Source organism: Paenibacillus sp. FW104-T2, assembly GCF_058789975.1.
In genome coordinates this window covers 57672-173014 of sequence record NZ_JBYTCE010000015.1, presented here as the reverse complement: position 1 = coordinate 173014, position 115343 = coordinate 57672, and the positions used below count along the sequence as shown (strand labels likewise).

Genomic DNA, 115343 nt, shown 5'->3' with positions numbered 1-115343 from the left:
AGTACCAGAATAGCACCAATGGACGTAAAACCACCATATCCCCCACCAATTCCTCCTACATTACCATTGCTGTATCCAACTGAACTCATATTTCTTCCCCCTCTTCTGTGGTATGTGTTAGATTATTCAGAAATGCATCATTTGACAAGGCGATGTACAAAAAGGGCTTATAGCAACGCTGCATTTGCCTGCTTCCTGTTCGTTCATTAAAAAACAAACAGCCGATCACGATGTCGGCTGCCTTATTCTTTTATTCAGTTATGTTTACCCCATTATCTACAGACACGCTACTTCGATACAGGATATCACTATGCGAGCATCCGCTTAGGTTGCACCCATTGTTCGTTTGTTTCGTGGCAGTAGATGCTAGGACTAAGGATTCGGAGGTGTTGGAACGGCTGGTTCTCCTTCGCGGCCAAGCCGCCGGCTTGCCGTTTCTTTACGCCCCGTTGCCGGAACGTGGGCTCCCGCTTTTGCCAATCCAAAGGTCGGCATATTGTTGTAAACACATTCATATTGCCCTTCATGAACCAGATAGGTTTCGTGAAAAATCCCTACATCTCCCCCAGTTCCAACTTTGCGGTTGAAATCCCTCCATGCCTTCAGGTGGTTAGCTCCGTGTCGGGCATAATGCTCCAGGTGTTCAAAGCTCCTCCAATATTGGATGAGTGTAAGTCCACGGCCTGAAAAGTGATAGGAACCATCCATGAATCCGAGCTCCTCTTTGTTCCGATACAGCTCCTGAAGCATCGGGGACATGGAATTCATAACAGGCAGCCATTTATGTATCGCCCACCATTTGTTAATCCGAAAACCAATCACGAAAACAACGAAGGAATCTTCCATCTGTGCGGTATAACGACCCGCAATCACTTTAGCCATATTTACTCACTCCTTCTCCTATATTTCAAGCAGACCCAGATGCGTATCATAAAAGCGGCCAATATCCGCTGAATTGTACAGTTGAGCCGTCAGAAACGCACCATAGAAAATGGTGAAACAGATCTGTACAGATTGCTCCAAGGTGAGAGATTTGTTGAGCTTACCCACTTGTAGTTCTTCCTTCATGAACTGTTGAAATAAAACAAACATATTAGGCGATTCACTCCCCGCTTCCTCGTGACCTGGAAAGAGCAGCGATACTTCCGCTTGACTCAGTTCAGGCATACAAGGCTGCATGTTCTGTTCTGCAAGAAAGGAAATCAAACTCGGCATCATCCCCGGCCTTAATTGATGCTCCTTAGCAACCTTGGACAGCAAATGGCGGAATGCCTGGAATCCTTTTTTCTCTTCCTGTTCGATCTCGATCATTCGTTCAGTAAGCCAAACCCGCATAAAATAAATCAGCAAATCCTCTTTTCGTTGATAGAACTTAAAAAAAGTGACCTTGGATATTTCAGCATTCTTGCAGATGTCCTCAATCATGACCTGACTGAACATTCGATCCTTCATTAAGGATAATCCAGCTTCATACAGCGCGATTTTGTTCTTAGCTTTTTTTAATTCCCTTAGTGAGATATCCTGATTCATATTGATTGCATCTCCTCGAAGTTAACTACAGTTAATAAATTAACACGAGTTAACTTATTTAGTCAATACGGCTAAACAGACAGACTAAAACCCCCTAACATTTGCTACACAGATGCAGGGGTGCAGCCCTAGTGAAATAATTTTTATTCCATTGGGACGCATATTAAATTGTTGTACCGATAAAATAAAAAGCCGCTTATCACGGCTTCTATAGTTCTTGTTCCATCTTCCCTTTTACGATCTCGATAGATTTCACATCTAAATGTGCAGTGCAATTATACACCGAACAGTCCCATCGAGGTTGTGCTGTATGCAGTATGGTGACAGATGTATTCATTAAACTTTCTGTCATGTCCATATGCGGGATAAGTCTCTTCAGAGTCATTCCAAGGAATGCACCGTGACTCACGATTAAAATATTCTCGTCTGGGTGTCTGTCTGAAATGTCGGCAAGGCACTCCCTGCCTCTTTTTACAATCTCATCGTCTGATTCGATGCCGAGATCCAATCTAAACCACCCATACCCCCATCGATTGACACGCTCTTGTTCTGTCGTCCCTTCTATAAGCCCACAGTTCATTTCTCTCAAGCGTGGGTCGGTTCTCACTTCAATATTGTTGATTTTGCCGATGATTTCCGCTGTTTCAAGTGCTCTGGACAAATCACTAGAATAAATATAATTCCACTGTTCTGTGCCAATTCTTCGGGACAAGAGTTCAGCTTGTTGTCGCCCCTTTTCATTGAGCGGGATATCTGAATGGCCTTGTGTCCGATATTCGTCGTTCCAATCCGTTACTCCGTGTCGGATCAATCCTAACGTAGTCATTTGGTATCCTTCTTTCCCTTGGAATTATGTAATCGGTCAAGAGAAAACCTTCTGTTTATTCAACGAATGTTTCCCCTAGACCAATGATGCTTAGCCCCGTTTCCTTTTCTTCCTTGCTCTCATGATGAAGACGGCACTCACCACAAGGATTATTGCAAGGACGATATACAAATCAAAATCCTGCTCCACCATAAACCACATCTTGGATTCCAGATTGACTTGTTGTTTTGGCTCGAATCCCTCACCGAATTGTTTAGTTGCTTGATTAAGGTTATTCATTTCAATGGTCGTGCTGCACGGACTACTGCTTAATTCGCCATCCATTTCACTAATAAATATGAAGTATTTACTGCCTTCCTTGAAGTTAAAACCCCAAGTGTAGTCGGTTGCGACAATGACCTCAGAATCAACTTCCGTTTTCCAGCTTCGCTCAACTTCCACTAGTATATATCTAACTTTCTCTTTTGTGCCCGTTATCCCTTCTTGCTTCAGATCAACTTTAATTTTCTTTATTTCACCGTAAACAGCACCCGTATATCCGTCTAGTTCTTCTTGAAGGCTTCCCTTCTTCTCAGCACAGGATAGAGCTTTGACTTCTTGACCATTCGCAAAAAAGAATAGGGTAGTGAAAAGAAAAATGATCGTGAGTAAACGATGTTTCAGTTTCTCCACCTACTTCTCATCATATTATGACGTCCATCTTACCTCTTATTGACTTTCTCAGCAGACGAAATGTTGCACTCATCTCCCAGCTAGTTGAAACAAGAGCAGCCGATCACATTGGTCAGCTGCTCTCGTATCTATTGCTGCTGTATCGTAATTGATTAAATAAAAACTAATTACTGAGCGCAAGTTTCATCCCATCATGACTAGCAACAAATCCAAGTCGTTCATAGAACCTGTGAGCATCTTTTCGCTTTTTATCCGTTGTCAGTTGAATCAGCTCACACCCCATGGATTTGGCTTCATGAATAGCGTATTGAAATAAAGACTCTCCAACGCCTTGACCACGATAGTTCCGGTCAATACGAACACCCTCAATTTGACCACGTGTTGTACCCAATCTTGCAATCCCCGGAATAATTGTAAGCTGAAGACAACCAATGACTTCGTTGTTATCCAGGGCAATGATTATGGAATTACCGATTTGCTGTTCAATTTTTGCAAAAGCTTCAACATATTCTTTTGGTAGTGGATCTACGAAACGCTCTCGGGTAGCACCCATTTCATCATCAGCTAATAAACGAACAATGGCAGGAAGATGGGTTAACGTTGCAGTTCTAAATTCCATGTAGACCTCCAATACTGAATTCAAGTTATTTTATTTACATATAGAATACCAACAATCTAGCTCCAAACACCATTGTGAGAAAATATTAGTTTCTTAAAACAAATAAAGCCGCTTATGGCGACTTTAAATGGAGCATTTTTTTGTCTACGACAATCCACGTCTCTGCTTAATTTACTGCCGTCTGATGCGAGGTCTCTATATAAGAGACGATTCCAGCTGTATCTGTAACCATGCCAAAATACGTATCCACTGTTTTCAGCGTCATATCATGTTCTGCTTGTGAAAAAGCTGCGCAGGCATCTTGTATAAGGACAATGTGATAATCAAGCATAAAACCTTCCCTCGCTGTAGACTCAACACACAAATTCGTGCTAACTCCTGTCATAATAAGGGTTTCTATTTTGAGCGTTTGCAGAACGCTCTCCAATCTGGTGTGGACAAACCCGCTGTAACGATGCTTTTTGACAATGATATCATTCGCCTGTGGTGTCACTTCGTAAAAATTTGCTCCCCAGCTTCCTGTACGACAAATAGGGTTTACCCCATCCGGAAAACGTGAAAGCCATACTTCGGAATCAGTAGCATCTTCATGGTTCGTTTGCAAAAAAATGATGGGAATTGAGCTTCCTCTTGAAGCTTCCAATAAAGAATGCAAATGAGGCATCATTTGTTTTACTGAGCTCACATCAATTCCGCTTTTGGAGATCGCCCCATCTGGATGACAGTAATCGTTTTGAACATCCACGACAATTAGAGCTGTATTTTTTCCCTCAAGATGAATTTTCATTTTATCCATTCATACACCCCCGGAACTTAGTATTTAGTAGGGTGCAGCCTTTTTATACAAAAAAAATGAAGTTACAGACCTAATCATTGACAGATGCTTTTATTTCTGGTTAGATGAAACAACTAAAAAAAGAACTATGTTATCAAGGAGTCACATCTATGAGATTTATCTATTCTTTCGCCGGAAGCGTTGCCTTTGCTTTTTCAATTATTTTGGCTTCATTCAACGTACTAGGGCTAGCAGTCTTCTTTGACGCAACTGGCTCATGGCAAGATGATCCACTATCCGAACTTGTTTATGTTATTTACGGATTAATCGCTTTTCCAATCATCTCACTCGCTCTTTTTCTAATGTTTATCTGGATGTATCCCAAATTGAATATTCGAGGTATCGCAATCGCAGGAGGAATCGGCATTTGGTTGTTTTTCGGCATCTATATATTTTCTATAGATATGGCTAAATACGTCATGTGGCTTCCTTTGGCATTCATCGTTCTAGGGTACTTCTCGATTAAGCGTAAGTATGATGATATTAAATTAAGAAATCTACTGTTCGGAATGATTGTGGGATGGGGCGTTAGTTATCTAATGGTACTCGGAAAACGATTGTTTCAAAATTCGCTAACCTCATATTTTAACTTCGATCTAGCTGAGCAAATGTTTGTCATTATTGTTATCGCATCCTTTGGGATAACAGGGTGGTTATTCGGAAAATATAGCAAACGTTTCTTATCATAGATGTATTGAATAATATCTTTCTTTGCACTAAGTAAACAGTGTATGTGCTATCTAATATGTTGTTACCGAGCGTCTCAATAGGGGGAACATATGAATGGATGTTTCATTATGTAAAGCTAATTTAAATGATGCAGTGACTATTCACAACATGAAAGTTAAAGCGTTTATGCCCTTGTTGGAAAGATATCAGGATTTTGAAACAAGCCCCGCCAATGAAACCATAGAAAGAGTTCTTACTCAAATCAATCAGTCTTTTACTGATTATTTATGGCCCTTGGATTAAGTTAACCGCCCATTGAAGGGCGGTTAACTTTTGTATGAGCTCCCAAGCCCAGCTACTTCATAAATAAGGCACTAAAAATAAGAACATCCTGCAAGAAATGAATCGTCAACGCCCAGAAAAATCCTTTCGTTTCTAACATAGATTTGGCTAAAAACCATCCGATAAACGCTGCCATGATTACACCCGCTATCCCGCCTGGATGTCCAAAATAATGAACGGCGCCAAAGATTGCAGCCGCCAGTCCTTGAGCTACATACGGGGACAAACCATATTTGCCTACAACAGCAACAAATGAAAACCGAAAGATGATTTCTTCAGAAAAAGCATTCATTAGTGCAAACATTAGGATGAGGATAACACCGGGATACAGCTCCAGTCTGACGGCTTCCCCGTGCACCACTTGGAAGTAGATAACGACAGCCGTTACCAACGTAATGATGACCGCAAAGTTTAGACCCAAGTGTTTCCATGTCTCTGTTTCCTTCGGCTTAATGCCGATCCACGGTTCGGGCCGAATTTTTCCATCTCGATTTTTCAGATTTAAATACCGAAGTCCCCCCTTGCCTGCCAACCCGTATACAATCCCAATCACAATAACAGCTAATAACAACACCGTAATCTGATAACTAATCTCCAGGTTGTATACCTCGCTGTCGAAGACCTTTAATGGGAGAAGCGGACTGCTTCTAAACCATAACAGGAGAGGTGCGCAGGCAACCACCACGATCGTGATCAATAGGATGGGAATGCGGGTGGTTCGTTTTTTATTCATTATATTCTCCCCTGTTTGGATGACTTAACGTTTCCAGCGCATGCTGACACCATTCCATGGTCATCCGAAGATATCTCTCCCCATAGTCCAGGGTTAACAACCAGAGCTGGGCTTGCTTGCTTTCCACTTTAGGAACACTCGCTTTAATTCCTGCCAACATCGTGATGAGCTGCTCGTTAGCTGTTAATTCCTCTTCAAGAAAAGTGATGAGGTGCGGGATATGACGTTCATCGGAAACAAAAAGCTTCATCAGCAGTTCGTTTCTCATTACGGGTTCTTCAGGTGGCAGAGCCAGCCAGGAATCAAGCTGGTCACATCCTTGCTCTGTAATGCCATAGACAATTTTACGTCTCCCCGTCTCTGCTTCGTCCACCACCGAAACGGAGCCTTCTAACTGCAATTGTTTGATACTCTTATGAATATGTCCATACGATTCGTTCCAAAAAAGGCCGATGCTCTCCTTCGAAAACTTAACCAGCTCATAGGCGCTCATGGGCTTCAAGCGAAGCAAGCCGAGAATTGCAAAGTGGGTCGTATTGATTCTTCTCATATTCCCTCCCCGTTCACAATATATCTTTAAGATATATATAATTAGCATATTACTCCATTAGGATATAGATTACAATTCATTTCTAAATATCTTTGATTCTGTTCTCCAATGCAAAAAAGGAGTGATTACCGTAAGGTAACCCCCCTATCTATCTATAATAATGCAATATGCCTCAAATCATTTTTGAGTGCTGCTTACACCTTTTAATTCCATTCCTCGTGTAAAGAACACAATTCCAATAGCAGCAAACGTTACGTAATTACTGATCTTGGCTATAACTTCTTCATCATCCTCATAATTAATCCAGAACAGTAAAACGAACGGTGATATTATCATTAAACCTTTCATAGCTAACATAAATACATAATGGACTCTTTGTTTACGCAAGTTACCTTGGTTTGAGTTAATTCTAAAGCTAACTTTAGAAGAGTCATAGATCGTTATTAATAGTGCGATAATGCTTGAGTATGCCGTTATTTTCAAACCAATCTCAATCCATGGAACAAATGCTGCAACGGCGATACCCAGATAAATCCCAGCAGCTACGTAAAAAAGGTTAATCTTAATCTTTCTGTGCAAAATCTCTCGCCCCTATCCTATCACCTGTATATTCTACCATCATTATACAACAATAAGTGTTTGTTTACCTTTGTTTTATGAAACACCGTAGATGGGACATATTCAGCTTCTCTACTTAGTGAAGAATGCATGTTTATGCAATTTCCACTTTTGGTTTTACAAATTCTATTTGCCCTGTGTTGAGCACAATGGATGAGTTCGTTTACAGAGATTTTCATCGCTTAAAGACTTCATTTTACCTCCTCTTTTTTCGATATATTAGGTACAGATTTAATTTAAATTTTAACTATTAGGTTCTGAGTTAGATCTGTACATATACATACTTAGGGGGAACTGAAGTGAAAACAAAGATAGGATCCATTCTAAAAATGAGAACGTTAAGGGCCAAGTTAGTCTCTTTGTGCTTGGTAATACTTATTGTGCCCACAATCGTAATAGGGTTCAGTTCTTATACTGTTTCAAAAAATGAAATGAATGAATCCGGCAAGGCCGCTCTTGAAAATAGTGTACGAATGGTCATTGGTATGATTAATCTCCTCAACGAGCAGGTAGAGAACGGACATTTGACATTGGAGCAAGCGCAGGAAAAGCTCCGCGTAGAACTGCTCGGTGATAAGAATGCAGATAATAAGCGGCCTGTAAAAAGTGAATATACTGTAGGGGAAACAGGATATCCATGGGCTGTTGGCAAAGATGCGCATTCCGTAATGAATCCATCAAATGAAGGTCAGGATTTGACAGATGTCGTTACAGAAGATGGCGTATATTTGGGAAAAGAAATCGTTAATGTTGGAACAGCCGGAGGCGGATTTATCACCTACAAGTGGGCTCTACCTAATACAGGTGAGGTAAAAACGAAAGTTTCATATGTTGAAATGGACCCGCATTGGGGATGGATCATCGGTTCGGGTGCCTACTTAAGTGAGTTTAACAGTGGTGCCACACAAGTGCTGTATCTTGTTCTTATCGTTACGGCTGTGGCGGTTGTTCTAGGATCCTTTATCGTAAGCATCATCTCAGGACGCCTCACGAAGCCCATCCTTATGGTCGCTAAGCGATTGAAATCCGTTGCGGACGGAGACCTAACTGTTGAAGAAGTCAAGATGAAGTCCAAAGATGAGATCGGTGAGCTTTCACAGGACTTTAACCATATGATTAAAAACATGAGAACACTTATTAGTCAAGTCGATCTCTCTACCAAACAGGTAGCCTCATCTTCCAAAGAGTTGACTCTTGGAGCGGAGCACACCAGTCAGGCAACTGAGAATATCACCATTTCGATCCAAGAATCTGCAGCAGGTGCACAAGAGCAGCAAATGATGCTTCAACGGACAACCAACTCACTCGAGGAAATATCGATCGGGATTCAGCGAATAGCGGAAAGCTCATCAACCATTGCCGATTCTTCTGTTGATGCGATGGAGCTCGCGAACATAGGTGGTACGGCGGTAGAGCATACGGCGAAGCAAATGAATCTGATCAACAAGTCGGTTAATGAAACGGATGTAGTCATGAGAATGCTAGATGAACGCAGCCAGCAGATCGGTACCATGCTGCATGCCATTACGGATATTGCGAAGCAGACGAATCTTCTTGCTCTGAACGCCTCGATCGAGGCAGCCCGCGCAGGCGAAGAAGGCCGCGGTTTCTCGGTAGTGGCTGCTGAAGTAAGAAAACTTGCTGAACAATCGAACCAGTCATCCGGGCAGATTTCCACGTTGATTCAAGATATGCGTACAGATATTGAACAATCGCTCAAAACGTTGAATCGAGTTAAACAGGATGTCGATTCCGGCATACAGATCGCTAATGAGACGGAACAACAGTTTAACAAAATCGTAGGGTCCACCAACTTTATCGCCCAACAAACGGAGGAACTTGCCAGCGTTACACAGCAGATCACGGCAAGCGTCCAGGAAATCACAGCAGGTCAAGAGCAAGTCTCCAATCTTGCACTTCAAGCTGCAGACAACTCCCAAAACATAGCTGCTTCTTCAGAAGAACAACTGGCTTCAATGGAACAAATTACGAGCCTAGCCACAACCTTGTCCGACATGTCTCAAAAGTTAGAGCGTTTGACGATTCAATTTAAATATTAATTTTGATTCTTCTAGGTCAAAAAAAGCAGCCGACCCCTTCTACTTTGGTCGGCTGCTTTCTCCGTTTTAATACACGACTATTTTGCCCCCAGCAAGCTACACCGATCAAGCTCGCTTATAATTCCAGATCTGCGGCCCGGGCGTTCGCTTCAACCTGCTCCGGACTTTTGCATCCTGGAATGACACAGCTAACGGCTGGATGCTTCAGACACCAGGCAAGGGCCCACGAGGCCATGTCGACACCTTCAGGGACTTCGTTCTTCTGGATTTCACTTACCAGCTGAAGTTTCTCATCGATCTCTTGACGCTCGCGTCCCTTTCTGACATTGTCATTGAACACTGCGCCCGGCTTGTACTTGCCGCTCAGATAGCCGCTGGCCAGTGGGACTCTTGCGAGCACACCAAGGTCCTGCTCCTGACATGACGGGAATACCCTCTCCTCGGGCTTCTGGTCCAGACGGTTATATACGACCTGTATAGCTTTCGCGTTTAACCCACTCGCCTTGCTCGTCTGATGCAGATTATCGTTGCTGCCAATGGAGATACCAAGATTTCGAATTTTACCGGCTTGTACCTGCTTGTCCAGCATGGTCCACAACTCGTCGTTATCAAACACCTCATCTGATCCGGAATGGAACTGATACAAATCGATATAATCTGTTCTTAGCGCTTTCAAGGATTCTTCCAGTTGAACACGGATCTGATCCACGCTCCAGGCATTGGTCCAGTGATCATGCCACTGATGACCAAACTTCGATGCGATCACCCAATCCTCACGCCTGTCACGGGACATAAAATCGCCGATAAAGTTTTCCGACATATGGTGAGGTCCGTAACATTCCGCTGTATCAATCAAATTAATACCAAGTTCTTTGGCACGGTAAAGAATATCATCGACTTCTATCTGGGTATAGTCTTTACCCCAGTCCCCGCCAAACTGCCAGGTGCCCACACCTACGACGGATACATCCAGCTCGGTCTTGCCCAATCTTCTGTACTTCACTCTACTCACCTCGAGGTTTAATATGTTGGTCAAGTGACCGAATGGTACAATAGCGATTCAATTTACGATAACGCTTTCATAATAAAGGATAATTAACAAATTATCAATCTGAAGGCAAAATAAATAAAGCCCCTTAGAAATGCATTGGATAAACGGCGCTTATCCAATAACTTATCTAAGGGGTTCACTTGTTTGAAGTCAGAAATTAGTGAGTGCATTCTCTGTTTACTTCATAGGATACCTGTAGGAAAATCAGACTTATTCTTTATCACTTAAACCAACGATCGCTTCATACGGTCGCAGCATCCTTGGCAGCTTGCTATCTTCGTAGTTGGTAAGCCAGATGTCGGAGAAGTTAAGGCTATGTTCTTCTTCCTTAAGCTCTACGGCTTGATCAGAGAGATTGACTACGACCAGCACCTGCTGGTCTGCTAGAGTACGTGTATAAGCAAATACACTAGGATGTTCCGGCATAAGCAGCTCATAGATACCATATGTCAGCGTGTCGTGTTCTTTTCGCAGCTGAATCATTCGTTTATAAAAGTGAAGGATGGAACGCGGGTCCTGAAGCTGTTTCTCTACATTAATATGAACGTAATTATCATTCACCTTAAGCCACGGCGTACCATTGGTAAACCCTGCTTGTTCTGCAGAAGACCACTGCATCGGCGTTCTGGAGTTATCGCGACTCGATGCCCAGATGATGTTCATGATTTCCTCATGCGACATCCCTTCTTCACGTTTAATCTGATATAGATTCCGGTCAGCTACGTCGTTATAGTCCTCTATGGAAGGATAAGCCACATTCGTCATGCCTATTTCTTGTCCTTGGTATATGAACGGAGTGCCCTGCATGAAAAAGTACATGGCTCCAAGAGCTGTTGAACTTTCATACCAATACTCCGCATCATTTCCCCAGGATGAAACTTTACGTGGCTGATCGTGATTTTCAATAAACAGTGCATTCCAACCGATGCCTTCCAGTGATTTTTGCCACTTGGTCAAGACGTTTTTCAGTTTGGGAACATCGAGCTGCCGGTCAGTGCTGTTTTTCCACAAGTCAAGGTGTTCGAATTGGAAGACCATATTAAATTTGCCTCTGACTTCACAGATCCAATCGTACAGATCTTCCTGGTCCTCTACTTTTACCCCATTGGCTTCCCCAACGGTGACCACGTCATATTTGGATAACGTTTCCTCTTTCATTTCCTGCAAATAACGCTGAATTCCTTTGACATTCATGTGCTTCTCAAACGAAGAGATATATTTAAATCCTTCTTTGACTGGCATATCCAACAGGCCCTCTTCTTTGTGGATATGGCTGATTGCATCGACACGGAAACCATCAATACCTTTACCCAGCCACCAGTTCATCATTTCATATATGGATTTCCGTACGTTTTCGTTTGCCCAATTCAAATCCGGTTGTTTTTTGGAGAACAGATGAAGATAGTACTGTCCGGAGACTTCATCATATTCCCAAGCAGAACCACCGAAGATGCTTTCCCAGTTATTCGGTTCTTCTCCGTTCTTCCCATCTCTCCAGATGTACCAGTCCCGTTTCGGACTATCCTGCGAAGATCTCGATTCGATGAACCACGGATGTTCGTCACTGGTATGATTGATCACCAAGTCCATGATGAGTTTCATGCCACGTTGATGTACTTCTTTTAATAATTGATCAAATTCAGCCATCGTGCCGAATTCATCCATAATGGAACAGTAATCACTGATATCATAACCATTATCATCGTTAGGAGACTTATACATCGGGCAGATCCATATCAGATCAATACCGAGGTCTTGAATATAATCCAGTTTTGAAATGATTCCCTTGATGTCGCCAATCCCGTCCCCATTGGAATCCATAAAGCTTCTAGGATAGATTTGATATGCTACTGCTTCTTTCCACCATACTCTTTTCATTTGATGTAATCCTTCTTTCTCAACCACGATATAAACTGCACCAATCGATCACACAAGGGCACTACGAGCGCAGTACCATCTTCCGATCGCTGTTATCCCCAGATTTTTTGAATCCCCTTCTCTAAGGGGGAAATCCGGTGATATGCCTATGCTTCCGATGCAGCTTTCCTTCGGAAAGCTTTTAAGCGAACGCTTCGCTTCTCCAGATTGGTTCTGCCTCTCCGTTAACGTGTGTCTGTTTAAGCAGTTTATATAGACTTTATTTATAGTATTATTCTTTACGCATGCATAAGGTACATTCTCGCTTCATATGGACGCAGTTCGTCCAGAGGCAATTCACCTGCATAATTCGATATCAGCAGCTGATTCGTCTCTGACAAGTGTTCCTGAAGCGGGAGCTCGATCGTATTCCCCTGAAAATTACATACAACAAGGACTTTTGTTCCATTCAGCTTTCGGGTATAAGCAAACACCTCTGGATCATCCGGGAAAACCAGCTCATAATCTCCATACACGATGACTTCATGATCTTTTCTTAATTGGATTAACTTCCGATAGTAATGAAATATGGATTCAGGGTTATTCAAATTGTCTTGGGCATGGATATCGATATAGTTCGGATTCACCTTAATCCATGGTTCGCCACTTGTAAACCCAGCGTTATCGGAAGAATCCCATTGCATTGGTGTTCGCGCATTATCGCGTCCCTTGGCGAAGATCGACTCCATCACGTTGCTTTCAGGATATCCTTTCCCCATTCTTTCTTTATAGAGATTAAGCAATTCAATATCCCGATAGTCTTCAATCGCATATTGAACATTCGTCATGCCTAGTTCTTCACCCTGATAAATATAAGGTGTGCCTTGCATGCCATGAAGAAGGGTCGCGAGCATTTTAGCCGATTCGATCCTGTATTCTCCGTCATTTCCCCAACGGGAGACGATTCGTGGCAAGTCGTGGTTATTCCAGAATAAGCTGTTCCAGGCATCGCCCTTGAGCTCTGTCTGCCATTTGGACAGCACTTTTTTCAATTCCAGCACATCCAAAGGCTTGAGATCCCACTTTCCTTTGCCTTCTTGTTCATCCAAGCCGATGTGTTCAAATTGGAACACCATAGAAAACTCACTGCCGTCCGGGTTGCTGTACAGTTTTGCAATCTCGGGAGTAGCGCCCCATGTTTCTCCAACGGTTAGGAGATTTTCTGCTTTTTGAAACGTTTCCTTGCTCAGTTCCCTGATATATTTATGCAGATTGGGCCCATTCCCCGTAATCTTCGCATCCGGCTCTTTACCGATTAAGTCGATTACATCCAGTCTAAACCCGCCGACTCCCTTGTCGATCCACCAATTGATCATGTCGTAAATCTCCTGCCGGACTTTGGGATTTTCCCAGTTGAGATCTGGCTGTTTTACGGAAAAGAGATGCAAATAATATTGTCCAATTTCAGGAACCCATTCCCAGGCTGAGCCACCAAATGTGGACCCTAAATCGTTCGGAGGCGTTCCTTCCACACCATCTCTCCAGACGTAGTAGTCATGGTACGGATTGTCTTTGCCTTTTTTGGCTTCTTGAAACCAAGGATGCTCATCCGATGTGTGATTCAACACCAGGTCCATAATGATCCGAATATCTCGTTTTCCGGCTTCATGAATTAACGCTTCCATATCATCCAGAGACCCGAACATGGGATCGATATCCTGATAATCGGAGATGTCATACCCATAGTCATCTTGAGGTGACTTGCATACAGGTGACAACCAGATCGCACCAATGCCGAGTTCCTGCAAATAATCGAGCCTTGACTCAATACCCTTCAAGTCGCCAATTCCGTCTCCGTTACTATCTTGAAAACTCCGCGGATAGATTTGATATACAACGGTTTCTTTCCACCATTTTTTATTTTCCATGTCATTCAACCTTTCTACCTTCTCCAGATTGGTGTGCCTCTCTGCTAAGGTGTGTTATAACCTCTCATTATTCTTTGACTGATCCAACGACAATGCCTGTTACAAAGTATTTTTGCAGCAGCGGATAAATCAACAGCAGCGGAATGACTGCGACTACGATTTTAGCTGCATTCAGGTTTTTATTCGAAATCTCAGTCAGGTTGCTGAGCTCGCTGGAATTCGTACCGGCTTGCAGCAGATCGGCAATATTTACGTTAAGGGACTGAATATAGGTCATAAGCGGATAGTTGCTGACCTTGGTCATATAGATCAAACCGCTGAAGAAGTCGTTCCACGTACCCACGATACTGAATAAGGCAACGGTCGCCAGCGCAGGTATGGACACCGGAACATACACTTTGAACAAAACTTGAATCGGATTCGCCCCATCGATAAACGCCGCTTCTTCCAGTGCTTTAGGAACTGCAGAGAAGAAGTTCATCACAAGAATGACACTGAATATCGGGACAGCGCCTGGCAGAACAAGTGCCCATATCGTATTAAGCATATCCAGGTTTTTGATCAGCAGGTAACTCGGAATCATGCCTCCACTGAACAACATGGCAAAAATCATGATATTCATATAGATGTTTCTGCCTTTGAATTCCCTTTTCGACTTGGATAGCGGATAAGCCATCAAAATAATCAGAATCATGTTAAGCACAAGAGCCAGCGCAACGCGCAGAACAGATATGCCGAATGAGCGCCAGAACTGTGCATCATCAATAATTTTTGAATACGCGGCAGTCGTAAAATTGACCGGAACGAGACCTACGGCATTCGCCGATACAGCCTCGCTGCTGCTGAATGAAATGGCAACAATATTCCATAACGGAAGAAGGCAAGCCAATGCCAGCATGATTACGATGGCATAGATGACAAACCGGCCAATTCGTTCTTTAACGTTTGCAGAATAGGACACGGACGTTGCCTCCTTAGAAAATTTTTCTGTCAGTATATTTTTTGGCGAGTTGATTCGCAGACAAGAGCAGCACGATGCCGATCACGGATTTGAACAATCCAACAGCCGTACCGAAGCTGTACTGTCTTCCAACGAGACCAATGCGGTACACGTAAGTATCCAGAATATCACCCGTTTCATACACTACCGGGTTATACAGGTTATAGATTTGATCGAAACCGGCACTCAAAATATTAGTCAAGCTCATTACACCCATGAGCAGAATAATAGGCAGCATACCCGGCAGCGTAATATGCCATACTTTTCTCCACCAACTGGCTCCATCCATTCCTGCCGCTTCATATAGACCGGGATCAATCGACGTAATAGCAGCCAAATAAACGATGGAACTATAACCAAATTCCTTCCAGACGTCTGTTCCGATGATCAGTGGCTGGAACCATGTGTTGCTGCCCAGGAAATTGATATGATCCAGGCCAAAGAACGCGAGCATTTGGTTCACGATTCCATCCAAACTGAACATGTTGACCACGACGGATGCGAGTACAACCCAGGATAGAAAGTGCGGCAGATAAACAATCGTCTGCACGGATTTTTTAACGTATTTAACACGAATTTCATTCAATAACACGGAAAATATGATCGCCATCAACGTTCCGAGCAGAATCTTGGCAATCGCAATGACTAGCGTATTACTGATGACCTGAGCGATATCCGGGAGTTTGAACATATAAATAAAATGCTTCAGCCCTACAAATTCGGAGCCGAACATGCCCTTGGCTGGTACATAGTCCTGAAAAGCCGTAATGACACCGACCATTGGTATATAGCTGAATACAAGCAAAAACAAAATACCCGGCAGCATCATCATATGGTACATGGCACCTGTGCCTAGCCGGCCTCTTGCTTTTAATTTCCCCTGTTTCATGGATGAACCCCTTTCCTGAAGAAAGGCTGCATATCGCAGCCCTGCTACTGTTCATGGATGTCTATTGTTTCGATGCGATCTCATCTTCGATTTCCTGAATGACTTGATCACCGCCTTGTTTCTTCCAGTTGCTGACGAATGTATCGAAGTAATCCAGCGGTTCGGAACCTGTCACAATTTTGATGAACGATTCCTGTTCGAGCTTCGTCAAATTGGCCCACGTTTGTTTCATGCTTGATGTCGTTCCAGAGAAAGCAGGAGTCATCCAAACGAATTTATTCTCCTGTGTCAGCTTGTCGATCAGTCCAACGCCGTTAATCCGTGAATGGTATTTGGACCAAGCGGTCACGTCATCCGTATCCATGTCGCTCAAATACGTTTTAATGCTTCCGATATTGTTCTTCGATTCGGTTGTGCGAACCTCATCCAGACCAATTTCCCCTTTGATTCCACGAACGACATCAGAATAATCATCCAGCAGCGATGTAGCGGAATTGACTTCGATATTAAACGGTCTCGTAGATCCGTCTACCCCAGTCTCCTGATACTTGGCAGCTTCCGGCATGGTTGTTGCCACATCTTTATCATTTGCCAGTTTGTCGTAGAACAGGTTTACAATCTTCACTGCCAGTTCAGGGTGTTCATACCCTTTTCTTACTACGATAAACTGATTGGATGGATTAGCATGTGCTACGTTCACATTGCCTTCTGCATCTTCCAACGTATACGCCGAAAATTTCGCATTTTTATCCATCTGTTTCACGCTGATCAATCCCCAGTCTGGGATATGCCACGGTCCAAAAGCGATACCGCTCTGGCCATTGGTATAGAGTGCAGTAATGTCATCAAACGTCCGAGTTCCGAATTGCGGGTCAATGATGCCTTTCTTGAACCAGTCCGCCATGATCCCCAGCATTTGCTTGGTCTCTTCTGTCGTGGAACCATACACAATTTTGCCGTCTTCACCATTCATCCAATATTGCGGGAACGCGCCCTCTGTTGAGGCAACACCCAGCATGGTATAGGCAGAGGCGTTGTAATCTGTGGTATTCAATGTGTTGACAAAAGGAATACCGACCGGATTACCGGTTTGACCTGGATCTCTTTTCAGGAATTCCTGTGCTGTTTTCTCCACTTCTTCGAGCGAGATGGCTCCATCTCCGTCTGCATCAAGTTGGATCCCCAGCAGATCCAGCCAATCCTGACGTACCCAAACCATCGTTGGTGCGGAATCCAGGGACGTCGCCGGAAGGCCCATCAAACGACCATCAATCGTCGCATTATCTAATGCACGCCCATCATAGGAATCGTAAATCTGCTTGATGTTATCTGTGGCGTATTGATCGTAAATGGTTGTAAGATCTTCAATCAGGTCATTGTCCACCAGTTCTTTCAGTTCGTCTTTGGAGTCGACACGCATCATGTCAGGCAATTCCCCAGAGGCGATGGCGAGCGAAACCTGACGGCTGTAATCTTCACCATTGGCTTCAAATTGATCCGTGATTTTAGCGTTAAATGTATCTTTAACCAGTCGCGTATATGCGTTGTTCTCATAGGTATCTCCAGCCGGCAGTTTCGGATTGGCTGTAGTCACCCGTCCCATGGTTACGGTGATTTCGTCTTTGTAGGCACTGAACGGATCCCCCGGTGTTACCTCATATTTGCCTGCTTCCTCCGCAGTAGGAGGAGTGGATGCGCCTCCACATGCCGCAAGAGCTGTAACCATAAGTGCAGACATCGACAGCACGGCCAGACGTTTCGTGAGCGGTTTGCTTTTCATGGACCATTTTGTTCTCATCTAATTCGATTCCCCTTATTCTGATTATCTTTTTTGTTTACGCTTTCATTATAAAATGGAGTGAGGATCCACTGAGATAGGGATTGCACGTTCGTTTGGATAGAGAAATGATTGCAGTTTTCTACCGCAATCCTGGAGTATTGGTTAGCTCGTGAACATTTATCCTACCTGCTGACTTACATTCATCTAACTATCCTTATTTCCATTCAAAAACAAAGGCCGGCAGCTCCTCAAACAGGAAACTGTCGGCCTTCAATTTATCCATAATCGATAAAATGTCTCTTGGACCATTTCCATGACGGCCTCCAACAATCATTATGGAGACGGTCACTTTCCTTATGATGGGTGTCTGTTCAATAGGAACACATCTGCTATTTGACTCCTCTGCCTTGCTGCCGATATTCGCTTGGCAGCAGGCCAGTCACTTCACGGAAAATCCGGCTGAAATATTTTTCATCCGTATAACCCACTCGCTCGGCAATCCAGAAAATCGTGTTGTTTGTATTAAGCAAATATTCCTTCGACTTCTCTACCCGGATGAACCTGGAGTACTCATTAAAGGTTTTCCCCATCAGATCTTTGAAGCATTGACTGAAATAACTTCGGCTGATGTTGAGTTGTTGGGAAAGCCCTGAAGCGGTATACGCCTGCTCCAAGTCATCCTGCATGATCATCACTGCTTTTTTCACGGCATGGATGATTTCCTGGGAATACGAAGTCTGTTCGTCGGCCTTACGAATAACTACAGCAGTCTGTTTAATCCATTTCTCAACCTCATACCAGGAATTAAAACCATGGATCATCGAGATCCTTCCAAGCGTTGTTTGGGCAAACAGGTGATTCCACTCCATAACGAGGGAGTATAGTAATCCCATCAACTGGCCCTTGTTTAATCGTAATGATGTAAACTGTTCAATGAGTTGGTTGTAGTACGCGTCATGATGAGTCCATGGGGTTTGGAACCAGCTTTGCTTAATCCGGTCTATGTCCTCATCCTGCGGCTCTTTTAAAAAGGTTTCTTCCTCGTTCATCGAAACCGCAATGACTTGGTCATCAGGGTTGTACGCATAAAATAGAGATGCCTCGGTATAATTCATAATCCAATTTTTGATTTGGGACCATGTTCTCTCTTGTACATCGGACAAAACCAATAATGTACTATGAGGAATTTGATTCAGGGATGCCTTCAGCTGATGAAACAGCGGGTCCTGCTCGTCATGGGAAGCTGCCCACATCCAGCTATTCCGTTCAACCTCCCACCGGATCACATCTCCATCGGTGGTCAGCTCCACGGGCCACTTCTGTTCGGATTTGCGATCTTGGGAAACCAGTGCATACACATTCGGGTAATGGACATTGATTTCATTGATAGAAGGCATCTTTCGGCTAGAATTCGTCAACCCAGTAATACGAGTATGGATCCGGTGCAGAACATGTTCGAATTGCTCCTTCTCCAGCTGGACTTTGGCTATATAATCAATGGCGCCCAGCCTCAGCGCTTCTTGGATATAATCAAAATCCTGATGCAAGGTTAACACGACAATATGAAGCTCCGGATAGAGCTGTTTCGTCGCTCGCATCAGTTCAATCCCTGACATGACCGGCATCGCAAGATCCGTCAACATGAGATCGACCGGTTGGGATTTCAGGAAATCCAGTGCTTTTGCTCCGTTACTCGCTTCTCCTACAACCTCCATATTGAATTCGTTCCATGGCATCGCTGAGCTAATGCCTTTGCGTACCAGCTTATCGTCATCCACAATCAATACCTTAATCATGCTGAGATATCTTCTCCTTTAATGGGCAGTATGAGCAGAATGCTTGTCCCTGTTCCCAATTCACTCTGGATGACCAATTGTGCTTGGTCCCCATATTGTGACTTCAACATGCGGTGAACGTAATTGAGTCCAATGCCCATTCCTACTTTTTGTTGTTCAGCTACACGGTTGTTCAGCAGTTTATGAATGGTTTCCTCGCTCATGCCTGCACCATTATCCTGTATCATAATGTTCAATGTTGTATTACATGTCACTTCAATTTGAATAAAGCCTTCATCACTCAATCCATGATAGAGAGAATTTTCAACCAGCGGTTGCAGAATAAAACGAGGCACAGGAATTTGAAGCACTTGTTCATCAGCAGTAATCCGAACGTCAAATTCAAAGTCATACCGAATTTGCTGCAAAATCAGATACTGCCTTAATGCATCAATCTCCTCTTCCATCGTGGATACTTGCCCTAATTTGCCCAAGTTGTAATAGAGCAGCTTGTTCAATGACTGTACCAGCTTATCGATCTCCCCTTGTCCGTTCATGACGGCCAGCCAGTGTACCGTATCCAGTGTATTCATCAGAAAGTGCGGGTTAATCTGATAGAGCAGTTTTTCCACTTCCAGGTCTGCACGAATTTTTTCTTTCTGCTGCACTTCCTTGAAGAGATCGCCAATTTGATGCTGCATGTTCGAAAATTCACCGAGCAGAAAATCAAATTCGGGAATCTGGGTGCGAGCTCGGCTCCCCGTCGTTTGTGGATTTCTAGACATCCCGTTAATTTCCGAATGGAACAAACCAAGTGGTTTGTACACCATCTTCCACAAGAGCCAAGCTAGAAATACGGTAAAGCCGAGGAAAAATAATGCGACCAGCAATATTTGAAGTAACCACTGGTTTTTCTCCTGCTGATATTGAGCCTGCGAAATGACTGAAACGACACTCCATTTCTGTGATGAATCCTCCTTGAACCAGTGATACCCCCGGGATATCCCGTCCTTGGCAGGATCGGCTGTCAAGCTGGAGAAATTCTCCCCGACCTTCATCGCTTCCGGTATTTCACTGTACACAATGTTGCCTTCACCATCCAGGATCAGATGAGACAGAGCCCCATTGTACTGACTGTATCCCAAGTTATCCTGCGTGAGGCGAAAGCCCGACTCAACGTAAATGTACACGTCGTCCCTTTCGGGTAGTTGTACTCTTCGCAGAGCAGACAGAACGAGTTGGTCATCGAATCGGTTCATGCTGATATGCGGACCATAATATTTAATACCATAGGTCTGGAAGAGCACAGGCAGTGACTCCGGAGAAAAGCGATCCTTAATCGGGAAGTTGCCAAACTGTGTAGTTCCATCCTTCTGGAAGTAATATAACGTCAATCCAATATTCGGATTGGTAAACGTGACCACACTTAACTCGCTTTTTAATTCGTCTCTCGCCTCCATCAATAGGAAGATATCCGACGAAGGCTTCAGGAATTGATCCAGCTTTTTGCCAATGGTTCCACGGTAGGACAATTGCTGTGTAACGTGATTCAGATTGGTGATTGAATTCTCCAGGGAGGATGTCACCTGCTGTAAATTGCTGCGGATGCCGTCATCGATTTTATTTGCGAAAATGGAGTCAATGGTATAGTAGGAAATCGCAAATATGCTGATAAAAGGGATAAACGCACTGAGGAAGAACAATAAAAAGATCCTTTTTTTAAGTGTCATTCTGACTTAGTCTCCTTCAAAAAATAAAAACAGCAAGCCTCCTGGTTATGGAAGCTTGCTGTGAGTATACATACAGCTATACCGAATATCGTTATCCCCATAGGCTGAGGCCTACTTTGAAGCTTGTCGGCATTTCGATCCATTCAGGTGGACATATCAGGACACTTCGTCTGTTTCCGTCCTCGTCCAATTTCCTTCATAATTATAGATCGATATTCGAATAAGTCAAACGCTTTCATGCTTCTCGCCACCAAAACCAGTGGCAGGACCCTTTTACATAAGATAAGATCATCTTAATTGTTCTTATTGTTTATTTTTGAGCAAGGATTATATAGACAGATTGGTTGGCAATTTGGGTCGATGGGTAGATCGTATTAACGATGGTGAAGCCAGCATCAAGCATTTGCACTTCCATATCTTTGGATGAAACTCTCGGACCCGTTGAAGTCTCTGACTTTTCTAATTCGATACATAAAAACAAGCCTCTGTCTTTCAATATTCTGTTAATCTCTTTCAGAGCTGTTGCAAGAGGCTTAACTTCGTGTAAAGAAATGGATGCAATAGCTGTATCAAGAACCTGGTTATCTAACGGAATTTCTTTAAAGTCACCTACAACAGATGTAATATTCGTAATACCTCTCTCCGTCGCTTGGGTTTCCAAATATTCAAGAACATCCTTGTCATTGTCCAACGCATATACGGTGTTCACTCGTTCTGCAATGGACATTGAAATATAACCAGTGCCCGCTCCAAGGTCCAATACATTATCGGTTTTCTTGATAGGCAATAGCTCCAATAATTCCTCTGCAGGAAATCTTTCGATATTTTCTAAGTTGTTTATTTTCTTTTGTAATTTTGGATTCATATTGGTCTCCCCTTTAATTACGGATAAAATAACTCTTTAATAACTATAATATACTCTCATTGAAATGTAAACTGTAATGTTCCTTAAGATAAGTGGAAGGATCGTTTTTTTGGCTAGTCATATTTTCAATTGATTTTTCTGGAAGAAAAGGTTATTTTATATAGAGCTTAGTGATAAGCAAGTTCCTTACACGAAGGGAGATGTTTTAAATGGCAGCTACTTATATGGTGGTTTCGTCTTAAAACTGAATAGTAGGCATACACGAAAAAAGCGGGAATTTGCCCGCATTATTTGGTATGCCATCCAAAGTAACCTTTCGTGAATATTGCTGTTTGCAGATACGATGAAGGTCGTATCTTTTTTGCGTCCTGATGCCGCGCGACAGCAGCTTCTTAACAGGCTGCTTGTCCGTGGCATTTTTGCGTCCAAAAAACAACATTAAAGGAGCTACCCAATAACATGATTGATTTGAAAACCTATGGCTATACAGAGATAGATGCAATTCAAGATGGATTATTGCCCGGCAGAGTGACAGAGCTTAGGCGTGAGCGCTTCACGGTCATGACCGAGCGCGGGGAAGTAACAGCGGTTCTTAAAGGAACCTTTTATCAAGGCGCGGCAACACGTGTGGACTTTCCGTGCGTCGGGGATTTTGTCTTGCTGTACTACAACGAGAGCGGAGATTCTCTCATCGCTAAAGTACTGCCCCGCCGCTCCAAATTCTCACGCGCGGATTACTCCGGTCACGCCACAGGTTATACCAAAACCGTGCTGGAACAGGTCGTTGCAACCAACTTCGACTATGTGTTTATCCTTTCATCGCTGAATGGGGATTTCAACGTTTCCCGCATCATGCGATACCTGACACAAGCCCGGCAGAGCGGCGGCCAGCCGGTCATCATTCTGACCAAGGCTGATCTCGCCCCAGATTATACTCTCCCACTCTCCGAAGTTACACAAAGTATTCCTGGTGTGCCGGTTCACGCAATCTGCAGTCATACAGCCATGGGACTGAACGAACTCAATGCCTATTTCATGCCTGGTAAAACAATTGTCTTCCTCGGTATGTCTGGTGTTGGGAAATCGTCTCTCCTCAATGCATTGATGGAACAGAACGTAATGAAGGTTCAGGCGATCCGGGAGGTCGACAGCCGGGGACGGCATACAACAACCCATCGTCAGTTGTTCATGCTCCCCTCCGGAAGTATGGTCATTGACACGCCGGGTATGCGGGAGCTTGGTCTTTTTGATGCCGATGAAGGCTTACGCACTAGTTTTACCGATGTGGAGGCATGGTTCACTCAATGCCGATTTACGGATTGCCGCCATCAGACTGAGCCCGGTTGTGCGGTTCTCACCGCGATTGCCGACGGCTCGTTGTCTCGTGAGCGGTGGGAGCATTATCTCGCCCAACACCATGAGAACAGGTATGTCCAGAATAAAACGAGTTACCTCATTAACAAGAGGGCGAAAAGCAAAATGCTCGCCATGTACGGCAAGAACATGAAGAAAAACGGGGGTAAGAAGATATGAATATCAAATCCGAAACGCTGAACGCTGTCTTACACAGAAGATTTGAGAGAGAGATCATCTCGGCTGATTACCAAACCATACCTCTACATGGCGGTACTGTGGGAAATGTAAACTTGGTGACGGGGGTTGCCGAAACATCCGAAGGCGAAAAATTGTCATACCGCATCGTGCTAAAAGTTCAGAAGCAATGGACTCGTTACAATGATCCAGGCTCATGGCGCCGGGAATATGACCTCTATGCATCTGACTTGGGTGAAACATTCTCCAATGCCTTGCGCTGGCCAACATGTTATTACGCCGAGATGAATACCGAAGAAAATGAATTCCATCTATGGCTGGAATATATTGATGGCGTATCCGGTTTGGACTTGACCGGTGACATGTATGAACAGGCCGCACTGGAATTGGGACGCTTTCAAGGCAAACTGTATGCCAAGCAACCTGCTGTACTTCAGAGCCTGACTAACCTGAGCCATGCGGACCTCATGAAAAATACCTATCTGCACTTCCGGTCATGGCCGGTTGTCTACGACTATATACGTTCAGAGAACTGCAAATTTCCGCAGCATGTGCGGCAAATGCTTATCGACATTGATGAGCACGCAGAAGAAATATTTGACCGCATTGAAAAACTCCCCCTTGTGCTATGCCATAGGGACTTCTGGGTGACCAACTTGATCTATGCTGATGGGAAAATTGCGCTCATTGATTGGGATACATCGGGATGGGGCTACTTGGGTGAAGATCTTGCAAGTCTGATTGCGGATGAAGCGGATGTTAATGATATGGTCGATTACTACAAGCGGTGTGTTCCCGCGTATTACCAGGGATTTTCTGAATATGCAGATGTCCCCCCTGTTGCAGACCATTGCGTCTATGAAATGATCCTTCTCGTATTTGGATACAGGTTTGTGGAGAGTTATCTCCACACAGAGGATGATGAAGAGAAGACAAAACTTGTTCAAATACTCCAAAAAATTCATGAAATGAAAAGCATCACTGTTTAAGTTGCTCTAACAGAGAAACTCCGAGACCCGTGAATATAGTGGGGTTCGGAGTTTCTTTTGCAGCATCAATTGATTTGAAGAATAAAATGAAATACTACTTTTTATCACTATTTTGACATCCTATATACCGGCCATAGCGCCCATCTCAAAATTTGGCGGCCCCAAAAAGCAAAGACGGTCGTACCAGTCCATAAGCTGCGTCTATTTTCGCTGTACTGATCGTTGATAATATAAGTCCTTGTGGATGCAGGGCTCTTCAGACCGAGCTTTTCCCACTCCGATGGATCATTTGAATCTCCAAGTCTTAGAAGCATCTTCTGAGATGCCTTATCGATTTTATACGGAATTTGCTCGTAGGCCTGGGTGATTTGCATATGAAATTGTTCGATTGGATTGCGGCTGGCTATGCTCTCCAAGTGGATGCTTTCGCGAAGGTAAGAAACATACGCCAGATGTTCCGCCCAGAACTCGTCCATATAAAAAAGACGTACTCTCTGTTCCGAGGGGCTCATCGGTATATCGCCTTTTAAAATCTGAAGACGCTCGGCGTACAGAATTCGTCTCTGATCTTCCACCATATCCGAATAACTGTTCAGTTCCAGATGAATATCAAAGTTCTGACCCATAATAACGCGCTGAATATGCTCGATTTTACTGAGAAGCACCGTGTCATCGAGTGCCTCATCCTGCCTAGGTACGTGAACCAATTTATGGATGCCGAACTGAACCATTAGCTCATCTTCCAGGCTTACAAAAAATACGGAGGATCCCGGGTCGCCCTGGCGGCCGGAACGCCCGCGTAGCTGATCGTCAATCCGCACGCTTTCATTCACATATGTACTGATCACGTATAAGCCTCCCAGCTTGGCGACCAATCCTGCCTGCTCAGGATTTCCGCCGCCAAGCCGAATGTCTACGCCTCGTCCTGCCATATTTGTAGAAACGGTTACGGCACCAATTTCTCCTGCTTTAGCGATGATTTCAGCTTCTTTTGCGTCGTTTTTTGCGTTCAAAACATGGCAATGTACATTAACCTTCGCCAGCGCTTCCGCCAGGTCATCGGACTCCTCAACGCTGGATGTACCAATGAGAATCGGACGTCCCGTCGCATGGACAGACGAGATTTCTTGTACAAGTGCTTTTCGTTTGGCTTCTATATGAGTGTAAATTCGGTGCGGTTGGTCGATCCGTATGTTTGGTTGATTCGGTGGAATTCTCATGACCTGCAGCGCGTAAATATGTTCAAATTCCATAGCAGAAGCATGTGCTGTAGCCGTCATTCCGCAAATGCCTGGATACAGGCTAATAAAGTGTTGAATCGTAATCGTGCCGAGAATTTTCCCGCCTACGGTCCACTGCAGCCCTTCTTTGGCTACAAGCGCGGCTTGCAGTCCGTCAGGTAAATACCTGTTTTGAGCCACTCGGCCAGTATATTCGTCAATCAACTCGATTTCACCGTCTCGGACGATGTAATCGACGTCTCTTTTTAGTAACGTTTCCACATGCAGCGCACAATTTAATGACGTTAACAAATGAGTATTATGGCTATTGTACAGATTGCCGCTTCTGAGCAGTGACTCTGCCTTCGCTGAGCCAGCTTCATTCAAGTAAACGTTCCGTTGGAACTCATCGAATTCGTAATGCTCTCCTTGTTTAAGCTGCTGAGCCACTTTTGCAAAACGAATGTCGTCATTCTTGGAAGAGCCCGACTCTCCACTAATAACCAGCGGCACCCGCGCTTCATCAAGAAGCAGCGAATCCGCCTCGTCGACGATGACGAAGTGGAACGGGCGATGAACCAGATCAACTTCGTTGAGCGCGATCGTGTCTCGTAAGTAATCAAATCCTGCTTCTTTAGCCGTCACGTAGGTGACATCGCTAGCGTAGGCATTCTTTTTCTCGTACAGATTCATGCCCGCTTGAACTGAGTTAACACTTAACCCAAGAAATCGATAGATCGGGCCCATCCACTCGGCATCTCGGTTGGCCAAATAATCGTTGAACGTCAGCACATGCACGCCTTGGCCTGTTAGCGCATTTAGATAAGCGGGCATAACAGCGGAGAGTGTTTTTCCTTCACCCGTGTGCTGCTCAATTAGAAATCTCTCATGCAGAGCGATGGCTGCCATGATCTGTACATCGTACGGGTTTAATCCGAGCTTTCTCTTTGCTACCTCGCAGACTAAAGCGTAGGCATCCACAAGCAGCTCACTCAAAGCGCTGCCTCCTAACGCTTCCTCTTTCAGTCGATGTGATTCCTCTCGAAGTCGTTCATCGTCCCAGGCCTCCAGATTCCTTTTTCTGATGAGTTTCACCTGATCGCGATAGCCTTTCAACTGCTGCCGGCTATCGCGATCTTTGAGTTCACTCATTAACTTGGTGACTACATTCATGGGTTAATCCCTCCTCGGTGGAAGTGCACTTCCTTTGCTCCATGAAGTGCACTTGGATTCGACATCATGAGTTCCAAGAACTACTCACTATCAGAGCAATTATTATATTCTTTTTCAAAATGAGAATGTGATTGCTGGGTTACTTTCCAATTCGTTTTGATTAGTATTCTAGCCGTGGCGGGACGCTGCTAGTAACATGTGGTATCCGAGTTAAATAACAGACTGTCAGAGTTCCAATTTATCGCTTCGGTACTCAATCCCTAATTCCTGAATTAAACGGTTCAGCCCAGACCAGAGATTTTCACAGAGCTGATAAAGCTCTTCCTTTTCAGACAAATCTCCACTGATTACTTTTCTCGCGAGCTCAACATATCCTTCTGGCTTAATCGGTCTATCTATAGATTCTTCGAGGGTAACGGCTCTACTCGTATAGTACTGCTTGTTCAACAGACCAATTAATTTTGCATTTTGCCATGTAAAATCAAAAACAGCTCGGGGTAAATAAGAAAGATTATTCGTAACTCGCATATTTCGTATCTTGCCCATCGTTTCGTAAGGCTCCCAAATGATAAATTCTGCGATCACTTCTCTAAATGCTTCTTCAGGTACGGAAAGTGCAGCTTCTTTCGTCCCTTCAAATATACCTTTCGGATCATACAAAGAAGTAATGTGTAATAAGCTTCCCGCTTTAATTGCCCATCCATCGTCTACTGAATGCGCTTGATCTAACCATTCCGATGCCTGCTTGGTAGAAATCTCCAATTTGAATGGATGATAGATTAATTCATGGCTAGGTATATTCGCTCCATCTCGACAAATTACATGTAATTCTATATCTGAATAAGGACCGTCTTTGCCTTGAGCAAGCGAACCATAGATACCAATGGCTTCAATGTCCCCATCATATTTATCCAACAACTTGTCCTTTATCTCATATACGAAATCCAATTTTTCTTGACGACTTGTACGGGCTGGAAAAGGCAGCATATAAACCCTCCTGTTATCATGGTCTCATTTATTTTAACATCCACTGAACTAAGCTGTCCGTTGGATTAGAGGGTTCATGGTTAATTATCCTCAGCTTAGTAAAAGATCATGTACTTTTTACGATTTCTCAAAATAAAGAAGTGCTACTCCTCAGATGGATGAGGAATAGCACTTTTTAATATATCTAATCTACTTCAGTTCTAAATCACTTGTGATAAAGGGATGGCTAAAACAATTTTTACTACTTTCGTACGGTTACATTTAACTTGGACGATCGGGTTTCCCCTGAAGAATTACGAAGTACAGCTTCATACTCATAGATTCCAGGTCCCCTTTCAGTAATTGCAGTAACCACAGACTGTGCGTTAGGCGTATTCGATTGCAGCGACTGTGTGTCGATCAATATACCATTTTCGTAGAGTTCGTATTCGGTCGCATTCGTTCCCCACCACAGATTCATGCTGACATTATAGTTGCCGTCACCGTCCCAGTTGTCGTGCGATAGAACGGCTTGCCCCGGAGAAGCATCGGTAACCGTGACTGTCAGCGGAACACTCAAGGTCGTACCCAGTGAATTGATCAACTCTCCGGTATAAATGTAGGTACCATTTTTCTTTCCAGTAATATCAACTTGAACAGATTGAGCGGATGGTGATTGATCGACCAGTGTGATTTCCTTGATCAATTCACCATTCTCATACAGTTTAAACTGATTGCCGTTATTGCCCCACCACAAATTCATCGTGACTGTGTAGTCCCCGTCTCTAAGACCCGTGTCGTAACCGTTATTGTCAGATAACACAGGCGTTCCAGGGGCCCCGTTCGCAAGTGGAGTTGCTTGGTTGAGCCATTCCTCCCACTTGATTAACACATTGGCCTGATCATCCGTAAAGACAGTTCCTCTAGCTGCTTGAACATCATTACCGTATGATGCAAGAAGTTGACGTGCCTTTGCTCCTTCATGATGGATAGCTGCCTGGTTGGCCTGCCCTAATGTGTTCGCAAGCTGCTCAGCAAGAGCACTTGCATTAGGATCGATCGATTCATTCGCAAAGGAGTTGGTCAGATTAATCAGGCTATCAAACGTAGCAATAACTCCAAAGCTATATTCTACCGTCTGTTCCCAACCAGCCAAATCGGATACGTTTGCCGTCACCTTGTTCAGGCCGGGTTCCAGTGTATAAGCCGGAGTGTTTAGGAGCACACCCGTCGGTTCTGTCACGCCGGATACCGAATCGGAGGCTGTATAACCGATTTCCACGTGCTGATCAATGGTATATTCGGTTTGACCCTGAATTTCAATGGTTGGTGGTACGAGATCAATAGATAGAGTCAGAGTCTGCTCACTCTCTTGGTTACCATCCACATCTACACTCCAGTAAGTGATGGTATGTGTACCTTCTTCGCTTAGAGTCAACTGTGTGCCACTCACTGCTTCGCCACCATTGATTTGATAATAGGTTCCTTCGATCTCGGAATCTTCATCATTTGCTGTAAAGGTTACTTGGACTGGAGAAGTAAACCACCCGTCGTGCTCATCCCCTTCCACGGATACCGTAGTATGCGGAGGTGTCTGTTCCGGTGTTTCCCCTTCCAGTGTCACCAAGGCTGACAGCGGTATATTCAGTTCTTTCACAAGACGTGCCACAAGTTCAGATACCTTGATTGCACCGTTCATCTGCAAATGTGTATTGTCTTCCGTTGTACCTACCCACATGAATATCGACTTGGTTCCTTCTGTCCCAAGCTCCTGGAAATACTCCCAGCTTGCCTGGTTCAGATCGATGATGAGTGTTTCCGTCTCCTCCGCCGTTTCTTTCATGGCCTGAACATATTCCGGGAAGCTTTTGTTCAGGGTCTCTCCAGTAAAATCACGACGGTTCACTGGTGTGACCAGAACCGGAATCGCTCCTCTTTGCCGAGCTCCATCAATGTATTCTATCAAATATACCTTGAATTGCTCAGGCGTAAGATAGCGCTCCGGGCGGGACGGTGTGGAATCGTTATGAGACCACTGCATAAACAGATAATCCCCTTCATGGATGTCGAGCAAAAGATCGTTGAGATATCCACCGACCAGGAAGGTCTTGCTGCTGAGCCCACCGACTGCCCGGTTATCCACGCTGACTTCATCTTGATCAAAATATCCGCCCAGCGTTTCGCCCCAGCCTGCTTGCGGACGATAGTTCTCCGCGTAATTGGCAACGGTGGAATCGCTCGCCAAATAAATGACAGGCTTATTGCCCGCGCCGTTTTCAGGCAGACGCTCAATCTTCAGTCCATTAATCTTCGGTGTATTTCCAGCGAAGTCAAAATTGAACACTCCGTCAATCAGAGCAATGTCATAAGTGATTTCTTTAAAATCGCCCTTGGCAATGGTTGTGAGCGGCAGCTTCGTCATCTGCTCCACAACGACACTTGCGCTCGTCGATTCCACCGCATCCCCAACAGTCATCGTTACCCGGTAATTGGCTGGTTCCATTTCCACCAGGAAGGAAGTTCCGTTTACCCGCGTAAAATCCTCCTTGAGCACATCTCCAGTTTCCCGGTTCACATCTTCGGTCAGCGCAGTATCGGCAAAGCCATATCCGTTGCCTTCGATGTACGCTCTCTTGGCATCTACCTTGATGTATCCATCAGCAGCGCTGCCGGAACCAAAATCAAACATGTACTCACGTACCTCTTCAGCCGTCTCTTTGGTCAATGAATCCTTGGCGACGGTTAACATGTTAAGCGCGTGGTAAACTTGAGCCTGAGTGGCTTCGGTATTGAAGATGGCTTCCGCAGCTGCCAAGGCCCGATTCACCACTGCTTTCGATGCGTCTGTATATTCCGACAGATCCAGTGCTTTGATCTCATCATAGAGAGCAACCAAAGCCGTTTGATCGCCGCCCTCGGAAGGGAGCTGAGTGCCTTCAATTCGCACGTTATCGATCTGAGTCGTCCAGTTCAGCGTGCCTCCACCGCCTTTTCTCGTACCCAAGAACCTAAGAGCTCTGACATTGTTCGCGTAAGCACCGGAACTCATCTGAATAGATTCGATTGTCTGTGTATCAGTCGGATCCGCCAGGTTCGTTAATGTAAGATCCAGCGTTTTCTTGGCAAAATTAACGGTTGCATCCACATTGACCCACTGGTTCTTGGAAATCTCTGTAGCCGTTCCCCCTTCAGGTATGGCTGTATCGCCTGTGCCGTAGTCCGGATTATAAGCACCGACATAATAATGAATTTTGGAACTTCCGGTTTTCGTATACAGTGTAAAAAGCGCATTTTCGTTAGAATCCATGATGGTAAGATGCCCCTCTGACGGATAGGCACTTACGTTGCCCGATTGCCAATCAAACTTCACATTAACCAGATCGCCGTTTACGGCATCGAACATACGGAACACTTTAGCCCGATGTCCTGATCCGGATCCCGTGACGGAGAGCACTTTATTTCCGCTTTGTTCTACAACCGTTCCCGCCATCGTTCCTGCAATACCCGTAGCATTAACCATCGCATACTGGTAATTGGCGGCATCGCCTTCAAAATCCTCTTCGTAGAGCTGAATTTCTGGCTCCGGTTCCGGCTCGGACATATCCGGGTCGATCACCAGAGAAGAAATACTCAACTCCATGTCTTTGACCGCGCCTGCAACCAGTCCGGCAATTTTCTGCGCGCCATAACGACTGAAGTGGGTGTTATCGTTGATACCATTCGGGTATTTCGGATATTCACCCGGATTAGCGTAAAGGAACACTTTCTCCGTTGCAGCATTACCGATTTTGTCGTAGTATGCAATGCTCAGCTTGCTGAGATCAATCAGCGGCACGTCAAGCTCCTCTGCCACCTCTTTGGCAGCCTGCACATATGCCGGGAAGCTGACGTTGAATTCCTGAGTTACCGTATTAAAATCTCTGCGTCCAACCGGAGTAAGCAATACTGGTGTTGCACCTCGCTGTTTGGTACCGTTTACATATCGGGCCAGGTACATCTTATAATCTTCAGGTGATGCATAACGGTCCGGTATCCCTGCACTGGCATCATTATGACCGAAGGAAATGAAGAAGAAGTCTCCCGGCTTGATTCGCTGCAGGATCGTATCCAGACGACCGTCTACCATAAACGACTTGCTGCTTCGGCCGCCGATCGCGTCATTCACGATCACTGCCCCATTTGAGAAATAACGACCGAATTGCTGACCCCACCCTTCTTGTGGTGCCTGCATCTCACTGTAAGATTGCATGGTTGAATCACCAGCCATATAGATCGTCGTTGCAGCACCGGCCGATTTATCCGGATATTTCTCAATGAGAATATCTTGAATGTCTATGGCTGTACCCGTATAGAGGAAATCAAGCTGACCATCCACCAGGGCAATGTCATAGGAATACTCCAGCGGTTCTCCCGCTTTTACATTCGTCATAGCTAGCTTCTGGACATATTCGGATTTGACTCCAACGTTGGAGTCACGCGAATCGCTACCTAATCGCAGCGTCACCTTGTAATTTGCATTTGGCAGATCAACGGCAAATGTTGTGCCTGTGTTGACCGAAACCTGGTTTGCCCCTACCGCAATCCCGCTCGTATCCAAGAACCCGAATCCCGGATCTTGCGCGTAGAGCGTATCCTGTACATTCGTACTTCCTGAGGCTGTCTCGGTACCGAAGTCAAAGCGATAGATAGACTCCAGCATTTCTGCTTCACGCGTCAGTGACAGATCGGCTTTGGGGAATGCTGTAGCTTCCGCTCCAAGATAAAAGCCTGTATGAGGCGGCTGGTTGTAAGATACATTTTGCCATGCTACACCAAGTCGATATACAGGGTCCTGCATCAGCGTAGGAATACGATAATCGGAAGGAATGGTCGTCGTATAGAGACGATATTCCGAGCTATCTTCGCTTCGCAGCAGAATTTCCTCTCGCCAGTCGCCCAGAATATCCGCCTGAAGCGCCGGATTTCCTTTGGTATGATTGTTCGTTAACGTACCGGTTGCTCGGAAGATTTCATCCAGCTTTTTGTTTTCGTAATCCCATTTGTAGATGAGTGGAATTCCTTTGGCGGTACTGTTATCCCACTCATGGTCAAACAGCTCCCGCTGAAGATCTCCGTCCCACCAGATGGCAAAATTGGCGGTTTTGGGTCCTTCGTCCACCGTGTAGATCGCCTCTCCGGCAGCCGAATAGGTATTGGTTACAGGTACACTTTGCCCGTTGGTAACGGTCGTGGCCCATGATTCATAGCCCGGATAGTTCGGATCAATGTCCGCTGACATCCCTCGACCGGTGTCAATGCCTGTTTTCTGCCCCCAGATAATTTCGCCTGTAGCAGCATCGCGCATCTCCAGTCCATATGCCGCATCCGAATGCTCGTGCACACTCACCACCTGGTACCCGTCCCGGTTCGGATCGAGCTGGCCTGCATGCATGGCATCACCGTGGCCGAGCCCGGTGCTGTACATCAAGCTACCGTCATCGTCGATAGCCAAGGCGCCGAACATGATTTCATCTTTGCCGTCATTGTCGGCATCCAGCACACTTAAATTATGGTTGCCCTGCCCCTGATATTGTGCACCTGCTTCGTTCGTGTCGAAGGTCCAGCGCTGCACGAGTTTTCCACCAACATAATCATAAGCAGCAAGCACCGTGCGGGTGTAATAACCGCGGCTCATCACCACACTTGGCTTCTTGCCGTCCAGATAAGCGATAGCGCCAAGAAAGCGATCTACACGGTTGCCGTACCCATCGCCCCAATCACTGACGTTTCCTCTTGGGGGATTGTAATCCACGGTGGATACGGCCGCTCCGGTCTCACCGTCAAACAGCGTGAGATACTCCGGCCCTGACAGTATGTATCCGCCCTCGTTGCGGTAATCCTTTGTGCCATCACCAATGACCGTACCCTGTCCGTCTTTTGTGCCGTCCGCTGTTTTCACAACGACTTCGGCTTTTCCGTTGCCATCCAGATCGTATACCATGAGCTGCGTATAATGGGCTCCGGCACGGATGTTGACTCCAAGGTCAATCCTCCACAGCTTCGTGCCGTCCAGCTTGATGGCATCGATATAGACATTGCCGGTATATCCTGCCTGCGAATTGTCCTTGGAATTGCTTGGACTCCACAGGAAGACGATTTCATATTCGCCATCACCGTCCAAGTCCGCAACGGAAGCATCACCCGCATAATAGGAATAGGTTCCACCATCCTTGGTCCGACCGTCAGCCGGCTTATCAAGTGGAATAGGCAGATAGTCGTTATGCCAGACCGATACAACCTCTGGCTGCATTTGCTCCTTGCCCGCAATAATGGTTGATATCTGATATTGCGAGCTGTCGAAGCCGGTTGTGTCCACATAGTTCGTCACGTCGCTGATCGGTGACGTGTTCACTTTGGTTCCATTTTTGTATATATTGAAAGCGATCTCATCAGGATCATTGTTCAGATACCTCCAGCTTAAAAAAACGCCGTTGTCTACGAGAACCGCAACGAGACCCCGGTTAAGATATTCTCCCTGGCGGCCCGTCAGGATGTCTGCACGTGCCGGAGCCGGAGGTACAGCCAATGAAATAACCATAAGGAATGCTAGAAAAGATACAAATATCGATTTCTGGATGGAAACAGTTCTTCGGTCCATTGGATTAGCTCCTCCTTTATCCAAAAATTCATACTTCGAATCTGGGGAAAGAAATCTTTCTGTTTTAAGACTGCCCCAGGAATTGTGTTCAATCTGCCCTGCTTGATGTTGTCGCTCGTTGCACTTGTGTAGCACTATTCCTTTGATGCAGGAAAACTTCTTTTTCACTAACCAAAGGAACACAAACGATAGTCACCCCCTTCTTATGTTACCGCTTACAATTATCTTACAGGTGTAAAAAAAGGCAGACAATCTAAAAAATGTGACGTATTATATAATAAAATTGACTTTTTTAGGCAGGGGATGAAAGTATGGTCCATACGGTCTCTTATGCTTTTCGTAACGACGATACATCAATCATGACACTGGACTCTATAGGATGGCAGATCGTCTCCAGCGAGCAATATCGCTGTCCAAGTGACGATAGACCGGACCCCGGGCACGTTGTTTTTCAATACACCCTTAATGGACAGGGCTATCTGGATATTGATAATCAAACCCTTCCTTTACCGAAGGGACATGCGCTGCTCGTTAAAATCTCTGGGGAGCATTGCTATTACTATAAACAGGAGAATAATGAACCTTGGGAATTTATCTGGATAAACATTCGGGGGGATGAAGCGAACCGAATCTGGGATATGATTCATGATAACGAAGGTCATGTCATTCAACGAAACGCGGATTCTCCCTTGATTCAGGAGTTATGGCAAATCATTCATTTGATTCATCAAGAGAAAGTAACGGACAAGTATCGTTTGTCCATGCAAGTCTATCAGTGGCTGCTTATCTTGGTTCAGACAAGCCGAGATGCGGAGAGAGATATCGGCGTCCTTTCGATTACTACGATCGAGAAATGCAAAAAGTTCATCCGGGAGAATTATGCTGCTCCATTGACGCTGGATGTGCTGGCCAGCCATTGTGATATCAATAAGCATTACTTGTGCAGATTATTTCAAAAATCGGAGAAAACTTCACCGCTAGCCTATCTCAAAGACAGACGAATTGAAGTTGCAGTCCGACTACTCCGCACGACTGAGCTTCCAATTTCCCAAATTGGCCAACAATGCGGCTTTGAGAGTCCCAGCTATTTTGGCAAAGTTTTTCGGCAATATATGTCCATGTCACCCAAAGAATATCGCTTGAATAAGTTAGCGTTTCCTTACGAGGCCATCTATTATGAGTAGCCAAACTCCCAAGTCGGCTAACACTGCATTCCAGTATTCTTTATCCGTATCTGTAATGATCTATGAACTGGGCATGGATTGCTAGAGCAATCACATTTTCAGGAATATTTTTGGTAACCAACGATCCTGAACTAATATTAGTCAATAAGAAACTCAACTTCTTGTTAAACGAGTATTTCAGTTATTTAAAGCGCAAAAATTTACATTTGTCTGAATGCTGCTGTTGGAATAACCCACATTCCTCCTATGTGGTGGAAGCTCGTAGTTCTTGATTTGTTGATACGCAATGACTTTAACCTCGCCGGAATTGTCTATATGGAATGTAATCAGATCTTGACCTACACTTAAGTGAGGACCAACGTACGGTTCAACCGTCACGTGGGCAATAATGTGTGACTCATGGTATTCTAACTTTAGGTCATTCCCACCTAGAAAAGGAGCAAACATAGGCTTCTCTTTCAATCGATTTTTATAAAAAAGGGTTAGTTGTTCTTCTATTTTTGGACTTAAAAGAGTTAGAATCAGTCTTTGGTTCTTACCATTTGTATCCGATTCAGCATAGGTTTTGGTGGGTTCCAATATAAGGGCTAGACAGAGAAGCGATACAAGCAATTTTCTTATCACTCTTCCAGACAAGGACTTCACCTCCGGTTAGAGATAGCGCACTCCAACATTTCTTCAATCTTCTCCCTTTACTTCGAAATCACTCGGAATTAATTCATACAATGCACGAACGTCACAACTGATAGAGTCGGCGATCGATATAGCAATTTTAAGCGGCATTACTCTTTTGTTTTCCATAAAGTCGTAAACTCGTTCCGGTTTAAAAAGCAATTCCTTTGCCAGCCACTCTGCTGACTTTCCGGCTTCCATCAAGCGTTCATTCAGTAAGCAGCGCCCTAGTTCGAATTTCAAGAAACGATAACCTCCTGTGTAACATTATATTTTCACTTTATGCCTCTTCTTTTGTCAGCATTGGGGTTTCCTTACTAGTGACTCCACTTTGAGCCCGACGGATACAGTCCAAATAAAAATCAATGAAACAACCTGTTTAAACAAAGAGCAACCCCATCGTTTTTGTAGTATTGTACCCTTCGGTGAATTCAACTATCCCGTTCGTTCACATATTGAATTTTTTTATTCTGCCACAACTAAAAAATGTCTAATGAACGAGTTAATCACTCATTCATTAGACACTTCACTTTTCTCCTGGCTACATATCAGCTTTATAACGTATTAATGGAAACTTTATCGCCTCTGTGAATCTAAAGCTTTTGAAGTGGTGATCCAGATGGACACCATGAGGATCAGTTCAAATATATTGGTTACAGCTGTGCTTGCTACAGGTATTTGGATCGCTTGACATACAAACAATAGCAAGGTTCCAACAAACAGCCATACCCATTTTTGTTTTACTAGAACGATTATACCTATTAACAACAGCAGAACCAACGATAATCACCATGAATGGCGGACCTGCAAGACTTTCTGACGTATACCTCAAAACCCCATACTCTTCCATGGGTATAAGACTTTCCACTTCCTGTAAGGTTGAACTTATTTGGTAAATGATAAGGCCAACTGTTATTACCCACGCAGCAATATGTGTAATGATGTGTTTTGAAAACTTGACTTGCGAGCTGCGCAGGATGTAGTAGCCTACAAGTACCAACGTGGGTGTAGCGAAGGCATGAAGCCAAAATCGAACACTGCTAAGTCCCATGAGCAGCTCTCCTTCACCTATGAAGCGACCTGCTGCAATAATTCCGTTATCGTACGCGAGACTGAACAATACAAAAATCTGGAAGATGGCGTAATTCAGCCATTGTCTTTTCCCAGATAATTGAGCAGCAATCCTGATAACAAGAAACAAATAAATTAGTGCCAGTGCCGAATAAATGACAAGATCCAAAAAGGTTCACCTTCCCTTATACTTTTTTGTGTAGCAGCTTACATTTTATCAGAATAGTCTATCGCCCCGTTATTAACCTGCATATCAACATTCTTATTCAAATAAGTTAAATAGCCTCCCCTTTATATAAGCTATGGTAAAAGTTACATCCAGTATGACTTTGTATTTAGGGTTCTTTTTAAGATGATCCGTGTAGCGCCCACTATTAGATGGAGATTTTATTATGTATAGTTTTTTGCTATGCTGATTTAAAAATGGTTAACGGGAGACTGAGCATTGATGCATAAAATACTAATCGTGGATGATGAAGCCGATCTTCGAAAGCTGCTGACCGATTATTTCGAAATCAATGGATATCATGTCCTAACGGCCAAGGATAGCAGAGAAGCGCTGCGGAAAGTCGAACAACAGCCCGACCTTGTTTTGCTAGATATCAACATGCCTGAACAGAACGGGCTTCAATTATGCGAGCAAATCCGTAATTTCGTCTCGTGCCCCATCTTATTTTTAACAGCTCGGATCGAAGATGCAGATAAAATAGCCGGGTTTCGGGCCGGAGGTGACGACTACATCCTGAAACCTTTCAGCATTCACGAACTGGGTGCCCGGGTTGAAGCTCATTTGCGCAGGGAACAGCGTATCCACACCAAATCCTCGGTGAGATTTAATGAGGATATAGTTATTGACTATACAGCACGGGTGGTCTACTACCAGGATAAGCAAATCCCACTGGCCAAAAAAGAGTTCGAGATCATCGAGTTGCTGTCTACACATCCCAATATCGTGTTCGAAAAGGAACGCATGTACGAAAAAATTTGGGGTTGGGATAACCAAGGTGATAGTAATGTAATCGCGGAACATATCCGGCGAATTCGTTCTAAATTAAAAGAATACGGATGCGATGACCGAATCGAGACCGTTTGGGGAGTAGGATACAAATGGCCAAGCACATGAATGAACGGCTATTCAAGCGCCTTACCTTGCGGCAATCTTTTATTTTACTATCTGTAGCCACAGTTATTGCTGTGCTCGCCGTCGTAACTATGGAGTTCGCCTGGGCGGAGAAGCTGCGGCAGCGTTTCGGAGAATCAGATTGGATTCTGCCCTCCCTCGTTGCGATGGTTATGCTTACCGTGGCAGCCGGAATTGTTATCATGGCCATCCTGTTTTACAGATGGAAACTAAAACGTCCGCTGGAGATACTCAAACAAGCTTCGGAAAAAATTTCGGCCAACGATCTAGATTTCCGCATCTCCTACGACAGCCGGGACGAGATGGGCGAGCTAATCGAAGCATTTGAACACATGCGCTCAACATTAGAGAAAAACGTAAGGACGCTCTGGCGATCGGTTGAGGAACGCAAGAAACTGAATGCCATTTTTGCTCATGATCTGAGAACACCGCTTTCAGTTTTAAAAGGAAACACCGAGCTACTTGCGGCCTATCTGCCGGAAAAGAAATTGTCTGAAGAAAAGGCGCTGGAACTGATCCAAACCATGAATCTTCACATTGTGCGTCTCGAGAGCTATGCGGAGGCCATGAACTCGATTCAGAAACTAGAAGATGTCCCCGTACGCCGTCAGTCGATGGATATAATCACGCTTACGACGCTGCTGAACGACAGTGCCAAACAAATGGCAAAGCAATCTGGCAAAACCTTCGTCGCCTCCATGGATTATGATCATGCCCAAATCAACGTGGACCCTTATATCGTCATGCAAATTTTCGAGAATATGGTGGCTAACGGAATTCGATATGCTGCCAGCCAAGTGAATGTTCACTATGACATTCAGAAAAGCTATATGATAATTAACGTCACAGACGACGGACTGGGCTTCTCAAATGATGCCCTAGGCAAAGCTGTCCTGCCTTTTTACCGGGGCGAAGTGTGGGATGCATCCGAACATCGTGGGCTGGGCCTTTACGTTTGTAAAGTGTTTTGCGACAAACATGATGGAAGCCTGTTGATTGAAAATGGACCTCATGGCGGTGGAAGCGTCACGGCAAGTATTGGGATCGAGTTGATAAATAGTTGAAAATATTCTGATAGCATTTCCTTATCTTGAATTATGGGAGTGCTATGATGCTAAAAATGAAAAAAAGAATGTTAATTACAATCACCTGTTCACTGTTGTTATGTTCAGTCTGGCAAAGCACGGTTTTTGCCACAGAAGTCCGTGACAAATCAGAAATCCTGCAAGACATCGACGAATATATGCATCGGAGTATGAGAGCCAATCACATGCAGGCTGCCTCACTGTCCATTGTTAAAGAAGATGAAGTATTTTATGCAAAAGGCTACGGAACATTTGAAGATGGTCAAAAGGTTACGGGCGGCACTCATTTTCCCATTGCTTCGTTAAGCAAGTCTTTTACCGCACTCACCATACTGCAGTTAGCGGACAACGGCCAGATTGACCTGGATTCGGCTTACGATTCATATTTTCCAAAGCATTCTATACGGGATCCCCGCGTTCACAACATCACGATCCGCCATCTATTGAATCAGACTAGCGGTCTCAATGACAAAGTAAATCCAGATATGACGAGGAAACCACAATTTCAGGCGCTGCATGAAGTAAATCAGCTATTAAGGGATGTACAACTTGCCCATAGTCCTGGAACAGCCTACAGCTATCATAATCCCAATTACGTGCTGCTGGCGAACCTCGTGGAAAATGTGAGCGGAGAGCGCTTTTCAGATTATCTGAATAACCACATTTTTAAGCCGCTAGGTATGAACCATACCTTTAGTGTCAGTACAACGCAGCAATTTTATGGGAATGAAGCTATTCCGATAGGACATTACTTGAGTTTGGGACGGGCGGTAGGACAAAAGGAACCGATATGGTTTATTGATGGCCCGGCAGGCATCGTTTCAACCGCCGAGGACATGTCGCGATGGATGCTTACCCAATATCAAGGACAGCTACTTTCTCCTACCCTAATGAAACAATATCACGCAGCGGGGACCATCGGTTCCTACGGCATGGGCTGGCTTGCTGACCAAGAAGAATCTCACGGCCGAATCATCTCGCATAGCGGCATTTTCTGGACATACAAGTCAGAAGAGAAGATTTATTTGGACGAGGAGATGGGCATTGCGGTAATGTTTAACTCCGGGTTAAACGCTTCTGTGAATTACTCGACTTTTATTGATGACATCGCGAAGATCATGAGAGGGAAACAGCTTGAAACCTCATTTGTGAATGGTCGAAACGTGGAAATGTTTATGATTGCGCTGATCATCGCTACGCTTGTATGGGGCATATATGCCTACTTTCACATCCGCCTCAGAAACAAACGCCTGACGACCAGCAAAATAATTCTGATAACGATTGGAAGGCTGACCCCGATCCTCATTCTCTTGACCCTTTCTCCATTGATGACGTTTATCGGTGGAGGACGTGTGCTACCTTGGTTTGGTATCTGGACTACGCTGTCGACTCCACTCATCTGGCTTGTTGTATGGTCCATCGTCAATGTTGTGCACTTGTCTTGCTATTATCACGTCTATGTACAGTATAAGAAGAACAGTCGGTTGAATTAACATCCGTTCATATGACTTCAATCGATAATATCAAGCATCCTGTCCAATTGTTAAACAAAAGCAGCCGATTTGATTGGCTGCTCCTCTGGTTTATTGAGCTACATCTCCCTTTAGTTTAAGGAGCTAGAACTCCCCATGATTCATTGTAATGTTACGAATAAGGAATCCCCTTCTCAATTAGTGCAGCACGCTCTTACGCTTTAATCTTTATCAAGTCACAAACAAGAAAAACAGCTGACAAATTCGACTGTAAGGTTCGAGTTTGTCAGCTGCTTCCTTGTTCCTATTCCATCTGTCGTTACTATTATTCCTTGGCAGAGGATCCTGTATCCGTAGTGGAAGCTGCAGCAGCATCCGAGCTTTCATCCGCTGGCTCAAGTGTGTTAACAATCTTAGCCTTGGAGCGCAATTCACTCATCCAATTCGTACTGAGCTCACCCACTTGCTGCTCCACCAGTATGTTACGAATATCTTCTTTTTTGTCTTCCTCAGTTGGATTGGTTGCCTCTTTATGATCTGTCTTCTTGATAATGTGGTAACCAAAATCGGACTTAATCGGGTCGCTAATCTCATCGATTTTCATGGAGAAGGCTGCTTTTTCAAATGCTTCTACCATTTCACCTTCTCCGAAAAATCCAAGATCCCCGCCATTCGCTGCAGAGCCTGTATCTGTGGATTTTTCTTTTGCCAGGGTTGCAAAGTCTGCTCCCTCATCCAATTGTTTTTTGATATCATCCGCTTCTTCTTTTGTCTTCACAAGGATATGAGATGCTCTAACCTGCTCCGGAGTGGCGAATGTTGCTTTGTTCTCTTCATAATAGGCACTGATATCTTCATCTTTAACAGTGGTTTGTGGTTCAAGAATTTTACGAATTTTCACTTGGACTTCCGTATTTTTCTTGAGTGAATCCATGGTCATACCAGATTGAGAAAGTGCCGTGTTAAGCCCTTCTTCACCGCCATATTGGGTTTTTAGCGACTCAATCTCGGCATTCACATCTTGTTCAGTAACAGACACGTTAGCTTTTGAAGCTTCCTGGTCGATTAACTTCATTGTAATCATGCTGTTTAGTGTGCTCTCGCCACCAAGAGAAACCAATTCATTATACAGCTCATCCTTAGAAATGTTCGCCCCATTGACCGAAGCCACAGACTCCCTGCCCCCACCAAATGGTGGATATACAAGTACAACGATAAGTGCTGCAGCTAGAACGCCTGAGATTGCCATCCAGACCACACTTTTTTTCCCTTTAACCACTTGTGGTTGCGCCTCGGATGAATGCTGTTGATTCTCTTCTTCTTGCATTTCGGGCAAAATCGTTGTTTCTTGCTCGGTTTCCCGCTCTTCGGTCAAAGAATCTTTCATTTCTTCTTCATTGTCAGGTTGCGACGGCTTGTTGTTGTCCATTAAATAATGATCCCCCTTAGGTCTTTTCCTAAATCTACTTTTTAATTAAATATAATGTATTCGGAAAATAATACCTTAAAATAACATAAAAATTCTTAAATCCTTATTTATTTGATTCGTTTAAAAGTGTTATTTGGTTATGTAAATAGATATTGCCTTCTCCCACATCCACATGTGTAATATCTTTTAGCTCCTAAGGGGATATCTGCAAATGGTACGTATCGGTTTGGTTCTACTTCTTTATATACGCGAACAAAATGGACATTAAAGGTTGGATAAGGAGCTAATTCGTTCATTGCTAACTGTTCCATTTCGTGGATTTCAGTTCCATTCATTCCCCAGCAAGTTTGCCCCAAGGTCAAATGAGGATGATACTTATCCATTTCAAAGTAGCGATCTACAAGTTCTTGTGATGGGGAAATCACGTTGACCAATCTTCGATGTAAATCAATTACTTTTCTCGTTTCAACGCTAAGAAATAGAACTTCACTTCCGAATGATCCAGGTACCGATAATGTTAATGGAAAAGTTTGAACTGAAGAGCATGTTTGTCTTACCTTTTCTAACCATTGCAGATCTCCATGGAGACCACCCTGCGCTTTTACGGTGATGTGCGGCTCTACTACATCGTTAAGATAACTACTAGACCAGCGATCACGGAATGCCACTATTTTTTCTTTGTAATCTTCTGGAGGAGTAATTCCAATAAAATAGTTCATTACACAGTCACATCCTTTTTAGCAACCATTACGGAACATTTTACAATTGCTCTCACCATTCTTATTTCTTCGATTATTCAGACGATCCTGCCTGTTAGTTAAATAAGTGTCACTCCCAAGCAAATTCACCGATAACACATGGAAACATAGTCAGATACAAAAATAGACCCATTCTTATAGAATAGGCCTTCCCTTATATCCTTATAATCCTCTTACTTAACTGGAATCTTGAAGTAATGGGTAGTTTGCCAAGTATAGGCTCAACAGAATAAATTTATCTACGTCCTGAAAAAAAATCCCCAATCATTTTCAAACTTTCAAAATGTCGTTTCAGATTCCTAAACATGAACGCTTTTTAATTCAGGTGTCATAACTGACCAGATAATGATGAAGCTCTGTATTATAGCAGCCGATACTGTGCTCTATTAGCCTTCCTTCCCCGTCATAGGAGTTACGTAGGCGTTTGAGCACATGCATCCCCGCGGGGATCTCCAGCAGCTGGCAAACCTCTGGAGGTGCCGGCTCTACAAAGAAACGGTCCCTGAAGTTTTCCAGCATAATGTCGTTCTCCTCCAGTGAGTCGTACAGCGATTGAATGTCTGCATTCATTTCTTGTGTACCGCCCGGCAGGGCAGCAGCAGCCAGGAAGTGTATGAGATGAATATAAGGCTGACCGTTCAGAATGTAGAGCCTTTCCATCCGCTGGCAATACGGACCGAAGCGGTTATATTCCTCCGTCCCTTCATCATTGGTGACTAATTGAGAGTTCAGCACTCTCTTTTCCAGTTTATGACCCTCTTCTACGAGCAGCTCCGTAAACCGCTTTCCCTTAGAGAGCTTCTGATGGGAGGTATTGCGCATCACAATCGTGCCAACACCACTTTTTTTCTGCACATATCCCTCTTGAGACAGCTCTTGGACCGCACCGCGAACCGTCATTTTACTGACGCCGAATTCCTTCTCCAGCTGTGGCTCAGAGGGGATGATGCTTCCGAGAGGATATACCCCATGGAGTATTCGGTCTTTGAGAATTTTTTGAATTTGCTGATATAAAGGACCTTGCTTGCGCTTCAAGGACACTGCTGTTCACTACCTTTCAACATCTAAGGTATGGTCTGACAGCGCCCGGAGCACCTCACTCTCGCTAATAAGCGCTGTATCGCCTGGAGTGGTATGGGCCAGCATCGCTGCCGCCACTGCCATATTAATCGTTTGCTGCTGCGGGTATTGCTGCAATTCCCCATGGATAATGGTGCTGGCAAATACATCGCCGGCTCCGATTCGGTCATATACCGGGAAGGTCAGTTTGCCGGAAAACACAAACGTACCTTCATGACAGATATAACCTGTAAGGGAATGCGTGTTGTCAGCGTTAATCTCTCGTTGCGTTCCCGCTGCCGTTCTGATGCCAAAGCGCTCCACAACTTCGGGAATCACTTGCATTAACTGTGTTATTCTATCATAATCTCCAGCACCAATGCCAAGAATATAGCGCGCATCCTTCTCATTAATCAGTGCGATGTCCGCAAGTTCGAGCAGTTCTTCATAGTGTGGACGAGCTTTGGTATAACCATCTGTTCCCCATAACGCAGGACGGTAATTGCAATCAAAAACAACCTCTCCCCCAGCCCGCTTCACTTCTACAGCAAGTTGTTTCATCTGCTCGCGAACGCCTTCATTCATTGCCAGCGTAATGCCGCATAAATGAAGAACGTCGACTTTGGCTGCAAGAGCCGGCATGTCATAGTTACTCGCCGCCGCGGTATTGAAACTGCTGCCCAGCCTGTCTGTATAAGTGACTCTGCCGGGACGGGCTCCAAAGCCATTCTCCAGAAAGTACATTCCCAGATACTTGCCGCCACGGCTGATCAGTGAAGTATCTACTCCAAGCTTGCGCAGATAAGCTATTGCTGCTTCGCCCACGGGCGTTTCCGGCAAGGTTGTTATAAGCGCACCGGTATGGCCATATTTAGCCAGTGCTGCCGTTACATTGACCCCGCTGCCAGAGAAAGAATAGTCCAGCCTGCTGCTCTGAATCAGCGTTTCATAGCCCGGAACCTGCAAACGCATCATCACTTCACCAAAAGCAGCGATCCTAGGCATACCGGTCCACCAGTGATTTCATCATATTGAGAAGTCTGCGAACATCCTCCACGTTTGTATTCCCCGTCTCTGGATCGATAATAGAGGAATAGACATGCGGGATAACCTGGGGCACACCTGCCTCTAACGCAATCTCCAGTATGGCTTCAAAGTTATTCAGATCGATTCCACCCGTAGGTTCCAGTGCAAACCCGGCTTCTCCGCAGGCCTTGGCAACGGCTCGGTACTCCTCCTCCAGCTTCATACCCTGCATGGGATAATATTTGAGCGCATTGCCACCCATGTCACGAACCAGTGCAATCGCAGCTTGAACCGGAACAATCGCATGCGGAGTGGCCCCTGAACTGACAGGCCCCGTTGATATATCTACATAGCCGGGTTGCCCGCATGGAGAAACCAGGCTGTTAATCCAACTGTCCTTAGCTCCCAAGTTCGCACGGGTTGCCCCCACTGCCGGGAACACCTGGTTGATATGGCTTCCCGGATAACTTGCTGCAATCTCCGCCACAACAGCCGCCTGGCGATTGTCTCCGGCTCCGAGCCCGATGGATACGGCATCTTGAATAGCCTGACCATATGCAGTCATGGCAATTGCCGCTTCCTCCGCCGTATCGTAGTTTTTGGAGAGCACACCTATCAGTACATATCCTTCTGCAGCTTCGAATACTTCCTTAGCGTTCCCGATACTGCCAGCCAGTACATTAAGTGCGACCCTGTTCTTATACAGTCGCTGCTGAATATGACTCATGTACGCTCACCTCCCACGATTTCTTGTATTCTTGTGATAATCACCTGTAGATCATCACCTTGCAGCGGCCTTGGATCAATATCGAAATAACCTTGCTTAACGCCATAGTCTCGGGTATATACCGCAATTTCACCTTCACGCAGCTGGTCATTCACATCCTTCGCATCCATTCCTGCAACATTGGAATCAACCTGGATGCGTCCACGGTAGATCGCTCTGCCCGCTTCATCTTGTACGATGCGAACGGAAACCCCAGGAATCTCAGCCAGCAGCTGAAGATCCTCCAGCGCCTGCTTCTCCCGTTCGCTGTTATCGGCCTTATTCTGGTATTCCTCCAGCGCCTGAAGCAGCCCGAAGGTAGTCTCTTTACCAACCTTCATACTGCGGCCGATCCCGTGCAGCTGTATCTTCAGCCACTCGACGTATTTCTTTTTACCAGCGACAATCCCGGAGGTGGGGCCCTCAATCGCTTTGGATCCGCTGTAAATCGCCAAATCTGAGTACTGGACATATTTGGACAGGTCCTCTTCTGCTGCGGCATCAACAATTAGCGGAACTCCTCTGCGCTGTGCTACCTCCCAGGCCTCTTCTACAGAAATCATGTTCTTTTGGACAGCGTGGTGAGATTTGACATAGAGAATAGCCGCAGTATATTCACCGATGGCCTGTTCAATATGCTCCTGCCGGCCTTCATTGGCGTATCCCACTTCCACAACCTGGCCGCCGCCAAGAAATACCATCGTTTCAACAGGTGCTCCATATTGCACGTTATGCCCTTTTAGCATAATAATTTCGTTTTTCATTATCGGCTCTTGGTGAAGACGAAGACTAAGCCGCGGATCTCCGCCGGTCACCATGGCTGCCACTGACAGAGCTATGCCGCTGGACGCCGAGTTCACAACAGCTGCCCCTTCCGCACCAAGCAGGTGTGCAATATATTCACCCGATTTGTCTACAAGGTCCGCGATTTCCACGTACTGTTGTCCACCTTGTTTCATGGCCTCCATGACCGAATCCGTTGGTGCAGAAACGCCAAGAATGCTCATTCTACCACTGGCATTTATCACACGCTTCAGTCCATATTTAGCTTGTAATGAGTGATCCATTAGCATAGACTCCTTTAACCTTAATATAGTGCTGTGCAATTCGAACATCGCCTTCCGAGTCCTTAAGCTGCTTCTCACCTGCTTCCAGAGCAAACAAAGTCAGATTCGCCTGCTGTCCCATCCTAATCTGTCCGAGCTCCGGCTTGCCGAGCCATGCTGCTGCGTTGATTGTAACCGCGCGGATGACCTCTTCCAAACTGTAGCCTAGAACGAGAAACTTGGTCAGCACATTGGACATACTGTACACTGGCCCGTTCAGACGGTTGCCGCGGTAAATATCCGTACTGATTGTATTCAGCTCAATGCCGGCCTCTTTGGCCTGTTCTGCAATCCGGAATGAGAAGCTCGCTGTGCCATGGCCCACATCCAGATGAACTCCACGGGAAGCAGCATCAATCAGTCCTTGTATGGGTGTGCCGTCCTCATGGAACAGGTTATTGGACTTGCCATTAAGATAATGGGTAATTACATCGCCCGGCTGTAATAGCTCCAATACTTCGGAGATTGCAGGCGGAGCGGAACCAATATGAACCATGAGCGGCAGCTTCGTTTCTTCGGACAATATGCGTGCCAGCTTGAGCGGTTCAATGCCGTTGTCTTTGACAACGCTTTGGCTTATGCGTGCTTTCAGACCAACGATAAAATCAGGATACGCCGCTGCTGCTGCCTGGGCCTTTGCCCGGTCTATCCATTTCAGCTGTGACAGCTCATCTGTCCGTTCAAGCCCGATCCTCGAAATATTCAATAGTGCAAACACCCGCGTCTCAGCTTTCAGGCTGGCAGTGTACAAGGCACCGATCCGATCTGCACCGCAGCTTCCGGCATCCACGAGCGTGGTTACTCCCTGCTTCACACCAATTTCGTCGATATCATCGCCGTAGGGATCAAGCTCTGGCACGGCATGCACATGCAGGTCAATCCATCCGCTAGACACATATAACCCGGAACAGTCTTGACCTCTCTTAGCTTCCCCAGCCTGGCCTGACGGTGTAATTTCAGTGATGATCCCGTCTTGAATGGCGATATCAATGATCCGCCCGTTAACAAGCTGCAAATTGCGCAGCACATTCTCTGTGCCCAATCATCCCATCTCCTTCTTCGACCCAGGTATACAGGCAAAATTCAAAATTGGATTCATTTCATGAAATCTGTACCTCCTTCTATTAAAAATAAACCTGACGTGTTACTTTATTCCAAAGATTATAATGTTATAATGTTTATGCTGACTTAAGTATACTCCAGAACAGAACATAAATTTATATTCCAGAATGACTAATTCGAACTTTTTAAATGCGGGAGGGACAACTATATGGCTAATTCGGCAATCAAGCCATCCTTGCTCAACCAATTCAGACTCAGCTGGAATCATTTCAAATCAAGACTTCTTCTAAAATATGCATTTTCCTACATTCTCATATTTCTCATTCCTCTAACAGGGGTTACTATTTTCGTATATGAAAACGCTGTCAAGGGCCTTCGTGTCGAAATTGAACAATCCAATGTCAATCAGCTGAATCAGGTGAAGAACACCATCGATACCCGTATGAACGAGCTTCAGGAAATAGCCGGACGAATCGCTTATGACAAGTATTTGACCCCATACATGGTGAAGGATCCCTACTACAGCATGGAGGCGATACAGGCCTTGGCGAATTACAAAGCCAGCAGCAACATTGCCGAGGACCTGCTTCTGTATTTCCATAACGACTCCAATATCTATTCTCACCGTGGTCTCGCTGATCTTCATGTTACCTTCGATACTCTCTATCAATTTGAACGCTGGACCCCTGCAGAATTGCGGCAGGACTTAAATGAAACCCGACAACCGCTGGTACGTCCCGCGGAAAATGTAACCATTAATTCCCGGACGGATCCCATGCTTGTCATGCTCGTACCCATTAAACCGAATGACCCTTATCCATATGGAACGGTTGTCTATTTAATGAAAGAATCCAAGCTTACCGGAGTTATGGATTCGATTTTGAGTGACTTCACGGGGAGCAGCTATATATTCGGTCCTACTGGAGAGGTGTTGACCGCAAACAGCCATGGCGTCACCCTTCCCCAGAACGAGCTTGAGAAGATATCCCGACTTGAGCCTGGAATTCATAATCTGAAGCTGGACGGGGAACAACACTCCGTCGTTTCAGTGCAATCGGAAGAAAATGGATGGACCTATGTGACCACGATGCCAAGCTTCCAATTTTTCAGCCGTGTGGCCCATGTTCAGACCCTGATTTTAATTGTCTTTTGTATTACAGTAATCACTGGAATAGCTGCAGCACTGCTGTTGGCCAAACGGCAGTACCATCCGATCAGGGATCTGATGGAATTCGCCAAGCTGAAAAGCAGCGGCAAGGATGCTCCCAAGGTTCGCAATGAGTGGGAATGGATCCGGCAGACTCTCCACGATTACAGTGCCAAAATTGATTTACAGGAGCCTTTCGTCCGCAATCAGTGTATGCTGCTGCTGCTTAAGCACGGCAAACCGGATGACCCTGAGATTGAGCAGATGATCTTCAGTACCGGCTTCAGGCATCCTCAGGGAGAAGGCCTCTATTTCTCAGCTATACTGTCCTGGGATGACACCAAGCCGGGCAGCAAGTCCTGGCAGGAACGGCATCTCCTGCAGGAGATCCTCAGCAATTTGTGCTTGCCCACTGCTGGTGCACAGATCTTTGGTGTGGAATTTTCGGTCAAGGACCAATTTGCCTTGATCATTTCACTTCCCGGAGAAGCGGACATGCTGGTCCAGACCCGAATGGAGCTGGTTATTGAAGGCATTCAAACGATCATTCGCGAGCACTCGCAGCTGTCCTTAAGCATCGGTGTCGGTATGGCATACAACGACCTGAGCCGTCTTAACCAATCGTTTATCGAAGCTGCTGCGGCACTGGAACACCGAATGATCCGTCGCAGCGGACAGGTAACCTACTTTGAGCAGCTTGCAGAGCTGAACCCTTCCGCCACCGAGAATTTCTGGATTCCGCGCAAATCCATGTTGAAGCTGGAGCAGAGTCTGAAACAGGGCAACGAACCCGTAGCCGTCCAGATGATTGCTGATACCATCGAGATGATCAAAGACGAGCCGCTGCAGGTTCATCTGCTGCGCTGCATCTGCTTCGAACTGCTGAACGCTTTTCTGCGCACGGCCTCCGAACTTGGGATGGACAGTGTGTTCGCCAATATGCCGGAATTGACCTCCTTTGAAACGATGGAAGAGCTGGAGAGCCGCTTGCTCTCTCTGGCCGCTGATATATGCATGCAGGTCGAGCGGAATACGGAGACTAGCGAATCTTCGTTAATGGATGACATTCTGGCATACGTGGACGAGCAGTTCGCAGATTACACACTCAGCCTGGAACATGTGGCGCTTAAGTTTGCCATTTCAACCTCTTATTTGAGCCGGAGTTTCAAAGAAAAGACTGGCAGCAATTTCACACAATATATCTGGCATAAACGTGTGGATGAAGTGATCCGGCTGTTGGAGAACACTAGCGCACCGCTCAAGGAAATTATCGAGCAGGTCGGTTATTTGGATACGCCGAATTTCATCCGCAAGTTCAAAAAAGAAATCGGTCTGACTCCAGGGCAATACCGTAAAGAACATGCTTTGAAGGGGACTGTTGTGAAAAGGTCCATTTAATTCCGGGCTTTCTTCTTCCCCCGCAAAGCACCTGAATCACTAACCAAGTTGGCCCTGCTTACTGCCCTTCCCGAAGAATATGCTCTACCAGTTCATCCAGAGGAACCGTGGCGAGAGCGATCGCTGTATCCGTTACGCCGTAATAGATATAGAGCAGTCCGTCTTTGACCACGTTTCCTGTCGGGAAGATCACATTCGGAATCTGGAATCCAAATTTCTCGTAGTACGTCTCCGGCTCCATAATGAAATGATGGGTCCGGGCAATGATTTTCTCAGGCTGCTCCAAATCCAGCAGCATTGCTCCCACGCGGTAGACGATATCTTCATCGACGCCGTGATAAAGCACCAGCCAGCCCTTGTCGGTCCGGATTGGAGGCGTTGAGCCCCCAATTTTCCGCGATTCCCAGGACTGGTTTCCGGCGGTGGCGAGCAGCTTGGGCTCTTCCCAGTTCACCAGATCCTCGGAGTAGGTAATCCACATGGCCGCCTTATCCGTACCGTAGTCTTCTCCCACATATTCCTCGGGGCGGCGCAGCAGCACGAATTTGCCACCTATTTTTTCAGGAAACAGAATGTTGTCCCGGTCGTTAATATCAAGAGGCGTCGTATCCGCCACAAACTCCCAATCCAGGAGATTATCCGATTTCAGAATGGAGGACCGGGTCAACCAGTGTCCCTCCTCTTCTCCCCAGCCATCCGGATATTCGGGAATAGAGCGCAGGGGGACGCCTGCTCCGGTAGGATAATAGCTCATGGCACAGGGACGCAGGGCATAGTTCAGATAGAAGGTTCCATCAATTTTGACAATACGAGGGTCCTGCACACTGCCATAAGGAAAACCCAGCATATCGGGCGTCACAATGGGCTCATCCTTCACGTGGGTGAAGTTAACGCCGTCATCGCTCTCCAGCAGCCCCAGATAATTCTTGCATGGAGTCAGGGAGCCAGCAGTGCGCTCAATCATGTAAAATTTGTCGTTATCTATGATGACCGCCGGGTTGAAGACCGTAACCTTGCGCCATTCATAGCCGCCCGGGACGACTATGGGATTGTTCGGGTGTCTCGTTATTTGCATGTCTGTTCCTCCTGGGATACATGTTCAAGGTATAGTTTGCGCAGAGGCTTGATTAGTTGGATTTCCAGCGGTCATACGCAGCCTGATTAATTTCAGCCACACGCTCTCCGCCCATTTTCTTAACGGTAGCCACATAATTGTCCCAACTGGTAAGCGGCTCTGCACCGGTGATGAACTTCGCTTCCATCTGCTTCACGTAAGTGCTCAAATCCGAATTCAGGTTGCTGATTTCCGTCTGCTCTTCCACGGTCAGGAACAGTGTTGGGAACGGAATCCGAGCGCCTTTATCGAGAAGTTTATGCTTAGTTTCCTCCTCTACCCAGAGATCAAAGTCTGTCTTCAGCCCTTTACTAATGTCATCCATGGACAGGGTCGGAGCAGGAATACCGTAGTTAGGTGTCAGAGTGGCCCGATAATCTTCCATTTCCTTTCCGTCCGGTACAGGCAAGTATTTCTTGACCCGGTTCTCTTTGTCTGTGTATTCCCAGAGAATGCCCTCTGGCCCTTTGTTGAAGAACATGGCACCTTCGTAGGAATAGAGATAATCCACCCAACGCATGGAGGCTTCCGGCGCCGGGTTGCTCTCCGTAATAGCAAAGGCACCCGTTGTAATGCCTCTATTCTTCGCAATCGCCGGAGCAGCAACCGATTCGCTGCGGACAGGTGCAAACATCGGATCTGCCGTCGAAGGCTCTCCGCCTTTGGACATGTAGGCATGCCAGTCGGAGAAGAGGGCGACCTGATTGTTCTGTGCCTTGGCCTTCTTTTGCTCCGCCGTCTGCGAGAAGCTCTCATGATCCAACAGCTCTTCGGACCACAGACGATTCATATAGGTTAAATATTCCTTATATCCTTCTTCAAGGGGTGTATAGTGCACCTTATCGTTATCGTCCACGTAAATTTCTTCTTCATAAATACCGAAGGCGCCAAGCAGCCAGGTACGAATATCACGAAGGTTGGCAGCAGGTGTTGTCACCGAGGATATCGGAATTTCATCGGCGATACCGTTGCCGTTCGGATCTTCTTCCTTCACACGCTTCAGGTAGGTATACAGCTCTTCTGTCGTTTCGGGAAGCTTGTCAATATTCAATGCTTTCAGGAAGTCCCCGTTGTACCACATTGGGTTGCGATACCAATGCTGACTGAGCTCTACTACCGGCAAAGAATAAATATGCCCGTCCGGTGCTGTAATGGATTTGCGGACATCCGGATTCTCATCCAGCAAGGCCTTGAAGTTCGGAGCGTATTCCTCAATCAGATCTTCCAGAGGAACGAGGATACCCTGCTCTCCATAATTCATCTGCTCCGCAGTGGTCAAACCGGCAGCATAGAGAATATCCGGGTAATCTCCGCTGGCGAGCACCAGATTCTTCTTGGTCTCGAAGCTGTCCTTCGGTGCATTCCTGTATTCCAGCTTAATGCCTGTCTTCTCCTGCATCTGCTGGAGCACTTTCATGTTCTCCCAGTTCTGAATCCCTACATCCGGCGCCATAAGCGTAAGAGTTACGGATTCATTGACAATCGGGAAACCCTTTTTATTCACAGCAACGGCTCCGGTACTGTTATCTCCTGCTCCTTTGTCAGCATTGCTGCAGCCTGCCAGCAGTGTAAGAACTAGAGCCGAAGACAACAGAAGCTTCCATGGTTTGCGCGTGGTCTGCATGAATAATTCCTCCCTTGTTATATACACATTCTAATGGTTCAACCTTTAACAGAGCCAATCATGACCCCTTGGACAAAGTAACGCTGCAGGAATGGATACACCGCCACGATCGGCAGCGTGGAGACCACAATGACTCCATATTTGATTAGTGATGCCGTTTCAGCCTTGTTATTCATGGCGGTCGCTACCTCGCTATTGATCGAAGCGCCCGTGGTTTCAGCCGACATCTCCTGAAGGACAAGAATCTGGCGCAGAACCATCTGCAGTGGATATTTGGCTTCATCATTCAAATAGATCAGGGACGGGAAATAACTGTTCCAGTGGCCTACTCCATAGAATAGAGCCATAACGGCTATAATGGGTGCTGACAATGGCAGAATAATGCGGATGAACAGCTTCAGATTCGTACAGCCATCGATGTGAGCCGCTTCCTGCAGCTCTTTTGGGATAGTTGTCTGAAAAAAGGTGCGGGCCACAACAATATTCCAAACTGAAGCAGCCACCGGCAGAATTAAAGCCCACATGCTGTTGATGAGTCCGAGATTCTTGACCAGCAGATACGTCGGCACGAGCCCGCCGCTGAAGAACATCGTAAACAGAATGAGACCCATGAACAGATTACGCCCGACAAAATCAGATCTGCTAAGCGCATACGCGGCTGGCAGCGTAACGGCGAGATTGACCAGTGTCCCTACCACCGTATAGATAATTGTGTTCAAATAACCATTCCATATCTTCGGGTTTTCGAATACAAGCTTGTAGCCATCCAGTGTAACATTCTTCGGAAACAGCCACATGGCTCCCGAATTGACGTCCTTCGGCGAACTGATAGAAGCACTGAGAATATAGATCAGCGGATAGAGAACAACGAGCAGTGCAAGAACTAAATAAATATAGGTGCAAATCACAAACAGCTTGTCTCCTCTGGACTCTTTCATGGCAGTAACCAAAGACCTCAACTCCTTTCTACCAGAGGCTATTCTCACTGGTACGTTTGGCAATTTGATTGACAGTAACAAGCAAAATCACGTTGATGACCGAGTTAAACAAGCCAACAGCCGTTGAGAAGCTGTACTGGGCATCCACCAGACCGGCGCGGTAGACATAGGTGGAGATTACATCGGAGGCTTCCATGTTGAGTGAATTCTGCAGCAGCAGAATTTTCTCGAAGCCAAGGCCCAGGATATTCCCCATATTTAAGATCAGCATGATTGTAATCGTGGGTACAATGGTCGGCAGATTGATATGCAGCATCCGTTTAATCCGGCTCGCTCCATCCATAATGGCCGCTTCATGCAGCTGGGGATCTACGCCAGACAGAGCCGCAAGATAAATAATCGTACCCCACCCTGTACTCTGCCAGACGCCCGAAAAAACATAAATCGTCTTAAACCAGGCCGGGTCTGTCAGGAATTGTGCAGGTTGAAAGCCCAGGAATTCGATGAACCGGACGATCATTCCACTGGAAGGCGACAGAAAGGTAATGATCATCCCCGCCATAACAACGACGGAAATGAAATGCGGAGCATAGGTTACCGTCTGAACCGATTTCTTGAACGCACCGTTCCGCACCTCATTAAAGGCTAGCGCCAGAATTATCGGAAGTGGAAACCCGATTGCGAGTTCATAGAAGCTGATGCTGAACGTGTTCCAGAGCAGATCCCAAAAGAAATAGGAATTGAAGAATCGTTCAAAATGGTCAAAGCCAACCCATTCACTGCCTGTAATTCCTTTTGAAGGTACGAAATTCTTGAAAGCAATCTGAATGCCGTACATCGGGCCGTAATGAAAAACGAGGAAATACAACAACGCGGGAAGCATGAACAAATAAAGCTCCCAATTTTTCCAGATTCTTTTGCCAAGGGATTTGTTCTTTAATGAAGGTTTTACGGATACTGCAGCATGACTCACCTTCATTCTCCCACTCCTCTCTATGGTTTTTTTCGTTACATAAAATAAATTTGTATCCGCTTTGCATGTAGCTGACCTCTCCTATGCTAGCGCTTACAATTCAAATTGTAGTGAACCCTAGCTGACACCGTAAATATGTAGGTTGTGCATTGTCATATTAGAAAGCGCGTAAAACCCCGCTGCAGCGGCACTTTTCGGCTTGCCAAAATGTAAATCCCCCTAGATGAAAGATGGCTATAATGTGTGAATTATGAACCTCCCTTCACGCTGCAAAAGTTACATATGGTGATCAACAGACAAGTATGCAAACATTTGCTACGAATGCCAAGGCTACCCCACGCACGGATGATATCAGAAGATTTCTAATATGAACCGTGCAGCCTTACCCTAACTACGTAGGAGGAGTTATGACTATGAACCTGCCATCTTCCATTACCGAGTATTTGAATGAGGCCGACGAACGCCTTGCCCATCATCCCAAATTGCAAAAGCTGTTCCGCAACTGCTTCCCTAATACACTTGAGACGACAACCAAGCTGCTTGAAGACGGCACCACTTTTGTATTTACTGGCGATATCCCAGCCATGTGGCTGCGCGATTCTACGGAGCAGGTGCGCCACTACATTCCGTTTGCCAAAAACGACTCTGAGCTTCAACGGATTCTCCGCGGCCTGATTGCGCGGCAGATGTTCTATGTGAATATCGACCCGTACACGAATGCATTCAATGAAACAGCAAGCGACAAGCATTACCGGGCTACGGATGATTGCAATTTAAATCCCTGGATGTGGGAGCGCAAATACGAGCTGGATTCCCTCTGCTTTGTCGTTCAGCTGGCTTATACGTACTGGAAGGAAGCGGAGCAAACCGATATCTTCGACACCGAATGCTACCAAGCACTCAGCTCCATTGTGAACGTTATTGAAACGGAGCAGTACCACGGAGAGAAGTCGTCCTACCATTTTATCCGGCAGACGCTTCAGGATACGGAGACGTTGCACAATAACGGACGCGGCATGCCTGTCAACTATACCGGCATGAGCTGGTCGGGCTTCCGCCCGAGTGATGACAGCTGCGAATTCGGCTACAACATCCCCTCCAACATGTTCGCTGTGGTGATTCTGGGGTATATCGGGGAGATCGCCAGCGTTATCTATAAGGACGAAAGACTGGCTGCCAGAGCAGCAAAGCTGCGCAAGGAAATTGACTTCGGTATCCGGACGTACGGGATTGTGAATCATCCGAAATACGGTCGAATCTACGCCTATGAAACGGATGGATTCGGGAATTATTCCCTGATGGATGATGCTGGCACACCGGGATTACTATCTATTCCTTATATTGGTTATGTAGGGGTGGAGGATGAAATATATCAAAACACCCGCCGATTTGCTCTCAGTTTCGACAACCCGTTCTACTTCGAGGGTAAACATGCCAAAGGCATTGGCAGTCCTCATACGCCAGGAGGTTATGTGTGGCATATGGCACTGTCTATGCAGGCACTAACATCAGATAATGATGAGGAAATGAAAGAATTAATCGATATGCTGATCAGGACTGATGCAGATACCGGGTATATGCATGAAGGCTTCCACCCCGATGATCCCTCCGATTTTTCACGTGAGTGGTTCGCCTGGTCTAACAGCCTTTTTGCTACGCTGATCGTCAAAGCGATGGACAAGGGAATTATTTAAGCCCACTAAGATATACACTCTTTTAGAGACAGCTACAGCGAGAATTATCGTATTCCAACAAAAAACCTCTGCACATTCCTGTTTATAGGAAAAGGCTGCAGCAGGTTTTTCGTTTTTTTGTAGGTTTCCTCACTATTGTATATTTAGTAGCTAATCCGAGTCCGATCGATTTTCACATGAGACACGCTGCCGCTTGCCTCATAATACGTGCTTTCACGCCGGCGTAAATGATTCACAGACAATACAGGAGCACCAATGTCTCAAGGTGATCCTGTTGAAAAAATTCTCATGTTATTTAATTGCTGAACTCATTCTATTATCCCGGTGAGCATTAGTACGTTCATTCTTGACAATGATAATCGTTATCAATAATGTGGATATAGGAAATACATTGATTAATTAACTTCAAAATTTAATCACAAACTACTATTGAAGTGAGGTCGCACTGTGAACATAAACATCAATCTACTAGCAGAACACTTTGCACAAATTCCTTTTCAAGTAGAAGGAGTATACCGATATGGTAATAAATCTGGAGTGCCCTACGCAGATTATACAGATTCTTTCCCGGGATTTGTGTTCCCCTTGACAGGGAAAATACAATTTCATTTTAATGGAATGCCTTATATTTTTACGCCAGGGAAAATTGTTCATGGGGGAGCGAAAATGAAACTTGAACAAAAAATGTTTGGTGACACTAACTGGGAGTATATTCTTGTGTTATACCGGATACATGACTCAAAATTAAAAGAGTCGTCCTTTTCTCATCAACATTTTGAATTGCCAACCGGAGATTCCACCCGTCTAACCGAATTAATTATACGGCTTTGGCATGTGTATAATCAGCGAGGTGGAATTTCGATGTTTCAGACAGAAATGTTGTTTCGTGATGCACTAAATGAAGCATTAATATGTGCGGATAATAGGCAAACTAGCAGTGAATCACATGCCCTATTCCAACGTGTATCAAAATTCATACATGAACACTATTACCAATGTCTTACAATACCCTCACTCGCAGAGCATTATAACGTTAATCGAAATCGACTTTCTTATGTGTTTAGAAGACATTCTGGTATGGGGCCAGCAGAATATGTACTGAAATACCGCATTAACATGGCGCAAAAAAAGTTAATTACAAGTGATGTCTCAGTTCAGCAGATTGCAGAAGCTGTTGGTATTACAGACCCCTTTTATTTTAGTAGAGTGTTCAAAAAACAATTTGGTCTCTCTCCCACCGAGTATAGGCAGAGATTCACCAATAATCCATGTTAGTTTCAACAGGTATCCATTTTAAACTGAAAATAAAAATTATATGCTAATAGCAAGCCAAGAAAACAAGATGTCGGGAATATTGCGTATGTAGAAAACGTAAATGTCTGATCATCCCAAAGTGCTATGGTACGAACCTTAGGTGGTGAATCGCCAGTTTCGGTGTTTGCATTCTTGTGAAGCAAAGTACATAAAAATAAGGAGTGATTACGATCCATTATCAAGTTATTAAACTGAGTGAGGAACTATCTACAATTCATGATCAATGGACTCCAAAATTAATTGGTGAAATGAATGACTATCAAATTAAGCTAGTAAAGATTGCCGGAGAGTTCGATTGGCATGTTCATGAAGAAACAGATAAGGTATTTTTCGTGATCGAAGGGGAAATGATCATTGATTTCCGTGATAGGCAAGTGAAGATTTACAAGGATGAGATGATTATTATCCCGAAAGGAATAGAGATCAAGCCATCCGCCATAAAAGAATGTCATATCATGTTGATGGAGCCAAAAGCTTAGCAAATACGAACGGGAATTGGGGCCGACTATACAGCCGTCAAAGGTCTTTGAACCTCATGGTTTGTTTGTAGCAAGAGCGTCAGTGAACTGATTTAGAACATTAATAACAATTCATTTACCTAAGAAAGGAGCTGGTAGCAGAAGCTCCTTTCTATTTTTTTCAACTCTTTGGTTATTAGCTGTTATTCCCAGTACTTTTTTTATTGAGCTAGCTTCAAGTGTTATCTCAAAGCCACTTCAATTCAGTCTAATGGTGATTATGAGCCGCCGTTATAGCCTCGCAAACGTGATGTAATCGATTGGGACAGGCTCTGCCGAATTAATTCGAAGCGCTTGGTTGATCTGTCCCCGGTGATATTGCCCATGTAAGATAACCTGTGACAGGATGTCCCGGACAGACGTTTGAAAGAGAACCCCACTCTGGTTCACGTAGTCAAGCATCTCGTCCAACCGGGATTCATCAAGTCCTTCCATATAGACACGATATTGCTTGGCGTTTTCCTCGAACATCGACCGGATCACCGAGAGGTCTTCTGCCTCCTCCCACAACGAATACTGCCTGCTATCCTTGCCAAGCAATCTGGATAGCCAGACACGTTCTGCAACCGCGACATGCCTAACCAGCTTTAACAGGTCTTTGTTCTTCGTCTCACTTTTCTGAAGCGCGTCCAAGATGCGTCCGTCGGCCCAGTACAGATGCTCCATCATAGCCTTAATTGTCTTCATTTCGACAATCCCCTCTTCCTCTCATACTTTAAATTCGCCAAATCAATTCCAATCAACCACATTCGACAAACGCTTATTTTCTTATTGTGCAATTGAACAATGCATTAGTTCATCTCATATTTTGTAATATTTTAACATAATAAAAAGGTTGCAATGTTTCATGAATTTAATTATATTTGACATATCAACTATTGACTAGTCAAATATTGATGCATCAACTAAATAGACAAAGGGAGAGAAATAATTATGAAACCATCTCAAAAAACAAACGATTTTAATGAAATTATATACGGACGCCGCTCGATTAAGACGTATGATCCATCCGTCAAAATTTCCAGAGAAGAAATGACTCAAATGATCAACGAAGCAAGCACTGCTCCTTCCTCCATTAACATGCAGCCTTGGCGTTTCCTTGTTGTGGATACACCAGAGGGAAAAGACAAACTCGTACCACTGTCCCGCTTCAACAAAGAAAAAGTAGCTCAAGCTTCAGCTGTGATTGCCGTATTTGCGGACAAAAACAACTTTGATTATGCCGAAAACATCTATGGAAAAGCCGTTGAGCTCGGATTAATGCCGCAAGATGTTAAGGACTTTCAGTTGAATGCATTCAAACCGATCTATAACAGCATGTCTGATGCTGAAATGAACGATGTCATTATGCTTGACTCCGGTCTAGTTTCCATGCAATTAATGCTCGTTGCCCGTGCGCATGGATATGATACCAATCCAATTGGTGGATATGAAAAAGATCAAATTGCCGAAGTGTTTGGATTGGATAAAGAACGTTATGTACCAGTTATGCTGCTGACCATCGGTAAAGCAGCGAGCGAGGGATATACCTCCTACCGCCTGCCCGCAGAAGAAACTACATTCTGGGCTTAAATCAAATTAGCTGCATGCCATGATGCGAACAGCCATCACATTGTGATATAGTTGCCTTTAGCTGCTGAATGTCTTGGAAGAGATGTGCCTTGGTTACCAGGCTGCTTTTCCAGGATATTCGGCACCATTCAAGGAGGGGCACACATGAATTGTTCATTGGAGCAAGAAAACCTACTAATTCTACTTAAAAATATAAGTAATCAGCTGAAACCCAAATTTGAACGTTGTACGGGGATCAGTTCCTCACGATATGTTCTGCTGTATCATCTCTATATTCATGAAGAGGTAACTCAAAGCCACTTGCAAAAAGCCATTCACATTGACAGTGCTGCCATTACACGCCATTTGAAGCAGCTGGAAGCAGATGGTCTCGTATCAAGAAGACGAAATCCCATCGACCAAAGAGAAACCTTCGTTCGGTTAACGGAACAAGGACTCACGCATATAGCCAACTTCAAACAGGATCGTAACCAGTTCGTTCATCAGATGCTGCTTGATTTCAGTGAGGAAGAAGTTGCCATGATGACAGACATGCTCGCACGTATGCAATTCAATATGAAAGATATGTAACATTTAACGATGCCAGGCAACATTTTTGAGGAGCAATTTTTTCGGTTTGAACGATGCTTAACGTTTAGCCAAGTTCATTTTGGGTGGAATGTAACCCAGATGCCGGCCTATTTTTAAGATTTGTCCCTGGTGATGAAATTCGTGAGTGATGGAGTGTGTAAATAACCATAATTCCGTTAATTCTACGCTGTCACTATGCCAAGATTCCCGAACTTCAGGGTTCCATTCATGTCTAAAATCCCTCAAAAATTGTTGCATCAGGTCATCCGTCCTCTTGAATAATTGACGCATATCTCCTACATTTTCAATGGATTGCGGTTTCACTTGAGCAATTGATTGCTGAAGGGCACATACACCTAACCAAACTCGATAGCAATCAGCTACATGCACATGCAAATTCCGTATTGATGCTCCGCCTAGTAGTTCAACCTCTCTCACGTAATCTTCTTGAGTAATCTCCTCACAATAGCGAAATAATAATTCCCTGGTTTGCTGGATCATCCAATACTGATTTTCGAATATTTCCATCTTCCCGCCACCTTTGCTTAACATTATCATTTCATTGCCACAATCCCTTTTTAAAATCCAAGATTATAGGTTTAGATTACACCAAGGTTTTCCACTCACTAATACAGACTTCGAATGTCTATTATAGCTTTAATATTCCCCTGCCTAAACCCACACATAATAGATTGTCATCCGGCTTGAATCATACCCAGTCTGTCTGTCCATAGTAAAAGAAATGATACAAACTCTCTTGTTATCGACTCTCGCTTCAGAACTCGTACAGATATAGCAAAAAAAGCCGCTGTAATAGCGACTTTCTTTTGGAGCATATAATAGTCCCTCAAAATTCATATATAAGACAACATCCTACTTCTCCATTGGCAGCGGTGTAAAGAGCAGGTTAACTGGCAGGTTGCTTCCTGGCGCTGCTGAGAAAAGGATCGTTACACTTTCCGAAGAGGATCCTGTTCGGTATAGTACGCTTTGTTCACTGGACGTGTTGATCGATAAGCTACCATCGACAATTTGTACAACTTGACCGTTCACAAGAGCTACTCCAAAGTACTTTCCTCCACGTGGGTTAAACGAGATCAGTGTACGCGGAGCAACATTGCTTAACGTGATTTTGTATAACACCCCAAAGTTACCTGCATTGGATGCATCGGTGTAAGCCATCGGATCCGTTCCAACCAAATTCGGGTCACTGGCATTGTCTCCAAGGGGCAATCGCGCTGGTGTGGCTCCCACTTGCTGGTCGTAGGTTATAACACGAGTTGCATTCGGGTATGTGCCACGGTTGTGCACACCGTCACGATCGAGTACAGGCAGCGTTGGTAACGCTTCGAACGGGTCTTTATTTTCTTCAACCAGAATAACGTTATAATCCAGGGAATAATCGCTGAATGCATCCGAATACAGTGAGATTACTTGTCCTTCTTTCATCGGAGTTTTATTGAGTTCGGTCAAAATCAGTTTACTTTCCCCTGGTTCAAAATATTCTTTCTTTTGATCCGCTCCAGTCTGTATCGACTTGAACCATTTATCAATAGACAATTTGCCGGCTACAGTAGCAAACGGTGTCGGTCCTGCGAAGCCCATATTTTGCTGCTCGAATACTGCTGGATATGGGTTGTTATTTGTTGCAATAACATACATTTTTACTCTTTTGCCTGTATTGTTTACATGGTGAATCATGAAGCGCGTTTGCCCTGAAGAAGACTCCTGGTACACAATGCCTTCCGTATTAACCGTTTCCGGACTGTTGCTGCGAATGAGCAGACTTGCCTCATCCCTATACGTATAAGGTACTTTCTCCATGGAAGTCACTTCGCCACCATTGAAGGTAAATTTCTGTCCAACCGGTGTGAAAAGTAAATTAAAATCCGAAACATTATATAACGTCTCATTGGTTATGTTTATGACTTTGGAATACGTATCAGTAGCCCCATGGTTATCTGTGACGGTCAAGGTTACCGTTTTGGGTCCAGGTTCAAAGAATGCAAGCGGATTGTTATCCCAAACCGTTTTCTCAATCTTGCCTTCATCATCTGTACTTTGATCCAAATACGTTATTTTTTCGCCCATTTTATATTGGTCCTTGTCCGTTGTGAACATGGCTACAGGTGGAAGATTAGGCTGCAAAACTTGAATGGTAACCGAATAGGGATCACTCCACTGGCCGTTTGAATCCTGAACTTGATATGAAATGGTATATGTACCCGCTTGATCAAACGAATCCTGACGACCTGTCCAGCGTTCGCTCGTGATCTCCAGACCGTTTGGAGAACTATAGGAAGTCACATAATCCACAGTATCTCCCGCAAAAATTTCCTTTTGGGAAATCACAAAGCTTGCAACAGGTTTCTTATGTAGATTGAGCACAACGGTTTTTGCCGACTGATTCACTTTATAGGAAATGTTCAGCGCTTGAGTAATGGAAGTTAACGGCACCATAAACGTATTTTTTTGCTGATACGCAGGGCCTTTCATCGTTCTGGACTCACCATTAACGGTATAAACCTTGCTGTTTGTTTGGAATCGGAGCTCATTGTCACCACTGATAATGATGGTCTCCTTGGTTTTGTTATCGTATTTAACTCCGTATCCCACACGATCCACCAATGCACGAATCGCAACATAGGATACACCGTTTTTTACAGTCATTGGCTGGCCTGCAAGGTACGATTTTCCATCCTGCTCCATTTTATTGCTGTTCATGTACAATGTAAGGTCTCCACCTAATGTACCAGTAGTGGAGTTTCCTGTCGCAGGTTGTTGCTCGACTTGAGCCGGAGTAGCTGGCGTCATGTCATCCTCGGCAGTTCCTTCCTGGTTCGCGGTACCCTCCTCGGATTCATTCGTTGTTGCTGCTTGATCAACAGCAGCCGGATCGTTTTCTGTCGCCGGTGTTGTCTCCACAACTGCTGATTTAGAGGCTTCAGTGTCCTTTACAGTAGATTCAGCTTTTGATGATGTGCTGCTTTTTATTTTCACTTCATTCTCGGTAAGCGGCTGTTCTTTCTTCATGACCTCTACGGATTCCACTTTGGCAGGCGTTACAACTGCCGCTTCCCCTTGATCCACGGTTTGTGCGCTCGCTGAACCAACTGTAAAAGCTTGAAGTACAGCTACCGCCGTGATAATGGACATATTCTTTTTCAAATTCATTCTTTATTTCTTCCCCTTTCGCTCCCTCGCAAATTTGATTCTATTAAAAGTCATACTATTAAACGCTCGAATACGGAAAAAGTTACTAAATAAATTCAATATTATGGATTTGATACAGCTATTTTCAATAGGGATGCTATTCATATAACAAGATTATTGAGTCATCTCTAGCTCAGACGCTATCCTTTCGTTAGGTTAGAAACACATCAAAAACAGCTGATCATATGGATCAGCTGCTTTGATTCGGTAAACTAGAGATAGATTTTCAACCTCTACCGCTGAACCGTTTAATCGCTTCCTCGCTCACCGGCTGGAAGAGGTTAATGAGATTACCGTCGGGATCACGGAACAATATCGCACGATTCCCCCACGGCATCGTAGTCGGTTCCTTCACCCAGTCATCAACAATGGGCTTCAAGCGCTTGTATTCGGCATCGACATCGTGAACACGGAACTCGAGGATGACACTGCGATTATCAGCAGCCACTGCGGAGCCAACACCGAACAGTGGTACTGTCTGGGAGTGACCTATAGCCAGAGTGCACGAATGCAGAACGAGTTCGGCAAAGACTGGCGCTGGACGTTCCGCTGTGATGTCCAGTACTTCCTCATAGAACTCGACAAGACGATCCACGTCGTCGGTAATCACACGTACAGAAGTAAAATTCATAAAAGTACATCCTTTCTACAATAAAAGATACAATGCCAAAACAACTTTGGGGGTTAAAGCAAGCTTCACCCTTGTAAATCATAAATGAACGCTACTGACCACGGTATGTCAGTAGCGTTTACACCTCATATCTTCTTAGATCCTTAAATTTTTTAATCATACAAACAGATTCAAATTTTATGTATTAAAAAAGGCAGACTGCCATTCCGCAGACTGCCCGTGATTTTGAGTTTACCTTTTCGGTTCTTATTCTTAGTACATGGCATGAAATTACCTGCTTATATGGGTATGATCGGCTTGGTCCCGGAAAGCCCGGTAGCTCAGCAAACCTACCAAGAGAGCTAGAATGGTTAGTCCAGCCGCGAACAAATAGAGATTCACAATCCCGATGTATTCGGCAAGTCCAGCCATGCCCAGCAGCGAAATGCAAAATACGAGATGCATAAGTGAAGCTTGAGCAGATAACACCTTAGGCAGCAGCTGTTTGTCAACACTTTGCTGAATTAATGTGCGGTGGTTAATTACGGATAGTTCCGCGAATGGCCCCATTAACATAACTAAAATAAGAGCGACAAAAGGCAGCGTGTTAAGTGCATAAAGCGCGGTCAGCACTCCATATCCAGCCATACCAATCATCATCACCAATACATAACGGTTACCGATAATCCGTGCCAATGCCAGTACCAGCAAACCACCACCTATGGTCCCTGCAAAATAAGCTGCATTAATAAATCCCCACCATTCTTCGCCTTGACCAAGTGCAACTTGTACAAAAGCAAGGGTAAATGCGCCTACCCAAATGGATGCTCCGAGCATGTCGATAATGTCCATAAAGGTTAGCACCCTCAGGCGAGGTGTTTCCCATATCATTTTCCAGCCTTCAGTTAACGTATGCCATTTGGATGTGCCAATTTCCGATATGGGATTAGAAATTGCATTTAATTCCTTTTCGAAGACTTCCGATCTCACGGGTTCTTTGACACCCAGCGTAAATACCGCGGCCAGACCATAAATAACAGCGGTGAGCAATAATGTGGGGCTAGCTCCCATAAATGCAACGATGATACCGCTTAGTCCCCAGCCCGCAAATTGCACAATCTGGTCGCTGACGCTAAGCAGTCCGTTGGCTTTGAGCAGACCTTGCTCACGCAATACCAAACGCGGAACAAGTGCATTACGAGCCGGAGTTGTCCATCCATCGAGAAAAGACATCACGAATACAAGCAAAAACACCAAAACAAATGATGAAGCCTCTCCGTTAAACTGTAAATAAACCGCCAGGCCAATGAATAACAAAAATTGTCCCACTTGCGACATCAATAGAAGGTTGGACAACTTGAAACGATTAATCAGTAATGGCGCAATCAAACTGCTCAGCATTTGGGCTCCGCTGCGCATTAGCGGCATAAGCGCTGCCGATACAAGAGAGTCAGTTCGATCAAGGACCAGGACTGTAAGTGCCATGATGTAAAGCACGTCTGCTGCATTCGCAGCAGTCTGGGTCGTCCATAAAAAGTAAAATGGACGGGTTAAATCAGATGACTTCATCGAAGCTTATTCTCCATTTCTCAATAAGTTACTTTAATAACTAATATAATTGATATTTCAATCAAAATAAGATTACGGCACTTAAAACCGTTTTACAACAAAAATCAATATAAAAAATATAGATAGCAGCAAGTCACCGTGATAGTTGTACACAATATTCCAATACATAGATATCCCCCTCCTAAAGGAATAGTCCTGCCAAAACAAAAAAGCCGCAAAATAGCGACTTCCAACAAATTGCTAAGGTCCGACTAGAAAAGGGCCGTTAATTAAGAAGACAAGGATAACTTCTGAATCAGCGGTATCATACTCTTTTCAACTGTTTATACAAAATAATGTACATGGAGACAAGTTAACTGCATTCCTGAAGAAAAGTGCAGCTAACGAAAAAAAGGCGAGCCCTAAGCTCGCCAACATGTGACTTTCAAGCACTAAATGATTACAATAACTACTATTGTACCAACATCCGATCATTGAAAATGAACATATACGCAACAAGAATAACAGTTATACTTTCATTTCCAAGCTGATATGTTTAGTAAATCGTAGGGACCATTCCTCCATCCATACGAATCGGTGAACCTTTAAATGGCGCTGCATAAGGGCTGCATACGAATGTAGTAAGTCTGCCGATCTCGCTCGGTCTGATGAAACGCTGCAGCTCGGATTGCGGGAGATTCGCAGCCATGAATGTCGTTTCTTTTTCTTCAAAAGTCATGTTCTCATCCTGATAAACGCTCTCGATGATCTGTTGTACATTCTCCGAAAGTGTTGGTCCAGGCATGATTGTGTTGACCGTTACTTCCGTTCCCACTGTCAGCTTGGACAGGCTTTTCGATAACGAGAGCAGCATGGATTTGGTAACGGCATATTGCGGCATATGACCTGGCATCACGGCTTCTTCACTCGCTATAAAGACGATCCGGCCAAATCCGCTGTTCAGCATAGCGGGCATGTAATATTTGGTTAATGCATTTGCGGAAAGCACATTGGTCTGAATGTATTTTTCCCACACGGCGTCATCTACATCGTAATAAGACATGATCTCATAAATCCCGGTGTTATTTACCAAAATATCAACCTGCGGGAACTTTGCAAACAACGCTTCGCGCTCAGCAACATTGACGATATCAGCTGCCGCATTCTGAGGCGAAGTACTCGGGTACGCCGACTTGATCTCTCCGACGACACGTTCAACATCTTCATAATTCCGTCCATTAATCAGCACGTTGACCCCTTCTTTGGCCAACTCGATGGCAATCGCTTTGCCAATTCCTTTCGTGGAACCTGTTACCAACGCTGTTTTGTTATCTAATCCCATATCCATGATGCATTTCTCCTCTGTTCCGGTTGTTAATGAATATTCAATCTTTCTGAAGGCATATCTTCTGCACGAATCTAATGATACGCTCCACAATTCGAGGTGTAACTAGCAGAGAGCGACAACAAACTAGCAGATCACGCCTTTCTCGGAGGATACGTCCCTGAGATCAAACCAGGAGATTTAGGAGCCCGAATGCACTTGTTTACAGATCAAAGGTACACATCAAAAAACTGTTGATCTTGAAATCAACGGTTCATATAATATTTAGATTCTCATAACGGTTATGTTCTCCAATAATCTATAAAAGACCCTTCATGACCGAATCACTATGGATTTCATTTGAGAATGGCGTTCTAAATATCCCCCCCCGACAGTTCCACTAACACTGGAACCAACATAATAAAAGAATAAAATACAGGGCATTTGCCTGCGACTGATGATTAATGTAATAAACAGAAGTATATCTTCTATCGAACATAACATCAGTCATTCTGACCAAATTAGTATGAATTGATTTTTTAAATGACATCTTATCTGATAAGATCATGGATAGGCTCCAAATTTAAAATAACCACCTATATTTTTTGAAAGGAAGAGATTCAATGGACGTTCGAGTGCTTCGTTATTTTCTTGCTATTGCACGAGAAGGAAATATGACGAAGGCTGCCCATCTGCTGCACCTGACTCAACCAACACTTTCCAGACAGATCAAAGAGCTGGAACTAGAACTGGGAAAGAAATTATTTGTTAGGAGCAGCCACAATATTGTCCTTACGGAAGAGGGATTGCTTTTGCGGAAAAGAGCAGAAGAAATTGTGGACATGATGGAGAAACTGGAATCGGAATTTCAATCCATGGAAGAAACCGTCCGAGGAGATGTATTTATTGGTGGCGGTGAGACCGATGCAATGAAGCAAATTGCACGACTCGTTAGGAATATACAAGCACACTTTCCTGAGATTCGATATCATCTCTATAGTGGTAATGAAGACGATGTTACGGAGAGATTAGATAAAGGTTTACTAGACTTTGGAATTTTAATTCAACCTGCTGACTTGTCTAAATACAACTATGTAAATATTCCAGCCAAAGATGTTTGGGGGGTAATCATGAGAAAAGACAGTCCCTTGGCTAAGAAAACACAAATTCAAGTGAACGATCTATTAGACCTCCCTCTTATTTGTTCAAGACAGGCTATAAAACAGACCTTTTCCAAAAATGAGTTTCGTAACTGGTTTGGTGAACTTTTTGAAAAGTTAAACGTGGTAAGCACATTTAATCTGGCATATAACGCAGCGATCATGGTCGAAGAAGGTGTCGGTTATGCGATATCTCTTCATAAGATTGTCAACACCTCACCCGATAGCAACCTTTGCTTTAGACCGCTGGAGCCCAAGCTGGAATCGGGTTTGAGTATTGTTTGGAGAAAGAATCAATTATTTTCTGCTGCTGCTGAGAAATTTCTCGAAGAAATTCAGGCAAACTTTCAGAATCCTGATCTCGTGCTTTAAAATAAAATTACCCCCTCTCTGGACTTAAGAATTCCATGAGGGGAATTTATTTATAAGGACGCAGTCCATTTTTCGGCTGATTTATTCAGATAGCTTCTGATCAAAAGCATAATCAAACTTAATACAACGCTGAAGATACCGACTAATATAACATATTCCACCCCCATAGTGGAGATTAGTAAACCTCCAAAGGCTGAACCTACTGTTGTACCCACGTTGCAGGAGGTCACAAATAATCCATTGGCAAAGTCAGGAGCATCCCCTGCCACGGATGAAATCAGATACTGATTCAGATTGGCCATGATTCCCCCAGCCAAAACTCCCCACAAAATCGTCAGAAGCGTCACAGGTACTCTGTACTCTCCAATTGCAAAAAATACAATATAAACAATACCCAATAAGAGTGGAAACATAAGGACAGACTTCGCGGGATAATCCGTAAGCACCTTCCCAGCAATGATGTTGCCTAATATGTTGGCTCCTCCGAACAGAAGTAATGCCATGCTGGTCCATTGTGGTGACATATGAGTCACGGCGTATAAATATTCTGTCACATAACTGTACACGCCAAAAACAGATGCATTTAATAATAAAACTGCGATCATGGATATCCATAATACCGGTCTTTTAAGTACCGAAAATTGGGCGCCATACGAGAGTTTTTCCTTTACGGGCATGGAAGGCACAAACAGCAGCGTTGCAACAAACACAATGATGTTGACGATTGCGATGAACGTCATAGCCATTTCATAGGAAAAGGTATTATCGATAAAACTAACGATGGGCACACCAGCTACCATGCCTGCTGAAACTCCAATGAAAACTTTGGCGACTGCTTTTGGAGCTTCTTCTTGACTTACAGATGATCCAGCTACGGTGAAAGCCAGAGACATATAGATCGGATGAAAAAGAGCCGGAACAATCCGTGCGATGAGCAGAACTGTGAAGCTGGTGGTAAAGACGGAAACCACATTTCCAACAACGAAAATGCCTAGTACAAGCAGCATCACTTTTCGTCGGTCCAGTCCAGAGAATACCAACGGTAGAATCGGACCCGAGATAGCGATCCCTAGTGCGAACAGGCTTACTAGCAATCCGGCTTGCGTAACTGTCACATTAAAGTTCTGAGCAATGGTAGGCAGTATGCCTATGACTCCCATCTCCGTATTTAGGATACCAAAGACCCCTACTGTCAGAATAAATATTAATAATTTCTTATTGGTTAGCAAAAAAACATCTCCTGTCGTGATATATAGGATGATCTGAACGACTATTTACAGTTCAGTTGGGATAAGGAGTTTAACAATAAGAAATCTCTTACTTATCCTAAAGTTTTTTCATGAATTTACATAAAACTTTATTTTCTTTTTCATCTTTGAACTCAAAAACGGCATTGGGATTATTTCTTCTCCCAACCGGGGCACTTATTTCAGCCTGTGAATAACATCAACAAGCTAATTCGGTTTTATATCGAGGATAATGTTTCTTATTGGATCTTCGGTGCACTCGAATGATCGGATCTCCTATATCTTTATTGTATGGCGTATTTCATATATTTCAAATACCTATAACTAATATCATGGAATGCCTATAAGGCATTTCTAAACCAAAAAATGATTAAACCTTTTTGGACTTTCTATAGTACGAATCCCTCATTTGTGTTGTTCATGATGGTTGAAATATTTAAATTGAAGTAAAACCACAAAAGGGGCATTACCATCCATTGGATAGTAATGCCCCAGATGACAAAACCAATCTCTCCTGCCGTCAGTTAGCTTTCGCGAGTTTCGTGCCACGTACTGATGATATCGCATATACGATCAGTGAAGTCCAGATCAACGCGAACCCAACAAGGAGAACCGGCGATACTGATTCCTTAAATACAAATATGCTTAGGAACAGCATGATGGTTGGCCCGATGTATTGTACAAATCCGAGTGTGGACAGCGACATCCGTGCAGCAGCACGCGCAAAAAATAACAGCGGCAGCGCTGTTACCACGCCAGAAAGAAGCAGGCCGATGAACATAGACGAAGACAGCGTCCATGCAGTCGATTCTCCTACGACCGCCAAATAGATCCAGTAGCCTAGCGCGATGGGCAGCACTACAGCCGTCTCCGACAACAAGCCTACAGAAGCGTCTTGCACCGTTTTTTTCTTAGCAAGTCCATACAAGCCAAACGATGCAGCCAGCGAGATCGCGACCCATGGAAAACGACCATAGTCGATGGCGATAATGAGCACCGCGGCACCAGCGATAGCAATGGAGAGCCACTGACCGCGGTTTGGCTTCTCATGAAGGAAAACAACGGCTAGCAGTACGTTTAGCAGTGGGTTCAAGTAGTAACCTAGACTCGTCTCAACAACGTGCCCATTGTTGACCGCCCAGATGAAAATAAGCCAATTCACTGCGATCAACAGTCCACTTGTGGCGAGCGATAGCAGCTGTGACCGATTAGCAGCAATCCGCTTCATATCTCCCCAGCGGCGCTGGACAGCCACGAGAATACCCATGAAGACAAACGACCAGACGACACGGTGGGACAGAATCTCGCCTGCTGGCACATCGTTGAATAATTTCCAATAGAGTGGGAGAACCCCCCACATGATATAAGCTATTATAGCGTTGACTAACCCGTTGTTCATGAATCCAATTCTCCTCTTCTCTCTCTGATGTCTGAACGGATTATACGCCTTGATCCTAACCTAAGTAAAGGAAATAATCTTACATGCATGAAGCCACGCTTTTGACCTACCCTCCAGGTATCTTGCAAAGAACATATCAAAAAGCAACCGATTGTTAGCCAGCTGCTCACATGAATTGTTGCTGAGTCACTAATAATACGACAAGTGAAAAAATACAGCTTGCTATTGCAATGATGATTTGAAAACAAGTGAACGAGATTTTTTCCAGAACATTTCTTCTCTTTTTTTGACTAACGTACGAGTAAATTAACACAGTAATCACAACAGGCAAATATTGATGAGGGTCTGGTCCCCCCCTACTCGGTAATACTTTTTGAATATACCCACCTATAGTCTCGTCAATAATCATAAAGCTATATATAATTCCGATGATCGCAGAAATAAAAAACGAAAAAGCTACCTGAACTAGACCTTTACTATGAGTGATAGGACCCCGTTTTCGGTGTAAGTCTTTTATCATAAACGATTACTAACCTCCTCCAATTTATTGATCGCTCCTTACTTTACCACAGTCTTCCAATTCATGCTGTCTTGGGAAGCAACCGTAGAGTATAGTAAGTATAGTTCGAAATATATTCCAGGAGGCTACAGCCATGTCACAGGATATCTGGATTAACCTGCCAGTCAAAGACGTTGAGAAATCAACTGCTTTTTTCAATGAGATTGGATTCCATGCGGTAAGCGTTGGTAGCGAAAGAGCCAAGCTTACCATCGGGCAAACCACCATTCTGCTGTTCCCGGATGCGGCGTTCGAGAAATTTACAGGTTCAACCATCACAGATACTTCTCATAGCGCAGAAGTCATATTCTCAATTGGTGCTGATAGCAGAGAAGAAGTCGATGCTTTTATTCAGAAGGTTGAATTTGCCGGAGGAAGCATCTTTGGCAAACCAAGTGAACATGAAGGCTGGATGTACGGTGCAGGATTTGCAGACCTGGATGGTCATAGGTGGAACCTGCTCTACATGGATGAGAGCAAAATGCCGAAACGCTAATAGAAAAACGCCGGTAACCTTCTGAAGGTCACCGGCGTTTTCGTTATACCTCTTCACTCTTACCCTCTTGCCTCTTACTGATTACTCATGACATGGAGATAAAAGTTCAGGTCGTTTTCCAGGTGCTTTTTCATCAACTCTTCGGCTTTCTCGCCGTCTCTGGACTTGATTGCATTATATATTTCTTCATGCTCATCAATCAGATGAGGACGATTGTAGATGACAACGGTTTTCCTGAACAGATAAATAATAGCCTGCATCCGGTCTATAATATCGATCATGAGCGGATTATTACTCGCTTTTACAATGTCATTATGGAAGCTTTCATTCGCGGACATAATCTCATCCTTGGTCCCCGATCTCCCGATTTCCACATACTTGTACAGTTCCTCAATCTCGTTGTCTTTCAGGAAATTCGCCGCGCATTTAGCTGAATACCCTTCCAACAATATCCGAACATTGAACAAATTACGCAAATCCTTTTCCGTTGGCTTAACCACTTTCTTTTGAACAATTAATCCTTCGTTCTCCAGTTTTCGTATGGAATCCCTAATGGGCGTTCTGCTAACTCCAAGCTCTGCCGCTAGTTTCTCTTCAACGATCTTTGTACCGCTAGGAAGCTCACCGTTTAAGATCTTGTCGCGGAGAATTTCGTAACACTGATGATACGCCGGTCGTGAGCTATTATTGTCATGCACTAACTTCACCTCAGTTTCATTTCTCATCATAAATATAGTACCAAATTATGTTCATAAAATCATTCCAATAAACGATGCCAAGCATTAAAAGTATACGTTAATTCATTAATTGTATACAATTTTATATTTTAATGTATACAATTTTTAATTTTTAGTATACAATGAAAACGCAAACAACGATGTAAGCGGTTGCTGAAGCAATCATTTTATATTCCGTAACTCAAGTTCACTTCAACGTTGTTTGAATCTAATCTGTGTACAGCATCCAATTCATAGGCATATAAGCCTTTCTTAGAAAAGTTATTAGGAGGAAAACATCATGGCAAAAAAAGTTGGCTTTATTGGACTCGGCATCATGGGGAAACCGATGGCTCTAAACCTCAGAAAAAAAGGACACGAACTAACCGTTAATGATCTGAATCAGGAAGCGGTTCAAATATTGGTAGAATCAGGTGCAGCTGCAGCTTCCTCACCTAGAGAAGTCGCTGAAAACTGTGAAATCATCATCACGATGCTCCCTGCATCCCAACATGTGCAAGCTGTTGTTTTGGGGGAACAGGGCATTTTATCCGGAGCCAAAGAAGGCTCGATTATTATCGATATGAGTTCCATAACTCCTGCTGTTTCCATTGCACTTGCTGAAGAAGCAGCGAAAAAAGGCGTCGGCTTTTTGGATGCACCCGTTAGCGGCGGAGAACCTAAAGCGATTGATGGCACATTAGCCATTATGGTGGGCGGTAAAGAAAACGTATTCGAACAAGCCAAGTCCGTATTGTTTGACTTGGGAACGGCTGTCACCCTAGTTGGAGATAGCGGATGCGGAGTTACAGCGAAGCTCGCGAACCAAATCATTGTTAACTTGAATATTGCTGCGATGTCCGAAGCCCTTGTCCTGGCTGCCAAAGCGGGCATCGATATTGAGAAAATGTATCAGGCAATACGAGGCGGATTAGCAGGCAGTGCTGTTCTTGATGCCAAAGTTCCGCTTATTTTGGACAGAAACTTTGCCCCGGGAGGCACGATTGCGATCAATATGAAAGATATTACGAATGTCATGGATACAGCTCACGAGATTGGCGTACCTCTTCCCCTTTCCAGTCACCTGTTGGAAATATTCCATGCCCTAAAAGTTGACGGGAAATTAATGGACGACCACGGTGGGATCGTACAGTACTATGAAAAATTAGCAAATGTCGAAGTTAGGGGTCTTGACCATGAAAACAAATAACCGGTCTGTTGAAGAAGTGTTCAGCAACATTCCTTCTGTAGATACCAGCCTTGTCCATGAAATGATCGATAAAGAGCTTCAACGCTTTAACCACAAAATTATCGTGCTCGATGATGATCCAACTGGCGTTCAAACGGTGCATGGTGTATCGGTCTATACGGATTGGTCGTTGGAAAGCATCGACAGAGGTTTTAAGGAAGAGAATTCGATGTTCTTTGTTCTCACCAACTCACGTGGCTTTACAGCTGCAGAAACGACAAAAGCACACCAGGACATTGCTGCAAATATCGTAGCAGCTGCCAAGAAAAACAACCGTGAGTTCACCATTATTAGTCGTGGAGATTCCACACTTAGAGGCCACTACCCGCTGGAAACGGAAGTATTGAAGGATACCGTTGAAGCCCAGTCAGATATCCGATTTGACGGTGAGATCATCCTTCCTTTCTTCAAAGAAGGCGGACGATTTACAGTTGATAATATTCACTATGTTCAATATGATACGGAACTGGTTCCTGCTGGAGAAACCGAATTCGCCAAGGACCGCACCTTTGGTTACACCAAGTCCCATTTAGGTGAGTGGGCTGAGGAAAAATCGAATGGTCGGTATAAAGCCGAACACATGACTTACATTTCGCTTGAAAGTCTGCGTGCCATGAACATGGATCTGATTGAACAGCAGCTGTTGAACGTTGAGGATTTTAACAAAGTTATTGTGAATGCGGTTGACTATGCCGATGTACAGATCTTCACCATTGCTTTAATTCGAGCCATCAACAAAGGTAAACACTTTATGTTTAGAAGTGCTGCTGCCCTTACGAAGGTCATGGGAGGCGTCAGTGACAAAAGCCTGCTCACTCGTAAAGAGATGATGAGTGATCACACAAATCATGGCGGATTAGTCATCATCGGATCCCATGTTAAGAAAACAACGGAACAGTTTGAAGAACTGAAAAAGTCCGGTGCAGTAGAATTTGTTGAATTTAATGTTCATCTTGTTCTGGAGCCCGATCAATTCGAGAACGAGCTTAATAGAGTTGTGGAGACTACCAACCAATTCATTCTTCAAGGTAAACATGTGGCTGTCTATACCCGAAGAGAACGCTTGGACCTTGGAGAAGACAGAAAAGAAGAGGAATTAAAACTTTCCGTCAAAATTTCGGATGCCGTCACGAGTATTGTCAAACGTTTGGAAGTAAGACCATCGTATATCATTGCTAAAGGTGGAATTACCTCGAGCGATATTGGAACAAACGGCCTTGAAGTAAAACGAGCTACCGTTGCTGGACAGATTCGTCCAGGTATCCCCGTGTGGACAACAGGCAGTGAAAGTAAATTCCCGGGGATTTCCTATGTCATCTTCCCTGGTAACGTCGGGACCAAAACGGATTTGAAAGAAGTCGTTGAAATGTTGAGTTCGAAATCATTCTAATTCAGTTTAGTATGGCCAGACTGTAAGGAGTAACACTGATGAATAAATATAACAAAAATCAATTGTGCACTCCTTACATTGTGGTCTCTTTGATCAAGCCAATATAGAAAAGAGGACAAATACATGCCAATTATCTCTGTTACCATTGGGGTCATTTTACTGCTCATATTAATGATGGCTTTTAAGTTAAACGCTTTCATATCACTCATTATTGTATCCCTGGCGGTTGGCGTACTGGAAGGAATGACACCGATTCAAGCTGTCGAATCCATCGAATCCGGTCTGGGTGGGACGCTCGGACATTTAACGATGATTATTATTTTCGGAGGTATCCTCGGGAAACTAATGACTGATTCCGGTGGTGCGCAGCGTATTGCGACAACCATGATCGGTGCATTCGGTCAAAAACGGACTCAGCTAGCAGCAGTTATTACGGCAGCTATTGTTGGAATCGCTTTATTCTTCGAAACAGGGGTGGTGGTATTAATTCCATTGGTATTTACCATCGCGAGAGCTGCACGTGTGCCAGTTCTGTATCTGGGAATGCCCGTTATTGCTGCGCTGATCACCATGCACGGATTCGTGCCTCCGCATCCTGGACCAACAGCGGTTGCTAACGTTTTTGGAGCCAATATCGGATTAACGATGATCCTGGGTATAATTATTGCGATCCCTGCCTTTATCCTTGCGGGTCCTGTTTACACCAAGCTGTTTAAAAAAGAAGCATTGCAGATTGATATCCCTAAAGGTCTATTTAATCCGAAGGAATTCAAAGAAGAAGAACTTCCTAAATTCGGAATCAGTCTTTTTACAGCTCTTCTACCGGTCATTTTGATCGCACTTCAAACCATTGTTGAGATTTTTGCTCCTGAATCAGCAATTTCGCCAGTAACGGACTTTATCGGTAATGCAAACGTGGCTCTGTTAATTTCAGTTATTGTGGCTATCTTTACTTTCGGGTTAAATCTGGGCAAAAAAATGCCTGAGATTATGACCTCACTGAGCGATTCTGTAAGCGGGATCGGAATGATCCTTTTAATCATCGCTGGTGGTGGTGCATTTAAGCAGGTTTTGATCGACAGTCATATTGACCAATATATTTCTGATCTCATGTCAGGCTCGACCCTCTCTCCACTCCTGTTAACCTGGCTGATCGCAGCAATCTTAAGAATTGCTGTCGGTTCTGCAACCGTAGCCGGTATGACAGCAGCTGGTATAGCCGCACCTCTGGTTGCTGCAACGGGCGTAAGTCCCGAATTGATGGTTCTCGCAGCGGGTGCCGGTAGCGTCACCTTCTCTCATGTCAATGATGCAGGATTCTGGATCTACAAGGAGTACTTCAATCTTAGTATCGGTAAAACGATAAAAACCTGGTCGGTCATGGTCACGATAATCTCACTTGTGGGACTTGCAGGTGTTCTGATTATGGATATGTTCATGTAAATCGTAAATACGTAACCAAGTAAAAAAGGCACGTTCTTATCAGAACGATGCCTTTATTTTGTGATCATACATTGAGAAGGCCATTGATATGCCATGTGCCTGTTATCTGTATTTATGTCCTCAAGCTTTATAACATAAGGTACGATAATAAATAATTCGCCCATTTTCCATTCTTGAATATATTGTAGGAATTCGAATGGAAGGACGGATTGGCATATGAATCGTACTGATCGTGAAGCAATCCTTTTTAATTCTAATGTTGGGGGTGGTTCGTACGACATTTGGCTATATCACGTATTAACAGGTCGGACCATGAAGCTAACCCAGAATCTTGGTGAAGAATATTCAATTCCATATTGGTCCCCAGATCTTCAGCATATCGCCTTTATCGGCAAGAATAATACTGTGATGGTATTGAATCTTAACAGCAGAACATGGGCACAGATTGATCAGATTGAACCTTATACTTTACTGAGCTGGTCACCGGATAGTCATTACTTGACTTATGTAAAGGACCATCGGATTGTAATCTACAATATCTACACGCATATCAGCGGCTCGATCGTTCAATATGGAGTCACCGATGTTCAATGGTTTCCCTCTGGAGAAGCTTTCCTGTATGCAGCACCGGATGAAGCAGGCATCACTCAATTATATAAGATCAACCGGGATGGCATGAACAAACAGCAATTAACGCGTAATACAGAGGGGCCACTCCACAATGTCAGAATATCTCCGAATGGAGAGTTTGCTCTGTATACATCCCCAGGGGCCAGCATTTCCTTAATCACTACCGTGAATTTATCAACAGGAGTAAGCACCCAACTCCAAGGTGGACCTCAGGCCAAGAACTATTTTCCCGAATGGTCTCCAGACTCTACGACAGTCGCATACAGCGCCACAGATATTGTGAACAATCAATACGTTTCATTCATCCAGACTGACAGCCGAGCTGGCGGGCAGCAAAAAACATGGGCGGTCTCCACCTGTTTCTCCACCCCGCTTAGTTGGTCTCCGGACGGGAAACGACTTGCATACTTATCAGGATGCAGCAATCAAGAACGAGCAGACGAAATTTGGGTTATTGATTTAGATCACCCTAATCATCCGACTAAAATTGTTGAAGCCAAGTGGATTACATCTCTAGCCTGGTCACCACAATTCGATGAACATGATTCCTATAAATTATACCTAAACCAGGTATACAAGGTATCCTTCTATTATCCGCAAAACTGGCGCAAAGTAACCGAAGAACGATTCGAAGGATGGGACGGATTTTTTCAAATATCGGCCATATCTTCGGAAGAGGAGCTTCACGCAGTATGCAGAGCGGAAGCCTTCCATGTCCTGCAACCCTATGGAACCAATCCTCGAATCTTCCCTGCATTGGTTCAAGCACAGGAAGCCTGTTTCATATTCCCTTCTGAAGACCAACCCGTAGAAATGAGAAATCAGGCGGCACTTATTGTCAAATACCCTACTCCTGTTGTGATTCAAGGAAGTACGTATTCCTATTTCATCTTGTGGGCCGATCAGGATCACTTAATCTCACTGGTAAAGACTTTGACTTTCATTTAATCGCAAAAGAAAAGCCGCCTTGAAATAGGCGGCTGTTTTCTGTGAGGCATGTGATATGATCTACCTTGTGTACCTTTCAATATCGTTTATCTCCGAATGCGACTCTCTTCGATAATGATCTTCGTACTGACGAACATCATTCTTCAATTTTATTACGAATCCCCATCCCATTAAGGCAAGTAAAAGTACAGTAATCAAGGCATAAGCGAAACTGAATAAATTCATGAAAAAATTAATAAATATTGCGCCCAGCATGAATCCCAAAATCCATAAAACCCATTTTGTGCTCTTTTTCAACCATCTTCCTCCTTGAGTCGATTCCTTATTTTCCCTTCTATGTATCATAGTACATACGAAGGTAATTATAAATAGTTTCAAATCAAGAATTGAAGATTCACAACTAGATATTAGCGATTTATCAAGTTAAACCATCCTTCGAGTCCAGCGACTACTTCCTCCAATTGCTGTTGCTCCTTGATAGCTGGTGCATGATCTCCTTTTTGTTCCCCGTACGAACCGAACTGTCCATGATTACCGCCTTTGATACTTACATATGTCGTGTTTTGCGGAAGATTTATTTTGGATTCTTCCCATCGTTCGAAATTCAGTACTCCATCATCTGTACCTGTGATCTGTAATGCGGACAAGTCTGTATCCTTTAAGCTTCCACTCTCATCGGCGTAGGACGCTAAGTAAAAGACACCTTCTAGCGTGTCGGTATGCTGCGCAGCATACCGTGATGCAAAGACGCCTCCTAGCGAATGTCCACCAATTACAAATGCTTCGTCAGGATGTTCCTCAATAAAAGAATCTGCCTTGTTTCCCCCAAACATGGCCAAATTGAAAGGCATATCCGCAATATAAACTCTATGTCCTTCTTCTGCTAATTTTCTGGCAAACGGAGCATAACTGGCTGGTTCCACTAGACCTCCCGGATAGAAAATGATGTTGGGTTCCACGATCTCTGTACCCTCCGGTTCAAACCGATAGCCATTTTTGATCTTATTGATGCTAACCTGACTATCCGGGTTCATGGCTGCTTCGGCTCTTTCCGACGGACTATACGTGACGGATTGGAGATAAACGAAAAGTCCAATCACAACTATAATTACGGATAGACAAGACCAAATGAGTACCTTTTTCCACTTGTTACTGCGTTTTGCTGTCTTCAACTTCATTCCACCTTTATTCATTACTCGTTTTCATTTCATATAAATTATACTTACCGGTAAGTATAATTACAAGTTGATTTTGCTTATGAACGAGGTTTGTCATAAAATATTCATGGAGGAGAGTGTGCAATGCCAGATAAATCACCCAAACGTTTACCCGGAAGACCCAAGCAAGCGGATACCCAAATTTCCGTGCAGCAAACGATCATTTTAACGGCTTCCAAATTGTTCATGGAATACGGCTACGAAACTGTCACGCTCCAACAAATTGGAAAACGATGCAATGTGTCTAAGCCGACCATATACTATCACTTTGCTAGCAAGCCTGAACTTTTTAAGGTAGCTATGATAACCATGTTCCAGAATGTTCGCCGAGTAACTTCTGACTTTCTTGATCATGCTGAACATCTGGAGGATGGACTTATACGGTTGGCCGAAGCCAGGCTGGCCAACCCGCATGCAGAGGTTGAAACCATGATTAGAGAAGCTGAGCCTTTCCTTGAGAAAAACCAAATTCAGGAAATCAGAGAAGCCGAGGCTCGCATTCATGAGGTATTGGCGACCCATTTCCAATTGGCCATGGACCAGCAAACACTCCGCGAAGACGATCCCATGTTCTTAGCTGAGACTTTTTCGACCCTGATGTTAATGGGGAATCGGGAGAACACCACGCAAAAGTATGAATCTAATCTTGCACTGGGTCAAAGGTTAGTAGGTATCTTTCTGAGAGGTGCAAAATCAACTTAAGTTTTTGTTTCTCCAGTGTATTTTTTATTTTTTTGATTTCCTGAGGGAACTATTGCAGATTAGTTCATGAACTGCATTATTAGATTGTTACCCGCAGTCGAGCTTAGCGCTTGGCTGCGGTTTTACATACTGTGTTGTAGTAAAACAACGAACAATATAATTACCTTACTTTATGCCTGTAGTGAATTTTCAATTCTCTGATTATTTATTGGAGTACGTTCTTTACAGGTATAGCTATTCGTACACGTTCTTATTCCTTCATCAGAACTGGGCTCTGGTCCCTATATATATATATAAAAGCCGCTAAATGGTATTAGCGACTTTTCAAAGTACAATGTTTTAGGACTCGTATATCTACATGTTGAGATCGGACTGAACCTCTTGAGTATGATCGGGTACCTTTCTAACGAGTACGAAGTAAGTGATAATCGCAACAATACTCGTCCCTAACAAAGTAAGGCCCAATGGAACAGCCGTGTCTTCACCGGCAATCCCCACCAACGGAGCGACCAACGCGCCAAGCAAGAAGGGAACAACCCCAAGCAATGCTGCGGCACTTCCGGCACTTTTGGCTTGACTCTCCATGGCTAGTGGAAATGCTGCTGTTGACGTAATCCCGATAGAGCATACAAAGAAGAACAGCGGTATAACCAGAGCAAACAGAGGGCCATGAGCCAGAGTCACCATCAAGGCAGCAATACTTGCCACTAGCGCAAGCCATAGTCCCGATAATAAGAGCGTCTGCTCAGAGATTCGCTGTGCCAACCGGCCTACAAGCTGAGAGCCGATAATCAGGCTGATCCCGTTGGAAGCAAATAATATAGCAAAAACCGTCGGCGTGACTCCATATATATTTTGATAGATAAAAGGTGTGCCTGCTACATATGCAAAAACTCCAGCCGTCATAATTCCCTGTGCCAGCATGTAACCTACGAACTTCCGGTCTCGTAGAAGCTGTCCATAGTTTCGCAACTGAAGTTTGAAGTTAGGAGCAACGCGTCGTTCAGGCGGGTTTGTCTCTTTCAGACGCCATTTGGTCATTGCCCATAAGAAAACTCCCAGAACAGAGAGTGAAATGAACACACCAATCCATGTCGTAAATGAAAGAACGCCACTGCCTGCGATCGGTGCTGCCAAAGGCCCCAAATTTCCTACGAGCAGTAATAAGGAGAAGAACTTGGTAAGCTCATGTCCACTGTACAAGTCGCGAGCTATCGCGCGGGAAATAACGATCCCTGCTGAAGCTGAGAAGCCTTGAGTGAAGCGAAACAAAATCAACAGACCAATATTCGGAGCGTAGGCGCACGCCAATGAACAAATGATATAGGCGGCCATGGCGATCAGTAACGGTGTACGTCTTCCATAAGCATCGCTCAGTGGTCCCATGACCAGTTGTCCCGCACCCAGCCCTAGTAAGCAAGCAGTAAGACTGAACTGAACAAGTGAAGCGTTCGTGTTGAACGTTGCTGCAATCTCAGGGAATGCTGGTAAATACATGTCGATCGTGAATGGGCCCAAGGTTGAAAATAAACCCAATAATAAGGCCAGGCCTGCAACATTCCATTTGTTGCTATTAATCATTGATCCATACCTCTCTCTAAAAATTACTTTAAACCTTTAGACAGTATAGCTCTTAGAGTTAACTTTAGGTCAAGCTATATTTGAACGTTCATGATTCAAGCGTTGTACGAACTGCTATTAGTTAGCCACGCTTCATGTATTAAACCAAGTAAAATAAAACCGTTAATCATTTTAGATTAACGGTTTTTAATCATTTACTATTCGTTTGACATAACCTTTAACCACAAACAACACAAAAAAAGCCGCCCATATAAACGGCAGCTCCGTTGCTTCTATTTCAATATAACGTTGGGACCGGAGAACAATTGTAGGAACGAATCTCACTCAATCCAATTGAATACTGATTCCATCTCCCGCCAAAAAATCTGTAGCCATAGGCTCTGAATTCACCGACCGCTGTCAAGAAAAACCAAAAGTTGTCTCCATTCCTAAGCCACATATACGTGAAACGATTAATGCAATTTTGAAGTCCCAAGGGATTAGCAGGATAGGGAAAAATGGATTGTGGGTATGCCATATTTACAGATTCACTCCTTATAGGTAATTGACCTAACACCACTTTATGCCCAGCGTTACGATTTGGGTTGGGTGTAAGCCCGGGAGATCAGCTGATTTACATCATTGAATTTGCTTTGATTTTGACTTATATGAATCGCGCACTCCTTCTGCTTCCGTATTGAAAAAACAAAAACCCAATTCCTGAGTAAAAAAAGGTTTAGGCATAAGTAAAATAAGTGCACGTTCCCTTCTTCTCCATTCTCCTATCAGCTTCAAAAGTAAAAAAACGAACGCGTTCTCGTCAATAACTTTGATATCGCGTTATCCCTTTCTAGATTACAATATTTTCAAGAATAGATTTGCGAAATATTGCTAATAAGGGGGCAAAGAAATGAACAAGAAAAGCAAATTGGTCATGTTGTCATTATGCATCTCATCCTTATTACTGGCTGCGTGCACGAGTGATGGCAGCGCCGGGAAAAGTCCAACGAACAACGACTCAGAAACCAACGAGGCTGGAACGGTAACCATTCACACGGTAACCTCTGAATACACCTCGGCCAAATACCTCAAGGGTGATGATATCACCAACAATGTGTGGATCAGGAGATACAAAGAGAAACTTAATATTGATGTAAAAACAGACTGGGTTAGTGATGAATACGAGACCAAACTGAATCTGGCTATATCATCGAACGATCTTCCTGACGTCTTTCGGGTGAACCCTTCACAATTACGACAGTTAATTGAAGCAGATATGGTCATGGATCTTACAGATGCATTTGATCAGTACGCCTCCGACCGCCTCAAAGGATATATGAAAGCGGATGCAGACAGCTTCGAATCGGGTAAAAAGGACGGCCAATTGTACGGGATACCTCAAATGCACTGGGGTTTAATTGATCAACCGGACTTCGTCTGGATCAGGAACGACTGGAAGGAAGAACTGGGGCTCGAAGATCCCAAATCCGTGGCAGACATCAAGAATATCGCACTGAAATTTATGGAGAAGCACGGTGGTTATGGCATGGCGGTAGATCAATCGCTGGATTATCTGAATCTGCTCGCCATCGCATGGAACGCCCATCCGGATATTTGGATCGAGGATAACAGCGGAGAGCTCGTATATGGCTCAATTCAACCGGAGATGAAAGCAGCACTGGCTGAATGGGCCGAATGGTATAAGCTTGGCATCATTGATCCGGAATTCGCGATCAAAGACTTTAATGCCATGAATGCCGATATTGTCGCCGGCAAAGTGGGCATGCAGCCTTACTATCAATGGTGGGGCTATAACCCTGGAGTTGATACGGTAGCCAATTTGGGCAAGGACGCTATCTTCTATCCGTATATCATCCCCACAATCGACGGTAAGGAAGCGAAACAATCGATCTCTTTCGCGAACGGCAACTATATTGTCATGAAAAAGGGATTTGAACATGCTGAAGAAGTCATTAAAATCCTGAACGACTATGCTTATATCGTTGATGAAGGCCAAGGCAAGGAATCGAAAGAAACGTTATCCGCCTTACTGGACAACGATATCGCTCACGTGGTTGGAGCTTTCCGTGTACTTAATCCGAACTCCGACTATGAGCAGTTTGAGGCGGTATCCGCTGCGCTTCAGTCCAAGGACACCAGCGGGCTCACCACTTCGGGAATGTGGCAAAAATATAACAACAGTGTTGAATTCATGGAAAATGCAACGCCAGGAGCAGTCGGTGACTATTTACAGCAAGGGGCTCCTAAGAATGCTTATGGTCTTGCAAAAAAAGTGCTCGATAGCGAGAACTATGTCAAGACAGGTTTATGGGGAGTAACCCCAGAAGCGCTGGCGAGCTACGGCACAACTCTGGATGATATTCTGACCGAAGGATTCACCAAGATCATTATGGGTACGGAAAGTATCGATTACTTCGATGTGATTGTTCAGAACTGGAGAGCTGCCGGCGGGGATGAAGCGACTCGCGCAGTCAATGAAGCTTACGGGAAATAAATAGGTTTGGTAGCGGGGATGAGGAATTTTAACTTCTCTCCCCTTTTATTTTGCCGGAGATTCGATCTTATTACCGTGAACGGAGGAAAATGAATGCTGAGAAAATTAAAGCAGCAGAGTCCCTACCATTTAATGTTGATACCTAGCCTAATTTTGGTTTTCATCTTCAGTTACATCCCATTCTACGGACTCGTTATTGCCTTTCAGAAATACAATCCGGGGCTGGGGTTCAATTCTCCATGGGTAGGATGGGACAATTTCACGCACGTGTTTAATCAGCCCAATTTCGTTAGGACGATTTGGAACACACTGTATATGTCTGTCTTCAAGATTATAGGCGGCATTATTGTGCCTGTTATCTTCGCCTTACTGCTAAACGAGGTCGTAAGAAGCGCAGTCAAACGCACGTTCCAAACCCTTGTTTATATCCCCAACTTCCTCTCTTGGGTCATCATGGCTGGAATTATGCTCGATATTCTTAGCGCCGACGGCATCGTTAATTCGTTTTTAGGGGTATTCGGGATAGAGAAAATCTCATTTCTAGGCACACCATCCATTTTTCCGTGGACCATGATTATAAGTGATATCTGGAAGGGCTTTGGCTTTGGTACCGTTGTTTATCTGGCAGCCCTGACAAGTATTGATCCCGGGCTATATGAAGCCGCTGTGATTGATGGAGCCAAACGGTGGAAGCAGACCATATATATTACTCTGCCGCTTCTTATGCCTACTATTGTGCTGATGACCGTATTATCGCTTGGAAATGTACTAAATGCCGGTTTTGATCAAATTTATAACCTGTACTCCCCTGTCGTTTATCAAACAGGCGATATTATTGATACCTATGTGTATCGTTTAGGGATTCAACAGGCGCAATATTCCATCGGTACCGCTGTCGGATTATTCAAATCCATCATTTCCACGATACTGATGGCCCTATCTTATTTCCTGGCGTATAGGGTAGCAGGCTATCGCATCTTCTAAGGAGGACTATCACTATGATCAACGATAATAGTATAGGTAGACGTCTGTTTCATATCATAAACTACACCATATTAATGATCATCTCTCTACTATGCATTCTGCCATTTATCAACCTGCTGGCCGTTTCATTTAGCAGCAGTGCGGCAGTGTCTGCAGGCAGTGTCACCTTCTGGCCCGTAGAATTTACGACAAAAGCGTATGAATTTGCATTATCCGGCGGGGCATTTTATTCTTCCCTTTGGGTAGCCGTCAAACGTACACTGCTCGGAACACTCGTTAATCTTGTCCTGATTGTGCTTACAGCGTATCCGCTCTCAAAAACGAAGCAAAAATTGATGGGACGTAATGTATATATGGGATTTTTCATCGTGACCATGTTATTCAACGGAGGATTAATCCCAACATATCTCGTGGTGGTCAAAATGGGACTGATCGATTCGATCTGGTCACTGATATTACCTGGCGCTCTACCAGTCTTCAGTATGGTCATTCTCATGAACTTTATCAGGGGATTGCCAGAAGAGATTGAAGAATCCGCGATTATCGATGGTGCAGGTCCTTTACAAGTCCTTGTCCGTATTTTACTCCCCCTTCTCAAACCTGCTCTCGCAACGGTCGGGTTGTTTAGTATCGTTGCCCATTGGAATTCCTGGTTCGACGGAATTATCTATATGAACAATCCGGACAATTATCCATTACAGAGCTATCTGCAGACGCTCCTGCAGAGCTTTGAACAAATCATGCTGAAATCAGGCTCCGATTACACTCAGCTGCTCTCCATGATGAATGCCAGAACCGGACGCGCCGCCCAGATGTTTTTGGGTGCCATTCCGATCTTGCTCGTTTATCCGTTTCTCCAGAAGTATTTTACGAAGGGCTTGGTACTTGGTAGTGTTAAAGGGTAACGTAAGAGGCTTGCAGGATCACCTGCAAGCCTTCTTTTTTTACTCAGGTACACTCGCAATAGCAGGCAGCAGGATGGAAAAAATTGTACCTTCTCCCACCTTACTCTCTACCCGTACTCCATAGGGTTTGCCAAAATGCAGTTGAATGCGCCGCTGCACATTATGAAGACCGATTCCATTGGAGCCATTGCCCGGATCAATCCTTCCTTCCATAAAACTTCGAATGGCATGATGTTCCATACCGACACCATTATCGCAAACTTCTATCGATATATTATCGCCCTGCGGCTGAATACGAATCGTAATTACACCGTCTTCTTCGATTTCGGCTAAACCGTGAAAGATGGCATTTTCAATAATGGGCTGTAGAATCATCTTGGGCATAAGATAATCCAGCAGCTCATTTTCAATCTCATATTTCATCTGAATAGACCCGTAATATCTGACGTTCTGTATGGTTGCGTAATTCATGATATTATCCACTTCCTCGCGAATGGTTACCAGAGTTCCATCCGACTTGGTCGCATAGCGAAGCATCGATATGAGTGCATCTGTCATTTCCACGATTTTATCTGCTTGCTGCATGGATGCAATCCATTTTACGGATCCAAGTGTATTGTACAGAAAGTGAGGGTTGATCTGATCATGAAGTGCTCGCATCTCGGCTGCGGCTTTCTCTATTTCTTCTTTTTGCATTCGCTCCACCATACGTTTCAGTTCATGCGACATCTTATTGAAGCGAACCGACAAATGTCCGATCTCGTCTCGAGATCGAACCTCTTCAACCTGTTCAAACTGTCCTTTTTCAACCAGCGCGATATTACGCAAAAGTTTCTTAATAGGACGTGTGATCACATGCGAGAGAAAGATCGAAATAATGGCAGCAAACAGTGACATGACGATAGCCAGCATGATGAGATTACGACCTAGTATTTTGCCATCCGCAGTCAGCTCATCCAAAGGCATATATAAATAAGTGGTCCACTTTTGCTGACTAAGTGGGCTGGTTACGACAATATTCAATGATTCTACTGGACGAACGTTGTCACGGAACAAGGTCCCTATCAGCTGGTCATTTACGTTGTATACAATTTTGTCATCCTCATCGACGATCATAAATCTGGAGCGAAGCCCTTCCTGCAAGTTGCGATTAACGATCTCTATAAATCTAATATCGATGCTGACCACGATAACTCCGAGCAGTTTTCCATTGGTCACATCATGAATCTTGCGTGCGTGTGAGACGGCCAGAATTTTATTTTCCAATTGCTTATCAATCCTGGTGGTCAACGTAATCGTTCGATCATTGGAATGCATAAACTTTTTAAACCATAATTCGTTCGCCATCTTGAAGTTGGGGTCTATGGGCTGGTGTGGACTAACGAACAGATCCTGTCCTCCGTTCAAGTTATAGAGGTAAATGGAAAATACGCGATCCTTCATCATGATGTAATTCATTAGAAGATTATAGGCCGCAATCTCATTCTGCTCCGTACCATCCCGCAGGAAATCCTGTATCGGAAAGCTTCCATCATGTGTCGCAGACAAACTGTCGTTAAGACCATTGCTGGCCAGCAGCGAGATTTTCTCGATTTCTTTGAGAAACTCGTCAATGCGAATATTGGTCTGCTTGGCCAGATCGCTCAGCAGCTTGGTATAATTCTGTGCCAACAAGCGTTCAGAAGAGTAATATGAATTGATGGTCATCACGAATACCGGAAGGATGATCACTGTCATACAAATCACCAAAATTTTGTACTTGATACGGAAGAGCCCTGCACGCTTCATATACTGCACCTCTATTCACGGGATAACCTGGACTCCAGCTCTAGCTCACGGTATTCCTCTGGAGTTACACCTACTACCTTTTTGAAAATCTTACTGAAATACGTGTAATTGTGGTATCCCACCGTATCTGCGATCTCATATACTTTTAATTCGCGGCTTAATAGATAAGTCTTGGCATGTTCGATTCGAACCCGTGTCAAGTAGGAGATAAAGTTTTCTCCTTTCTCCTGCTTAAACAATCTGCTGAGATACGACGGGTTCACATTGATCTGGCCAGCTACGCTTTGCAAAGAAATGTCCTCGGCATAATACTTGTCAATGATCTGAATGGCCAGATCTGCATACGTAAGCTCCTGCATGATTTGGGAATCGGCTTTGAAGCAATATGCGATATGAGTCAGCATTTCCTGATGAATGTCCTCCCAATATTCTCCCCTCAGAACCCTTTCATAGGGCGACTCTTCTTTTAAATAAGGCTTGCTGCCTCGAGTATCGCGTGTCATATGGGAGTGGAGCATTTCCATTACCGTGATATATTGCTTACGAATACTGTTCTCATCCCCCCGCTTTGCTTCCAGATCCGATCGCACCATTTCAAGAAACTTCTCCGCCTCTTTGACGTCCTTGCTTACCCACAACTTATGAATGTCTTTTTGTTGCTGCGGACTCAGTATCCCATTAATTTCGTATCGTGCCGGAGCTTGAGCCAAATTCTCGTAAAACAATACCTGGTTGCTGCCTGTGAAAAAACTCTCCCTTAGTGCGGATTCCGCCTCTTGACATGCCTTCCTAAGAAAGCGAAATCCGGAAACCGTTGTACTTACACCAGCGGTTAGCGATAGATTCATAAAATCCTTGATTGAGGATAGAAGCTTATTGCACATTTTATTAATGTCGACCTGGTTGGACCCACTGCCAGAAGGGAGATTGACGATAACCCAATATTCGGATGAACTTTCAACTAAAATCTCCTTGTTCCACTTGGATGGAATGATCTCTTCCATAATATTCACGATCGAAAAGCGGAGCAGCTTCTCTCCTTTCTCAATATATTTCCTCTTCACTTGCTCGTAATAGTTCACGACAAACTTGATCACCACAAGCCTGTCAGACCGTATGCGAAAATGCAGCTCTTCGGCTTTGGTAATCATATCTTTCTCACTTATGAATCCGCTTACAATATCCTGGAAGAAACTATCCTTGAGATGTCTTAAACTCTTCGAATAATCATGCTGCACAAATGGTACATTTGTCAGACTGTTCTGTTCGCTTTGCAGTTTTTGCCTGATTTTCGTAAGGAGTTCGATCAGGGATGTTTCTGTAATTTCACTTTTGATCAAATAATCTACAGCACCCAGCTTTAATGCTTCCTTCACATAATGGAGTTCATCAAAATTACTCAGAATGACATACTTGCAATTTTTCAGTACGAAAGACGCTTCTTTTATAAGCTTCAGACCATCCATAATGGGCATCTTGATATCCGTAATGATCAGATCTGGAGAAGCTTCGAGTGCGAGCTCCAGACCTTCCTTACCGTTTCCTGCTTCACCAACAACACAAAAGTCAAACTCCTCCCAGTTCAGCATGGAACGAATTCCAACGCGCATTAACAATTCGTCGTCCACAATCATCAGTTTATACATGAGAACCCCCAGTTTACGTTATTTCGTGATGAACCCTATTCTATTGATTTTGCAGAAAAATGCGAAAGCCCTGGAGCTTTTTAGCTATTTTACCATTGCAAAGTGAACGAGCCTATCTCCTTCAGAACTAAAAATGGTAGTCCATATGTAAAGCCAGGAGCTTATCTACTCTCCAATCCAAATTGGCCCAATAAACTTTATGCAAATTGGCTCTGTTGAATCATCCAATTTGGCTCATAATTTGATGTAATTCGATATTTACAACTTTGAGGAGTGAAATGAATGTTTCATGGATTAGCTGCTTTTCCCCTGACCCCTATGAATGAACATCAAATTAACGAGAAAGAATTGGTGAATCTAATTGAGCGGTTGGTTACTGCCGGAGTCTCCTCTATCGGAGCTCTAGGATCCACAGGAAACTATGCTTACTTGAACCGCTCGGAACGTTTTCGGGTCTTGCAGCTTGCTGTTGGTGCTGCGGATAACATTCCTGTGATGACAAGCATTAGTGCAATACGCACCGCAGATGTGCTTCAGTTAGCAGAAGATGCACAACGAGCAGGCGCTCAGGCAGTCCTGCTTGCTCCTGTTTCGTATCAGACATTGACGGAGGAAGAGGTCTACTCCTTGTATGAACACGTTACGGCCTCACTCTCTGTTCCACTATGTGTGTATGACAATCCAGTTACTACCCATTTTCATTTTACGGATGAACTACATGCACGAATTGCGGGACTCCCCCGTGTACAATCCATTAAAATTCCGGGCGTTCCCAGTGATTCGGAAAAAGCAAAGGAAAGGGTGAACAAACTTCGTGAACTTATTCCATCCCATGTTACGATCGGAGTAAGCGGAGATCCATTTGCAGTTACAGGCCTAAAGGCAGGTTGTGAAGTATGGTACTCCGTTTTGGGTGGCTTATTTCCCAAGCTATGCTTGAGAATGACTCAGTTTGCTCTGGAAGGCCGAGCTGTGGAGGCAGATGATTACTCGGTTCTGCTCGAACCGATCTGGAAGCTATTCCGGCAATATGGAAGTCTTCGTGTCGCTGCTGCAGCTGCAGAAATTATTGGTTTGACTTCAGGCCCTGGCCTCCCTCTTCCCTTACAGCCACTTCACCCCACAGCAAGAGATCTGTTGAAGCCCGTACTTGCGGAGATTGAATCCTTGGAAAATTCTTTTTAAAGGCTCCCCGGTAAACAAAGACAATGGAGCACCTGCCGACTGACAAGCTGCTCCATTGCGGCTTTCTTTTCTTATCAAAAGAAATGATATTCAATACGATTGATCCCCAACCGCAAAACCTGTAAGATTTTGAACTTTAAAATTGATTGGAATAGCATCATCTACAGTCCCAGTTCCTGTAGTACGGCCATCTATGGACGAACCGTTAATTTGGTTATAAACAGCTAAGTAATAAACTATATTACCTGAAAGAGGAGTCTTGACCATCAAAAGCAAGTGCCCCAATGGCCTGATTATTTCCGCTCCCAGCATTAAAAGGGATTAATGTCTCGATGTCTCCTATTTTGAGAGTTTCAATAAACGGCGAATCGGCACCAGCAATTCCAGTCGCGCCCGTTGTTCCGGTAACTCCTTGCGCACCGGCTGGACCGACACTCCCGGTTGCTTCTTTATCTCCTTTTATTCCTCTATATCTCTGTGATCCTCTCCAACTTCTACATCCTCTTTTGCACTTCTGCTCTTCTTCTTATTATATTTTTTAGAACATGCATCCCTACTACAGTAAGCGATAGCTTGCCTTTTTCGGTTGCTGTCGCAAGGAGTTTTCTTTTATGCGAGTAATCTGATTGAGGTCCAATGAAAAGGTCAACTTCAACACACCTCCTTATGCCTAAGAAATGCGGTGGTTGAAAACTGGGACTAGGTAAACTCACCAATATATAGGCTATCGTCATCTAGACAAGTGCTCATAGTAACCAAATCCCTTAAGCAGGCTAAGCCAAATACAGAAAATCTCAAAAGACAAAACTATGTATAAAAGTTATCATCTTAAGTCTATGCTCTAATAATTTCAGTAAAGGAGTTATCTCCCTGCTTTCGGGCAAACGATTATTTTGTTAGTCTACGATTAACTTGATATATTTATATGAAGAGCCACGTGGCAACTATAATAATAAGCGGAGTACAAGTTTGTGAGGTGAAGCACGTGTATACCATAAGTGAAATGCAATCTATATTGAATATCAATGCTTCGACTCTCAGATATTACGAAAAAGAGGGGATTCTCCCCGAAATTGAACGTAATGATGCTGGAAGACGAGTTTACAGGGAAGAGCATCTACTGCTTATGAAATTTCTCCTCTGCTTAAAGGAAACGGGAATGAGCATTGAAGACCTGAAGGCCTATATGAACTTAGGCTATCATGTGGAAACTATGCTTGAAGACCGAAGAGATATTTTAATCAAACACAAAAAAAGTGTAGAGCACCAGATCGACCAAATCCAATCCAATCTAGAACGCATCAATCAGAAAATTGGATTCTATGATGATTTGATTTCGAAGAAGAACCTTCCCGAGTGAGGATGCTTGACTTAAAGTTAACTTTAAGATGTATGTTATGTACACATCACGTAAAGGAGAATTACACATGCACTCAAACAAAACTTATCGTCGCACTCCTCAGGAGCCCATTACATCAGGTTATGGAAAACATTCCACAGCAAAAGAAACGCTCCAAGAAATCAATCTAAGCAATAAAGTTTGTATTGTAACCGGTGGATATTCTGGCATTGGACTGGAGACCACACGTGCTTTGGCAGAAGCCGGTGCTACAGTCATTATACCTGCACGGACTATAGAGAAGGCTCGTACGGCTCTAGCCGATATCCCTCATGTTGAGATAGAAGAGCTTGATCTCATGGACCCCGCTTCCATTGATGCCTTCGCCAAGCGCTTCCTGGATTCGCAACGCCCACTTGATATTCTTATTAACAATGCTGGTATCATGGTTCCTCCTCTGACCCGGGATTTCCGTGGGTACGAATCCCAATTCGCTACAAATCATCTAGGACATTTCCAGCTCACTGCGCGTTTGTGGCCTGCCCTTAAACAAGCACGAAGCGCTAGAGTCGTTACGGTATCCTCTTCAGGCATTGTGTTCGGAGGAGTTAACTTTGAAGACCCGAATTTCGAACAAGAGCCATATGAGAAATGGAGAGCTTACGGACAGTCCAAATCTGCAAACTCCCTTTTTGCCGTTTCATTAGATGAATTCGGGTATAAATATGGTATTCGGGCATTCGCTGTCCATCCAGGTGCAATCTATACCGATTTGTCACGCTTCCTGTCCGAGGAAGAATTGAATAATTTGGACTTTGGAATGGACCTCAAGACAGAAGAGCAAGGAGCAGCAACGAGTGTATGGTGTGCCACAAGTCCGACGCTGGAAGGTCAAGGTGGTGTTTACTGTTTAGATGTGAACATTGCCAGAGCCGTACCTACTGTGCAGGATATGCCTGGTGTACTGCCTTGGGCCATTGACTCTGACTCAGCACAACGATTGTGGCTGCTTAGTGAAAAATTAACCGGTGTGAAGTTTGACCTCTAACCTAACCGGAAGTTTACGAAACGGTACCTTTAATGATCACCATTTCTACATTTGATTCCTCCACGCTAAGTCTTAACTCTAGAGAGCAAGGCGAATAGGCAGCCATTTACCCCTTCTCGTTATGGAAAGGTGTAATCAACAAGAAGCGAGCCGTGCACTGATAGCACGAGCTCGCTTCTTGTTGTCCTATGACTACTTTTATTATGACCGCTTGGTAACTTCCATCCCTCCCCTCTTACCGGTCCTACAGGACTTCACTCCATTATTTTAATTCTCTCGTAAACTCCTTGATTTTTTCAGCGATTTCTTGGGGATGGGAACGATACAAGTAATGTCCTGCATCCATTAGGAGCATTTCTGCATGTGTAGAATCCTTTATTTGCTTCTCATGTTCGGGAACCCATTGATCTGTTGCGGCGTTATTCGCTTGAACAAAGAGGAGAACAGGTAAGCTTTGAGGGAACGATAGCTTCTCGGCTTCAGTAAAGTTGGTATACATGTGCTCTGCCTCGTTCAACTGCGTGTTGTTATACATGTTTTTACGTATGAAGATGTCTATTTGCTCTTTGGTTTGTTGATCATATAGCAGTCCTTCATAAGGGTCCGTGCTTAGTTTTAACTGTATGCGGTGGAAGCCCAGGTTACGAAACCATTTAATCGGAGTGGTCACCGATGAATCAATGGTCTGTTCTTCTTTCAGCGTTGGAACACTGCTATCCAGCCCGATAAATGCTCTCACCTCGTCCGGATATTGGTTCACATAATCCAGACTATAGATCCCTGATATGGAATGCCCCATGAGAATGTACCGGTCAATATGGAGGCTTTGTAATGCTTCATGAATTTCACTTACGATATTTGCAGTGCTGCGCTCCTTCTCAGTCTGATCGCTCAATCCGTAACCAAAAGGCTCAACGACGACGACTTTGTAAAATGGGGATAGTTCTGTAATTAGTGGTTTAAAATCAAGGGCAGGTGCCGCAGTTCCATAACCGGGTAACAACACGACCGTCTCTTCGCCTTTTCCTTGAATCGAAACATTCATCTGCTTCCCATCCACAGATACAAGCTGACCGTAAGGTTCCGTTCTTTTTTGTTCTGAATAACGGCTAACCTTGTTAAACGTATACACGCTGGCTACAAAAAGCAGGATGGCTATAATGATTGCAGCGATGATTTTAAGTAAAATATGTAACACTTTCTTGAATAATGAACGTTTTCTTACTTTCCTTGCTGCTTGTTGTGTCAATCTCTTTCAGCTCCTCTTGTCATCTGTACAATGGCCTTCCGGTCTACTGATGCAAGTCTAATCAACCAAGTTGTCCTCTGAATGAATACAATATGAACGGAGTATGAACAACGTAGAATAGCAAAGGATTTACGTTCCTAAACTCCTTTCAGGAGTAAGAAATCAGCCCATGAAATTAAAAAAAGTCGCTAAATAGCGACTTTAGTCAGGAAATGTTCAATTGTTATCCCTTTGTACTCAAGTAACTCTGAAAAAAAGGACATGACTTTGAAGCTCCTAAACTCCTAAGCTCTTATAAGTCCAGTGTCTTGTTTTTAGCTGCATTCCAAGCAACGAAAAATTCATGAACATTTCTGTATCGTTGATCACGCTCCTGACTAACCGCTCGTAGAGCGACTTCGTATAGTGATCTGTTTGCTTTCCATTTTGCAAATGAATGATCCATCTCACCACCCAGTAACCCGAATGCAATGGCTCCCATGGTGAACACATTCGTTCTTGCATCAATAGGCGCACCCCGTGTGAACTCTTCCGGTGCCTTTGAGCGTGCTGCTCCCCAAAAGTTCTCTCCCATGTCATTGACTGAAGGAGACGTTCTGTAGAAGTCAATATCACAGATCTTCGTTTCATCCGTTGTAAAATCATACAAAATACTACCGTCATAAAAGTCAACAGCAACGTATCCTTTGGACTCCACGTGTTGATGAAACTCAAATATCGAATCAAGGGACTGCAGCCTTTGCTCAATTGATAGTTGTTTATATTTATAAAAAGGCGACTCAGGGTGACAATGTTTCGCTTCACCTGCAAATAACCAGTGTGAATGCAGGCATTCACCATTAAACCATTCAAAAATGGCAGCATAGCCATTTCTCGTTTCAAAATGATCTATAAGTTGAATGAGATTGGCGTGAGCCAAGATTTTATACAGCGGCATGGCACTCTTTAATCTGGAAATTGCATCTCCGGGATTACCCGTGAAAGCCATGGGTCTGCAACCCGCATATTTAACAAATCGCTTCTTGCCGTTATTCTCAATCCCAAAACTGATGTTACCCGAATCCTGCTGGTCAAACACGCTAAAAACGGTGCCAAGCGATTGCAGCCATGTGAAATCATGGTCTTCTTGAAGTTCGAATGATACACGATCCATCTTGAATGGAGTCGGTTTTTGATCCATATTATCGTCCCCTCACATTTGGGGATTCACGCCGTTTATAGGGCTACTTAAACGTGTTCCCCCCATTTTGATCTGCCCTGTTATCATATAAATGTCTTTTCATAAGACATCACTCCTCTCTGATCTTGTACCACTATTATCCATCTAAATGTAGTTTTTGCAAACCTTCATCAGGGTGAGGTAACTCCCCGTATTTTACTTAACATAGAAAACAAGAAAAAGTCGCTTAAATAGCGACTTATTGTTCAAGCACTCATATTTAATTATCCAGAAAATTGAATTGGAGGCTCTCATGCTTTTCGATTAATACTGAAACACCGTCGGGAATTGTTGTACAATTCCGATTGTCATCATATCCGCCATCTCTAACGCCTGCTGTTGTATGGGATCACTTATTGCAACATTTCTTACGTAATCTTTCGCTATCCGAGTTGCCACCTCTTCCGTGAGGAGACGTAAATGTTCATGCATCATACGCTGCCATTCGATTTGAGACCAGTATGGATTAATTTGGGCCAGAAAGGCTGCAATTTCATCTGCATTCGCATACCACCGTTTCTGAGCATCTTCTGCAGCTGCTGTGTTACCAGACTTCAAGTTACTAACAAGTTCGGCGGCAATGGTTAAATGTTCTCTGAACAATGTTTCAAATTGCTTGGCGATAGCCGTCCCGTACAACGGTTCAAGCACCATGGCGAAATCACTTGGATTGCGTAAAAGTCTTGCGGTTGTTGGCTGGACATCCTCAAGACCATCGACGATACTGTTTACGGTTAATCTCGTCCAGAACACATGCTGTTCCCATAGTGATCTGAGCTTCCTGTTTAGATCGACACTGGCTGGCGTCCAGCTCAAATGATCTGATTTTCGATATACAGGATAATAGTACGTTGGAACATAATTCATCATGATCCGTCAGCTCCTTTTCTACAACAATATATAGGCAATAGCCTTTATTGGTGCATTCTAATGAGCAATGTTGATACTTTTGTCTTTCCTAAATATGTATGAAAAAATAAAAAACCAATGGACGAATCAACGTTCACTGGTTTACAACTTCTATATCGATTACACGGATTCTTCCCACATCTCTGGTTCAACATGTACATGTACAGTATACACGTCGTGTTCTCTGAGCAATTCGTCTTCAACATCGGTGCATATATCGTGTGCTTGCTGCATGTCCAGGTCAGAGCGAACCGTAATAACAACGTCTACAACCGCATTATTTCCGTAGCTTCTCGCTCTTACATCCTTCACGGTCTCTACCCCATCAATCGTAGCAATGGTTTTTCTGTACTCCCGAATAAGCTCCACATCAAAACCGTCTGTTAGATGGTGAGTAGCCTCTTTGAAAATATCCCATGCTGTTTTACAAATGAGGAAACCGACGATGACTGCTGTTACCGGGTCAAGCCAAGGCAGGCCAAACTGCGAGCCTACAATTCCTATGACGGTACCGGCACTTACCCAAGCATCGGATATATTATCACGAGCTGCAGCCATGACCGCCTGGCTCTTGATTTTGGTAGCAAGGCGTTTATTGTAGCGATAGACCAAGTACATCACACCTGCACAGAAAATGCCTGTATATGCGGCAATCAGATCAGGCGATTCATTTTCCCCTTGAAAGACGGAACCAATGGCTTCAAATAAAACTTGTAAACCAACAGCCATCATGATGAACGAGGCAACTAACGAAGCAACAGTCTCCGCTTTCCAGTGACCATATGTATGATCTTTGTCTGCTGGACGTTGAGCAAGCCTGAGTCCGATAAGGACGGCGATCGAGGCCACAATATCGGTTGCGTTATTTAACCCATCTGCTTTGAGCGCTTCTGAGCCTGCGATGGAACCGATAACCAGTTTTAATGCGGTCAGGCATATATAAGCAATAATGCTAATAAAGGCTCCTCGTTCACCCATTTTTAAATTGTCGTATTTCAGTTGATCCACGAATAAATCCTCCTGCATTCCCCAGTCTTCTAGCACGTTTTTGATAGTATCATCGCGAGAATGTGTGGGTCTAGAGAAACGTTTTGGGCACAGTGAAACATAATCTGAACGCGGCAAGACTGTTATAACAAACTAAAAGATTTGGAGCGGGTAAACTTTTCTCGTGTGCAGAAATACAATTAGAAAAAGCGAGCCGTATGCTCGCTTTTGTACAACCTTGCATCTCATCCCATTTTTTTGTTATTCACGTATCTAGTTCATGTCATGAGTCTTCATCTTGGTCAATTCTTTATTTTACTTTAGTAGTCAATTCTTCAAGGCAGGGATCTGTGTGCTCCACTCTTCCCCGTTGAGAGTCCCCTTGAATTGGTATACTGGCTGGTAATAACCTTTTGAATCGTAAGTGTAGGTCAGCTCATAACTCTTTACAATCAAATTGTCGCCTTTTTGCAGATCATTATACATGTAGAAATTCCCTCTGAGAACTTCTTCATACGCTTGCGCCGGACTGCTCACATCAACGGTACGAATATATTTATTTTTATTCATGGCATAGAACAAATCCTGGGGAATAATACCTTCTGCCGCAGGTACAATGATGATCATTCCGTTATCAAAGTCTCGCTGTTCTGTTAACATATCGGAGTTGGTCATATGCAAATCCCATCGAACGGTATCTTTATTTTGTGTACTGAATTTAGCTTTTTGAGGCAGTAATCCATGCTGACTTAGCCACTCACCATAGACAGTTCCTTTTTCTGTCAGAACCTCCGGCTGCATTGAGATCGTCGCATACTGATCAGGTGCCAACGACCAATTACCGCTATTCATGCTGTAATTAAAGGTGTAATCGGTCCCTCCGCTGTCATATAGATTCCAGATCCGGTTGAATCCGTCAATGGAGATGTGACCTCTCTGCTGCAGTTGAAAATGATCACTCAGTAATGAAACCATCTGCTTGGCATACTCCATGTTATGAATCTCAAAGCTTCGATATAGTGCAACAGGTTCAGCGTGGTCCGGCAGCTTCGTGCCTAGTGTCACATGGACCTGATTCATTTTCTGCGATGTGGCTGGACGAATGGCAAGGTTCCCGAGCTCTTGACTGGAATACATGATGAGTGCCCCTGTAAATAACAGTACAAAGGTCAAAGGAATACATAACGCACGAAACATAGCTTTGAAGGATATTCTCTTTTTTTGCCTGATATCAAGGATTGCACTCATCAACCCATATCCGGCTAAACTGCCGAGCGTATTGTGCAATATGTCATCCAGTTCAAAAATCCCTCTGCCTGTCACCATCTGAAATGTTTCTATACCTATTGTAATCATCAGCGATATGATTAATATCGACTTGAAGCCACGTGTCTTCATTCCCAGAAGCGGAAGCAGGAAGCCTAGCGGTGCGAACATCAACATATTGAAAATAATAAGCTGGAATTCGCTCAGGGACCATTGATTCCATGCACTTACATAGCCGCTGAACAACTCCAAGTTTACCCATCCGTCAAAATTAGCCCCTCTGCTAAATGTTGTTAACATCATGACCATGATCAGCCAGCCCATCAACGAAAATGAGGCTATAAACTGCCATAATTTTATGATGCGTTTTCCACCTCTTTTTCTATACAACCTATACGTTATTAACACGATTCCCAAGGCTATGAGGCCGACTATTAATGCAACACCCACGACAGGTAATAGTTTCTGTACCACTTGAATGAAATCCATCTGTAACTCCTCCCATAATGATTGGCTGCACTGAGCAGCCCTTTATGGTTCAAGTATACCGACAGTGGAAAAAAGCTCCTATCTATCAAGCTTTCATGAATCTTTCAATCGTGTAAGATTGTGCTTGATATCCATACAAAATAAACCAAGAAGGAGAGCTGCCAGTATAATACAGGCCGCTCTCCTTCTATTTTAAATCGTTTTTTAGTGATCCAGAAATACAAGCTGGATGAAGAACAATACCGCAAACACGTAGAATACCGGATGAACATCCTTTCCTTTACCACGAAGCAGCTTCAGAACCGGATAGAAGATGAATCCTACGCCAATACCTGTCGCAATACTGTGCGTTAGTGGAGTAAGGATGATAATCAAGAAAGCAGGAAATGTTTCTTCGAGATCCTTCCAGTTGATTTTGCTGATAACACTGATCATGAAGTACCCTACAATAATCAGTGCCGGAGAAGTAATCGCCGGAATACCGGATATCACACTTACGATTGGTGTAAAGAATAGCGTAAGCGCAAGCAGTACACTGACCGTTACTGCAGTCAATCCCGTTCTTCCTCCTGCAGCTACCCCTGTGCTGGACTCGATATAAGCCGATGTTGGGCTGGTTCCGAGCAAGGCACCAGTGGTTGTTCCTACGGCATCAGCCAAGAGCGCACCGCGTGAGCGAGGGAATTTCCCGTCCTTCAGGAGTCCTGCTTGTTCAGCAACACCCAGCATCGTTCCCGTTGTATCAAACAGCGTGATTAACAGGAAGGTGAAGATGATCGTATACAAGCCATTGGAGAATACACCTGCCAGATCCAGTTGGAAAGCCGTTGCTGTAAGCCCTTCTGGCATAGATACGATCGATTCCGGCATTTGAAATAGTCCCATTATCCAGGCAAGAATCGCGGTAACCACCATTCCGATGAACAGATAACCTTTTACATTGTAAGCCATCAACACAACCGTAATAATCAACCCAATAATCGTCAGATAGGTCATTGGCTCTGCCAAGTTCCCGATGGTGATCAAATTCGATTCCGAATCGGCAATAATTCCCGCATTTTGCAAGCCTACCGTCGTAATAAACAGTCCGATCCCTGCTGTAATCGCGTGCTTGAGACTCGCGGGAATGGCATCGAGCAGCATGTAGCGGAAGGAAGTAAGTGATAAAACAATAAACAAAAGCCCTGCGATAAATACCGCGCCCAGTGCAACCTGCCAAGACACACCATATCCCGCAACTACACTATAGGCAAAGAATGCATTCAGACCCATACCCGGCGCGATAACAATCGGATAGTTGGACCATATCCCCATAATCAGCGTTGCCACAATACTCGCCAGCACTGTCGCAATAAATACACCGTTAAACTCCATTCCCGTGCTGCTGAGAATTCCCGGGTTTACGATCACTATGTATACCATCGTGAAGAATGTCGTGATCCCTGCGATGATTTCTGTTGAAACACTCGTGCCTCTTTCCTTCAGTTTGAACCAATTGTTCATGGTAAAGCCAGCCTCCAACTTTCAAATTATTTCTGGATTAGATAAAAACAAAAAAATCCTAATCTTCGCATAGGATTGTAATAATTCCGCTCCTATATTCGTCATTAGGATTGAACAGCTAAGCTTAGAGACCCAAAAAGTGATCCTCATACCTGTTATAACCTGATGTCCATTTCGTATTTTAATAAAAGTAACATGCATTGTCAACGAATTAACCGATTTGTTCACAGTTAATTACGAACTATATAGATATTTTATAGATTATTCATTCGTTTTTTCGACTGTAATACAGTTCCTCATTAGCCATGGGTATCTGCAAACGCAAAACAAAAAAACAAACCACGGCACCGAATCCGGTACCGCAGTTTAAAATTTACCATACTACTTTATTTCCTTCATGTATTCCTTGAATTCCTGGGCAATTTCTTTGAATTTCGTATGATGCAGGTAATGTGCCCCCTCCATTGGGATCATTTTACCCTGTGCAGATTGTTTGGCTTGCTCCTCATGCAGCGGAATCCACTGCTGATTTTGCTCATTATTTGATTGAACAAAGAGAAGTACTGGCAGATCACGAGGATAGCTAAGATGTTCTCCATTTTTGAAATTGGAACCGAGATGCCTTAACTCATCCACCATCGTTGGATTGGTCGCGACCTGATTCGAAATCAAGTTCATCTGTTCTTTGGTATGTTCATCGAAAGCAAGGGACTGATATGGATCGGCGCTCACTGCTTTTAGCAATCGCATCAGACCTGAATCCTGAAGAAACTGCATCAATCCCAGCGGCAATTGGACATCCATGCCGGGTTGATTGGGAACACTGCTGTCAATGCCGACAAAAGCAAGAACTTCATCCGGATACGTGCTCACATAGGATACTCCATAAAGTCCTGTGATTGAATGCCCCATCAGAATGTAACGGTCAATACCAAGCTGCTGTACAGCTTCGTGATATTCGCTGATGATATTCTCCGTTGTTCTCTCCTTCTCCGTTTCGTCACTCAACCCATAACCGAAAGGCTCAATGGCTACAACTCTATAATCGGGAGACAACTCATCAATCAATAATTTGAAATCAAGTACAGGCGCCGGAGTACCCTGCCCCGGAAGAAGGACGATGGTCTGTTCGCCGTCTCCCTGAATGTATACATTCATCTTTTTCCCATCTACATGGACATACTGGCCATAGGGTTCGATTTTCTTTTTCTCGACTCCGTTACTTATAGCATTAACGACGAATATGACGCCCATGAACAGTACAATGACCCCAACAATTCCTCCAATTATTTTCAACCATAAGTTTCGTTTCTTACGTCTCTTCATTCCCGTTGTTTGCATTTCCACCGTTTTTGCCACGTTCATCTTCTCCTGTCTCTGCTTGTGAAGCGCCGCTATGGCGACGACATATTCCAAGTGTAATCAAGCAAGATGTCCGCTTCGTGACGGCAGTATGAACGGAGTGTGAACAAGTCCAAAAGAAGGCACTACACCTGTAAGATGTATAGTGACACTAAGCTCACTGCAATTCCCACGGAGACAATAAGGACCAAAACTAGCGATCAAATCGCTAAATTAACGCAGCTAGTAAATGCGCTCCACCTGCAGTGGGCTGTGTTTTATCCCTCGGCACGAAGTGCCTAGCAGATATCTCCCATGTCCAGGGACAAAACAAAGGGGCTAGCGGAAATTACCGTCTAACCCCTTTGCGCTATCATCATTGTTCTACTTACTCAACAAGGCATCTGCCTTCTTCGCTGCTTCGGCTATAGCTGCCTCTGCCGTAACGGACGAATCAACAACCGCACGAAGAATCTCATCCTTAATCATCTCACCAATTTCAGGATAAACCTTCTGCATCGGACGAGGACCTGCATATTCCAGTTGGTCCACCGCTACTTTGAACAGCGGCTTTTCTTCATAGAGCTTCTTCATTTCATCACTTTCCACCGCGCTGATTCGGCTAGGTAAATATCCCGTAAAGGAACTCGCATAGATCGTTTGCTCTTTGGAGGTCATCCACTTTATAAACTTCCACGCCGCTTCCTGCTTTTCGGGGGACAGGCCAGAGGTCATCACCAGATTGGCACCACCCGTTGGCACACCAAACGTATCATTCGCAGGCATAAATGTCGTTCCAAGTTCAAAGCCCTGCTCTTCTGCAACCTTCATATTATTGGTCAAGTCTGCAGTTGAAGCGAATAGCATCGCTGAACGCTGATTGTGGAAATCCGTCTTGGCTTGCGTACCTGCATCGTCGGTTGTACCGATGCTCATGATGCCTTCATTCTTCATCTTCAGCCACAACTTCACAGGTTCAATTCCTGTTTCATTATTGAATGCCGCACTTTTCCCATCCTCACTAATCATCGTTCCTCCGCTCTGTCTTACGAAAGCTTCATAGAACCAAATATCCACAGGCATCGAAATGCCGTAGCGCTGATCCTTGATCGTTAGCTTGCGTGCATAATCTTCAAATTCGGCCCAATTCTGCGGTCCAGCTGGATCAAGTCCTGCCTCCTCCAGCATCGTACGGTTTAAGTACAGAATAGGTGTACTGCGTAAGTACGGAAGAGCATACAGTTTGTCGTTCACATATGAATTTCCCATCAGACCTGGGATGAAATCATCCATATCAAGCTGATCCTTCTCTACAAAAGAAGTCAACTCCTGCGTCATGCCGGATTCGGCAAATACACCTACCGAAGCAATTTCATTTTGCCACACTTCGGGAGCATTGCCCGCTGCAAAAGCCGCCTGTGCCTTGGAATGCTGATCTGCATACGATCCCTGATATTCGGCCTTCACAATCACTTCATCCTGCGATTCATTAAACATTTTCACCAGGTTCTCATTGTTCTCGGCAATCTTGTCCCCCCATGAGTACCAATATGTAATCTCTACCGGTTTATTCGCCGTGCCATTCGAACTCCCAGAAGCAGCAGCATTATCGGTTGAACCCGCAGAATTAGAGTCACCACAACCAGCTAAAGCAAGTGCAAGCGTTCCTGCCAACAAAAGCGAACCAAATTTTTTCATGAATAAACCCTCCTATAAATTAAGAATTGAATTATTTCACACCGGAATATACGAATGCTTTAATAATTTGCCGTTGTCCAAATAAGAAAACAATCAGAATTGGAACGACCAGAATCATGTTTCCAGCCATCAAAATGTGCCATGCTGCCCCTCCATCCACCTCGCGAAGCTTGGAAATCCCAATTGGAAGTGTTCTGGCTGCATCCGAGGTCGTCATCACCAGCGGCCAAAAATAATCGTTCCAGTGTGCAATGAAACTGAATAATGCAAAGGTTACCAGCGTCGGACGGGCCATCGGCACCATGATCCTAAGGATGATCTTCCATTCAGGTGTCTGGTCAAGCCGTGCGGCTTCAATAAGTTCTTCCTGTACCTGCTTGAATGACTGCCTGAGCATGAAGATCCCAAACGCGCTGGAAGCGAAGGGCAGAATAAGTGCCAGCAAATTGTTAATGAGTCCCCACTTGCTGAGTAACAAATACACGGGCAAAAAGATGAGCTGACCCGGAATCATTAAAGTGACCATCGTAATTCCAAATAACAGCTTGTCTCCTTTGAAGGAGTATCTGGCAAACGCATAGGCTGCCAATATAATGGTCGTAAATTGAAGAAGAAGGATACTGATGGATACGACAATACTGTTCATTAGATATTTCAAGAAAGGTCCCGATTCCCATGCCGCCTGGAAATTGCTCCACATCACCTTGGAGGGGATCCATTGGGGTGGAAAGATCACGGTCTCCGGATACGACTTCAATGATGTTGAGATCATCCATAGAAAAGGGATAGCAAAAATCGCAACCAGTACGATCGTGGCCGTGACGTTCAGAGTACGCAGAATTGACTTACTTGCCATGATATTTCCCTTCTCCTTTCTATTGGTAGTGAACCTTGCGGCTTAGCAGCTTGAAGTAGACTAATGTAAGCAAACCAACGACAACAAGCAGGATAACTCCCGCAGCCGAAGCGTAACCGATCTTGAAGTAGCGGAATCCGTACTCATAGATGTAAAAGACAAGTGTGTTCGTTGAATTGATCGGACCTCCGTTAGTCATGATGGCTATGGTTTCAAATACCTGGAACGAACTGATCAGATTAATGATAATTAAGAAGAAAAGGGTCGGTGATAGCATCGGCAGCGTAATCTTGTAGAACTTCCGCCACCAATTGGCCTCGTCCAGAGCTGAAGCTTCATACACATCCTTGGGAATACTTTGAAGTCCAGCGATGAAGATAAGCGCGTTATAACCCACGCCCTTCCAGACCGAAACAAGGACAAGTGACAGTAATGAACTGTCTGGGCTGCTGAGCCACTCCAGCTTGGGCAAGCCCACCATGTCCAGCAAACCGTTAAGCAAACCGAACTTGGGATCCATCAGCCACATCCACACCAGGGATACAGATACAAGAGAAACAATATGTGGACTGAATAATGCCCCCTGTACAAACCCATACCATGCGCCTTCCCGATTCAGCCATATGGCTAGCAGCAGTGAAATTACAATGGATAAGGATACGGAAAGAAGCGTATAGTTCAAGGAATTGCTCAGGACCTGAAGAAAGGCACGATCCTTAAATAACTCGGCAAAGTTGTTGAAGCCTACAAACTCCTTGACCGGATTAATGAAGTCCCAGTTATAAAAACTCAGGAAGATCATATAAAAGATCGGATATATGAAAAAGATCGAAAATATTACGATAGAGGGAGCAACCATGACATAGGGACGGAATTTGGACCAAACGGTCATGAATGTTTCCCTCCCAGGACAATGAGCTCTCTCTCTGCGGATCTCTCATGCTGACGAGCACGGACTCCGTCCCGATCAAAGTAGTACAGGTCCTGCATGGAGATCGTGATGTTCACCTCGGAAGCTGTCTCTAATGGCTTCAAAAAACTCTTCACAGACACAAGTCCAAGCGCGGATTCCAGTTGATAGATGATTTCTGCACCTAGTGTCTCACGTGTCATGATCCGGCCCGGGAAATGAACAAGTCCGGACTGCGGCCGGTTCCCAAGCGTCATCGTTGCTTTCTCCGGTCTGAAACCAACCTGCCCAATGTCGTCATGCAGCTGTCCATTCAAGTATGGCAGAATACGTTCACGATCAATGACATTCATCGGCGGTGTACCGATAAACTGAGCTGTGAACACATTATCGGGATCGTCGTAGATTTTCATCGGGCCATCTGCTTGTTGAATCATTCCTTTGTTCATGATGACGATACGATCTCCCATCGACATTGCCTCAACCTGATCATGTGTCACAAAGACAAAGGTTGCGCCCAGCCGTTTGTGAAGCTGAATTAACTCCGTTCGCATTTGATGACGAAGCTTGGCATCGAGATTCGATAATGGCTCGTCCATCAGGAAGACCGCAGGACTCTTCACCATGGCCCGAGCCAGGGCAACCCGCTGGCGCTGACCTCCAGACAGAGCTTGTGGCTTCTTGTGCAGATACTCTGCCAGACCGACAACCTCCGTGATTTCCTTAACGAGGCGCTCGCGTTCGGGCCGGGGGACCTTGCGATTTACGAGTCCGAATTCGATGTTCTCCTTGACAGTCATCATCGGATATAATGCATAGTTCTGAAATACCATAGCCACATTGCGCTTGCCTGGTTCTACGCCATTGACACATTGATCTCCGATCCAAATTTCTCCGCCTGTTTCTTTCTCGAGCCCTGCGATCATGCGGAGTGTCGTCGATTTTCCACAGCCAGAGGGGCCGACCAATACCGTAAAGGAACCATCCTCAATGGTCAGATCCAGACCCTCAATGACTTTATCCTGCTTGAAGCTTTTTTCAATCTGCTTCAGCACAATTTGTGCCATGAGCTTCCCTCCTCTTTCATTTATTGAGCAGCCGATGTGTATTGAACGGATAAAATAAGGTCTCTTTTTTCTCCTAATGCACCAGCGACAGGACCGAAGCCTGGCATATCACAGCAAAAGCTCTGAATATCAGCGAGGAGACCCGCACCCTGTATCGGATGGTGAGTTATCTCTACCTGGCCCTCATGGACTTCGATCACACGGTATGCCGGCACGTCCAGGCAAGCTGCGGTCTGAACATAGTGCCACTTCCCCTGCTTCACAATGGAGTTGATGTGATTATGTCCGCAAAAATAGAAGCCGCCTTCCGGTCGACTATTGAATATGCTCTTCAGTTCATCCTGTGGACGAATGTACAGCTTATCAAGCGTCGAGCGTGCAGTGGTATCAAATACTGGATGGTGCCCAAAGAGAAGTACTTGCTTATCATGTGAATTGTTAAGCTCTTCTTTGAGCCATGTCAGCTGTTCTTCGTCCAGCTCCCCTCCCCAATCTGCAGGATTCATCTCCTGGGTTGTATCCAGAAATATCAGCCTAGCATGAGGCGTGTCAATCGCCCGATAGCGGTCTTGACCTGTTAATTTGGAGATTTCATGCTTCGGTATCGAATAGGTGTCATGATTGCCAAGGACATGAATGAAGTTCCGTTCACTCCTGGAAAGAAAGGAGAAAATCGATCGGAATTCCTGAGCCGTTCCTTCATGTGTCAAATCGCCAATAGAGACATGAAAGTCCGCCTCAACCTCCAAAAAAGCCTGGAGCATATGTTCATAAGCCCGAACTCTTGCAGCTTTCATCTCTTCCGTTCCGTGACTCATGCTTGAATAGTGATAATCACCAAGTAACGCTAAACGCATGAATTCCACCTCCATCATTTTTCGAATCTTATTGCTATTTACGTCCTCTTTACCTGCAACACCAATGAGTGCCTGGATTGGTTATTCTGTTCCATGATGCATTCGTTGAAAGAAGACCATATATAGTCCGGAATGATCCCTGTTTCCTGGATATCCTCTCTTGAGGAAATACCTGTAAGCACGAGAGCCGTTTTCATCCCATTCTGTTGGCCAAATAAAATATCTGTTTCCAACCGATCGCCTATCATGAGACAACTGCTGCTGTTCACATTCAACAGCTGGAGTGCCTTCTCTGCATAATAAGGTGAAGGTTTACCCATCACGACGGATGCTTTCTGCTGGCTGGCTGCCTCAATCGAGCTTAGAATCGAGCCGGTATCCGGAATGATGTCTCCCTGGACGGGACAGCAGCTGTCCGGATTCGTAGCCATGAGAACTGCTCCATGACGAACTGCTTTTGCCGCTAGATGAAGCTTATCGTAATGAAACTGCCGATCCATTCCGACTAATACATGCGTTGATTGAGTTGGATCTTCCGTCATAGTGATCCCGATCGCTCGAAGTTCACTCCGCAAAGCCTCCTCACCTACAACCAGTACCCTGGCATCAGGCGCATACTCTGCAAAATACATCCCTGACACGTATCCCGCTGTCAGAATTTCGTCAAGCTCGCATGATACACCCAGACTCAGCAGCCTCTTGTAGCAATCCTCCCTGGTATGTACGGGAGTATTCGTTAAGAACAACAGACGCTTGCCTTGTGATCTCAAGCTGCTTATGAAGCTGTTTACGCCAGGAAGGATCATCTGGCTAACATAAATCGTTCCGTCTAGATCGAAGCAATACGCATCGTAATCATACACATTTTCCATAACCTTACCCTTGCCCACTCATACTGAGCTGGGCAGCTCCAACACATCCATGAAGGATTCGAGCTCGTCTGTACAGACCCACACAGACGGGTAATCTTGAAATTTCTTCATGATGGAAGTCTCGTTAATTGTCCAGGCCATCAATTGAATCCCCAGCTCTTGACATCGATAAATATAATGCTCGGTTACAAAAGCGTAGTGAATAGACAAGAACGTCGCTCCCATCTCTACAGACCAGTCAAGAATAGCCTTCGAACAACCAAAGGTAATCAGACCGATGCGTACCTCACTAGATAATTGTCTGATTTTCTCCAAGGCATCAAAATCAAATGACGTAATGACGACCTGATCCAGCATGTTGAATTCCTTAATCACTTCAAGTACTTTCTCCTCCAGCTGAGGATAGTAGGCACCCATCTGCTTAAGCTCGATGTTAAGCCCAATTTTCCCCTTCAAAGCTCGCAGTACCTCTTCAAGAGTTGGTATGTGCTCATCTTGTTTTATATTGAAAGATTGCAGCTTGGACGCTGAATAATCAGCTACCCTGCCCGTTCCATTGGTCATGCGGTCAATCGTATGATCATGAATGACAACCGGGATACCATCTTGGCTGAGATGTACATCCAATTCGAGATGAGTGAACCCAAGTTCCACCGCTTTTAAAAAGGATGACAACGTATTTTCAGGATATTTCTTGGGATAGCCTCGATGAGCAACTGCTTGAATGATCATGCTCAATTACCTCCTGTTGTATTTTTTGGACAACACAAAAAACCCAGCAGCAAATCACCCTCCTTCAACATCAAGGTTGTACTGATTTACTTACCACCGGGTTTTCTCGTCGTCTCCACCCAAGGATAAATGTATGAAATTAAGTCCAGAATTTCTCATGGCCTATCGAAACAAAATCTGCCCCACTCTTTAAGGCTTGCTGTATCTCTTCCTCATGTCGAATCAGTCCACCAACGATCAATGGCTGTGTGATTCGTTCATTAAGCTCTTGAATGACTCGCGGCATAAGCCCCGGCATCAATTCAACCTCATCAGGCTTATAGCTCTTAATCATTCGCACTGCAGTCTCAATGGCTGCTGTATCAATGGCAAATATGCGCTGAATGCTCAGTATGCCTGCTTGCTTTGCCGCAGAAACCGCATTACTCTTCGTTGTCACGATACCATCAACTCTAAACACATCGGCAAGATATTGAATGGCCGAGGCATCTCGTCCAATCCCGGATACCATCTCGGTATGTACATAGGCCTGTTTGCCGCTTTGATGCAACCTGTCAATGATGGAACCAAGATTCGTAATGTTTCCTGTCATCAGAATAACTCGCTTCACATCGCTTGCTATAGCCTGTGCAATCTGTTCATCAACCGTAATGGAGGCGATGATCGGATAGTTCTTCATGATTCAGTCCTCATTCCCTCGTTTGTCATCTTAAATGTTAAAGCTGAAATATTTCTTTTGTTTCATGTTCATGTAAACGGGTTGTTAATTTCGCGTCTTAACATTCATCATCCGGAGACAGCTCAAATGCAAGAGTAAAATGGGTTCGGAGCAGCTTGTGTTAACTGAAACGCCTTCATAAAAAATAGGCCCGTATCGACGAAATCGACTACAGACCTATACTGTCACGCTATTCGTTTGTTCTTAGTCCATGCCTATGCAACTACTCCTTCACCGAACCCAGTGTAATACCGTGAATGAAAAAACGCTGTAGGAACGGATAGACAATAAGTACAGGAAGCATGGCAATGAAAATTTTTGCGGCATTTAGTGTTTGATTAGACAACTCGTTCATCCGTTTATATTGATCTTCCGTCATGTTCGACGCATCGATGACCACAACGAATTGCTGGATTAATGTTTGCAGCGGATAATGATCCTGCCCTGAAGTCAGCACCAATCCATGGAAGAACTCATTCCAATGGTAGACGATGGTGAACAATGTCACAGTAGCCAGTACCGGTACGGCCAGCGGTACATAAATAGTGACTAACATTCGCCACGGCCCGGCCCCGTCCACGAGAGCAGCCTCGTCCAGTTCCTTGGGCAGATTACGGAAATAGTTTACGATCAGAATGACGTTGAATACCGGCACTCCCCCGCCAAGAACAAGTGCCCAGATGGTATCATACAACCCAATCGCCTTCACCGTCATATACCATGGAATCAGGCCGCCGTTGAACAGCAGCGTGAACACAAGAATCCACATGAATACATTGCGCATACGGAATTCACGTGGGCTTCGCGAGAGCGGATAAGCCATCATCGTTGTCACCACAAACGTAATTGTCGCACCAAGCACAACACGCTGAATGGAAATCCAGAAGGAATTGAAAAAGGAACGGTCGCCGATAATTTGCTGATATGAATTGAAGTTGAAGCCAACGGGCCATAACCATACTTTTCCGGCAGCCGCCGCTGATTTTTCGCTTAAGGACACGGCCAGCGTATACCATAGGGGCAGTATGCACAGGAATGCAATCAGGAGCAGCACAACCAGAAGCGTGACATCAAACACCCTGGATCGCAGCGTTGTTTCTCTAATCATCTCGCTCGACTCCTTCTCCTTATCAGAATATGCGGTAATTGGCGAACTTCGAAGCCAGCAGGTACGAGACAATGATAAGTACGAAACTGACCACCGATTTTAGCAAACCAACTGCGGTTGCAAGTCCGTACTGCATGTTCAGCAACCCTTCGCGGTATACCCAAGTATCGATAATGTCACCCGTGGAATAGAGCAGCGGGTTGTACAGGTTGAAAATCTGATCAAAGCCTGCGTTCAGTACGTTCCCAAGGCTTAACACCGCCAAGAGTACAATCGTGGTTCGCAAGCCAGGCAGTGTCACATGCCATATTCTCCGCATCCGGGTTGCTCCGTCAATCGAAGCCGCTTCGTACAGGGATGGACTGATGCCCGTCAGTGCAGCCAAGTAGATGATCGTGTTGAAGCCGAACTCCTTCCATACATCGCTGCCGACGACAATAAATGGGAACAAGTCTGCACGGGCGAAGAATAACACCGGTTCAATCCCCACGATATTCAGTAATCCGTTGACCGGACCCGTGTACGAAAACACATCGAGCAATATACCTGACAGGATCACCCAGGACAAAAAATGTGGAAGGTACACGATCGTTTGAACCCAGCGCTTAACCACCATAAGACGCAGTTCATTCAGCATGATCGCAAAGACTAACGGCACAATCAGGTTACCTGCAATTTTCATGACGGCAATGTACACGGTATTGAAGAAAATGGTCTTGGTATCGTTCAGGCTAAACATATATTCGAAGTTCTCCAGCCCGATCCAGGTCGATTTCCAAATGCCCTGGCCCGGGTTAAAGTCCTGAAAGGCAATGGCAATCCCGAACATGGGAATGATGCTGATGAACAGCAGCCACACCATTCCGGGCAGCAGCATGATGTAATAATGTTTGATGAAACTTCGGTTTCGCATCCGGTGTTCCTCCTCTGCAATCTCCCATCCCTGATCTTCTCAGGAAGAAGCGCCGGATGACTGACCCCCGGCGCTCTGGACAGCTTCTACTTGACGTACTCCTTCACTTCCTCGGTGATTTTGTCCCCGCCTTGCTTTTTCCAGTCACTGACGAACGTATCGAACGTATCCAGAGGTGCAGCTCCCATAATGATCTTCAGGAAGGTTTCATCCTCCAGCTTTTTCAGATTCGACCAGCGGCTTTCCATCGTGCGGGTTTGGGAATAGAGCAAGCTGTATACCTTGTTGTAATCCTGCTGCAAGGACGATGATCCGACCAAGAGTGAATAGATGCGGCTCCATACACCAAGGTCTTCCTGAGGGTCCCAATACTGGATGTCCATATTGTCATACGGCTCTTTCTTCACCTTTTTGACGTTCTGAATGTCTGCAGCAAGCAGTTTGTAGCCTGGATCGGTGAAGTCTTCCGGTTTTTTCGTGCCAGCAAGTACTTCTTGCAAAGCTTTCGCTGAATATTCGCTCTCATCCATATAGGACATCGGTACACGCAGTGGATAGTGACCTACAGGCACAGAGATATCAAACTTCGATTCATCCCTAATGAGCAGATTCAGCATTTTGATGACCGCTTCGGGATGCTCATATCCTTTGCGGACAACAACGAACACGGTAGAAGGAGCGCCCATATGAGCATTAAATTGTCCATCAGCATCCAGCGGCAGCAAGTATGCCTGCCAGTTGGCGTTTGGATCGTTTTTAATCGCATCGGGAAGAGGTCCATATCCCATCCACCATGGTGCGAAGAAGATCCCTGCATTACCGTTGACCACGGGCTCGGACGCGGCTTTGCGAATGCCCAGTTCCTTGTCAATGAGCCCATTCGCATACATGTCGCGCAGTTTGGCGAGCGCTTCCTTCGTTTCTGGCAGAATGGAGCCGTAGACCGGGTTGCCTGCATCGTCTTTTAACCAGTAACCAGGATAAGCCTTGTAAGCCCCGAAGATTGGATCAAGTCCATACGTGTTGTTCGTTGATTCCAGGAAATTGGCATATAACCGGCCTCCGTTCTGCTGTCCTGCAATCCCAATCGTATCGTTCTTGCCGTTGCCGTCCGGATCTTGTTCCACGAAAGCTTTCGCTACATTCTCCAGTTCCTCCATCGTTTGGGGCAGTTCAAGTCCCAGCTTGTCGAGCCAGTCCTTGCGAATCCACATTTGGTGAACACCATCGGAGTGTACTTGTATACTAGGGATAGCGTACATTTTCCCATCAAATGTTACCGCCTCGGCGGACACACCGTTTGTTTTCTCCATATAACTCTTCATTGCTGGTGAAGCATATCGATTAAATGCATCAGTCAGGTCTTCCAGCTGGCCCGCCTTAACCATTGCCCGCAGCTGGGTATCCTTGACCACGAGTGCATCGGGTAAATCGTTGCTTGAAATCGCGAGGTTTACTTTCTGCTCATAGTTCGTTCCGGTCGCCGCCTGCCAGGTGACTTTGGTATCAATATTTAGATTGTCCTTCACATAACGCGAATACTGGTTGTTCTCCGGTGTATCCCCGGCAGGCAAACTTTTGTCTGTTGGATCGACCTCTTTGCCATACCTTAGTGTAATCGTCTGATCGTACTTGCCAAATGGATCTGCCGGCCCTTCTTCAACAACGCTAGGCGTAGTATTACTTTCCGCCGTTTCATTCTCCGTGTTGCCCGCGTCGCTGCAGGCGCTCGTGAATGCGAGCAACACCATCATTGCCACCATGACCATTTTTTTGCCCAAATGGATGCTCCCCCTTTAATGGAATGTCCTTCGCGTCCAGCACCAACAATATAACACGGCCGGAAAACGTTTATGGATAGAGAGCCGAACGAAGAACAGGAGGTGAAACGTCTGTTT

The 115343-nt window shown here is 44.6% G+C and carries 96 protein-coding genes (1 of these 96 only partly in view); 28 read left to right on the top strand and 68 right to left on the bottom strand.

Going from position 1 to position 115343, the window contains the following annotated elements; translation table 11 throughout:
- The 7 genes from AC3WQ3_RS19350 to AC3WQ3_RS19320 form a co-directional block, all read right to left on the bottom strand.
- A protein-coding gene (locus AC3WQ3_RS19350) for a sporulation protein YjcZ (RefSeq protein WP_154894059.1) crosses the window boundary here: on the bottom strand, window positions 1-89 show its 5' portion. It extends 43 nt beyond the left edge of the window; 89 of the gene's 132 nt are visible here — the first part of the coding sequence; its start codon is at window positions 87-89; its stop codon lies off the left edge, out of view.
- Window positions 90-372: 283 nt separating this feature from the next.
- Window positions 373-882, bottom strand: coding sequence for a DUF4188 domain-containing protein (locus AC3WQ3_RS19345; protein WP_336781729.1), 510 nt, complete (start codon window positions 880-882; stop codon window positions 373-375).
- 18 nt (window positions 883-900) lie between these two features.
- Window positions 901-1530 (bottom strand): TetR/AcrR family transcriptional regulator, encoded by a 630-nt coding sequence (locus tag AC3WQ3_RS19340; RefSeq protein WP_336781730.1) that lies wholly within the window; start codon window positions 1528-1530, stop codon window positions 901-903.
- Window positions 1531-1738: 208 nt separating this feature from the next.
- A complete protein-coding gene (locus AC3WQ3_RS19335) occupies window positions 1739-2356 on the bottom strand; it encodes a histidine phosphatase family protein (RefSeq protein WP_336781731.1) in 618 nt (205 codons plus the stop codon).
- A 90-nt stretch (window positions 2357-2446) separates the two neighbouring features.
- Window positions 2447-3028, bottom strand: coding sequence for a hypothetical protein (locus AC3WQ3_RS19330; RefSeq protein ID WP_336781732.1), 582 nt, complete (start codon window positions 3026-3028; stop codon window positions 2447-2449).
- A 163-nt stretch (window positions 3029-3191) separates the two neighbouring features.
- Entirely contained in the window at window positions 3192-3647 is a 456-nt protein-coding gene (locus AC3WQ3_RS19325; RefSeq protein ID WP_336781733.1) for a GNAT family N-acetyltransferase, read from the bottom strand.
- 166 nt (window positions 3648-3813) lie between these two features.
- Entirely contained in the window at window positions 3814-4443 is a 630-nt protein-coding gene (locus tag AC3WQ3_RS19320; protein WP_336781734.1) for a cysteine hydrolase family protein, read from the bottom strand.
- A gap of 149 nt (window positions 4444-4592) precedes the next feature.
- On the opposite strand from AC3WQ3_RS19320, the gene AC3WQ3_RS19315 reads away from it, so the two are divergent.
- Both AC3WQ3_RS19315 and AC3WQ3_RS19310 read left to right on the top strand, forming a co-directional pair.
- Complete coding sequence (locus tag AC3WQ3_RS19315; RefSeq protein WP_336781735.1) at window positions 4593-5171, top strand: hypothetical protein; 579 nt, start codon at window positions 4593-4595, stop codon at window positions 5169-5171.
- Window positions 5172-5265: 94 nt separating this feature from the next.
- Window positions 5266-5454, top strand: a complete 189-nt coding sequence (locus AC3WQ3_RS19310) for a hypothetical protein (protein ID WP_336781736.1) — start codon at window positions 5266-5268, stop codon at window positions 5452-5454.
- Between the two features lie 52 nt (window positions 5455-5506).
- Here AC3WQ3_RS19310 and AC3WQ3_RS19305 read toward each other — a convergent pair whose 3' ends face one another.
- From AC3WQ3_RS19305 to AC3WQ3_RS19295, 3 genes are all read right to left on the bottom strand, one after another.
- Complete coding sequence (locus tag AC3WQ3_RS19305) at window positions 5507-6226, bottom strand: CPBP family intramembrane glutamic endopeptidase (RefSeq protein ID WP_336781737.1); 720 nt, start codon at window positions 6224-6226, stop codon at window positions 5507-5509.
- Window positions 6219-6776 (bottom strand): PadR family transcriptional regulator, encoded by a 558-nt coding sequence (locus tag AC3WQ3_RS19300; RefSeq protein ID WP_336781738.1) that lies wholly within the window; start codon window positions 6774-6776, stop codon window positions 6219-6221. The genes AC3WQ3_RS19305 and AC3WQ3_RS19300 overlap by 8 nt, the downstream gene beginning before the upstream one ends.
- Before the next feature lie 177 nt (window positions 6777-6953).
- Complete coding sequence (locus tag AC3WQ3_RS19295) at window positions 6954-7355, bottom strand: hypothetical protein (protein ID WP_336781739.1); 402 nt, start codon at window positions 7353-7355, stop codon at window positions 6954-6956.
- 338 nt (window positions 7356-7693) lie between these two features.
- Here AC3WQ3_RS19295 and AC3WQ3_RS19290 point away from each other — a divergent pair, with 338 nt between their 5' ends.
- Entirely contained in the window at window positions 7694-9454 is a 1761-nt protein-coding gene (locus AC3WQ3_RS19290) for a methyl-accepting chemotaxis protein (RefSeq protein WP_492473203.1), read from the top strand.
- Between the two features lie 115 nt (window positions 9455-9569).
- Here AC3WQ3_RS19290 and AC3WQ3_RS19285 read toward each other — a convergent pair whose 3' ends face one another.
- The 9 genes from AC3WQ3_RS19285 to AC3WQ3_RS19245 all read right to left on the bottom strand — a co-directional run bounded on the left by AC3WQ3_RS19285 (window position 9570) and on the right by AC3WQ3_RS19245 (window position 22329).
- Window positions 9570-10457, bottom strand: a complete 888-nt coding sequence (locus AC3WQ3_RS19285) for an aldo/keto reductase (RefSeq protein ID WP_336781741.1) — start codon at window positions 10455-10457, stop codon at window positions 9570-9572.
- A 258-nt stretch (window positions 10458-10715) separates the two neighbouring features.
- The gene (locus AC3WQ3_RS19280; RefSeq protein WP_336781742.1) at window positions 10716-12383 is read right to left on the bottom strand and encodes a glycoside hydrolase family 13 protein; all 1668 of its coding nucleotides are present in this window, start codon (window positions 12381-12383) and stop codon (window positions 10716-10718) included.
- Between the two features lie 278 nt (window positions 12384-12661).
- Entirely contained in the window at window positions 12662-14290 is a 1629-nt protein-coding gene (locus tag AC3WQ3_RS19275) for a glycoside hydrolase family 13 protein (protein ID WP_336781743.1), read from the bottom strand.
- 67 nt (window positions 14291-14357) lie between these two features.
- Window positions 14358-15251: a carbohydrate ABC transporter permease gene (locus AC3WQ3_RS19270; protein WP_336781744.1), complete on the bottom strand. Its 894-nt coding sequence runs from the start codon at window positions 15249-15251 to the stop codon at window positions 14358-14360.
- Between the two features lie 13 nt (window positions 15252-15264).
- A complete protein-coding gene (locus tag AC3WQ3_RS19265; protein WP_127536959.1) occupies window positions 15265-16179 on the bottom strand; it encodes an ABC transporter permease in 915 nt (304 codons plus the stop codon).
- A 61-nt stretch (window positions 16180-16240) separates the two neighbouring features.
- Window positions 16241-17977 carry an extracellular solute-binding protein gene (locus AC3WQ3_RS19260; protein ID WP_336781745.1) on the bottom strand — a complete coding sequence of 579 codons (1737 nt, stop codon included), beginning with the start codon at window positions 17975-17977 and terminating at the stop codon, window positions 16241-16243.
- A 371-nt stretch (window positions 17978-18348) separates the two neighbouring features.
- Window positions 18349-19755, bottom strand: a complete 1407-nt coding sequence (locus tag AC3WQ3_RS19255; protein WP_492473202.1) for a response regulator transcription factor — start codon at window positions 19753-19755, stop codon at window positions 18349-18351.
- On the bottom strand, window positions 19752-21464 hold the full coding sequence (locus AC3WQ3_RS19250) for a sensor histidine kinase (RefSeq protein WP_336781747.1): 1713 nt from the start codon (window positions 21462-21464) through the stop codon (window positions 19752-19754). Before AC3WQ3_RS19250 ends, AC3WQ3_RS19255 begins: the two co-directional genes overlap by 4 nt.
- Window positions 21465-21774: 310 nt before the next feature.
- Window positions 21775-22329, bottom strand: a complete 555-nt coding sequence (locus AC3WQ3_RS19245) for a class I SAM-dependent methyltransferase (RefSeq protein WP_336781748.1) — start codon at window positions 22327-22329, stop codon at window positions 21775-21777.
- Window positions 22330-22857: 528 nt separating this feature from the next.
- Here AC3WQ3_RS19245 and rsgA point away from each other — a divergent pair.
- Window positions 22858-23862, top strand: coding sequence for a ribosome small subunit-dependent GTPase A (rsgA, locus tag AC3WQ3_RS19240; protein ID WP_492473201.1), 1005 nt, complete (start codon window positions 22858-22860; stop codon window positions 23860-23862).
- Window positions 23859-24869, top strand: coding sequence for a phosphotransferase (locus AC3WQ3_RS19235; RefSeq protein WP_492473200.1), 1011 nt, complete (start codon window positions 23859-23861; stop codon window positions 24867-24869). Before rsgA ends, AC3WQ3_RS19235 begins: the two co-directional genes overlap by 4 nt.
- Before the next feature lie 107 nt (window positions 24870-24976).
- Here the strand turns inward: AC3WQ3_RS19235 and AC3WQ3_RS19230 are convergent, their stop codons facing one another.
- The 3 genes from AC3WQ3_RS19230 to AC3WQ3_RS19220 form a co-directional block, all read right to left on the bottom strand.
- Window positions 24977-27262 (bottom strand): preprotein translocase subunit SecA, encoded by a 2286-nt coding sequence (locus AC3WQ3_RS19230; RefSeq protein WP_492473199.1) that lies wholly within the window; start codon window positions 27260-27262, stop codon window positions 24977-24979.
- A gap of 225 nt (window positions 27263-27487) precedes the next feature.
- A complete protein-coding gene (locus AC3WQ3_RS19225) occupies window positions 27488-28249 on the bottom strand; it encodes a kanamycin nucleotidyltransferase C-terminal domain-containing protein (protein ID WP_492473198.1) in 762 nt (253 codons plus the stop codon).
- A 241-nt stretch (window positions 28250-28490) separates the two neighbouring features.
- Window positions 28491-34865, bottom strand: a complete 6375-nt coding sequence (locus AC3WQ3_RS19220; protein WP_492473197.1) for a rhamnogalacturonan lyase family protein — start codon at window positions 34863-34865, stop codon at window positions 28491-28493.
- Window positions 34866-35176: 311 nt separating this feature from the next.
- Between AC3WQ3_RS19220 and AC3WQ3_RS19215 the strand changes: the two genes are divergently transcribed.
- Window positions 35177-36049: a helix-turn-helix transcriptional regulator gene (locus AC3WQ3_RS19215; RefSeq protein WP_193722647.1), complete on the top strand. Its 873-nt coding sequence runs from the start codon at window positions 35177-35179 to the stop codon at window positions 36047-36049.
- 177 nt (window positions 36050-36226) lie between these two features.
- On the opposite strand, the gene AC3WQ3_RS19210 is transcribed toward AC3WQ3_RS19215, so the two are convergent.
- From AC3WQ3_RS19210 to AC3WQ3_RS19200, 3 genes are all read right to left on the bottom strand, one after another.
- Complete coding sequence (locus AC3WQ3_RS19210; protein ID WP_492473196.1) at window positions 36227-36685, bottom strand: DUF3888 domain-containing protein; 459 nt, start codon at window positions 36683-36685, stop codon at window positions 36227-36229.
- Window positions 36686-36727: 42 nt separating this feature from the next.
- Window positions 36728-36964 carry an XRE family transcriptional regulator gene (locus AC3WQ3_RS19205; RefSeq protein WP_492473194.1) on the bottom strand — a complete coding sequence of 79 codons (237 nt, stop codon included), beginning with the start codon at window positions 36962-36964 and terminating at the stop codon, window positions 36728-36730.
- A gap of 397 nt (window positions 36965-37361) precedes the next feature.
- A complete protein-coding gene (locus AC3WQ3_RS19200; RefSeq protein WP_492473192.1) occupies window positions 37362-37961 on the bottom strand; it encodes a hypothetical protein in 600 nt (199 codons plus the stop codon).
- A 279-nt stretch (window positions 37962-38240) separates the two neighbouring features.
- On the opposite strand from AC3WQ3_RS19200, the gene AC3WQ3_RS19195 reads away from it, so the two are divergent.
- The 3 genes from AC3WQ3_RS19195 to AC3WQ3_RS19185 all read left to right on the top strand — a co-directional run bounded on the left by AC3WQ3_RS19195 (window position 38241) and on the right by AC3WQ3_RS19185 (window position 41511).
- A complete protein-coding gene (locus AC3WQ3_RS19195) occupies window positions 38241-38915 on the top strand; it encodes a response regulator transcription factor (protein ID WP_492473190.1) in 675 nt (224 codons plus the stop codon).
- Window positions 38900-39997, top strand: a complete 1098-nt coding sequence (locus AC3WQ3_RS19190) for a HAMP domain-containing sensor histidine kinase (protein WP_492473189.1) — start codon at window positions 38900-38902, stop codon at window positions 39995-39997. Before AC3WQ3_RS19195 ends, AC3WQ3_RS19190 begins: the two co-directional genes overlap by 16 nt.
- 68 nt (window positions 39998-40065) lie before the next feature.
- Window positions 40066-41511 (top strand): serine hydrolase domain-containing protein, encoded by a 1446-nt coding sequence (locus AC3WQ3_RS19185; protein ID WP_492473188.1) that lies wholly within the window; start codon window positions 40066-40068, stop codon window positions 41509-41511.
- A 304-nt stretch (window positions 41512-41815) separates the two neighbouring features.
- On the opposite strand, the gene AC3WQ3_RS19180 is transcribed toward AC3WQ3_RS19185, so the two are convergent.
- The 7 genes from AC3WQ3_RS19180 to AC3WQ3_RS19150 form a co-directional block, all read right to left on the bottom strand.
- On the bottom strand, window positions 41816-42919 hold the full coding sequence (locus AC3WQ3_RS19180; protein ID WP_492473187.1) for a peptidylprolyl isomerase: 1104 nt from the start codon (window positions 42917-42919) through the stop codon (window positions 41816-41818).
- Window positions 42920-43056: 137 nt separating this feature from the next.
- On the bottom strand, window positions 43057-43638 hold the full coding sequence (locus tag AC3WQ3_RS19175; protein WP_492473186.1) for a 2'-5' RNA ligase family protein: 582 nt from the start codon (window positions 43636-43638) through the stop codon (window positions 43057-43059).
- 360 nt (window positions 43639-43998) lie between these two features.
- The gene (locus tag AC3WQ3_RS19170) at window positions 43999-44718 is read right to left on the bottom strand and encodes a GntR family transcriptional regulator (protein WP_492473185.1); all 720 of its coding nucleotides are present in this window, start codon (window positions 44716-44718) and stop codon (window positions 43999-44001) included.
- A gap of 9 nt (window positions 44719-44727) precedes the next feature.
- A complete protein-coding gene (locus AC3WQ3_RS19165) occupies window positions 44728-45741 on the bottom strand; it encodes a sugar kinase (protein ID WP_492473184.1) in 1014 nt (337 codons plus the stop codon).
- Window positions 45734-46489 (bottom strand): 2-dehydro-3-deoxy-phosphogluconate aldolase, encoded by a 756-nt coding sequence (gene dagF / locus AC3WQ3_RS19160; RefSeq protein WP_492473183.1) that lies wholly within the window; start codon window positions 46487-46489, stop codon window positions 45734-45736. The genes AC3WQ3_RS19165 and dagF overlap by 8 nt, the downstream gene beginning before the upstream one ends.
- Window positions 46486-47595 carry a DgaE family pyridoxal phosphate-dependent ammonia lyase gene (locus AC3WQ3_RS19155; RefSeq protein WP_492473182.1) on the bottom strand — a complete coding sequence of 370 codons (1110 nt, stop codon included), beginning with the start codon at window positions 47593-47595 and terminating at the stop codon, window positions 46486-46488. The genes dagF and AC3WQ3_RS19155 overlap by 4 nt, the downstream gene beginning before the upstream one ends.
- On the bottom strand, window positions 47573-48676 hold the full coding sequence (locus tag AC3WQ3_RS19150; RefSeq protein WP_492473181.1) for an amidohydrolase/deacetylase family metallohydrolase: 1104 nt from the start codon (window positions 48674-48676) through the stop codon (window positions 47573-47575). The genes AC3WQ3_RS19155 and AC3WQ3_RS19150 overlap by 23 nt, the downstream gene beginning before the upstream one ends.
- A gap of 228 nt (window positions 48677-48904) precedes the next feature.
- On the opposite strand from AC3WQ3_RS19150, the gene AC3WQ3_RS19145 reads away from it, so the two are divergent.
- Window positions 48905-51241: a helix-turn-helix domain-containing protein gene (locus AC3WQ3_RS19145; RefSeq protein WP_492473180.1), complete on the top strand. Its 2337-nt coding sequence runs from the start codon at window positions 48905-48907 to the stop codon at window positions 51239-51241.
- A 58-nt stretch (window positions 51242-51299) separates the two neighbouring features.
- On the opposite strand, the gene AC3WQ3_RS19140 is transcribed toward AC3WQ3_RS19145, so the two are convergent.
- The 4 genes from AC3WQ3_RS19140 to AC3WQ3_RS19125 are packed head-to-tail and all read right to left on the bottom strand — an operon-like array spanning window position 51300 to window position 55896.
- Window positions 51300-52316, bottom strand: a complete 1017-nt coding sequence (locus AC3WQ3_RS19140; protein ID WP_492473179.1) for a glycoside hydrolase family 130 protein — start codon at window positions 52314-52316, stop codon at window positions 51300-51302.
- A 52-nt stretch (window positions 52317-52368) separates the two neighbouring features.
- A complete protein-coding gene (locus AC3WQ3_RS19135; protein WP_492473178.1) occupies window positions 52369-53979 on the bottom strand; it encodes an extracellular solute-binding protein in 1611 nt (536 codons plus the stop codon).
- A gap of 38 nt (window positions 53980-54017) precedes the next feature.
- Window positions 54018-54929, bottom strand: coding sequence for a carbohydrate ABC transporter permease (locus AC3WQ3_RS19130; protein ID WP_336781767.1), 912 nt, complete (start codon window positions 54927-54929; stop codon window positions 54018-54020).
- 16 nt (window positions 54930-54945) lie between these two features.
- Entirely contained in the window at window positions 54946-55896 is a 951-nt protein-coding gene (locus AC3WQ3_RS19125) for an ABC transporter permease (protein WP_492473176.1), read from the bottom strand.
- 407 nt (window positions 55897-56303) lie between these two features.
- On the opposite strand from AC3WQ3_RS19125, the gene AC3WQ3_RS19120 reads away from it, so the two are divergent.
- The 3 genes from AC3WQ3_RS19120 to AC3WQ3_RS19110 all read left to right on the top strand — a co-directional run bounded on the left by AC3WQ3_RS19120 (window position 56304) and on the right by AC3WQ3_RS19110 (window position 59377).
- Window positions 56304-57584: a glycoside hydrolase family 125 protein gene (locus tag AC3WQ3_RS19120; RefSeq protein WP_492473175.1), complete on the top strand. Its 1281-nt coding sequence runs from the start codon at window positions 56304-56306 to the stop codon at window positions 57582-57584.
- A gap of 447 nt (window positions 57585-58031) precedes the next feature.
- The gene (locus AC3WQ3_RS19115; protein WP_492473174.1) at window positions 58032-58859 is read left to right on the top strand and encodes a helix-turn-helix domain-containing protein; all 828 of its coding nucleotides are present in this window, start codon (window positions 58032-58034) and stop codon (window positions 58857-58859) included.
- Between the two features lie 209 nt (window positions 58860-59068).
- A complete protein-coding gene (locus tag AC3WQ3_RS19110) occupies window positions 59069-59377 on the top strand; it encodes a cupin domain-containing protein (protein WP_492473206.1) in 309 nt (102 codons plus the stop codon).
- A 270-nt stretch (window positions 59378-59647) separates the two neighbouring features.
- Here the strand turns inward: AC3WQ3_RS19110 and AC3WQ3_RS19105 are convergent, their stop codons facing one another.
- Complete coding sequence (locus AC3WQ3_RS19105) at window positions 59648-60103, bottom strand: DinB family protein (RefSeq protein ID WP_336781770.1); 456 nt, start codon at window positions 60101-60103, stop codon at window positions 59648-59650.
- Between the two features lie 246 nt (window positions 60104-60349).
- Between AC3WQ3_RS19105 and AC3WQ3_RS19100 the strand changes: the two genes are divergently transcribed.
- Both AC3WQ3_RS19100 and AC3WQ3_RS19095 read left to right on the top strand, forming a co-directional pair.
- Entirely contained in the window at window positions 60350-60988 is a 639-nt protein-coding gene (locus AC3WQ3_RS19100; RefSeq protein ID WP_221804591.1) for a nitroreductase family protein, read from the top strand.
- Window positions 60989-61132: 144 nt separating this feature from the next.
- Window positions 61133-61558 carry a MarR family winged helix-turn-helix transcriptional regulator gene (locus AC3WQ3_RS19095; protein WP_110823002.1) on the top strand — a complete coding sequence of 142 codons (426 nt, stop codon included), beginning with the start codon at window positions 61133-61135 and terminating at the stop codon, window positions 61556-61558.
- 57 nt (window positions 61559-61615) lie between these two features.
- On the opposite strand, the gene AC3WQ3_RS19090 is transcribed toward AC3WQ3_RS19095, so the two are convergent.
- From AC3WQ3_RS19090 to AC3WQ3_RS19070, 5 genes are all read right to left on the bottom strand, one after another.
- Window positions 61616-62086, bottom strand: a complete 471-nt coding sequence (locus AC3WQ3_RS19090) for a DinB family protein (RefSeq protein ID WP_492473173.1) — start codon at window positions 62084-62086, stop codon at window positions 61616-61618.
- 345 nt (window positions 62087-62431) lie between these two features.
- Entirely contained in the window at window positions 62432-64732 is a 2301-nt protein-coding gene (locus tag AC3WQ3_RS19085; protein WP_492473171.1) for a copper amine oxidase N-terminal domain-containing protein, read from the bottom strand.
- A 265-nt stretch (window positions 64733-64997) separates the two neighbouring features.
- Window positions 64998-65402, bottom strand: coding sequence for a VOC family protein (locus tag AC3WQ3_RS19080; RefSeq protein ID WP_336781773.1), 405 nt, complete (start codon window positions 65400-65402; stop codon window positions 64998-65000).
- Window positions 65403-65672: 270 nt separating this feature from the next.
- Entirely contained in the window at window positions 65673-66950 is a 1278-nt protein-coding gene (locus tag AC3WQ3_RS19075; RefSeq protein ID WP_492473170.1) for an MFS transporter, read from the bottom strand.
- Between the two features lie 535 nt (window positions 66951-67485).
- The gene (locus AC3WQ3_RS19070) at window positions 67486-68277 is read right to left on the bottom strand and encodes an SDR family NAD(P)-dependent oxidoreductase (protein ID WP_492473169.1); all 792 of its coding nucleotides are present in this window, start codon (window positions 68275-68277) and stop codon (window positions 67486-67488) included.
- Between the two features lie 599 nt (window positions 68278-68876).
- Here AC3WQ3_RS19070 and AC3WQ3_RS19065 point away from each other — a divergent pair.
- A complete protein-coding gene (locus tag AC3WQ3_RS19065; protein ID WP_492473168.1) occupies window positions 68877-69785 on the top strand; it encodes a LysR family transcriptional regulator in 909 nt (302 codons plus the stop codon).
- A 50-nt stretch (window positions 69786-69835) separates the two neighbouring features.
- Here AC3WQ3_RS19065 and AC3WQ3_RS19060 read toward each other — a convergent pair whose 3' ends face one another.
- Complete coding sequence (locus tag AC3WQ3_RS19060; protein WP_492473167.1) at window positions 69836-71014, bottom strand: MFS transporter; 1179 nt, start codon at window positions 71012-71014, stop codon at window positions 69836-69838.
- A 538-nt stretch (window positions 71015-71552) separates the two neighbouring features.
- Window positions 71553-72431 (bottom strand): EamA family transporter RarD, encoded by an 879-nt coding sequence (gene rarD, locus AC3WQ3_RS19055; RefSeq protein ID WP_492473166.1) that lies wholly within the window; start codon window positions 72429-72431, stop codon window positions 71553-71555.
- Between the two features lie 653 nt (window positions 72432-73084).
- On the opposite strand from rarD, the gene AC3WQ3_RS19050 reads away from it, so the two are divergent.
- Window positions 73085-73486: a VOC family protein gene (locus AC3WQ3_RS19050; RefSeq protein WP_336781781.1), complete on the top strand. Its 402-nt coding sequence runs from the start codon at window positions 73085-73087 to the stop codon at window positions 73484-73486.
- A 74-nt stretch (window positions 73487-73560) separates the two neighbouring features.
- Here AC3WQ3_RS19050 and AC3WQ3_RS19045 read toward each other — a convergent pair whose 3' ends face one another.
- Window positions 73561-74214: a GntR family transcriptional regulator gene (locus AC3WQ3_RS19045; protein WP_260503826.1), complete on the bottom strand. Its 654-nt coding sequence runs from the start codon at window positions 74212-74214 to the stop codon at window positions 73561-73563.
- 289 nt (window positions 74215-74503) lie between these two features.
- Here AC3WQ3_RS19045 and garR point away from each other — a divergent pair, with 289 nt between their 5' ends.
- The 4 genes from garR (at window position 74504) to AC3WQ3_RS19025 (ending at window position 79862) form a co-directional block, all read left to right on the top strand.
- Complete coding sequence (garR, locus tag AC3WQ3_RS19040) at window positions 74504-75412, top strand: 2-hydroxy-3-oxopropionate reductase (RefSeq protein ID WP_336781782.1); 909 nt, start codon at window positions 74504-74506, stop codon at window positions 75410-75412.
- Complete coding sequence (locus AC3WQ3_RS19035) at window positions 75399-76841, top strand: four-carbon acid sugar kinase family protein (RefSeq protein WP_492473165.1); 1443 nt, start codon at window positions 75399-75401, stop codon at window positions 76839-76841. The genes garR and AC3WQ3_RS19035 overlap by 14 nt, the downstream gene beginning before the upstream one ends.
- A 123-nt stretch (window positions 76842-76964) precedes the next feature.
- Window positions 76965-78284 (top strand): gluconate:H+ symporter, encoded by a 1320-nt coding sequence (locus tag AC3WQ3_RS19030; RefSeq protein ID WP_492473164.1) that lies wholly within the window; start codon window positions 76965-76967, stop codon window positions 78282-78284.
- 216 nt (window positions 78285-78500) lie between these two features.
- The gene (locus AC3WQ3_RS19025; RefSeq protein WP_336781785.1) at window positions 78501-79862 is read left to right on the top strand and encodes a TolB family protein; all 1362 of its coding nucleotides are present in this window, start codon (window positions 78501-78503) and stop codon (window positions 79860-79862) included.
- Between the two features lie 407 nt (window positions 79863-80269).
- Here the strand turns inward: AC3WQ3_RS19025 and AC3WQ3_RS19020 are convergent, their stop codons facing one another.
- The gene (locus tag AC3WQ3_RS19020) at window positions 80270-81040 is read right to left on the bottom strand and encodes an alpha/beta hydrolase (protein ID WP_492473163.1); all 771 of its coding nucleotides are present in this window, start codon (window positions 81038-81040) and stop codon (window positions 80270-80272) included.
- Between the two features lie 123 nt (window positions 81041-81163).
- On the opposite strand from AC3WQ3_RS19020, the gene AC3WQ3_RS19015 reads away from it, so the two are divergent.
- Complete coding sequence (locus AC3WQ3_RS19015) at window positions 81164-81781, top strand: TetR/AcrR family transcriptional regulator (RefSeq protein ID WP_492473161.1); 618 nt, start codon at window positions 81164-81166, stop codon at window positions 81779-81781.
- A 354-nt stretch (window positions 81782-82135) separates the two neighbouring features.
- Here the strand turns inward: AC3WQ3_RS19015 and AC3WQ3_RS19010 are convergent, their stop codons facing one another.
- Entirely contained in the window at window positions 82136-83362 is a 1227-nt protein-coding gene (locus AC3WQ3_RS19010) for a multidrug effflux MFS transporter (protein WP_492473160.1), read from the bottom strand.
- Window positions 83363-84251: 889 nt separating this feature from the next.
- On the opposite strand from AC3WQ3_RS19010, the gene AC3WQ3_RS19005 reads away from it, so the two are divergent.
- From AC3WQ3_RS19005 to AC3WQ3_RS18995, 3 genes are all read left to right on the top strand, one after another.
- Window positions 84252-85856 (top strand): type 2 periplasmic-binding domain-containing protein, encoded by a 1605-nt coding sequence (locus AC3WQ3_RS19005; RefSeq protein WP_492473159.1) that lies wholly within the window; start codon window positions 84252-84254, stop codon window positions 85854-85856.
- Window positions 85857-85949: 93 nt separating this feature from the next.
- Window positions 85950-86840, top strand: a complete 891-nt coding sequence (locus tag AC3WQ3_RS19000) for an ABC transporter permease subunit (RefSeq protein ID WP_154894007.1) — start codon at window positions 85950-85952, stop codon at window positions 86838-86840.
- 14 nt (window positions 86841-86854) lie between these two features.
- The gene (locus AC3WQ3_RS18995; protein WP_336781790.1) at window positions 86855-87745 is read left to right on the top strand and encodes a carbohydrate ABC transporter permease; all 891 of its coding nucleotides are present in this window, start codon (window positions 86855-86857) and stop codon (window positions 87743-87745) included.
- 39 nt (window positions 87746-87784) lie between these two features.
- On the opposite strand, the gene AC3WQ3_RS18990 is transcribed toward AC3WQ3_RS18995, so the two are convergent.
- Entirely contained in the window at window positions 87785-89482 is a 1698-nt protein-coding gene (locus AC3WQ3_RS18990) for a cache domain-containing sensor histidine kinase (RefSeq protein WP_492473157.1), read from the bottom strand.
- Window positions 89483-89544: 62 nt separating this feature from the next.
- The gene (locus AC3WQ3_RS18985) at window positions 89545-91179 is read right to left on the bottom strand and encodes a helix-turn-helix domain-containing protein (protein WP_492473156.1); all 1635 of its coding nucleotides are present in this window, start codon (window positions 91177-91179) and stop codon (window positions 89545-89547) included.
- A 282-nt stretch (window positions 91180-91461) separates the two neighbouring features.
- Here AC3WQ3_RS18985 and AC3WQ3_RS18980 point away from each other — a divergent pair, with 282 nt between their 5' ends.
- A complete protein-coding gene (locus tag AC3WQ3_RS18980; RefSeq protein WP_492473155.1) occupies window positions 91462-92364 on the top strand; it encodes a dihydrodipicolinate synthase family protein in 903 nt (300 codons plus the stop codon).
- Window positions 92365-92454: 90 nt separating this feature from the next.
- Here the strand turns inward: AC3WQ3_RS18980 and AC3WQ3_RS18975 are convergent, their stop codons facing one another.
- A complete protein-coding gene (locus AC3WQ3_RS18975) occupies window positions 92455-92676 on the bottom strand; it encodes a hypothetical protein (RefSeq protein ID WP_492473153.1) in 222 nt (73 codons plus the stop codon).
- Between the two features lie 613 nt (window positions 92677-93289).
- Here AC3WQ3_RS18975 and AC3WQ3_RS18970 point away from each other — a divergent pair.
- Together AC3WQ3_RS18970 and AC3WQ3_RS18965 are read left to right on the top strand one after the other, a co-directional pair.
- Window positions 93290-93724 carry a MerR family transcriptional regulator gene (locus AC3WQ3_RS18970; RefSeq protein ID WP_492473151.1) on the top strand — a complete coding sequence of 145 codons (435 nt, stop codon included), beginning with the start codon at window positions 93290-93292 and terminating at the stop codon, window positions 93722-93724.
- Between the two features lie 67 nt (window positions 93725-93791).
- Window positions 93792-94751: an SDR family NAD(P)-dependent oxidoreductase gene (locus AC3WQ3_RS18965; RefSeq protein ID WP_336781795.1), complete on the top strand. Its 960-nt coding sequence runs from the start codon at window positions 93792-93794 to the stop codon at window positions 94749-94751.
- Window positions 94752-95013: 262 nt separating this feature from the next.
- Here AC3WQ3_RS18965 and AC3WQ3_RS18960 read toward each other — a convergent pair whose 3' ends face one another.
- The 18 genes from AC3WQ3_RS18960 to AC3WQ3_RS18875 form a co-directional block, all read right to left on the bottom strand.
- Window positions 95014-96000 carry an alpha/beta fold hydrolase gene (locus AC3WQ3_RS18960; protein ID WP_492473149.1) on the bottom strand — a complete coding sequence of 329 codons (987 nt, stop codon included), beginning with the start codon at window positions 95998-96000 and terminating at the stop codon, window positions 95014-95016.
- Between the two features lie 292 nt (window positions 96001-96292).
- Entirely contained in the window at window positions 96293-97180 is an 888-nt protein-coding gene (locus AC3WQ3_RS18955) for a serine/threonine-protein kinase (protein WP_492473148.1), read from the bottom strand.
- Window positions 97181-97483: 303 nt separating this feature from the next.
- Window positions 97484-98089, bottom strand: coding sequence for an acetylglutamate kinase (locus AC3WQ3_RS18950; protein ID WP_336781798.1), 606 nt, complete (start codon window positions 98087-98089; stop codon window positions 97484-97486).
- A gap of 159 nt (window positions 98090-98248) precedes the next feature.
- Entirely contained in the window at window positions 98249-99136 is an 888-nt protein-coding gene (locus AC3WQ3_RS18945) for a cation diffusion facilitator family transporter (RefSeq protein ID WP_154893996.1), read from the bottom strand.
- A 306-nt stretch (window positions 99137-99442) separates the two neighbouring features.
- Window positions 99443-100870 carry a VanZ family protein gene (locus AC3WQ3_RS18940; protein WP_492473147.1) on the bottom strand — a complete coding sequence of 476 codons (1428 nt, stop codon included), beginning with the start codon at window positions 100868-100870 and terminating at the stop codon, window positions 99443-99445.
- Window positions 100871-101074: 204 nt separating this feature from the next.
- On the bottom strand, window positions 101075-102373 hold the full coding sequence (locus tag AC3WQ3_RS18935; RefSeq protein WP_095286656.1) for an NCS2 family permease: 1299 nt from the start codon (window positions 102371-102373) through the stop codon (window positions 101075-101077).
- 381 nt (window positions 102374-102754) lie between these two features.
- Complete coding sequence (locus AC3WQ3_RS18930) at window positions 102755-103738, bottom strand: alpha/beta fold hydrolase (protein ID WP_492473205.1); 984 nt, start codon at window positions 103736-103738, stop codon at window positions 102755-102757.
- 360 nt (window positions 103739-104098) lie between these two features.
- Window positions 104099-105412 carry an ABC transporter substrate-binding protein gene (locus AC3WQ3_RS18925; protein ID WP_492473146.1) on the bottom strand — a complete coding sequence of 438 codons (1314 nt, stop codon included), beginning with the start codon at window positions 105410-105412 and terminating at the stop codon, window positions 104099-104101.
- Between the two features lie 31 nt (window positions 105413-105443).
- On the bottom strand, window positions 105444-106268 hold the full coding sequence (locus AC3WQ3_RS18920) for a carbohydrate ABC transporter permease (RefSeq protein WP_492473145.1): 825 nt from the start codon (window positions 106266-106268) through the stop codon (window positions 105444-105446).
- Between the two features lie 19 nt (window positions 106269-106287).
- A complete protein-coding gene (locus tag AC3WQ3_RS18915) occupies window positions 106288-107160 on the bottom strand; it encodes a carbohydrate ABC transporter permease (protein ID WP_492473144.1) in 873 nt (290 codons plus the stop codon).
- Entirely contained in the window at window positions 107157-108245 is a 1089-nt protein-coding gene (locus tag AC3WQ3_RS18910; protein WP_492473143.1) for an ABC transporter ATP-binding protein, read from the bottom strand. The genes AC3WQ3_RS18915 and AC3WQ3_RS18910 overlap by 4 nt, the downstream gene beginning before the upstream one ends.
- Window positions 108246-108265: 20 nt before the next feature.
- Window positions 108266-109102 (bottom strand): metallophosphoesterase family protein, encoded by an 837-nt coding sequence (locus AC3WQ3_RS18905; RefSeq protein ID WP_492473142.1) that lies wholly within the window; start codon window positions 109100-109102, stop codon window positions 108266-108268.
- 38 nt (window positions 109103-109140) lie between these two features.
- On the bottom strand, window positions 109141-109974 hold the full coding sequence (locus AC3WQ3_RS18900; protein WP_492473141.1) for an HAD-IIA family hydrolase: 834 nt from the start codon (window positions 109972-109974) through the stop codon (window positions 109141-109143).
- An 18-nt stretch (window positions 109975-109992) separates the two neighbouring features.
- Window positions 109993-110706 carry a glycerophosphodiester phosphodiesterase gene (locus AC3WQ3_RS18895; protein ID WP_492473140.1) on the bottom strand — a complete coding sequence of 238 codons (714 nt, stop codon included), beginning with the start codon at window positions 110704-110706 and terminating at the stop codon, window positions 109993-109995.
- 139 nt (window positions 110707-110845) lie between these two features.
- The gene (locus tag AC3WQ3_RS18890) at window positions 110846-111385 is read right to left on the bottom strand and encodes a glycerol-3-phosphate responsive antiterminator (protein ID WP_336781808.1); all 540 of its coding nucleotides are present in this window, start codon (window positions 111383-111385) and stop codon (window positions 110846-110848) included.
- A gap of 262 nt (window positions 111386-111647) precedes the next feature.
- A complete protein-coding gene (locus AC3WQ3_RS18885; RefSeq protein WP_336781809.1) occupies window positions 111648-112532 on the bottom strand; it encodes a carbohydrate ABC transporter permease in 885 nt (294 codons plus the stop codon).
- Between the two features lie 22 nt (window positions 112533-112554).
- Complete coding sequence (locus AC3WQ3_RS18880; protein ID WP_336781810.1) at window positions 112555-113445, bottom strand: ABC transporter permease; 891 nt, start codon at window positions 113443-113445, stop codon at window positions 112555-112557.
- A gap of 86 nt (window positions 113446-113531) precedes the next feature.
- The gene (locus AC3WQ3_RS18875; RefSeq protein WP_492473204.1) at window positions 113532-115214 is read right to left on the bottom strand and encodes an extracellular solute-binding protein; all 1683 of its coding nucleotides are present in this window, start codon (window positions 115212-115214) and stop codon (window positions 113532-113534) included.
- Between the last annotated feature and the right edge of the window lie 129 nt (window positions 115215-115343).

Excerpts from the sequence above, each read along its gene's own strand:
- AC3WQ3_RS18910 (WP_492473143.1), bottom strand. The coding sequence starts at position 108,245 with ATGGCACAAATTGTGCTGAAGCAGATTGAAAAAAGCTTCAAGCAGGAT.
- AC3WQ3_RS19230 (WP_492473199.1), bottom strand. The coding sequence starts at position 27,262 with ATGAATGTAGTCACCAAGTTAATGAGTGAACTCAAAGATCGCGATAGC.
- AC3WQ3_RS19135 (WP_492473178.1), bottom strand. The coding sequence starts at position 53,979 with ATGCAGACCACGCGCAAACCATGGAAGCTTCTGTTGTCTTCGGCTCTA.
- AC3WQ3_RS18955 (WP_492473148.1), bottom strand. The coding sequence starts at position 97,180 with ATGGATCAAAAACCGACTCCATTCAAGATGGATCGTGTATCATTCGAA.
- AC3WQ3_RS19010 (WP_492473160.1), bottom strand. The coding sequence starts at position 83,362 with ATGATTAATAGCAACAAATGGAATGTTGCAGGCCTGGCCTTATTATTG.
- AC3WQ3_RS19125 (WP_492473176.1), bottom strand. The coding sequence starts at position 55,896 with ATGAAGGTGAGTCATGCTGCAGTATCCGTAAAACCTTCATTAAAGAAC.
- AC3WQ3_RS19235 (WP_492473200.1), top strand. The coding sequence starts at position 23,859 with ATGAATATCAAATCCGAAACGCTGAACGCTGTCTTACACAGAAGATTT.
- AC3WQ3_RS19260 (WP_336781745.1), bottom strand. The coding sequence starts at position 17,977 with ATGAGAACAAAATGGTCCATGAAAAGCAAACCGCTCACGAAACGTCTG.
- AC3WQ3_RS19050 (WP_336781781.1), top strand. The coding sequence starts at position 73,085 with ATGTCACAGGATATCTGGATTAACCTGCCAGTCAAAGACGTTGAGAAA.
- dagF (WP_492473183.1), bottom strand. The coding sequence starts at position 46,489 with ATGAGTCATATTCAGCAGCGACTGTATAAGAACAGGGTCGCACTTAAT.
- AC3WQ3_RS18950 (WP_336781798.1), bottom strand. The coding sequence starts at position 98,089 with ATGATGAATTATGTTCCAACGTACTATTATCCTGTATATCGAAAATCA.
- AC3WQ3_RS18905 (WP_492473142.1), bottom strand. The coding sequence starts at position 109,102 with ATGCGTTTAGCGTTACTTGGTGATTATCACTATTCAAGCATGAGTCAC.
- AC3WQ3_RS19085 (WP_492473171.1), bottom strand. The coding sequence starts at position 64,732 with ATGAATTTGAAAAAGAATATGTCCATTATCACGGCGGTAGCTGTACTT.
- AC3WQ3_RS19145 (WP_492473180.1), top strand. The coding sequence starts at position 48,905 with ATGGCTAATTCGGCAATCAAGCCATCCTTGCTCAACCAATTCAGACTC.
- AC3WQ3_RS19225 (WP_492473198.1), bottom strand. The coding sequence starts at position 28,249 with ATGCTGCCTTTTCCAGCCCGTACAAGTCGTCAAGAAAAATTGGATTTC.
- AC3WQ3_RS19190 (WP_492473189.1), top strand. The coding sequence starts at position 38,900 with ATGGCCAAGCACATGAATGAACGGCTATTCAAGCGCCTTACCTTGCGG.
- AC3WQ3_RS19105 (WP_336781770.1), bottom strand. The coding sequence starts at position 60,103 with ATGAAGACAATTAAGGCTATGATGGAGCATCTGTACTGGGCCGACGGA.
- AC3WQ3_RS19175 (WP_492473186.1), bottom strand. The coding sequence starts at position 43,638 with ATGAACTATTTTATTGGAATTACTCCTCCAGAAGATTACAAAGAAAAA.
- AC3WQ3_RS19300 (WP_336781738.1), bottom strand. The coding sequence starts at position 6,776 with ATGAGAAGAATCAATACGACCCACTTTGCAATTCTCGGCTTGCTTCGC.
- AC3WQ3_RS19070 (WP_492473169.1), bottom strand. The coding sequence starts at position 68,277 with ATGGATATGGGATTAGATAACAAAACAGCGTTGGTAACAGGTTCCACG.
- AC3WQ3_RS18940 (WP_492473147.1), bottom strand. The coding sequence starts at position 100,870 with ATGGATTTCATTCAAGTGGTACAGAAACTATTACCTGTCGTGGGTGTT.
- AC3WQ3_RS19315 (WP_336781735.1), top strand. The coding sequence starts at position 4,593 with ATGAGATTTATCTATTCTTTCGCCGGAAGCGTTGCCTTTGCTTTTTCA.
- AC3WQ3_RS18890 (WP_336781808.1), bottom strand. The coding sequence starts at position 111,385 with ATGAAGAACTATCCGATCATCGCCTCCATTACGGTTGATGAACAGATT.
- AC3WQ3_RS18875 (WP_492473204.1), bottom strand. The coding sequence starts at position 115,214 with ATGGTCATGGTGGCAATGATGGTGTTGCTCGCATTCACGAGCGCCTGC.
- AC3WQ3_RS19180 (WP_492473187.1), bottom strand. The coding sequence starts at position 42,919 with ATGGACAACAACAAGCCGTCGCAACCTGACAATGAAGAAGAAATGAAA.
- AC3WQ3_RS18895 (WP_492473140.1), bottom strand. The coding sequence starts at position 110,706 with ATGATCATTCAAGCAGTTGCTCATCGAGGCTATCCCAAGAAATATCCT.
- AC3WQ3_RS19075 (WP_492473170.1), bottom strand. The coding sequence starts at position 66,950 with ATGAAGTCATCTGATTTAACCCGTCCATTTTACTTTTTATGGACGACC.
- AC3WQ3_RS19000 (WP_154894007.1), top strand. The coding sequence starts at position 85,950 with ATGCTGAGAAAATTAAAGCAGCAGAGTCCCTACCATTTAATGTTGATA.
- AC3WQ3_RS18935 (WP_095286656.1), bottom strand. The coding sequence starts at position 102,373 with ATGAACAATTGGTTCAAACTGAAGGAAAGAGGCACGAGTGTTTCAACA.
- AC3WQ3_RS18965 (WP_336781795.1), top strand. The coding sequence starts at position 93,792 with ATGCACTCAAACAAAACTTATCGTCGCACTCCTCAGGAGCCCATTACA.
- AC3WQ3_RS19265 (WP_127536959.1), bottom strand. The coding sequence starts at position 16,179 with ATGAAACAGGGGAAATTAAAAGCAAGAGGCCGGCTAGGCACAGGTGCC.
- AC3WQ3_RS19030 (WP_492473164.1), top strand. The coding sequence starts at position 76,965 with ATGCCAATTATCTCTGTTACCATTGGGGTCATTTTACTGCTCATATTA.
- AC3WQ3_RS19215 (WP_193722647.1), top strand. The coding sequence starts at position 35,177 with ATGGTCCATACGGTCTCTTATGCTTTTCGTAACGACGATACATCAATC.
- AC3WQ3_RS19100 (WP_221804591.1), top strand. The coding sequence starts at position 60,350 with ATGAAACCATCTCAAAAAACAAACGATTTTAATGAAATTATATACGGA.
- AC3WQ3_RS18990 (WP_492473157.1), bottom strand. The coding sequence starts at position 89,482 with ATGACAGTGATCATCCTTCCGGTATTCGTGATGACCATCAATTCATAT.
- AC3WQ3_RS18920 (WP_492473145.1), bottom strand. The coding sequence starts at position 106,268 with ATGGCAAGTAAGTCAATTCTGCGTACTCTGAACGTCACGGCCACGATC.
- AC3WQ3_RS18885 (WP_336781809.1), bottom strand. The coding sequence starts at position 112,532 with ATGATTAGAGAAACAACGCTGCGATCCAGGGTGTTTGATGTCACGCTT.
- AC3WQ3_RS18975 (WP_492473153.1), bottom strand. The coding sequence starts at position 92,676 with ATGCTGGGAGCGGAAATAATCAGGCCATTGGGGCACTTGCTTTTGATG.
- AC3WQ3_RS18900 (WP_492473141.1), bottom strand. The coding sequence starts at position 109,974 with ATGGAAAATGTGTATGATTACGATGCGTATTGCTTCGATCTAGACGGA.
- AC3WQ3_RS18970 (WP_492473151.1), top strand. The coding sequence starts at position 93,290 with ATGAAGAGCCACGTGGCAACTATAATAATAAGCGGAGTACAAGTTTGT.
- AC3WQ3_RS18980 (WP_492473155.1), top strand. The coding sequence starts at position 91,462 with ATGTTTCATGGATTAGCTGCTTTTCCCCTGACCCCTATGAATGAACAT.
- AC3WQ3_RS19310 (WP_336781736.1), top strand. The coding sequence starts at position 5,266 with ATGGATGTTTCATTATGTAAAGCTAATTTAAATGATGCAGTGACTATT.
- AC3WQ3_RS19155 (WP_492473182.1), bottom strand. The coding sequence starts at position 47,595 with ATGGATCACTCATTACAAGCTAAATATGGACTGAAGCGTGTGATAAAT.
- AC3WQ3_RS19120 (WP_492473175.1), top strand. The coding sequence starts at position 56,304 with ATGAACCTGCCATCTTCCATTACCGAGTATTTGAATGAGGCCGACGAA.
- AC3WQ3_RS19245 (WP_336781748.1), bottom strand. The coding sequence starts at position 22,329 with ATGAATCCAAAATTACAAAAGAAAATAAACAACTTAGAAAATATCGAA.
- AC3WQ3_RS19165 (WP_492473184.1), bottom strand. The coding sequence starts at position 45,741 with ATGCCTAGGATCGCTGCTTTTGGTGAAGTGATGATGCGTTTGCAGGTT.
- AC3WQ3_RS18985 (WP_492473156.1), bottom strand. The coding sequence starts at position 91,179 with ATGTATAAACTGATGATTGTGGACGACGAATTGTTAATGCGCGTTGGA.
- AC3WQ3_RS19345 (WP_336781729.1), bottom strand. The coding sequence starts at position 882 with ATGGCTAAAGTGATTGCGGGTCGTTATACCGCACAGATGGAAGATTCC.
- rarD (WP_492473166.1), bottom strand. The coding sequence starts at position 72,431 with ATGAACAACGGGTTAGTCAACGCTATAATAGCTTATATCATGTGGGGG.
- AC3WQ3_RS19220 (WP_492473197.1), bottom strand. The coding sequence starts at position 34,865 with ATGGACCGAAGAACTGTTTCCATCCAGAAATCGATATTTGTATCTTTT.
- AC3WQ3_RS19250 (WP_336781747.1), bottom strand. The coding sequence starts at position 21,464 with ATGACACTTAAAAAAAGGATCTTTTTATTGTTCTTCCTCAGTGCGTTT.
- AC3WQ3_RS19065 (WP_492473168.1), top strand. The coding sequence starts at position 68,877 with ATGGACGTTCGAGTGCTTCGTTATTTTCTTGCTATTGCACGAGAAGGA.
- garR (WP_336781782.1), top strand. The coding sequence starts at position 74,504 with ATGGCAAAAAAAGTTGGCTTTATTGGACTCGGCATCATGGGGAAACCG.
- AC3WQ3_RS18995 (WP_336781790.1), top strand. The coding sequence starts at position 86,855 with ATGATCAACGATAATAGTATAGGTAGACGTCTGTTTCATATCATAAAC.
- AC3WQ3_RS19020 (WP_492473163.1), bottom strand. The coding sequence starts at position 81,040 with ATGAAGTTGAAGACAGCAAAACGCAGTAACAAGTGGAAAAAGGTACTC.
- AC3WQ3_RS19320 (WP_336781734.1), bottom strand. The coding sequence starts at position 4,443 with ATGGATAAAATGAAAATTCATCTTGAGGGAAAAAATACAGCTCTAATT.
- AC3WQ3_RS19095 (WP_110823002.1), top strand. The coding sequence starts at position 61,133 with ATGAATTGTTCATTGGAGCAAGAAAACCTACTAATTCTACTTAAAAAT.
- AC3WQ3_RS18880 (WP_336781810.1), bottom strand. The coding sequence starts at position 113,445 with ATGCGAAACCGAAGTTTCATCAAACATTATTACATCATGCTGCTGCCC.
- AC3WQ3_RS19015 (WP_492473161.1), top strand. The coding sequence starts at position 81,164 with ATGCCAGATAAATCACCCAAACGTTTACCCGGAAGACCCAAGCAAGCG.
- AC3WQ3_RS19305 (WP_336781737.1), bottom strand. The coding sequence starts at position 6,226 with ATGAATAAAAAACGAACCACCCGCATTCCCATCCTATTGATCACGATC.
- AC3WQ3_RS19025 (WP_336781785.1), top strand. The coding sequence starts at position 78,501 with ATGAATCGTACTGATCGTGAAGCAATCCTTTTTAATTCTAATGTTGGG.
- AC3WQ3_RS19195 (WP_492473190.1), top strand. The coding sequence starts at position 38,241 with ATGCATAAAATACTAATCGTGGATGATGAAGCCGATCTTCGAAAGCTG.
- AC3WQ3_RS18915 (WP_492473144.1), bottom strand. The coding sequence starts at position 107,160 with ATGACCGTTTGGTCCAAATTCCGTCCCTATGTCATGGTTGCTCCCTCT.
- AC3WQ3_RS19090 (WP_492473173.1), bottom strand. The coding sequence starts at position 62,086 with ATGGAAATATTCGAAAATCAGTATTGGATGATCCAGCAAACCAGGGAA.
- AC3WQ3_RS18925 (WP_492473146.1), bottom strand. The coding sequence starts at position 105,412 with ATGAAAAAATTTGGTTCGCTTTTGTTGGCAGGAACGCTTGCACTTGCT.
- AC3WQ3_RS18930 (WP_492473205.1), bottom strand. The coding sequence starts at position 103,738 with ATGAACGTGGCAAAAACGGTGGAAATGCAAACAACGGGAATGAAGAGA.
- AC3WQ3_RS19185 (WP_492473188.1), top strand. The coding sequence starts at position 40,066 with ATGTTAATTACAATCACCTGTTCACTGTTGTTATGTTCAGTCTGGCAA.
- AC3WQ3_RS19080 (WP_336781773.1), bottom strand. The coding sequence starts at position 65,402 with ATGAATTTTACTTCTGTACGTGTGATTACCGACGACGTGGATCGTCTT.
- AC3WQ3_RS19035 (WP_492473165.1), top strand. The coding sequence starts at position 75,399 with ATGAAAACAAATAACCGGTCTGTTGAAGAAGTGTTCAGCAACATTCCT.
- AC3WQ3_RS19275 (WP_336781743.1), bottom strand. The coding sequence starts at position 14,290 with ATGGAAAATAAAAAATGGTGGAAAGAAACCGTTGTATATCAAATCTAT.
- AC3WQ3_RS19280 (WP_336781742.1), bottom strand. The coding sequence starts at position 12,383 with ATGAAAAGAGTATGGTGGAAAGAAGCAGTAGCATATCAAATCTATCCT.
- AC3WQ3_RS19045 (WP_260503826.1), bottom strand. The coding sequence starts at position 74,214 with ATGATGAGAAATGAAACTGAGGTGAAGTTAGTGCATGACAATAATAGC.
- AC3WQ3_RS19005 (WP_492473159.1), top strand. The coding sequence starts at position 84,252 with ATGAACAAGAAAAGCAAATTGGTCATGTTGTCATTATGCATCTCATCC.
- AC3WQ3_RS19140 (WP_492473179.1), bottom strand. The coding sequence starts at position 52,316 with ATGCAAATAACGAGACACCCGAACAATCCCATAGTCGTCCCGGGCGGC.
- AC3WQ3_RS19255 (WP_492473202.1), bottom strand. The coding sequence starts at position 19,755 with ATGATTAAGGTATTGATTGTGGATGACGATAAGCTGGTACGCAAAGGC.
- AC3WQ3_RS19335 (WP_336781731.1), bottom strand. The coding sequence starts at position 2,356 with ATGACTACGTTAGGATTGATCCGACACGGAGTAACGGATTGGAACGAC.
- AC3WQ3_RS19325 (WP_336781733.1), bottom strand. The coding sequence starts at position 3,647 with ATGGAATTTAGAACTGCAACGTTAACCCATCTTCCTGCCATTGTTCGT.
- AC3WQ3_RS19340 (WP_336781730.1), bottom strand. The coding sequence starts at position 1,530 with ATGAATCAGGATATCTCACTAAGGGAATTAAAAAAAGCTAAGAACAAA.